The following is a 115,343-nucleotide window of genomic DNA, read 5'->3' as shown; positions in this document are numbered from 1 at the left end:
GAGCGAACCTCTCCCAGCGGCCGGAAAGCACCCGTGAACGATATGAACGCAAGGGTGACCGGGGTCACAGGGCGGTGGATAGTCACCGGAGCCCCCAGGGACGGGGGCGCACCCCCTGACCGAGCCGAGGAGCCCCACGATGGCCGTGGCAGCCAAGCAGCGGGACCGTACCCACTACCTGTACATCGCCGTGATCGCCGCCGTGGCGCTCGGCATCCTGGTGGGCTTCGTCGCCCCCGGGGTGGCCGTCGAGCTCAAGCCCATCGGCGCCGGCTTCGTGAACCTGATCAAGATGATGATCTCGCCGATCATCTTCTGCACGATCGTGCTGGGCGTCGGCTCGGTGCGCAAGGCGGCCAAGGTCGGCGCGGTCGGCGGCCTGGCGCTGGGCTACTTCCTGGTCATGTCGACCGTCGCCCTCGCCATCGGCCTGCTGGTCGGCAACTTCCTGGAGCCCGGCTCCACCCTCCACATCACCGAGGCGGCCCGCGCCGCCGGTGAGAAGCAGGCGTCCGGTGCCAGCGAGTCCACCGTGGACTTCCTGCTCGGCATCATCCCGACCACCATCGTCTCCGCCTTCACGGCGGGCGAGGTGCTCCAGACCCTGCTGGTCGCGCTGCTCGCGGGCTTCGCGCTCCAGGCGATGGGTTCGGCGGGCGAGCCGATCATCCGGGGCATCACCCACATCCAGCGGCTCGTCTTCCGCATCCTCGCCATGATCATGTGGGCCGCCCCCGTCGGCGCGTTCGGCGCGATCGCGGCGGTGGTCGGCGAGACCGGGCTCGACGCCCTGAAGTCCCTGGCGATCATCATGATCGGCTTCTACGTCACCTGCGGACTCTTCGTCTTCGTGGTGCTCGGCGCGATCCTGCGCCTGGTCGCCGGGGTCAACCTGTTCTCCCTGCTGAAGTACCTGGGCCGCGAGTTCCTGCTCATCCTCTCCACCTCCTCCTCCGAGTCCGCCCTGCCGCGGCTCATCGCGAAGATGGAGCACCTGGGCGTCAGCAAGCCCGTCGTCGGCATCACCGTGCCGACCGGCTACTCCTTCAACCTCGACGGCACCGCGATCTACCTCACGATGTCCTCGCTCTTCATCGCCAACGCGATGGGCGACCCGCTGAGCGCGAGCGAGCAGATCTCGCTGCTGATCTTCATGGTCATCGCCTCGAAGGGTGCGGCCGGCGTGACCGGCGCCGGCCTCGCGACCCTCGCGGGCGGGCTCCAGTCGCACCGCCCCGAACTCGTCGACGGGGTCGGACTGATCGTCGGCATCGACCGCTTCATGAGCGAGGCCCGCGCCCTGACCAACTTCGCGGGCAACGCGGTCGCCACGGTCCTGGTCGGCCACTGGACCAAGGAGATCGACAAGGAGCGGGTCGGCCAGGTCCTCGCCGGACAGCTTCCCTTCGACGAGCGGACGCTGGTCGACGACGACCACGGCGGTCCGGCCACCTCCGCCGAGCTCCCCGAACCGCGTGAGACGGCGGCCGAGCCCGCCAAGGTCTGACCGGCCCTTTCCAGCCACTGTGACACCCCCCACCAAGGACACCCGTATCCCCCGGTACGGGTGTCCTTGCTCCGTCCCGGCGCGGTCCCTTACGCGGGCCGGAACCACACCGTCGCCAGCGGCGGCAGCGTCAGCGAGATGCTGGCCGGCCGGCCGTGCGCGGGCACCGCCTCCGCCTTGAGCGGCTCCTCGTTGCGTACGTCGCTGCCGCCGTACCGGTCCGCGTCCGTGTTGAGGACCTCCACCCAGCCCTCGGTCCCGGTCTCCGGCACCCCGAGGCGGTAGTCGTGCCGGACCACCGGGGAGAAGTGCGAGACCGCGAGCAGCGGCGAGCCGTCCGCGTCGTACCGCAGGAACGCGAAGACGTTGTCCTCGGCCGCCCCGCCGTCCACCCAGCTGAACCCCTCCGGGACCGTGTCGCGCTGCCACAGCGCGGGCACCGCCCCGTACACCGCGTTCAGGTCGCCCACCAGGTTCCGCACCCCGCGGTGGTCACCGGAGGCCTCGTACGTCGGGTCCAGCAGCCACCAGTCCGGGCCGTGACCCTCGGACCACTCCGCACCCTGGGCGAACTCCTGTCCCATGAACAGGAGTTGCTTGCCGGGGTGGGCCCACATGTAACCCAGGTAGGCGCGGTGGTTGGCGCGCTGCTGCCACCAGTCGCCGGGCATCTTCGCCACCAGCGCCTGCTTGCCGTGCACCACCTCGTCGTGCGAGATCGGCAGCACGTAGTTCTCGCTGTACGCGTACACCATCGAGAACGTCATCTCGTTGTGGTGGTACTTGCGGTGCACCGGCTCCTTCGCCACGTACAGCAGCGAGTCGTGCATCCAGCCCATGTTCCACTTCAGCCCGAAGCCCAGGCCGCCGCTGTCGGTGGGCCGGGTGACGCCGTCCCAGGCGGTGGACTCCTCGGCGATGGTGACGACCCCGGGGTTGCGCCGGTAGACCGTCGCGTTCATCTCCTGGAGGAAGGCGACCGCGTCCCAGTTCTCCCGGCCCCCCTGGTCGTTGGGCGACCACTGGCCGTCCTCGCGGGAGTAGTCGAGGTAGAGCATCGAGGCGACGGCGTCGACCCGCAGCCCGTCGATATGGAACTCCTCGCACCAGTAAGTGGCGTTGGCGACCAGGAAGTTGCGTACCTCCGTGCGGCCGTAGTCGAACTCCAGCGTCCCCCAGTCCGGGTGCGCCGCGCGCTGCGGGTCGGAGTGCTCGTACAGCGGCCGCCCGTCGAACTCGGCCAGCGCCCAGTCGTCGCGCGGGAAGTGGGCCGGGACCCAGTCCATGATGACGCCGATGCCCGCCCGGTGCAGGGCGTCCACCAGGTACCGGAAGTCGTCCGGGGCGCCCATCCGGGAGGTCGGCGCGTAGAAGCCGGTGACCTGGTAGCCCCAGGAACCGCCGAACGGGTGCTCGGAGACCGGCATCAGCTCGACGTGCGTGAAGCCGAGATCCTTGACGTACGAGGGGAGTTGGTCGGCAAGTTGCCGGTAGGTCAGGCCCGGTCGCCAGGAGGCGAGATGGACCTCGTAGACGGAGAAGGGCGCCTCGTGGACCGGGCGGTCGCCCCGGTGCGCCATCCAGTCCGCGTCCCGCCATTCGTGGTGCGAGGCGGTGACCACCGAGGCGGTCGCGGGCGGGACCTCGGTACGGCGGGCCATCGGGTCGGCCCGGACCGTGTGTGAACCGTCCGGGCGGCAGATGTCGTACTTGTAGAGCGCGCCCTCGCCGACCCCGGGCAGGAACAGCTCCCACACCCCGGTCGAGCCGAGCGAACGCATCGGTGTGCCCGTGCCGTCCCAGCAGGTGAAGTCTCCCGTCACCCGCACCCCGCGCGCGTTCGGCGCCCACACGGTGAACCGGGTCCCGGCCACCCCCTGGTGGACCATCGGCTCCGAGCCGAGCGCCCGCCACAGCTCCTCGTGGCGGCCCTCCCCGATCAGATGGAGGTCCAGCTCGCCGAGCGAGGGCCAGAAGCGGTACGGGTCGTCCACCTCGATGGTGTTGTCGTCGTACGCCACCTGGAGCCGGTAGACCGGGACCTCCTTCACCGGCAGCACGCCGGAGAAGAACCCGTCGCCGTCGTCGTGCAGTTCGGCCCGCACGCCTTCGGCCAGCACCGTCACCGAGCGGGCGAACGGGCGCAGCGCCCGTACCAGCACCCCGCCCGGGATCGGCCGGGCGCCGAGCACGTCGTGCGGGGCGTGGTGGTCGCCGGCCAGCAGTCGGCCGCGGTCCGCGCCGTCCAGGGCCGGCGCCGGGCGGGCGCCCCCGCCGTCGCCGCCCTGCCGGGGGCGCGGCGGGACGGCGTCCGCGCGCTTGGGCCGGGCGCGCTTGGCGGCTGCGGGGGCCTTGGTGGCCGTGGCCGTCGTGGCGGCCTCGGCTTCGACGGGAGCGGGAGCGGGAGCGGGAGCGGAGGCAGGCGCGGGAGCGAGTGCGGGCTCGGGCGCCGTCTCCACCCTCGCGGCGTCGACAGGAGCGTTGGCTTCGGCGGCTGCGGTCTTGCGGGATCCCTTGCGGGACGGCTTGCGGGCGGTCACAGGGACTGCCTCCTCAAAGAGTTCGGAGGGCGGAGGGGAGTGGGGGCTCAGGCCGCGGCGGACTGGGCCAGTCGCTGGATGGCGGCCATGGGGACCGGCAGCCAGTCGGGGCGGTGCCGGGCCTCGTACACCACCTCGTAGACCGCCTTGTCGGTCTCGTGGGCGCGCAGCAGCTCCGGTTCGCCGCGTGGATCGGTGCCCGCCGCGAGCGCGTACCCCTCGCAGTAGGCGGCACGGCAGCGGGCCGCCCACTCGGGTTTCCACGGGCGGTGGGAGCGGGCCGCGTAGTCGAAGGAGCGCAGCATGCCCGCCACATCGCGGACCGGGGGTGCCGGGCGGCGGCGCTCGTCCAGCGGTCGGGCCGGTTCGCCCTCGAAGTCGATCAGCGACCAGAAACCGTCGGGGGAGCGGAGCGCCTGGCCGAGATGGAGGTCGCCGTGCACCCGCTGCTGCGCCCAGCCGCCGCCCCGGTGCCCGAGCGCCGTGACGGCGTCGAACGTGGTGCGCAGGGCGGGGACGTACGGGGCGAGCGCGGGCACCGCCTGGGCGGCGGCCTCCAGACGCTGGGTCATCTGGGCGATCAGCTGCCGGGTCTGCGTCCCCTGCAGCGCCGGGGTGGGCAGGGCCGCGGCGAGGGCGGTGTGGACCTCGGCGGTGGCCCGGCCGAGCGCCCGCGCCTCGGGGACGAAGTCGCGGCCCGCCGTGAGCGCGGTGAGGGCGAGCTGCCAGCCGTCCCGGGCACCGTGCAGGAAGGGCTGGAGCACGCCGAGGGTGAGCGGTTCGAGGCCGGGGGCCTCGAACCAGGCGACCGGCGCCGGGACGCGGTCGCACCCTTCGCGGGCCAGGGCGAGCGGCAGCTCCAGATCCGGGTTGGTGCCCGGGAAGACCCGGCGGAAGATCTTGAGGATGTACGCGTCGCCGTAGACCAGCGAGGAGTTGGACTGTTCGGCGTCCAGGACCCGGGGCGCCAGCCCGGCCGAGATCGCGGCGGTCCGATCGAAGCGGAGGGAGCCGAGGGTGCCTGGGCGGCGGAACCGTTCCAGCAGAAGGTCCGCCAGGCGCGGATCGTGCAGCGCGTCGTAGACGGTGCGCCCGGCCAGCGGTCCGCGCTCCACCCGCCCGATCAGGGCCGCGGCGAGCGTGGTCGGCAGCGAACTCCGTACGCCGATCAGGAGCTGGTAGCAGTCGTCGCCCGGGTGGGCCGACGGCGACGGCTGCTGGACCCGGACCAGCAGATGGAGCAGACCGGGGCCCGCGGTGCCGTCCAGCGGCAGCATCTCGGTGGCGGAGACCAGGACGAAGCCGGTGACCGGCCGGCCCTTGCCGGCGAACCACCGCTGCCGGGGCAGCCATTCATGGAGCAGGGGGGCGAGGGACGGCAGCAGGGCTCCGTCCGTCGTACTGCTTGGGGTGGCGCTGTTCCTCGTGCTCTTCGCCAGGGCGACGTGAGTGGATGCAGCCTCCGACATGGCATCGCGTCCTTTCCCCGGGCACACAGGATGCGAAGAGTGTCCCGGATTGCGGCAATGGCTGTCCGGCTGTGCGGGACGTGTCGGGAGAGGAAGGTGCTTACGGACTCGAACGGCGGAACCGTGAAGGCCCGAGGCGACGGAACCGTGAGGGCCCCAGGCCTTTCGTTTCGCTCAGAGTGCCCCGTGCGGGGCGGCGGAAACCGCCCCGCACGGGATGTCCGCCGGATCAGACCGGCGGCGTGTCCTTGCGCAGCCGGAACCAGTAGAAGCCGTGTCCCGCAAGGGTCAGCAGGTAGGGCCACTGGCCGATGGCCGGGAAGCGCACCCCGCCGATCAATTCCACCGGATGGCGTCCGTTGAACGACCGCAGGTCGAGTTCCGTCGGCTGTGCGAACCGCGAGAAGTTGTGCACGCACAGGACGAGGTCGTCCTTGTACTCGCGGGTGAACGCCAGTACCGCCGGGTTGGAGGACGGCAGCTCGGTGTACTCGCCGAGCCCGAAGGCCGGGTTCTGCTTGCGGATCTCGATCATCCGCCGGGTCCAGTGCAGCAGCGAGGACGGCGAGGCCATCGACGCCTCGACGTTGGTGACCTGGTAGCCGTAGACCGGGTCCATGATCGTGGGGAGGTAGAGCCGCCCCGGATCGCTGGAGGAGAAGCCGGCGTTGCGGTCGGGCGTCCACTGCATCGGGGTGCGGACCGCGTCCCGGTCGCCCAGCCAGATGTTGTCGCCCATCCCGATCTCGTCCCCGTAGTAGAGGATCGGGGAGCCGGGCAGCGACAGCAGCAGCGCGGTGAACAGCTCGATCTGGTTGCGGTCGTTGTCCAGCAGCGGGGCCAGGCGGCGGCGGATGCCGATGTTGGCGCGCATCCGGGGGTCCTTGGCGTACTCCGCGTACATGTAGTCGCGCTCTTCGTCCGTGACCATTTCGAGGGTCAGCTCGTCATGGTTGCGCAGGAAGATGCCCCACTGGCAGTTCTTCGGGATCGCCGGGGTCTTGGCGAGGATTTCGGAGACCGGGTAGCGGCTCTCGCGGCGCACCGCCATGAAGATGCGCGGCATGACGGGGAAGTGGAACGCCATGTGGCACTCGTCGCCGCCCGCCTCGAAGTCGCCGAAGTAGTCGACGACGTCCTCCGGCCACTGGTTGGCCTCGGCGAGAAGCACGGTGTCCGGGTAGTTGGCGTCGATCTCCTTGCGGACCCGCTTCAGGAAGTGGTGGGTCTCGGGGAGGTTCTCGCAGTTGGTGCCCTCGCGCTGGTAGAGGTAGGGCACGGCGTCGACCCGGAAGCCGTCGATGCCCAGGTCCAGCCAGAAGCGCAGGGCCGCGAGGATCTCCTCCTGCACCGCCGGGTTCTCGTAGTTGAGGTCCGGCTGGTGGGAGAAGAAGCGGTGCCAGTAGTACTGCTTGCGCACCGGGTCGAAGGTCCAGTTGGACGTCTCGGTGTCGACGAAGATGATCCGGGCGTCCTGGAACTGCTTGTCGTCGTCCGCCCAGACGTAGTAGTCGCCGTACGGCCCGTCGGGGTCGGTGCGGGACTGCTGGAACCACTCGTGCTGGTCGCTCGTGTGGTTCATGACGAAGTCGATGATGACGCGCATGCCCCGCTGGTGCGAGGCGTCCACGAACTCCACGAAGTCGGCGAGGTCGCCGAACTCCGGCAGCACGGCGGTGTAGTCGGAGACGTCGTAACCGCCGTCGCGCAGTGGGGACTTGAAGAACGGCGGCAGCCAGAGGCAGTCGACACCGAGCCACTGGAGGTAGTCCAGCTTGGCGGTGATGCCCTTGAGGTCGCCGATTCCGTCGCCGTTGGAGTCCTGGAAGGACCGTACGAGCACCTCGTAGAAGACGGCGCGCTTGAACCAGTCGGGATCACGGTCCTTGGCGGGTGTGTCCTCGAACGTGTCGTGGACAGGCTCATTGACGATCATGGTGTGGGTGACCCTCCGGTCGGCGGGGACGGTCGCAGGACGGCGATGTGCGCGGGCGTGATACCCGGCTCTAGGCGCACATAGAAGGCCCTGCCCCAGTGATAGGTGTCGCCGGTGAGCTCGTCGCGCACCGGTACGCGCTCGTGCCCTTGAAGGCCGAGCCGCTCCATGTCCAACGAGACCGTGGCCTCCTGGGTGTGGTGAGGGTCGAGGTTCACGACCACCAGCACGGTGTTCGAGCCGGAACGCTTGCTGTAGACGATCAGCGACTCGTTGTCGGCGTGGTGGAAGTGGACCTCGCGCAGCTGCTGGAGCGCGGGGTTACGTCGTCGGATCCGGTTCAGCGAGGTGATCAGGGGCGTCAGCGTGCGGCCCTCGCGCTCCGCCGACTCCCAGTCCCTCGGGCGCAGTTCGTACTTCTCCGAGTGCAGGTACTCCTCGCTCCCCGGCTTGGCCGGGGTGTTCTCGCACAGCTCGAAGCCCGCGTAGACGCCCCAGGAGGGGGAGAGGGTGGCGGCGAGCACGGCCCGGGCCTCGAAGGCCGGGCGTCCGCCGTGCTGGAGGTAGCCCGGCAGGATGTCCGGGGTGTTCACGAAGAAGTTGGGCCGCATGTACGAGGCGGCCTCGCCCGACAGCTCCGTGACGTACTCCGTCAGCTCCTGCTTGGTGTTCCGCCAGGTGAAGTACGTGTACGACTGCTGGAACCCGACCGCGCCGAGGGTGTGCATCATCGCGGGGCGGGTGAACGCCTCCGCCAGGAAGATGACGTCGGGGTCGGTGCCGCTGATCTCCGCGATGACCTTCTCCCAGAACACCACCGGCTTGGTGTGCGGGTTGTCGACGCGGAAGATGCGTACGCCGTGGTCCATCCAGAAGCGCAGGATCCGTGACGTCTCCGCCACCAGGCCGCGCATGTCCTTGTCGAAGGCGATCGGGTAGATGTCCTGGTACTTCTTCGGCGGGTTCTCGGCGTACGCGATCGAGCCGTCGGAGCGGTGGTGGAACCAGTCCGGGTGGTCCTTGACCCATGGGTGGTCCGGGGAGCACTGGAGCGCGAAGTCCAGGGCGATCTCCATCCGGAGGTTGCGGGCCACCTCCACGAAGTGGTCGAAGTCCTCCAGCGTGCCCAGCTCCGGGTGGACGGCGTCGTGCCCGCCGTCCGGCGAACCGATCGCCCACGGCACGCCCGGATCGTGCTCACCGGGCGTCAGGGTGTTGTTCGGGCCCTTGCGGTGGGTCGTCCCGATCGGGTGGATCGGGGGCAGATAGACGACATCGAACCCCATGGCGGCGACGGCGGGCAGCCGCTCGGCCGCCGTCCGGAAGGTGCCGCTGACCAGCCGCGTCTCGGCGTCCGGCGAGGTGTCGGCCGGGTCCACCGGCACCTGCTTGGCGCCCTCCGAGCGGGGGAACAGCTCGTACCACGACCCGTACAGCGCCCGCTCGCGCTCCACGCGCACCGCCAGCGGCTTGGACCGGGTGACCAGTTCGCGCAGCGGGTGCCGGGCGAGGACGGCCTCGGCGGCAGGGGTCAGGGCGGCGGCCAGCCGGGCGGCCGGCGGGTGGGCCGTGTCGCGCAGCGCGTCCACCGCGGCGAGCACCGCCTCGCGCCCGTTCTTCTTCGGTACGCCGGCGGCGGCCCGCTCCAGCAGGACCGCCCCCTCCGCCAGGACCAGCTCGGTGTCGATGCCCGCCGGGATCTTGATCGCCGCGTGGTGGCGCCAGGTGGCGACCGGGTCGCTCCACGCCTCCACCGTGTACGTCCAGCGGCCCTCGGCGTTCGGGGTGATCTCGGCACCCCACCGGTCCGTGCCCGGGGCCAGCTCGCGCATCGGGGTCCACGGTCCCACCCGTCCGCTCGGATCGCGCAGGACGACGTTGGCCGCCACCGCGTCATGGCCCTCGCGGAAGACGGTGGCGGTGACCTGGAAGGTCTCGCCGACGACGGCCTTCGCCGGACGTCTGCCGCAGTCGACGAGGGGGCGGACGTCCAGTACGGGAATACGACCGATCATGGAATCACCTGGGGGCTGGAGGAGCTCGGCGTGCACGGGTGACGGCACGGATGCGGAGGACCGACCGCGCGTGCCGCGAAGATGGGGATCTGTCCTTTGTAGCTGCTCAGCTGTCTGCTGACGGGCTGTGGGCATGGCCGCTCCTGTCCGCGTTCACTCGAATGGCACTCGAATGGGTGGGTCGCGGGGGTTTCGTGCAGGTTTCGGATGCACCGGGAAGGTGTGCGGGCCCGGTCGGGCTGCGTACCGGGAAAGCCTTCCCCACGTTCGTTCCCGGGAAATCCGGCGCTGTGTTAACTACTCGGTCGTAGCCGGTCGGTCAGGTCCGGTCAGGTCCGGGTCGGGGTCCGATGGCGCCCGGCGTGCGCCTCCGAGGCGTACGGGGCCCGAAGCGCCCTCACAGGTTCCGGATACCCGCTAAGCGGCGCCACACGGCAGCCTTCCCTGTGACAGGAAGGTCCACAAGGCTGCGTACGGGAAGGAAATCGGCCAAACCCGCAGGTGAAGGGTGGGGTGGGAGAGGGCCGCCGGTGCGCGTGGTGCTCCTGTGGGGAGGCGCACGCGGGCCGTCCCCGGACTCCGTGAGCCGTCCGCGCGCCGTGGCCGCGGGCCACGGACGGCCGCTACCGTCGAGGGTGATGGAAGGGACGCACACCGTGGTGCGTCCGCTCGGATGCGCAAGTCCCCTGTAAAGGTGGAGTACGTGAAGGCCATTCGTCGATTCACCGTGCGTCCTGTCCTCCCCGAACCCCTCCGACCCCTCCACGACCTCGCGCGCAACCTGCGCTGGTCGTGGCACACCGAGACCCGCGAGCTCTTCCGGTCCGCCGACCCCGAGGGGTGGCGGCCCGCGGAGGCCGACCCCGTACGGCTGCTCGGCTCCCTGACCGCCGGGCGCCTGGCCGAGCTGGGCCGGGACGAGGAGTACCTGGGCCGCCTGGCCGAGGCCTCCGCCGATCTGAAGGAGTATCTGGACGGCCCCCGCTGGTACCAGGAACAGCAGGCCGCGGGCGCGGAACTCCCCTCCGCCGTCGCCTACTTCTCACCCGAGTTCGGCGTCACCGCCGCACTGCCCCAGTACAGTGGCGGCCTCGGCATCCTCGCCGGTGACCACCTCAAGGCCGCCAGTGACCTGGGCGTCCCGCTCATCGGTGTCGGCCTGCTCTACCGCCACGGCTACTTCCGCCAGAGCCTCTCCCGCGAGGGCTGGCAGCAGGAGCACTATCCGGTCCTCGACCCCAACGAACTCCCGCTCGACCTGGTCCGCGAGGCCGACGGCACCCCTGCCCGGGTGGTACTCGCCCTGCCCGGCGGGCGCTCGCTGTACGCCTCGATCTGGCTGGCCCGGGTCGGCCGCGTCCCGCTCCTCCTGCTCGACTCCGACGTCGAGGAGAACGCGCCGGGCGAGCGCGATGTCACCGACCGGCTCTACGGCGGCGGCAGCGACCACCGCCTCCTCCAGGAGATGCTGCTCGGCATCGGCGGGGTGCGCGCGGTGCGTACCTGGTGCCGGCTCACCCGGACCCCGGAGCCGGAGGTGTTCCACACCAACGAGGGCCACGCCGGCTTCCTCGGCCTGGAGCGCATCCGGGAACTGGCCGCCGACGGGCTCGGCTTCGACGCGGCCCTCGAAGTGGTCCGCGCCGGGACCGTCTTCACCACCCACACCCCGGTACCCGCCGGGATAGACCGGTTCGACCGGCAGCTGATCGCCCGCCACTTCGGCGACGACGGTGAGCTGCCCGGTGTCGCGGTGGAGAAGATCCTGCGCCTGGGCCGGGAGACCTACCCCGGCGGGGAGCCCGAGCTGTTCAACATGGCGGTGATGGGGCTCCGGCTCGCCCAGCGCGCGAACGGTGTCTCCACCCTGCACGGGGCCGTCAGCCGGGGGATGTTCTCCGGGCTCTGGCCGGGCTTCGATCCCGCCGACGTGCCGATCACCTCCGTGACCAACGGGGTGCACGCCCCGACCTGGGTCGCTCCCGAGGTGTTCCGGCTCGGTGCCGGACAGGTCGGCACCGGCCGCGCCCACCAGGTCCTGGCGGGCGGGCCGGTGGACGGCGAGCCCTCCGAGCAGCGGACCGGCACCCCGCGCCGCTGGGGCGCGGTGGGCGGGATCGGCGACCAGGAGATCTGGGAGCTGCGCCGCGAGCTGCGCGGCCGGCTGGTGACCGAGGTCCGCCGCCGCCTGTACGCCTCCTGGCGCCGGCGCGGCGCGGGCACCGCCGAGCTGGGCTGGATCGACGACGTCCTCGACCCGGACGTCCTCACCATCGGCTTCGCCCGCCGCGTCCCCTCGTACAAGCGGCTTACGCTGATGCTGCGCGACCGCGACCGGCTGCGGGAGCTCCTCCTGCACCCGACGCACCCGATCCAGATCGTGGTGGCGGGCAAGGCCCACCCCGCCGACGACGGCGGCAAGCGGCTGGTCCAGGAGCTGGTGCGGTTCGCCGACGACCCGCGGGTGCGCCACCGCATCGTCTTCCTGCCGGACTACGGCATGGGCATGGCGCAGAAGCTCTACCCGGGCTGCGACGTCTGGCTCAACAACCCGCTGCGCCCGCTGGAGGCGTGCGGTACGAGCGGGATGAAGGCGGCGCTCAACGGCTGTCTCAACCTCTCCGTGCGCGACGGCTGGTGGGACGAGTGGTTCGAGCCGGACTTCGGCTGGGAGATCCCCACCGCCGACGGCTCGGCGGTCGACGAGGACCGGCGCGACGAGCTGGAGGCCAACGCCCTGTACGCCCTGATCGAGGACCGGGTCGCCCCGCGCTTCTACGACCGGGGAGCCACGGGGCTGCCGGACCGGTGGATCGAGATGGTCCGCTCGACCCTGGTCAACCTGGGGCCGAAGGTGCTGGCGGGGCGGATGGTGCGCGAGTACGTGGAGCGGCTCTACGCCCCCGCCGCGCGGTCCCGGCGGGCGCTCGGCCCGGCGGTGGCGCGGGAGCTGGCGGAGTGGAAGGCGAAGGTCCGGGCGGCCTGGCCGGAAGTCTCCGTCGACCATGTGGAGTCGGTCACCGACACCGTGGCGGGCGGCTCGGCGGAACTGGGGGCGACCCTGTCGCTCCGGGTGCGGATCGCCCTCGGCGGTCTCGACCCGGACGACGTCGAGGTGCAGGTGGTGGCGGGCCGGGTGGACTCGGCCGACGCCATCGCGGACGCCCAGGTCTTCCCGCTGAAGCCGGCGGGCGGCCATGACCTGGAGGACCGCTGGCTGTACGAAGGCCCGCTCGCCCTGGACCGGACGGGACCGTACGGCTACACCGTGCGCGTTCTGCCCTCGCACGAACTGCTCTCCTGCGGTGCCGAGTTGGGCCTGGTCGCGGTGCCGAACGAGGCGACGGGGGAGGGTGCGGGCGTACTGATGCGCTGAGCTCAGCCGAGGTGGGGCCCGGTACCGCGACGCGCGGTGCCGGGCCCTTCTGCTGCGGGAGGGCTCCCTGTTCGTGTATGCGACCCCCTATATGGCGAACGGCCCGGCGGGGGAGCAGAGCCCCTGCCGGGCCGTTCGGTCATGTGGTGGTGCGGTGCCGCCGCTGGATCAGAAGGTGAGCTTGAAGCTGTTGATCCGGCCGGTGTCCGAGCGGTACACGTCCTGGACCCTCAGCTTCCACTCGCCGTTGGCCACCTTGGACGAGGCGTTGACCGTGTAGGTCGCCACCACGTTGTCCGCGGAGTCCGAGGAGGAGGAGTTCTTCAGGCGGAAGGTGCCGCCGTCCGGGGCGACCAGGTCGATGACCAGGTCACCGCGGTAGGTGTGGCTGATGTTCACGTCGACCTTGAGGGCGCTCGGGGCGTTGCCCGCGATACCGGTGACGTTGACCGCGCTGGTGACGGCCGCGCCCGCGTCCGGGATGTTCACGACGGTGTTGTTCTGGAAGACCTTGCCACCCGGGTCGGGGTCGCCGCCGCCGGGGCGGGTACCCACGTTGACGCCGGCCCAGGCGTGGGCCACGGCCGCGTACTCGGGGCTGGTGGCGCCGTACAGCTCACTGGCGACCGCGAGCGTGCCGGTGCGGGCAGCGGCGTAGTTGGTCGTCGAGGTGAACTTGGTGGTGAGCGCCTTGAACCAGATCAGCGAGGCCTTGTCCCGGCCGATACCGGTGACCGGCAGTCCGTCGGAGGTCGGGGAGTCGTAGCTGACGCCGTTGATCGTCTTGGTGCCGCTGCCCTCGGAGAGCAGGTAGTACCAGTGGTTGGCCGGGCCCGAGGAGTAGTGGACGTCGACGCTGCCGATGCCGGAGTACCAGTAGTCCTTGGAGCTGCCGTCCCGGCTGGGCTTGTCCATGTAGCGCAACGGGGTGCCGTTGCCACGGATGTCGATCTTCTCACCGACCAGGTAGTCGCCCTGGTCCTGCGGGTTGTTCGCGTGGAACTCGACGGCGGCGGCGAAGATGTCGGACGTCGCCTCGTTGAGGCCGCCGGACTCACCGCTGTAGACGAGGCGCGCGGTGTTCGAGGTGAGGCCGTGGGTCATCTCGTGGGCGGCCACGTCGATGGAGGTCAGCGGCTTGGCGTTGTTCGCCCCGTCGCCGTACGTCATGCAGAAGCAGCTGTCCTGCCAGAACGCGTTGACGTAGTTGTTGCCGTAGTGGACCCGGGAGTACGCGCCGACGCCGTCCCCGCGGATGCCGTTGCGGCCGTGCACGTTCTTGTAGTAGTCCCAGGTGAGCGCGGCGCCGTAGTGGGCGTCGGCGCCGGCCGTCTCCAGGTTCTGCGGGGTGCCGTTGCCCCAGACGTCCGTGGAGTTGGAGAAGAGCGTGCCGGTGCCGGAGGTGCCCCGGTTGAGGTTGTACGTCTTGTGGCTGCCGCGTGCGGTGTCGGTCAGCGTGTACGAGGGCGCGGTGCCCAGCGTCACCTGGCCGCTGTACTGGGTGTTGCCGGTCCCGTTGTGGACGGCCTGCCACTCGTACAGCTTCTCGCCGGAGGCCGCGTCGGTGATGACGTGCAGCTCGTTGGGGGTGCCGTCGTGCTGGAGTCCGCCGACGACCGTCTCGTAGGCGAGCTGCGGGGAGCCGCCGCCCAGCCAGACGACCTTGCGCGGCGCCTTGTCCGCCTTCGTCGCCTTCGATCCCTCGGTCTTCGCCGCACCGAGCGCCTGCTTCTCGGCGGCGGCCGGGGCCACGTCGGCGGTGAGGCCGACGGCCTTCAGCTGCGCGGTGGTCGCCTTCGAGGCCTTGGTGACGCTGAGGGTCCTGCCGGCCGTCGTCTCCTGGACCACCAGGTCGCCGCCGAGGACGGGGAGTCCGTCGAGGGTGCGCTCGTAGCGGGTGTGCGTGGTGCCGTCCCGGTCCTGGACGACATCGCGGACGACGAGCTTCTCCGTGGCGCCGAGTCCGAGCTCCCTGGCGGTCGCCGCCTTGGTCGCGTCGGCCTCGCGGAGGAGTTCGGCGCGCTGGGCGGGGGAGAGCTCGGCGGGGAGCGAACCCGGGTCGGCCTTCGTGCCGGCGGTGATCCCGCCGGCGGGGGCGGCCGAGGCCGGGGTGGCGGTGGCGGAGCCTGACTGCAGTCCGACGGCGATCATGGCTGCTGCGGCTATCAGAGCGCCGGTCGCGGTGGCGCGACGGCTGGGCGTGGATCTCACGCGGACTCCTTCTGCGAGGGGGGTTACCCGGCGGCGCTGGATGAGCCGTCCGGGACAGTGCAGGCGGTGCGCAGAACGGGGTGAAGAGTGTCAGCAGATCCGTACGTCTGTCAGGAGCGCGTCAAAATGTTGGCCGGAATTCGTTCGTTGCCCGAAAGGTCATGTTCGTTAAGCGGACGTTTCGCCGATCTTCACCCGAATGCCGCCGGGGTGTGTCAAGGCCTGTATTCACAGGGTGGGCACAGGTTCGGTGCGTCCGGGGCGCATGCGGGCGGCGCGTCCGGAAGCGGTTGCGGCCCACCTGGTGAGACGGGCGCGGGTTCTGGCCAGATCCTGACAGTCGTGACGGTGGCCGCCCGCTGCGGGGTGACGGCCAGTCCGAAGGACCGCTGGGCCGCCTCGAACCCCGCGAAGTCGCCGCTCGCCATCGGGTCGAGGAGGGTGGAGAGCCAGGGGCGCCGGGCCGCCTCCGCCCGGAGCTCAGATAGGCGAGGAGGTGCGGGCGGCCGGGCCCGGGAGCCGTGGATGTGCACTTCCTATGTGCTCGCTGTGTGCTACTTCACACGATTCGATCGCCTGTCCGGTACATCCCTGCACCACCGGCGACAGTCCGACCCATTGGCCTCACCCGCGTCTCCCTCCACGTCGAAACCGGACGGCCCTCCCAGCCTTCGTGCCGCCGCGGCGGCACCCAGACTCCCCAGAGGACCTCATCGTATGAAGATCCGCCGCGCTCTGGCCGTCGCAGCAGCGACCGCCGTACTCGCCCCGGTCACCCTCCTGTCGTCCCCCGCCGCCTTCGCGTCCCCGAGCCCCACCCCGGAGGCGACCGAGACCGCCACCGCGTCGGAGGAGCCCGAGACGCCGCCCGCGGAAGAGGAGACCGACACCGTGCCCGCCCCGGAGGGGGAGAACCCCCCTGCCGAGGAGGGCGAGGAGAAGCCCCCGGCCGAGGAGGAGAAGCGGGAGGAGAAGCCCGCGGGCGAGGAGGAGAAGCAGGAGGAGAAGCCCGAGGACAAGCCTGCGTCCCCCTCCGCCACCCCGCCCGCCCCGTCGCCGTCCGTCACCTCGCCCAGTGACATCTGCCAGGACACGGAGGAGCAGCAGACCGACGAGAACCTGCGCACCTCGCTCTCCGGTCTCCCCTCCGAGGTCGTCGCGGGCAGCGGGTTCCACGGCTTCAAGCTGAACGTGGAGAACAAGGGCGACAAGGCCTACAAGCGGGTCGACCTCGGTCTCATCGCCGCGCAGATCGACGACGACAGCTGGGAGGAGAGCACCGATCACCTCACGCTCCAGTTCAAGAACCCCGAAACGGGCGTCTGGACGGACATCTCCCTCGACCTGGACGACGAGGTCATCGGCTACATCGGCTACACCGACATCCGGGCCAAGGAGTCCTTCTCGATCGACCTGCGCCTGAGCGTCGACAAGAAGGCGCCCGCGGGCTTCGCCATCGCCTTCATCATCGGCCTCTACGCCGACGACGAGGGCAACTGCGTCTACCCCGAGGCCGAGCAGTTCTACGAGTTCGACGTCCTCGCCGCCGGCACCGCGCCGGGCGAGCCGAACGAGGCCGAGCCCCAGACGGGCGGCAAGAAGCCGGTCCCCGTCAAGCCCGTCGGCAACACGGAGATCAAGCCCGAGGGCACCCTCGCCCAGACCGGATCCGACTCCAACCTGCCGGTCATCGCGAGCATCGGCGGAGTGGCGATCCTCGCCGGCGCCGGTGTCGTCTTCGCGCTGGGCCGCCGCCGCAACGGCGACGCGACCGCCTGACGTACGAACGCGAGGGGGGTGCCGCCGCCCGTCCGGGCAGCGGCACCCCCCTCGTCAATTCCCTCGGACCCTCAGACCAGGCTGTCCTTCCACGTCCGGTGCAGCCCCGCGAAGCGCCCCGTACCGCCGATGAGTCCGGCGGGCGCGCCGTCCTCCACGATGCGGCCGCCCTCCATCACCAGCACCCGGTCCGCGATCTCCACGGTGGACAGGCGGTGGGCGATCACCACCGCCGTACGGCCGTGCAGCACCGTGTCCATGGCGCGCTGCACCGCCCGCTCGCCGGGGATGTCCAGGGAGCTGGTCGCCTCGTCCAGGATCAGCACCGCCGGATCCGCCAGCAGGGCGCGGGCGAAGGCGACCAACTGGCGTTGGCCCGCCGAGATCCGGCCGCCCCGCTTGCGTACGTCGGTGTCGTAGCCCTCGGGCAGCGCGGCGATGAAGTCGTGCGCGCCGATCGCCCTCGCCGCCCGCTCGATCTCGTCCGGGGTGGCGTCCGGGCGGCCGATCGCGATGTTCTCCGCGACCGTCCCCGAGAACAGGAACGCCTCCTGGGTCACCATCACCACGCCCTTGCGCAGCTCGGCCGTGGCCAGGTCCCGCAGGTCCACCCCGTCCAGCAGGACGCGGCCGTCGGTCGGGTCGTAGAAGCGGGCCAGCAGCTTGGCCAGGGTCGACTTGCCCGCGCCCGTGGAGCCGACGACCGCCACCGTGGCGCCCGCCGGGATGCGCAGGTCGAACGTGGGCAGCACCTCGCCGCCCGTACGGTAGGCGAACCGTACCCCGTCGAAGACGACCTCCCGGCCCGGGTGGCCGTCGGAGCGGGCCGGCAGCTCCTTCGGGTCCGCCGGCACCGGGACCGTCGGGGTCTGGGCCAGCAGGCCCGCGATCTTCTCCAGCGAGGCCGCCGCCGACTGGTAGGAGTTGAGGAACATCCCCAGCCGGTCGATCGGGTCGTAGAGCCGGCGCAGATACAGCACCGCCGCCGCCAGCACCCCGAGCGCCAGCGTCCCGTCGGCCACCCGGTAGGCACCCCACAGGACCATCCCGGCGACCGCCGTGTTGGCGACCAGCCGCGAGCCGACCACATAGCGCGCCATCTCCAGCAGCGCGTCACCGTTGCGCCGCTCGTGGACGTGGTTGAGCGAGGCGAACGCGGCGTCGTTGGACCGTTCACGGCGGAACGCCTGGACCGGCCGGATGCCGTTCATGGTCTCCGCGAACTTGACGATCACCGACGCGATCGCCGTCGACCGCGCCCCGTACACCACGGCCGCCCGCCGCCGGTAGAGCCGTACCAGCAGATACAGCGGTACGAAGGAGAGCACCGCGATCGCCCCGATGCCCAGGTCCAGCCAGAGCAGGACCAGCCCGATCGACACGAAGGAGAGGACGACGGTGATCAGCTCCTGGAGCCCCTCGCTCAGCAGCTCCTGGAGTGATTCGACGTCCGTGGTGGAGCGCGAGATCAGCCGTCCCGAGGTGTAGCGCTCGTGGAAGTCCACGCTCAGCACCTGGGCGTGCCGGAAGATCCGGCCGCGCAGGTCCAGCAGCGCGTCCTGGTTGATGCGGGCCGAGCCCCGGATGAACGCGTACTGGAGCACGCCCGCGCCCACCGAACAGAGCAGATAGCCGACGGCGACCGCGATCAGCGGCCCGTAGTCGTGGTCCCGGAACGCCGGGACCCCGCTGTCGATCGCGTACGCCACCAGCAGCGGGCCCGCCTGCACCGCCGCCTGCTGGAGGACCAGCAGCAGCGCGGCCACCGCCACCCGCCGGCGCACCGGCCTGAGCAGGGAGAACAGGAGCGTGCGGGTGGCGCCGGGCGGTGCGGGCAGGTCGTCCTGGTCGAAGGGATCGCCGGGGCCGTCCGGGGCGGGCGCCTGGGCCTGGGCCGTCCGGCCGGGTTCCTGGCCGTCGTCGTCACCGGGGGCGGTGCGCGCGGCGTCGTCGGTGGTCGTGGTCATCGGCTACTGCCCTCCTCGACGGGGACCTGCTGGGTGGGGGTGCCGGCGGTTGCGGGGCCGGGCCCCCCGGCGACGGACCGCACGTCGGGTGACGTGACCTCAGGTCCGGCCCCGCCCGGCTCCGCCCCCGACATCAGCCACGCGTACTCCGCGTTCGACCGCAGCAGCTCCTGATGCGTGCCCACCGCCGTGATCCGGCCCTCCGACAGCAGCGCCACCCGGTCCGCCAGCATCACGGTCGACGGCCGGTGCGCCACCACCACCGCCGTCGTCTCCTCCAGCACCTGGCGCAGCGCCGCCTCCACCAGCGTCTCCGTGTGCACGTCGAGCGCCGAGAGCGGGTCGTCCAGCACCAGGAAGCGCGGCCGGCCCACCACCGCCCGGGCCAGGGCGAGGCGTTGGCGCTGGCCGCCGGAGAGGCTCAGGCCCTGCTCGCCGACCTGCGTGTCCAGGCCCTGGGGCAACCGGTGCACGAAGTCGGCCTGCGCCACCGCGAGCGCCCGCCGCACCTGGTCCTCGTCCGCGTCCTCGGCCCCCATCAGCACGTTCTCGCCGACCGTCGCCGAGAACAGCGTCGGCTCCTCGAACGCCACCGACACCAGCTCCCGCAGCCGCGAGCGCTCCATCGTGGCGATGTCCTCGCCGTCCAGCGTGATCCGCCCGCCGGTCACCTCGTGCAGCCGGGGGACCAGCGCGGTGAGCGTCGTCTTGCCGGAGCCCGTACCGCCCACCAGGGCCATCGTCTCGCCGGGCCGTACCTGGAGGTCGATGCGGGCGAGGACCGGCGGGGAGCCCGGCTCCGCGTCCGGGTAGCGGAACTCCACGCCCTCGAACACCATCCCGGCGGGCGCGTCCGGTGCGTACGGCTCGCTGGGAGCGTCCTTGCGGGCGGCCGGCGCACCCTCCTCCGCCGCGTCCATCACCTCGAAGTACCGGTCGGTCGCGGTCGCCGACTCCTGGCTCATCGCCAGCAGGAAGCCGATCGACTCCACGGGCCACCGCAGTGCGAGCGCGGTGGAGAGGAACGCGACCAGGGTGCCCGCCGACAGCGAGCCGTCCGCCACCTGGATCGTGCCGAGCACCAGCGCCGCCCCGATCGCCAGCTCCGGGATGGCGGTGATGAGCGCCCAGATCCCGGCGAGCAGACGCGCCTTGCCCAGCTCCGTGGCGCGCAGCCGCTGCGACAGGGCCCGGAAGGCCTTCGCCTGGCTGCGGTGGCGGCCGAAGCCCTTGACGATCCGGATGCCGAGCACGCTCTCCTCGACGACCGTGGTCAGATCACCGACCTGGTCCTGGGCCTTGCGCGCCACCAGCGAGTACTTCGCCTCGAACACCGAGCACAGGATGATCAGCGGCACCGCGGGCGCCAGCAGCACCAGACCGAGCGACCAGTCCTGGGCGAACAGGATGAGGAAACCGACCAGGATCGTCGCCGCGTTGCCGACCAGGAAGGTCAGCGGGAACGCCAGGAACATCCGCAGCAGCATCAGGTCCGTCGTACCGCGCGACAGCAGCTGGCCCGAGGGCCACCGGTCGTGGAAGGCCACCGGCAGCCGTTGCAGATGGCGGTAGAGGTCGGCCCGCATCGACGCCTCGACCCCGGCCAGCGGACGCGCCACCAGCCACCGCCGGAACCCGAACAGCGCGGCCTCCGCGATGCCGAGCAGCAGCAGATACAGCGCGCCCAGCCAGACGCCGCCCGGGTCCCGGTCGGCGACGGGCCCGTCCACCATCCACTTCAGGATCAGCGGGATCACCAGCGACAGACAGGACGCCAGGATCGCCACGAAGGCGGCGGTGAACAGACGGACCCGTACCGGGCGGACATAGGGCCACAGACGCAGGAGGGAGCGCACGGCGGACCGGTCCGTGTGCTCTGCAGGCTTTTCGGGCATCAGGGCCGACTCTACGTTTCACCACTGACATCGGTCCTCCCCATTTCGGCCGGAGCCCCGCCGCTTCCCCCGGGTCGTGCCCCCGGGTCAACCGATCGGTTGATGCCACGTCAGGCGTGATGACGGATACCGCCCGCCGCCGCCCGCCGGAACCCTGGTGGACATGGCAATCATCGAAGTCGACGAGGTGCGCAAGACCTACGCGGGCCGCCACGTGGTCGACGGCGTCTCCTTCCCCGTCGACGAGGGGGAGATCTTCGGCATCCTCGGTCCCAACGGGGCGGGCAAGACCACCACCGTCGAGTGCGTGGAGGGCTTGCGCATCCCCGACGCGGGCACGATCAAGGTCGCCGGGCTCGACCCCGTCGCCGACCACGACCGGGTGACGCGGCTGCTCGGCGCCCAGCTCCAGGAGAGCGAGCTCCAGGCCGAAGTGACCGTACGGGAGGCGCTGGAGCTGTACGGCGTGTTCTACCCGGCCCCCGTCGACTGGCGCCCGCTCGCCGCCCGGCTCGGCCTCGACGAGAAGCTCACCACCCGCTTCGGCCGGCTCTCCGGCGGCCAGAAGCAGCGGCTGTTCATCGCCCTCGCGCTGATCGGCGACCCGAGGGTCGTCGTCCTCGACGAGCTGACCACCGGCCTCGACCCGCGGGCCCGCCGCGACACCTGGGAGCTCATCGCCCGGCGGCTGCGCATCACCGAGTCCAGCCTCGACGAAGCCTTCCTCGACCTCACCGGACAGGACGCCTGACATGCAGACCGAGACCACCACCCCCCGGCCCCGCGCCGCCCGGCGACGCGGTCCCGCGACCGCCGTCCTGATCGCCGAGACCCGGCTCTTCCTCCGCGAACCGGGCAGCCTGTTCTGGGTCTTCGTCTTCCCCTCCCTCCTCCTGGTGATCCTCACCCACGTCTTCGCCAAGCTCGGCACCAAGGACCGGGCCGCGGCCGTGGCAGTCGGCTACGACCGGGGCATCCTCGACTGACCCGTACGCCTCGGTCAGCCGGCCGACGGACCGCCGCTCCCCTCCTCGGCCTCAGCCAGGCCGGCGCCGCCAGGACCAGGACGATCCACACCACGCCGGACGCGACACCGGCGGTCTCCGTGGGACAGGCCCTGCTGGGCAGCGCCCGGCCGCCCCACACCCGCCCATCCATCGCAGGCGACTCACGGGGTGCTTGACCTCAAGTCGAGTTGAGGGAACAGAGTGGGACTTGTCCGAGCGCACCAACGGAAAGGAACAGCCATGCGAGCAGTCGTCCTGCACGAGTTCGGTCCCGCGGAGAACCTCCGCTACGAGACCGTGCCCGACCCCGTACCGGGGCCCGGTCAGGTCCGGGTGGCGGTGCGAGCCGCGGGCGTCCACCAGATCGAGACGGCGATGCGGCAGGGACTGGACATCGGCCCGCCGCTCCCGGAGCTTCCCGCCATCTTCGGCGGAGAGGTGGCCGGCGTCGTCGACGCCGTCGGCCCGGACGTGGACGAGTCCTGGATCGGCACCGGGGTGACGACCAGACGCGGCACGCCGGGGGGCTACGCCGAACTCGCCGTCGCCGACGTGGCCTCCCTGCACCGGATCCCGGCCGGACTGGGGTACGAGGCAGCCGTCACCATGGTCGTGACCGGCACCACCGCGATCGGCCTGCTCGACATCGCGAAGCTCACCCCCGACGACGTCGTCCTGGTCACGTCCGCCGCGGGCGGGATCGGCCGCCTCGTGGTGCAATACGCCCATCGCCTCGGCGCCACGATCGTCGGCGCGGCAGGCGGACCGGCCAAAACGGTGGCCGTACGGGAACTGGGAGCCGACGTCGCCGTCGACTACAACATGGCTGACTGGACGGACACCGTCCGCGACGCCCTGGGCGGGCGCGGCGTCACGGTCGTCCTGGACGGTGTCGAGGGCGACAAGGGCCGCGCCGCGTTCGGACTGTTGGCCGAGGGCGGGCGCTACCTCACCATAGGGGCGGCCTCCCGGGAGGAGTTCCGCCCCGACGACAGGGAGCTGAAGGCCCGCGGGGTGGGCTTCACCGACGCGCTGGACCTGCTCCTGCGGGGGCAGGACTCCGCCGTCGACGAGGCGCGCGCGCTCGCGGAGGCCGCCGACGGCAACCTCGTGCCGGCCTTCCAGACCTTCCCGCTGTCGCGGGCCGCCGAAGCGCACGCCGCCCTGAAGGCGCGGACCACGACGGGAAAGGTGGTTCTCGTCCCCGAAACCCGTTGACGAACGGCGATCCGAGGCGGGGCAGTGGGCCGAGCCACCGGTTCTTTGCCGGCTCAGCTCGATTCGGGGTCTCGGAGTTCTTCGATGCGGCAGCGTGGTCAGTGGCCGTGCCCGGGTAGATCCGCCGGTCGCGGCGACGAATTCGGCGCCCAGCTCCTCGCCGCGCAGGGACGTCATGTGGGTCGCCCAGTTCCTGGTGCGCTCCTCTGCCCGCCGGGGGTGCCTGCTCCTGGCGATGGCCGCGGTGGCCCTGGCCGTGTGGCACCGCCCAGCCGAACGGCCCCCGCGGGCGTCCAGGAGGGCGCCGCCGGCGCCGACGGGGAATTCCCCGGCGCCGGCGGGGAGTGACGGAGATGGCCTGATCCAACCGGTCGCGCTCCGTCGTGTCCCGCGCTACCGGGGCCGGCGTGACGGCTCCGGCGCCGCGCCGCTCCTCAGGCCGTCACCCGCAGCAGCAGCACCGAACGGGCCGGGACCGTCATCTCCGTACCGCCTTCGAGGATCGTGCCCGGCGGTTCGGCCTGGTCCTCCCGGGAGGTGTCCAGGACCAGTTCGTACGCCGCCGCCCACGGCGCTCCCGGCAGCTCGAAGGCGACCGGTTCCGCGTCCGCGTGCAGCACCGCCAGGAAGCTGTCGTCGGTGACCGGCTCGCCCCGCGCGTCCCGCCCCGGGATGTCCCGGCCCGAGAGGTAGAGCCCGAGCGTGGCGGCGGGCGCGTACCAGTCGCCCTCCGTCATCTCCCGGCCGTCCCGGGTGAACCACGCCAGATCCCGCAGCCCGTCCGGCGCCTGGGCCCGGCCGGAGAAGAACGCGCGGCGGCGCAGCACCGGATGGGTCTGGCGCAGCTTGAGCACCCGGGCCGTCAGCTCGGTCAGCTCCCGCCACTCGGGCTGATCGAGGAGCGACCAGTCCAGCCAGCCGATCTCGTTGTCCTGGCAGTAGGCGTTGTTGTTGCCGCCCTGCGTACGGCCCATCTCGTCGCCCGCCACCAGCATCGGCACCCCGGTGGAGAGCAGCAGCGTGGTGAGCAGGTTGCGGAGCTGGCGGCGGCGCAGCGCGTTGATCCCCGGGTCAGTGGTCTCGCCCTCGGCCCCGCAGTTCCACGCCCGGTTGTCGCTCGTCCCGTCCCGGTTGCCTTCCCCGTTCGCGTCGTTGTGCTTGTGCTCGTAACTGACGAGGTCGCGCAGGGTGAACCCGTCGTGGGCGGTGACGAAGTTGACCGAGGCGTACGGGCGGCGGCCGCCCCAGGCGTACAGGTCGCTGGAGCCGGTCAGCCGGTAGCCGAGGTCCCGTACGTCGGGGAGCGCGCCGCGCCAGAAGTCCCGTACGGCATCGCGGTAGCGGTCGTTCCACTCGGTCCACAGGGGAGGGAAGGCGCCGACCTGGTAGCCGCCGTTGCCGACGTCCCACGGCTCGGCGATCAGCTTGACCCGGCGCAGCACCGGGTCCTGGGCGATGACCGCGAGGAACGGGGAGAGCATGTCGACGTCGTGCATCGAGCGGGCCAGCGCCGCCGCCAGGTCGAAGCGGAAGCCGTCGACGCCCATCTCGGTGACCCAGTAGCGCAGCGAGTCGGTGATGAGCCGCAGCACCTGGGGCTGGACGACGTGCAGGGTGTTGCCGCAGCCGGTGTAGTCGGCGTAGCGGCGGGGGTCGTTCTGGAGGCGGTAGTAGCCCCGGTTGTCGATGCCGCGCAGGGAGAGCATCGGGCCGAGCTCACCGGCCTCGGCGGTGTGGTTGTAGACGACGTCGAGGATGACCTCGATCCCGGCACTGTGCAGGGCGTGCACCATCCGCTTGAACTCGCCGACCTGGCCGCCCGCCGAACCGGAGGCGGAGTAGTCGGCGTGCGGGGCGAAGTAGCCGATGGAGTTGTAGCCCCAGTAGTTGTGCAGCCCGCGCCTCAGCAGATGGTCCTCGTGGGCGAACTGGTGGACCGGCAGCAGCTCCACCGCCGTCACCCCCAACCGGGTCAGATGGTCGATCGCGGCCGGGTGCGCGAGCCCGGCGTACGTGCCGCGCAGCTCGGGCGGGATGTCCGGGTGGAGTTTGGTGAAGCCGCGTACGTGGAGTTCGTAGATGACCGAGTCGGCCCACGGTGTCTTGGGGCGGCGGTCCTCCACCCAGTCGTCGTCATCGTGGACGACCACCCCCTTGGGGACGTGGGGCGCCGAGTCCCGGTCGTCGCGCACGGTGTCGGCGACATGCTGCTGGGGCCAGTCGCGGACGTGCCCGTAGACCTCCGGCGGCAGGGTGAAGGTGCCGTCGACGGCACGGGCGTACGGGTCGAGCAGCAGCTTGGCCGCGTTCCAGCGGGCGCCGGTCCACGGGTCCCAGCGGCCGTGCACCCGGTAGCCGTAGCGCTGACCGGCCCGGACGCCTGGCAGAAAGCCGTGCCAGATCTCGTGGGTCAGCTCGGTCAGCGGGCAGCGGGTCTCGTTGCCGTGCTCGTCGAAGAGGCACAGCTCGACCGCCTCGGCCCCACCCGCCCAGAGCGCGAAGTTGGTGCCCGCCACCCCGTCCGGACCGACCCGGAATCGGGCCCCGAGCGGCATGGGCGCCCCGGGCCACACGACGGGGGCGCGGGGCTCGGCGCGTACGGCCTCCGCGACTTCCACGCGGACGGCTTGCGCGGCCTCCACCCGTAGGCCGTTCGGGTCGTCCGTACGTACGGTGCCGGGTGCTGCGGGCCGGCCCGGTGGTTCCCCGGGCCTCACCGCCGTCCCGGCCGGTTCCTGTACTGCCTCCTGCTCGGCTGCGCTCGACACCGTGTCGCCTCCCGCGGCTCATGAGGACGGGCACCGGAAAGGGGGCGCGCGACGTCCCGGCCGCGGCCCTCTCCTGGTAGTCCTTCCCCCTGTTCTGCCCACCGCGGGCCCCACACTCACGTTTCCCCCGACCGGCCCTGGTCGTTGGGGGAGCGTGAACCACGCAGCGAAGAGCGCACGGGCGGGCTCGACCGCCGTGCTGACATGCGCAGGACTGCTCACCATGCTGGTCCTGCTGACCGGATGCACCGATACGAGAGAGGCCCTGCTCAACGGCAAACCAGGCTCTCCCGCCGATGTGATCAGCATCTTTCCGGAGGACGGGGCGAAGGAGGTCGACGCGGAGACCCCGATCCGGGTCAAGATCCCCGACGGCCGGCTGGAGAGCGTCAAGGTGATGCGGATCGAGGACGCCCAGCAGCAGACCGTGGCCGGCCGGATCGCCGGGGACGGCCTCTCCTGGAACCCGGAGCCCGGCGCGGCCCGGCTCGTTCTGGCCGCGAAGTACAGCGTCGACGCCGTGGCCGTGGACGCGTCCGGACAGCGCTCGGCCCGCCACGCCACGTTCACCACGCTCGTCCCCGAGCACCGCTTCATCGGCTACTTCAAGCCGGAGAACCGGTCCACCGTGGGCACGGGCATGATCGTCTCCTTCTCCTTCAACCGGCCCATCGCCGACCGGGCGTCCGTGCAGAAGGCCATCCGGGTGACGGCGAAACCGGCGGTGGAGGTCGTCGGCCACTGGTTCGGCAAGGACCGCCTCGACTTCCGCCCCCGTACGTACTGGAAGCCGGGCACCGAGGTCACCGTGGACATCGGGCTGCGGGACGTGGAGGGCGCGCCGGAGGTCTACGGCAGCCAGGACAAGACGGTCACCTTCACCGTCGGGCGCTCCCAGGTCTCCCTGGTGGACGCGGAGGCCAAGACCATGGAGGTGCGCCGGGACGGGGAGCTGGTCAGCACGGTCCCGATCACCGCGGGGGCCCCGAAGACGACCACGTACAACGGGAAGATGGTCGTCTCCGAGATGCACGAGGTGACCCGGATGAACGGCGCCACCGTCGGCTTCACGGACAAGAAGGGCAAGGGCGAGTACGACATCAAGGACGTCCCGCACGCCATCCGGCTCACCACCTCCGGCACCTTTCTGCACGGCAACTACTGGGCCGACGAGGAGGTCTTCGGCGAGGAGAACGTCAGCCACGGCTGCATCGGGCTGCGCGACGCGAAGGGTGGCAGCGCCACCACGCCGGGCGGTTGGTTCTTCGACCGGACCCTGATCGGGGACGTGGTGGAGGTCGTCAACTCCAAGGACAAGAAGGTCGCGCCGGACAACGGGCTCAGCGGCTGGAACATGGGCTGGAAGAAGTGGAAGGCGGGCTCCGCCCTGCGCTGACCCCCCGGAGTCGGTGGCCCGGCCCTGCGCTGACCCCCGGGTGCGGGGCGCCCCTGTCCCGGGGGCGCCCCGCACCCCGCCCCACCTGCACGGCTCTCCCCGCCACTTGGGACGGAACAGTGACATTCCGGAGGGGATCCACCCCGCCCACGGTGTGATTGTCTTGCGATGGAGCGCGTATGAGCAGCGCGCGGGGGATGCGGGCCATGGCAGTGCCAGGCCCAGCGAGGGGAGACGACCACAGTGAACGTGAAGCCGATATCGGGGGCATCGGCCGGGGCGGGCAGGAAGCGGCGCGGCGGGTCGGGGCCTTGGGCCCTGGCCCTGGGCGCCATGCTGTTGCTGGTGACGGCGTGCGGCGGGGACGCGGAAGCGGGAAGCAAGGGCGGCGGGAGCGGCCCCAAGGCGGAGGACACCACGGCCTCGCAGGCGGTGGTGACGATCGCGCCCGAGGACGGCGCCGAGTCGGTGGCGACCAGCGGCGCGCTGAAGATCACCGCCACGCAGGGCAAGCTGACCACGGTCAAGGTCGCCGACCCCAAGGGCAACGCGGTCGCGGGCGAGATCGCGGCCGACGGCGCGAGCTGGGTGCCGGAGCGGCACCTCGCCGCCGCCACCAAGTACGCGGTGCACGCGGTCGCCGAGGACGCCAAGGGCCGTGAGTCGGCGAAGGACACCACCTTCACCACGCTGGTGCCGGAGAACACCTTCATCGGGCACTACACGCCGGAGGACGGCTCCACCGTCGGGGTCGGCATGCCGGTCTCGATCAACTTCACCCGGGGCATCACCGAGCCCGCCGCGGTGGAGAAGGCCATCAAGGTCACCGCCGAGCCGGCCGTCGAGATCGAGGGCCACTGGTTCGGCAACGACCGCCTCGACTTCCGCCCGGAGAAGTACTGGGCGCCGGGCACCAAGGTGACCGTGGAGCTCCACCTGGACGGCGTGGAGGGACGGCCGGGGGTCTACGGCAAGCAGGCGAAGACGGTGAAGTTCACCATCGGCCGCAGCCAGGTCTCGACCGTCGACGCGAGCACCAAGCGGATGAAGGTCGTCCGCGACGGCAAGCAGATCAAGGACATCCCGATCTCCGCGGGCGCCCCGGCGACGACCACGTACAACGGTCAGATGGTCATCAGCGAGAAGCTCAAGGTGACCCGGATGAACGGTGACACCGTCGGCTTCGGCGGCGAGTACGACATCAAGGACGTGCCGCACGCCATGCGGCTCTCCACCTCGGGGACCTTCCTGCACGGCAACTACTGGGGCGCGTCCTCGATCTTCGGCTCCACCAACACCAGCCACGGCTGTGTCGGTCTGCGCGATGTGCGCGGCGGCTACGACAGCCAGACCCCGGCGGCCTGGTTCTACAACAGGTCGATCATCGGTGACGTGGTCATCGTGAAGAACTCCAAGGACAAGCAGATCCAGCCGGACAACGGCCTCAACGGCTGGAACATGGACTGGGAGGAGTGGAAGAAGTAGGGCGGGCTTCCTCCCACGACTTCCCGGCTGTACCCCGGCGGGCCCGGTGCTGTGACCAACGGCACCGGGCCCGCCCGCGTTAGCAGTGGTTAACCTGCCTGCATGACTGTGACTCTCGAAGTACGCGACAACGTCGGGACCATCCGGCTGGACCGGCCGCCGATGAACGCCCTGGACGTGGCGGTCCAGGACCGGCTGCGGGAGCTCGCCGAGGAGGCCACCCGGCGCGAGGACGTGCGCGCGGTGATCCTCTACGGCGGCGAGAAGGTGTTCGCGGCCGGGGCGGACATCAAGGAGATGCAGGCGATGGACCACACGGCGATGGTCGTGCGGTCCAAGGCGCTCCAGGACTCCTTCACCGCCGTCGCCCGGATCCCCAAGCCCGTCGTCGCCGCCGTCACCGGGTACGCGCTCGGCGGCGGCTGCGAACTGGCCCTCTGCGCCGACTTCCGCATCGCCGCGGACAACGCCAAGCTCGGCCAGCCGGAGATCCTGCTCGGGCTGATCCCGGGCGCCGGCGGCACCCAGCGCCTCGCCCGGCTGATCGGCCCGTCCCGCGCCAAGGACCTCATCTTCACCGGCCGCATGGTCAAGGCGGAGGAGGCCCTGACGCTCGGTCTGGTGGACCGGGTGGTGCCCGCCGCCGAGGTCTACGAGCAGGCGCACGCCTGGGCCGCCCAACTGGCGAAGGGGCCCGCGCTGGCGCTGCGCGCCGCCAAGGAGTCGGTCGACGCGGGGCTGGAGACGGACATCGACACCGGGCTCACCGTGGAGCGCAACTGGTTCGCCGGGCTGTTCGCCACCGAGGACCGCGAGCGAGGGATGCGCAGCTTCGTGGAGGAGGGCCCCGGGAAGGCCAAGTTCCTCTGAGTTCTCCGAGCGCTGCTTCCGGATGCACTCCTGCCGCGGGTTCATCCCTCCGAGCGGATTATCCGGGCCTTAAGGCATCCTTAAGGCCCGGTGTCGTATCCGTCGGGGCATTCCCGCCCGGGCCGTGCGTCGCCGCAGCTCAACGAGGTTCCGAGGAGCCTCGTTCTGCCTCCGGCATATGTCAACTGCCATGTGCGGAATGGTCCGTTCCGGGGGACGGATTCCCTCGGAACGGCCCCGGGGTGCGAAATCTGCGTCCATGATGGTGGGCATGGCGGGCCTGGAGGGTGTGGATCAGCCGCGACCGTGCAGCAGCGCGACCGCGGCACGCTGGACGTCGGGTATGGATGACGAACAGGCGTTCAAGGCGCTGGAGTTGTTCGGAAATCCGACCGAGGCGGAAGTCCGGCTGCCGTCGCGGCCGGAGTCCGCGGCGACCGCCCGCCGGCTCACCTCCTGTGTGGTGCTCCGGCAATGGGCCCTCTCGCCGCAGACCGCCGAGTACGCGGTGCTGCTCGTCTCCGAGCTCGTCGGCAACGCGGTCCGCCACACCGGGGCCCGCGTCTTCGGGTTACGGATGGTGCGCCGCCGGGGCTGGATCCGGATCGAGGTGCGGGACCCCTCGCGCGGTCTGCCGTGCCTGATGCCGGTGCGTGAGATGGACGTCAGCGGGCGCGGGCTCTTCCTCGTCGACAAACTCTCCGACCGGTGGGGGGTGGATCTGTTGCCGCGCGGCAAGATCACCTGGTTCGAGATGCGGATCTCCGACCGCTGAGACCTGCCGGACGCACAGAAGCCCCCGGTCGGCCGTGGTGCGGCGCTGCGGGGGCTTCTGTGGGAGGCCGTGAAAGGTGGGGTGGGTTCACGGCCGCTTGCGACGACCTCGGCCCGGGTCAATGGGGGTCGTGGCTCCGACTATGGCAGACGGGCGACCTCGGTGCCAAAGGAGCATGTTGGGTGATTATCGGGCCAATCGGTCATTTTCAGCTGAATCACAGGTGGGCTCGGTCACTCACCTGGCTTTCCGTGCATTCTTATGGTTCGGCATGAATGATTCATAGATCATTCCGGTAATCGGTCAATCGGCATATTTCGCCTGTTCCGCCTCTACTGTGTCCCGGGGACTCCGTGGAACGCGAGGTGGCCGGGGATGGACGGACGCATGGCGCCGATGCGCCGCCGCGACGCGCTGGGCACCGGCGCCGGGCTCCTCGCGGCAGCTTTCGCGGCGGGCTGCGCGAGGAGCCCGGGGAGTGCGCCCGCCGCGGCCGGCGGGGCGCCCGCGCCCTCACCCCCGTACGCCTCCACCCCCGCGCGAACCCCGCGCCGCTTCCCCGGCCTGCCCGTCCGCATCACCCACGGCCCCCGCGGCCGGCCCCGCGTCGCCCTCACCTTCGAGGGCCGCGGCGACCCCGGCCTCGCCGCCGCCGCGCTCGCCCGGATCGAACGGGCCGGCGCCCGGGTCACCGTCCTCGCCGTCGGCAGCTGGCTCGACGCGAACCCCTCCATGGCCCGCCGGATCCTCGACGGCGGCCACGAGATCGGCAACCACACCCAGAACCACCGGGACCTCGCCGCCCTCGACGAGCGGGCGGCTTACGAGGAGATCGCCGCCTGTGCCCGGCGGCTGCGCCGGCTCACCGGCTCCATCGGCACCTGGTTCCGCCCCTCGCCGGGCCCCGATGTCACCCCGCTCGTCGAGCACCTCGCCCGGCGGGCCGGATACCCGCACGTCCTGTCGTACGACGTCGAGTCCCTGGACCACGCCGCGACCGGGGTACCGGCCGTCCTGCGCAAGGTGACGGGCGAGCTCCGGCACGGCTCCGTGGTGGGGTTGAGCCTCGCCCGGCCCGTCACCGTCGCCGCGCTGCCCCTGCTCCTCACCGAGATCGAGCGGCGCGGGCTGCGCGCGGTGACGGCCACGGAGCTGCTGAGCTGACGTCAGGGGCCGGTGCACCAGGGGCCCGTCGCCCCCGGCCGCCGCATCCGTCACCCGTACGGCCCGATAATCTGATCCCGACATTCGGCACCACGAAGGGGCGGGAACAGTGGCGGACATCGAGTCGGCGCGGACGGTATTCGAGAAGTTCGACGCGAACGGCGACGGTCTCATCACGGCCAACGAGTACAAGAGCGCGATGGCGCAGCTGGGCGACCCGTTCGTCACCGAGACGGTGGCTCAGGCGATCATCAACGCCCACGACGGCAACGGTGACGGCCTGCTCACCTTCGACGAGTTCTGGGCCGCGAAGAACAAGGCCTGAGCCGCGACGGGCCCCTGGCCGCATTGGACCGGGGGCCTGCTGTACGTCCTGCGGACCAGGTGGCTCTGGCGCGGGTCGCCCGCCGCCGCACGCGCGCTGCTCGGCGGCGGATGCTCCGGGACGCGGCCCCGCACCGGACCTCCCTGCGGCCTCAGGGCTGCTTCCGGTACGGCTCCCAGCCCCGCAACTCGTCGTCGCGTGGGGCCAGGACGAGGTCCAGAGCGCCCGGGCCGAAGAACCGCACGGGCCGCGACGCGTCCCAGGACGGCCAGCCCGGGTCCCCCGTCGTCGCGAACTCCACCCACGCCCGGTGCATCGCGTCGGCCAGCTCCTGCGGGGCGTGAGGGCCGGTCAGGGCCATCGTGTCGGGATGGGCGAGCGTGTCGAAGACGAACCCCAGCTCCAGCGCGTGACAGGCACCGAGCCGCTGTACGGGGGAGGGCCAGCCGAACTCGTAGACGTACGTGGACCCCGGAGCATCGGCCCGCGCGTCCGCCAGCCGGTTGAGCGGGACCCGCAGCAGGAGGTCGGTCGCGAGGGCGCCCAGGAGTTCGCCCGGGGTGGCATCGGGGCGGTTGGCCCGGTAGGTGCGGGCGGTCGCGTTCGGGACCTTGAACTTCAGCAGGGCGAGGCGGAGCTTCAGCCTGCTGATCCGTTCCGTCAGGCCGCCGGGGACGAACCAGAGCCGGTACTCCTCGGTGTTCGTCCCCATCAGCAGGTCGATCCCGGCCGCCGCGCCCGTGTGCGGCGCCTCGGCCGGGTCCCGGGTCAGCAGTTCGCCGTCCACCACGATCTGGAAGGAGTTGCGGCCGGTCAGCGGGTTACCGCCGCTCGTCACCCCGGTCTGCGCGGTCAGCAGCGCCTCCGGGTCCACGGCGGCCAGGGCGGCGGCCGTGGCGGGGACGCCGAGCCGCTCGGCGATCAGCTCGGTCGTCCGGCGTGCGGCGTCCGGGGTGAGGGCGGCGGGCGCCCCGCTCTGGAGCACCGCCCGCCGGAACAGCCCCGCCGCCCGGTCCGTGGCCAGCAGGGCGCCGATGCTCACCGCTCCCGCAGACTCCCCGGCCACCGTCACCCGGTCCGGGTCGCCGCCGAACCCCGCGATGTTGTCCCGCACCCACTCCAGGGCCGCCAGCTGGTCCAGCAGCCCCCGGTTGGCGGGCGCGTCCGGGAAGAGGCCGAAGCCCTCGACGCCCAGGCGGTAGTTGACGGAGACGAGCACCACCCCGTCCCGGGCGAACGCGGACCCGTCGTACACCGGCACCGCCGAGGAGCCGTGCAGCAGCGAACCGCCGTGGATCCAGACGAGTACGGGAAGCCCCTCGGCCCTCTCGGTGGACGGTGTCCACACATTGAGGTTGAGCCACTCCTCGCCCGGCACGGCCGGGTCCGGGAGCAGCCGGTCCAGGGGCGGGGCGTAGGGCCGCTTGGGTGCCGTCGGCCCGAACGCGAGGGCGTCGCGCACGCCTTCCCACGGCTCCGGCGGCTCCGGCGCGCGGAACCTCCGCGCGCCCACCGGCGCGGCCGCGTACGGGATGCCGCGGAAGACCGCGACATCCCGCTCCACCACACCGCGCACGGTGCCCTGCACGGTCCTGGCCCTGGCCTCCACGATGTCGGACATGGTGCGTGCCAACCCCTCTCGCGGTGCGGTGGCTCAGCGGCCCACGTCACGTGGACCCGGCTACTTCAGGTAGACCAGCCCGTCCGTGGTGAGGGTCGGGCGGCCCGACGTACCGACCACCACGATCTTGACCGTGTGCTTCGCACTGGTCGACCAGGACCGCGTCCAGATCGCGTCCCGGTACTTGGTGGTGGAGGACTTCAGGTCCACCGTGGCGACCTTCGTGCCGTCGACGTAGACGTAGGCCTGGCCCGAAGTGGCGGCTCGCGACACCACCCAGGCGGCTGACCGGCCGGTGAACGTCCAGGTCAGGCTAGCGCCCTTGGCGCTGCTGGTCAGGGACTTGCCGCCCAGGTAGCTGGAGGACGACTTCGCCGTCCACTTCCCGGTCTTCGTGGCTGAGGTCTCCTGGAGGATCACCGGGGTCCCGGAGACCGAGGTGGCGGCCGTGTTGCCCGCGCGGTCGTACGCCGCCATCTTCCAGGCGGTCGCCACGCCGGACTTCGCGGTGTGCGAGGCGCTGCCGGTCGTCGGGCCGTACGTCTTGGCGACGGGCGCGGTGAGCCGGACCTCCTTGAGGGCGGTGGCGTCGGTGGCCTTCCACTTCAGGGTGAGCGGGACGGCGCCCGTGTTCACCGTGCCGGCGCGCAGGGTGAGGGCCGGCTTGGTGGTGAAGACGGGGGCCGTGCGGTCGGCGACGACCGTCGCGGCCGCCGACGTGGTGACCTTGCCCGACTGGTGGGTGGCCCGCACCTGCACGGAGTGCCTGCCGACCGCGAGGGTGGCCGCGGCCTTGGTGTCGTTGCCCGTGACGGTGGCCACCGGCTTGCCGCCGACGAGCAGCTCGTAACTCTTGACGAAGGCGGCGGGCGTGGCCGCCTTCCAGCCCACGGTGATGTCCGACTTGGTGTAGTACGTGGAGCCGGAGGCGCTCGCTCCGGTCACCGAGGTGATGGCGAGGCCGGTGACCTCGTCGGTGACCAGGGCGGCGGCCTGCGAGCGGATGGTGGGGAGCTGGCCGTAGAGGCTTCCACCGGGGCACTGGGTGTTGAACCCGTCCCGGTGCCCGGAGATCTGCTGGAAGGGGTAGGCCACCCCGGCGGCGAACTTCGCCCCGAAGAAGTTGCCGCCCGCGGCCCCGGCGGTCAGCTGGACGGTGCCCGCCGGGTTGCCCTGGTACTGGCCGAGCTTCCAGGCGGCGACCCGGGCGACCGCGGTGGTCGCGGCGCTCGCGGCCGTGGTGTCGGTGTGCATGCCGATCACGGCGATCCCGGTGGTGTCCCGGTTGAAGCCGTAGGTGTGCGCGCCCATCACGGCCCGGTCCACACCGCCCTTGCGACCCTCGAAGATCGTGCCGCACTTGTCGACCACGAAGTTGTAGCCGAGGTCCTTCCAGCCGTTCGACTTCACGTGGTACGTGTGCAGCCCGCGCACGATGGCCGCGGAGTCGGCGCAGGAGTAGGAGTTGGTCTGCGCGGTGTGGTGGACGAAGACCGCCTTGACCTTCTCCAGATAGTCCGGCGACTCGCTGTTGAGCGACTCGTCGGCCTTCCACGCGACCCGCGAGACGATCGTCGGCTGCGGGGCCGTGGAAGGCGGGGCGGGCGGCAGCGTCGGGGTCGTGGTGGCGGTGGGCGTCGGCGTGACGCTCGGCGTGGGCGACGCGGTGGTGGGGGGCGGACTCGGAGTCGCGCTCCGGGACGGGGTGGGGCTCGGGGCCGGCGGCGTCGGGGACGCGGTCGTCGCGGTGGGGGCGGGCGGCTCCGGGGAAGGCTCCTCCGACGGTTCCTCGGAGGAGGGCTCGTCGGACGGCGTCGGTTCCTCGGTCGGCGTCTCCTCGGCGGCGAACGCGGCGGGCTCGGCGGCGAACGCGGCCGGTTCGGCGGCGAGCGGGGTGGTGTTGCCGCCCGGGTCCACGGTGTCCAGCCGCAGCCCTGCGGGGAGCCCGGCCTTGACGCCGTCGGCGGCGCTGATCCGGACCTCGACGCCGTTGGACGGGCCGACCCAGCGCGGTTCGGTGGTGCCCCGGACGCCGGCCCGGCCGGCCTCGGTGCGCCCGTCGATCTCGGTGTCCAGAGGCAGCCAGCCGGTCCACTCGCCGGTGGCGGCGGAGCGGGTACGGGCCTCGACCCGGCCGGTCACCTTGGCGGCGGGGTCGGTCCACGTCACGCCGAGCAGGCTGAACCGCTCGGTGGAGCGCTTGGGGAGAGAGGCGGAGGCGCCGTCCTCGGAGGTCTTGAGCGGGGTCCGGTAGACATCCGCCTCCGCGGGAGCGGACTTGGCGTCCGCCTCACCGGCGGGGGAGGAGCCGCCCGTGACGCCCTGGAACACCAGGACGCCCGTCACGGCCGCGGTCGCGACGGCAGCCGTGGTCCATATTCTTCGCTGTGATCTCACGTGTGATTTCCCCGGGGACTGTGGTGGAAGACATGACATTCCGACCGGTCAGTCGCTGACCGGGGGCACGACGAAGTGGTCGGCCCGGCCGGTGGGGCGGCCCGGGACATGCTTGCGCGGGACAGTCTTCCATGCGATCGCTTCCGACCGGGCCTGTTTCTTTCCCGATCGGTCGCGATGTGATCCGATCGGCCTCTTGCGGGACGAGGGACCGGACCCCAGGGCCTGGAACGCTTCCGCCCTCCAGGCCCTGGCCTCGCGCACGTCCGGCGGGGTGCTCTCAGGCGGCGAAGTGCTGGGACATCGAGTTCCGTGCGTCCAACTCCACCAGGTCCGGGCGGGTGTAGCGCTCGGCGCGGGCGTGATAGTCGAAGTCGCCCCGTACGAGCCCCCGGTAGTCCTGTACGCAGCGTTCGAGGGCGACCCGGGTCGAGCCGCTGATTCCCGCCGCGTCGATTTGCTCGATCAGCTCCTTTTCCGCCCGCACCACGCGCTCGGCAATACGTGCCAGTTGAATTCCGGCCTCGTCGACGGCTTCCTGGAGCGTGGAGCCACGATCGCGCTGGATGAGCCGTACCGCATTGTGCTCGTAGCCGAGCGCGGCTTCTTTCTCGAACGAGCAGATGTCGTTGCAGAGCCCCGAATGATCGGTCACCGCGTTCCGCAGAGCGATGTACGCGGGCAGGCTCCGGGCGGAATCCGGCAGATCGATTCCAGCGGTGATCTCATGCAGGTCCAGGAACGGCTGCATGGCCACCGAGTCCCGGCGGTGCTTGACGAAGTCCGACCGGCTCGGCACCTGCCCGGCCGCCCGCTCGACCGCCTCGGCGTAGTACGTCCAGAGCCAGGCCGCCGTATCCCGCCGGAACTGCCGGTTCCACTGCGTGGACCGGTCGCGGCAGGTCCGCTCGCGGAGCCCGGCGAGCGCCTGCTCCATCGGCCCGCGCGGCGCGGCCCCGTCGAACACGTCCACCAGCCGGGTGATCGCGGCCTCGCACATCAGGGGGTCACGGCCGGCCGGGCCGTCGTCGAACTCGTCGTCCACCAGGAAGGCCCAGAACAGCCATTGGCAGAAGAGGTCCAGATGGTGCTGCGACGCCTTCGGGAAAATGAGGGATATCCAGAGTTCCGGCCGGGTACGGATCATCTTCCTGCGGGCCGGAACGGAGAGAATCAGTCCCTCCGCTTCCGCCCATTCCCAGGCGGCCTCCCTGGTTTTCTCCAGACCCGGATTGCGCCCAGCGCTGGCGAACGGCATGTGAAACGCCGGTAACGTTATCTGGCTCATTGATGCCCCTCGTCGAATGAGTACGGATGGGCGATGCGCACCGCGCATTCCCGGTGATCGCGCCTGGAAGCGCACCGGCCGGAGGGCGTCCGCCGGGCGTCCGTACGTCCTGGCCAAGGGGTGACCGTACGAGGTGAGCCGGTCATCGCTGTCCTCTCTCCTCCGCCGGGGCCGGGGCACGGGAGCTGGGTCGGCGAGTCGGCGAGGCCGATCGCGTCACCATGCGTGAGGCACAGTCAACCCCCTGTGGAGGCGTGGAGGGAAGTCATATGTGACCGAAATTGCTTCATCGGTCAGAACTGCTGGGCATTTGTGAGCAGTTGGGGGACTTCTGGGACTGAAAACAATCGTCGGGCCCGGTGCGTCGCACCGGGCCCGACGGTCAGGTGCGCTGGAAGAAGCTCGACCTCTCCGAGTGCGATCGGACGGCCCTCGGCCCGGCCCGCCGGCAGGATGAGCTGGACGGAGAGCATCGCTGATGCCGGTCCGTACCGAGCGAGTTCGGGCCGTGGCTCGCGAAGGAGCGAGGGCGCGGGCGGAAGTAGGGCGCCGGCCGCGGCGCGGGGCGAAACAGGGCGTCGGCGGGCGGAAACAGGGCCTGCCCCTGCGTGGCCCGCGACCACCCGGACCGGCGGCGATGTGTGGGCGGACGCCATCGCCGTACACCGTCCCCCGTTCCTAGTCTCGTGCGCAGTCGATGCGGCGAGAGGGCTGACGTATGAGTGTGGACAAGGTGGTCGCCGACCCGGCGGACGCGATCGCGGACGTGGCGGCCGGGGCGTCGCTGGCGGTGGGTGGATTCGGTCTCTGCGGCATCCCCGGCGTGCTGATCCACGCCCTGCTGGACCGGGGCGCGGGCGGACTTCGGGTGGTGTCGAACAACTGCGGGGTGGACGACTGGGGCCTCGGCCTCCTGCTGCGAGCGGGGCTGATCTCCCGGATGACCAGCTCGTACGTGGGCGAGAACAAGGAGTTCGCCCGGCAGTACCTCCACGGTGAGCTGGAGGTGGAGCTGGTCCCCCAGGGCACCCTGGCGGAACGGCTGCGGGCCGGCGGCTCGGGCATCCCCGCGTTCTACACCCCGGCCGGTGCGGGCACCTGGATCGAGGAGGGCGGACTGCCCTGGCGGTACGGCACCGACGGCTCGGTCACCGTCGCCTCACCGCCCAAGGAGACACGGGTCTTCGACGGCCGGGACCACCTCCTGGAGGAGGGCATCACCACCGACTTCGCCCTGGTCCGCGCGGCCGTCGGCGACCGGCACGGCAACCTCCGCTTCCACTCCTCCGCCCGCAACTTCAACCCCCTGGCCGCCATGGCCGGACGCGTCACGATCGCGGAGGTCGAGGAGCTCGTCGAGCCCGGCGAACTCGCCCCCGACGACATCCATCTGCCCGGGATCTTCGTCCAGCGGGTCGTCCCCGTGAAGCCCGGCGACCCGCGCGCGGAGAAGCGCGTGGAGCGCCGCACCGTACGCGTGGAGGCCTGACATGGCACTGACCCGGGAACAGATGGCGGCCCGCGCCGCCCGGGAGCTGGCCGACGGCAGTTACGTCAACCTCGGCATCGGCCTGCCGACCCTGATCCCGAACTTCCTGCCCGAGGGCGTGGAGGTGGTGATCCAGTCGGAGAACGGCCTGCTGGGCGTCGGCCCGTACCCCGAGGAGAGCGAGGTCCTGCCCGATCTCGTCAACGCGGGCAAGGAGACGGTGACCCTGCTGCCCGGCGGCTCCTGCGTCGACTCCGCGCTCTCCTTCGCGATGATCAGAGGAGGCCACATCGACGTGGCGGTGCTGGGGGCCATGCAGGTCTCCGCCTCCGGGGACCTCGCGAACTGGGTGATCCCGGGCAAGGTGGTCAAGGGGATGGGCGGGGCCATGGACCTCGTCCACGGGGCCGGGCACGTCATCGTGGTGATGGAGCACACCGCGCGGGACGGTTCGCCGAAGCTGCTGGGGGAGTGCACGCTGCCGCTCACCGGACGGGGCGTGGTGCACCAGGTCATCACGGATCTCGCGGTGCTGGACATCACCGCCGAGGGGTTCCTGCTGCGGGAACTGGCGGACGGCGTGACGGTGGACGAGGTCCGGGCCGCCACGGGTGCGGAGCTGACCGTGGGGACGGCCCTCGAACCGCTGCGCGCGTAGCAGCGGGGCGCGTGCTCCCACAACGGGTGGCGGCACCCCGTTCCGGGCCGGGTTGTGGCGGGCACCGCCATTCCCCGGCCCACCGCGCGCTTCCTACGGTGACGGACCTCGGAGGCTCTGCGGGACAGCGCCTCCGGAGCCACGGGATCACGGGCGATCCCGTGCCGCCGCCCACGGGAGGTCACCTTGCCGTACGTCACGCCATCGCACCCGGCACCATCACCAGGCAGGCCACGACGCGGCGGGCGCTGGAGCCGCACCGTCGCCGCGCTCGCCGCCGCCGTCACGCTCGCCACCGGAGCGGCGCTCGTCCCCCCGGCGGCCGAGGCGCGGGCGGCAACTGTCGCGCCGGCCGCCGCCCCGAGGGCCGCCGCCGCCCTGGAACGCGTCACCAGCTTCGGCGCCAACCCCGGCGCCCTCACCATGTACGTCCACCGCCCCGCCGCCCTCCCCGCCAACGCCCCCGTCGTCGTCGCCCTGCACGGCTGCACCCAGAGCGCGCAGATCTACGCCGACAACTCCGGGCTCGACACCTTCGCCGACCGGCACGGCTTCCTGGTCGTCTACGCCGAGACCACCACCGCCAACAACGCCAGCAAGTGCTTCAACTGGTTCCAGCCGGGCGACAACCGGCGAGGCCAGGGCGAGGCCGCCTCGATCCGGCAGATGGTCGCCCACGCCACCACCGTGTACGGCACCGACCCGGCCAAGGCCCACGTCACGGGCCTCTCGGCGGGCGGGGCGATGACCTCGGTGATGCTCGCGGCCTACCCGGAGGTGTTCGCCGCGGGCGCGGTGGTCGCCGGAATCCCGTACGGCTGCGGGGTCGACGTGGTCTCCGCGTTCAGCTGCATGAGCCCCGGCGCCGACCGCACGCCGGCCGCCTGGGCGCAGGCCGTACGCGACGCGCACCCCGGGTTCGCCGGCCCCTGGCCGAGGGTCGCCATCTGGCACGGGGACAACGACGCGACCGTCGCCCCGAGGAACGCCGACGAGCTGCGGGACCAGTGGACGGCGGTCCACGGCCTCGGCCAGACCCCCTCCCGCACCTCCACGCTCGGCCCCGACAACACCCGCAGGAGCGAGTACGGGCCGACTGCCGGACAGGCGGCCGTCGAGGTCGACAAGGTGCCGGGCATCGGCCACGGCACCCCGGTCGCCCCTGGCAGCGGCCCCGAACAGTGCGGCGCCACCGGCACCCAGCACTTCATCGCCTCGATCTGCTCCAGCTACTGGATCACCCGCTTCTTCGGGCTCGCGGGCACCACCACCGAGCCTCCCGTGGACCCGCCCACCGAGCCCGCCGCCTGCTGGACCGCGAGCAACTACGAGCACGTACGCGCGGGCCGCGCCACCACCACCGGCGGCTACGCGTACGCGAAGGGCTCCGGCCAGAACCTCGGCCTCTACAACACCTTCGTGACCCACACCCTCAGGGAGTCACCGGCGGGCCACTACACCATCGCCACCGGCGCCTGTCCATGACCTGAGCTGACCTGACCTGACGTGAAGGAGACTTCCCCGATGCCACGCGCCCCCCGAGGACACCACCACCGCCACCGCCGATGGCTCCGCCCCGCGGCCTTCGCCGCAGCCGCGCTGACCGCCTGGACGGCCGCCCCGTCCGCCGCCGCCCCCCTGCCCCCGGACACCGCCCGTCCCGCCTCCTGCTCCCGTACCGACACGGTCAAGGTCCCGGGAGCCGCCCACCAACGGGCGTCCTGCCTGGCCGAGTTGACCACCGCCGGAACGGTTGCCTCGGGCCACACCGACCCCGCCGACTGGGCGGGCCTCACCCCGGAAGGCCTCGCCACCCCGCGCGGTGTCCCCGGCGTCCAGATCGACGGCTACTTCCCCGACTCCTCCACCACCAACACCAACCACGGCTGGAACCACGACTCCCAGTTCGTCATCCGCCTCCCCGACCGCTGGAACGGCGGCCTGGTCGTCTCCGGCGCGCCGGGCGTGCGCGAGCAGTACGCCAACGACCGGGCCTTCGGGGACTGGGCGGTCGCCAACGGCTACGCGTTCGCCGCCACCGACAAGGGCGCGACCGGCGCCGCCTTCCACCGCGACGGCGAGGCCCCCGGCGACGCGCTGGCCGAGGGCAACCACCGGGTCACCCAACTCACCAGGGCCGCCCGCCAGGTCGTCGCCCGCCGCTACCACCGCCCGCCCTCCCGCACCCTGGCGATGGGCCTGTCCAACGGCGGCTACCTGGTGCGCTGGCAGTTGGAGAACCACCCCGAGCTGTACGACGGCGGCGTGGACTGGGAAGGCACCCTCTGGCGCGCCGGGGGACCGAACCTCCTCACCTTCCTGCCACCCGCCCTGCGCCACTATCCGGTGTACGCGGCCGGCGGCGCGGGCGCCGGGCAGGCCCACCGGGCGATGAAGGCAGCGGGCTATCCGGCCGGTTCGGAGTTCCTCTGGCCCTTCCACCACCAGCACTACTGGGACCTGACCCAGCGGATCTACCGGGAGGAGCTGGACCCGGGATTCGACGGGGCGACGGAGGCGGGGACACCGTTCTGCGCCCCCGGAACACCGGACTGCGACGCCGACTACGTCTACGCCGAGCGGCCGGCGGAGGTCAGGAAGGCCGTCGCGAAGATCGCCCTGACCGGCCGGATCGGCAAGCCGCTGATCAGCTTCCACGGCACCTACGACGTGCTTCTGCCGATCTCCCGCAGCTCGGACGTCTACGCGCAGCTGGTGCGGCGGGAGGGCCGGGGCCACCTCCACCGCTACTACCGCGTCGAGGCCGGCACCCATGTCGACTCGCTCGCCGACGCCTTCCCCGGCCGGGTGCGCCCCCTGGTGCCCTGCCACCGCTCGGCGGCCACAGCACTGGAACGGTGGCTGGACCACGGCGTACGGCCCCCGTCGAGCCGCACGCTGAAGCTGCCGGCAGGGGCGGACCCCGAGAAGCTGCTCACATACTGCCCGCTGAGCGGCTGAACAGTGGGGGTGGCCGCCATACCGGCCGCCCGCACTGTAGCGATCCGGCCCATGGGATGTCCGGCCGGTTATCTCTAGCGTTTCCGGCCATGACGAGCCAATTTCACGCAGCGGCCGGTTCCCCGGCGCAGGGCCCCGGAGCCGTGGACCTCAGCGGGCGCACCGCCCTGGTCACCGGCGGCGGCAGCGGCATCGGACGGGCCACCGCCGAGGCGCTCGCCGCGGCCGGGGCCCTCGTGCACGTCGCCGACCGCGACGCCGACGCCGCCAAGGCCGTCGCCGCCGCGACCGGCGGGGTGGCCCATGTCGTGGACCTCGCCGACGCGGAGGCGATCGGGGCGCTGCCGAGGGCCGTGGACATCCTGGTCAACAACGCCGGGCTCCAGCACGTGGCGCCCATCGAGGACTTCCCGGCCGACCGGTTCGAGCTGATCCAGAAGGTGATGCTGACCGCCCCGTTCCTCCTGATGCGGCAGTGCCTCCCGCACATGTACGCCGGGGGGTGGGGCCGGCTGGTCAACGTGTCCAGCATGCACGGCCTGCGGGCCAGCCCCTTCAAGTCCGCGTACGTCGCCGCCAAGCACGGCCTGGAGGGGCTGAGCAAGGTGGCCGCCCTGGAGGGCGCCCCGCACGGGGTGACGAGCAACTGCGTCAACCCCGGTTACGTACGGACACCCCTGGTCGAGGGCCAGATCGCCGCCCAGGCCGCCGCGCACGGCATCCCCCGGGACGAGGTCGTCGCCGACGTCCTGCTGGACCGGTCCGCCATCAAGCGGCTGATCGAACCCGAGGAGGTCGCCGCCGTCTGCGTCTGGCTCTGCGGCCCCCACACCTCGTACATCACCGGCGCCTCCCTCCCCGTCGACGGAGGCTGGGGCGCCCGCTGACCCCCCGCCCCTGCTCCCCGTCCCCCACCGGTCCCCGGCGCCCACCCGTCTCCGGCCCCCACCGAAGCCGGGCGTACCACCCGCACCACCCGCACCCCCGTCCCTGACAGACCTGCCAACGAAACGCGGTGACTCACCATGGGTTCCCCCAGCTCCGCCCCGCCCGGCAACAGCCGCATCGGCCGGATCGTCGCGGCCAGCCTCGTCGGCACCACCATCGAGTGGTACGACTTCTTCCTCTACGGCTCGGCCGCCGCGCTCGTCTTCAACACGCTCTTCTTCCCCAGCAGCGACCCGCTCGTCGGCACCCTGCTGGCCTTCCTGACCTACGCGGTCGGCTTCGCCGCCCGTCCGCTCGGCGGCGTCGTCTTCGGCCACTACGGTGACAAGATCGGCCGCAAGAAGCTCCTGGTGATCAGCCTGCTCATGATGGGCGGCGCCACCTTCGCCATGGGCCTGCTGCCCACCCACGCCAGCATCGGCGTCTGGGCCCCGATCCTGCTGACCGTCCTGCGCCTGGTCCAGGGCTTCGCGCTCGGCGGCGAGTGGGGCGGCGCCGTACTCCTCGTCTCCGAACACGGCGGCGACAAGCGGCGCGGCTTCTGGGCCTCCTGGCCGCAGGCCGGAGCCCCCGGCGGCAATCTGCTCGCCACCGGTGTCCTGGCGCTGCTCGCCGCCGTCCAGTCCGACGAGGCCTTCCTCGCCTGGGGCTGGCGCATCCCGTTCCTGCTCTCCGGCGTCCTCGTGATGCTCGGCCTGTGGATCCGGATCTCCGTCGAGGAGTCCCCAATCTTCCTGGAGGCGCAGAAGAAGGCGCAGGAGCAGGCGGCCGCGGGCGTCAAGGAGCAGGCGCCCGTAGTCGCGGTGTTCCGCAAGAGCTGGCGCGAGGTGCTCCTCGCCATCGGCACCCGCTTCGGCGAGAACATCTCGTACTACATCCTCACCGCGTTCCTCCTGGTCTACGTGACCGTGCACCTGGAGATGTCCAAGAGCGACGCGCTGAACGCCGTACTGATCGGCTCGGCGGTCCACTTCGTCACCATCCCGCTGTGGGGCGCCCTCTCGGACCGGCTCGGCCGCCGCCCGGTCACCCTGATCGGCGCCCTCGGCATGGCGGTCTGGGCCTTCGGCTTCTTCGCGCTGCTGGACACCAGGTCGTTCCCGGTGATCGTCCTCTCGGTCACCGTCGGCCTGCTGCTGCACGGGGCGATGTACGGGCCGCAGGCGGCCTTCATCTCCGAGATGTTCGACACGAAGGTCCGCTACTCCGGCGCCTCGATGGGCTCCCAGCTCGCCTCGATCATCGGCGGAGCGCTCGCCCCGCTGATCGCGGTCGAGCTGCTCAGGGACTACCGCTCGTCCGTCCCGATCTCCCTCTACCTCTGCTTCGCCGCGCTGGTCACCGCGGTGACGGTGTGGATCGCGAAGGAGACCCGGGGCCGCGACCTGGCCAAGGACGGCCTGGAGGACTCGGTCCCGGCCGCGTCTCCCGCCACCACCCGCAAGGACTCGGTCAGCCTCGGCGGCTGACCCGACCCCCTCGCCGGCCGGTCCCCTTCGGCCGTCGGCCCGCCCCTCCCGCGCCCAGCTCCGTACGGTGCGCGGGAGGGGCCAGGCCGTCCGTACGCCCCTGGGAGGCGATGACCGTATGCTCACCGGCGTGACACCCTCCGCCCCCCAGCACTCCGCGGCGGCCCTGCGCCACCTTCTCGACCTGCTGGCCCAGGGCGCGGCGGCCGAGGAGTTCGACCGGCCCGCCGCCACCGCCCGGGAGGCGGGCGCCCCCGCCGCCGAGCTGGCCCATATCGCCGATGCCACCACCGTGGCGCTGCGCATCCGGCGCACCCTCAGCCAGCACCGGGTCCGCGAGGCCCAGCTCACAGCCCTCTTCGACACGGCCAGCGACCTCGCGGCCCTGCGCGACCTGGACGCCGTCCTGCGGGCCATCGTCCACCGGGCCAAACTGCTGCTCGGCACCGACGTCACCTACCTCTCGCTCAACGACGACGCGGCGGGCGACACCTATATGCGGGTCACCGACGGCTCGGTGGCCGAGGCGTTCCAGCGGGTACGGCTCGGCATGGGCGAGGGGCTCGGCGGGCTCGTCGCCCAGACGGCCCGCCCGTACGCGACCGGCGACTACGCGGCCGACACCCGCTTCCACCACACCACCACCATCGACAGCGCCGTCCTGGACGAGGGGCTGCGCGCGATCCTCGGCGTACCGCTGCGGCTGGGCAGCCGCGTCATCGGTGTCCTGTACGCCGCAGACCGCGCACCCCGCGAGTTCACCGCCGGGGAGGTGGCGCTGCTCTCCTCACTGGCCGACCACGCGGCGATCGCCATCGACGGGGCCCGGCTGCTGGAGGAGACCCGGGCCGCGCTCGTCGACCTCAACGCCGCCTCCGAGACCATCCGGACGCACAGCGAGGCGATGCGCCGCGCCGAGGAGGCCCACGACCAGCTCACCGACCTCGTCCTGCGCGGCGGCGGGGCCGACGACGTGGCCGCCGCACTCGCCGACATCCTGGACGGCGGGATCCTCATCCATGACGCGGACGGCGCCGAACTCGCCCGCGCCCGCACGGAACCGCAGCCCCCGCCCACCCCGGCCGTCGCCGCCTCCCGGGCCCGGGGCCGGGCCGTCCCCCTGAACGGCACCTGGGTCTGCGCGGTCCTCGCCGGACCCGAACTCCTCGGCTCCATCGCGCTGACCGGCCGTGCGGGCCTCGCGGACGCCGACCGGCTGCTCTTCGAGCGGGCCAGCGTGGTCACCGCGCTCCTGATGCTGCTGCGCCGCTCGGTCGCCGAGACGGAGGACCGGGTACGGGGAGAGCTGCTCGGCGACCTGCTCTCCCGCACCGGAGATCCGGGCACCCTGACCGCCCGGGCCCGCCGCCTCGGCGTCGACCTGGGCCGCCTGCACAGCGTGTTCGTGGCCCACAGCGACGCGGCCCCCCGCCACCGCCTCCTGGCCGCCGCCGCGCGCAGCGCCCAGACCCGCAACGGCCTCGCCGGTCTCCACCACGACCACGTCGTCCTGGTGACCCCCTCCGACACCCCGGGCCCCGACGCCCAGGCGCTCGCCGCCGAACTGGGCCAGGCGGCCGGCTGCCCCGTCACCGTGGGCGCGGCGGGCCCCGCCACCGGCCCGGCCGAACTGCCCGACGCCCACAGCGAGGCGGACCGCTGCCTCTCCGCCCTGCGCACGCTCGGCCACACGGGGAGCGGCGGGGCCACGGCGGACCTCGGGTTCATCGGCGTACTCCTGGGCGACCAGGCGGATCTCGGCGGGTACGTGACCAGGACGCTGGGCCCCGTGCTGGACTACGACACGGCGCGCGGGACCGACCTGGTGACCACCCTGGACGCGTACTTCGCCCAGGGAGCGAGCCTCACCCGCACCAAGACGCTGCTCCACGTCCACGTGAACACGGTGGTGCAGCGCCTGGAACGCATCGGCCGCCTCCTGGGCCCGGACTGGAACGAGCCGCCGCGCGCGCTGGAGATCCAACTGGCCCTGCGCCTGCACCGCCTGACCCAGGGGCTGTGAGCCGGCCTCGTGCACTTCACTCCTGGCGGACGCAGGCGTGCACCGCGAGCGGGCGGCCTCGGAGGGACCCGGGTTCGCCGCGTCGCCCGCACCGACGACCACGCCGCCCCACTCACACACCGAGCAGCCGAAGACCGAGCCGACACGGAAGAGGCCCCCGGCGCCCTCGCCGACCGCATCCGCCATCACGCAGCACCCTTGAGGTTGCCGGGGCGGGCCTTACTGGAGTTCGCTGAAGCGCTCGGTTGCCCGGGTGCGTCCGGCGACGATGATGGTGTCGTCCGCCTCCACCACGGTCTCGGGGGTCGCGTAGGTGAAGCCTTCCCCGGGACGCTTGATCGCGACGACCGTGACGCCGAAGCGGGAGCGGACGGCGCTGTTGGCCAGGGGAAGGCCGATGATGTCGGCCGGCGGGCTGGTCTTGACCAAGGCGAAGTCGTCCTCGAACTCGATGTAGTCCAGCATGCGGCCCCGTACGAGGTGGGCGACGCGCTGGCCCATGTCGTGCTCGGGATAGACGACGTGGTGGACACCGAGCTGGGTGAGGATGCGGCCGTGGGCTTCGCTGATGGCCTTGGCCCAGACGCTCTCGATGCCGAAGGAGACCAGCAGCGAGGCGGTGAGGATGCTCGCTTCGAGGTCGGTGCCGATGGCCACGACGGCACGGTCGAACTCGTGGACACCCAGCTGGCGCAGGGCGTCCTCCTTGGTGGAGTCGGCCCGCACGGCATGGGTGAGGGAGCCTGAGAGGGCCTGGACCACTTCGGCGCTCTCGTCGATGCCGAGGACCTCGGTGTCCTCGTCGACCAGCTCCAGGGCCAGGGCGCGGCCGAAGCGGCCCAGGCCGATGACGACGACGGAGCCGCGCGATTCTGTACGGCGCTTCCTGGGGTTGGGTTTCCTAGCCAATGATGGGTCTCTCCTCGGGGAGGTCGTACAGGCGGTGGCGGGTGCGCAGGGCGAGTGCGGAGGCGACGGTGATGGGGCCGAGCCGGCCGATGAACATCAGCGCGATCAGCAGGAGCTGCAGGCCGGGGGCCAGGTCGGCGGTGATGCCGGTGGACAGGCCGACGGTGGCGAACGCGGAGGTGACTTCGAACAGTGACTCGTCGAGAGTGTGGTCGGAGAAGACCATGAAGGTCACGGTGGTGATGGCCACGGCTGCCACGGACAGCAGCACGACGGTGAGGGCCTGGCGCTGGAGGTCGCCGTGCAGGCGGCGGTGGAAGATGTTGACCGCGCCCTCGCCGCGGATCTCGGCGTATATGACGAAGAACAGCACGGCGAAGGTGGTGACCTTGATGCCGCCGGCGGTGCCCGCGCTCGCGCCGCCGATGAACATGAGCACGTCCGTACCCAGCCAGCTCGCGGGGTTCATCTGGGAGGTGTCGATGCTGTTGAATCCGGCGGTACGCGGCATGACGCCCTGGAAGAACCCGGCCAAGAGCTTTCCCGGTGTGTCCAGGGGGCCCAGGGTAGCCGGGTTGGACCACTCGATCACGGTGATGAAGACGCTGCCGCCGACCAGGAAGACACCCGTGGCCCACAACACGATCTTGGTGTGCAGCGACCAGCCACGCGGCTTGCGGAAACGGCGGCGCAGCTCGAACAGGACGGGAAAACCCAGCCCCCCGGCGATGACGGCCGCGGCGATGGGCAGGCAGATCCAGGGGTCGGTGACGAAGCTCATCAGGTTGTCGGAGTACAGGGCGAAACCGGCGTTGTTGAACGCCGAGACGGAGTGGAACACCCCCAGCCAGGCCGCTCGTGGCCAGGGCTCGTCGTAGGCGATCGCAAACCGCAGCGCCAGTGCCAGAGCGGTGACGGCCTCCAGCAGGAGGCTGACCTTGACCACGCCGGTCACGACCGAGCGGACGTCGCCGATCCCGAGCGTCTTGGTCTCCGCGGCTGCCGACATCCGCGCTTTGAGGCCGATGCGGTGCGAGACCAGGAGTACCAGCAGGGAGGCGAAGGTCATGATGCCGAAGCCGCCCACCTGGATGAGCCCCAGGACGACCGCCTGCCCGAAACCGCTCCAGTACGCGGGTGTGTCGACCACGATCAGGCCGGTCACACACACTGCGGAAGTGGAGGTGAACAGCGCCTCCAGCACCCCGGCACCACCGGGCCCGGCCTTGGCCGCCGGCAGCATCAGCAGGCCGGTCCCGGCCAGGACGGCCGTGGCGAAGCCGGCCACGACCACCTGCGCCGGATGGCGAAAACGCGGCCACCGCGGCGTCACCACCTCGCGCCCTCCGCCCTGCGGGCGGGCACCACACTTGTTCGCACTGTAAGACGATAGACAACCCTGACGCGGACTTCGACACGAGGCCCTGCCATCTGCCCTCTGCCGTCTCCAGGCTTGAGTCATGCGCCTACGAAGCGGCGTTCGTCCGCACCCTGCGCACCGGCCCGTACCCGGAATCCGGGCGTCCGGGACGCTGGTGACGACGCGGACGTCTTCGGCTTCGGCTGCCGTCAGCCACTCGGTGGTCTCAGGTGTGCGTCGTACCCGTTTGGGCAGGCCTCCGCAGTCCAGGACGAGCGTGAGGGCAGCGATGGTGCCTTCGTGGAGCTAGACCCATACGGGTCGGACGGGTCCTTCGCCGGGCGCCGGGGAGGTGGCCGTGGGGCCCAGTTCAACAAGACTCCTGTGCCTGGGTGAGGTGATCGTTCGATCCGCTGTGCCCGAGGGGCATCATCGCTGCGCGGATGCCGCGAACTCCCAGGTCACACGTCCGTCAGCGGGGGGCCGGGTGAAACTTTTCAGGGACTTTCACGTCTGTCCCAGGGGGATCCCTGGGACCTTCCGCCGTGCGAGCAGGGAAGGCCCTGACAGCGCTGAAAGATGCGAACACACTGGTCAGGGCCCATCCGCCTAGCACTCGATGATGTTCACCGCGAGCCCGCCGCGCGCCGTCTCCTTGTACTTCACGCTCATGTCGGCGCCCGTTTCCTTCATGGTCTTGATGACCTTGTCCAGGGAGACCTTGTGGCTGCCGTCGCCGCGTAGTGCCATCTTCGCGGCGGTCACCGCCTTCACCGCCGCCATGCCGTTGCGCTCGATGCACGGGATCTGGACGAGCCCGCCGACCGGGTCGCACGTCAGGCCGAGGTTGTGCTCCATGCCGATCTCGGCGGCGTTCTCCACCTGCTCGGGGGAGCCGCCCAGGACCTCGGCCAGGGCTCCGGCCGCCATCGAGCAGGCCGAGCCGACCTCGCCCTGGCAGCCGACCTCGGCGCCGGAGATGGAGGCGTTCTCCTTGAAGAGCAGGCCGATCGCGCCGGCGGCGAGGAGGAAGCGGACGACGCTGTCCTCCTTCTCCGTCTCGGTGCAGCCGTGGGCCGCGAAGTTCATGTAGTAGTGCAGGACGGCCGGGATGATGCCCGCCGCGCCGTTCGTGGGGGCGGTGACCACGCGGCCGCCCGCCGCGTTCTCCTCGTTGACCGCCATCGCGTAGAGGGTGATCCACTCCATCGCGTGGGCCTGCGGGTCGCCCTCGGCGCGCAGCTGGCGGGCCGAGTTCGCGGCGCGGCGGCGGACCTTGAGGCCGCCTGGGAGGATGCCCTCGCGGGACATGCCGCGCGAGACGCAGGCCTGCATGACCCGCCAGATGTCCAGCAGGCCGGAGCGGATCTCCGCTTCGGTGCGCCAGGCCAGCTCGTTCTCCAGCATCATCTGGGAGATGGAGAGGCCGGTCTCCCGGGCCAGGCGCAGCAGCTCGTCGCCGGTGCGGAAGGGGTGCCGCAGGGCCGTGTCGTCGGGGACGATCGGGTTCTCGCCCGCCACCGCGTCCTCGTCCACGACGAAGCCGCCGCCGACCGAGTAGTACGTCTTCTCCAGGAGCGGGGCGCCCTCGGTGTCGTACGCGAAGATCGTCATGCCGTTGGCGTGGTAAGGGAGCGCCTTACGGCGGTGCAGGACCAGGTCGTCGTCGAAGGCGAACGCGATCTCGTGCATGCCGAGCAGGTTGATCCGGCCGGTGGAGCGGATCTCGTCGACCCGCCCGTCGGCGGACTCCACGTTCACCGTCTGCGGGGACTCGCCCTCCAGGCCGAGCAGGACCGCCTTCGGGGTGCCGTGGCCGTGGCCGGTCGCGCCGAGGGAGCCGTACAGCTCGGCCCGTATCGAGGTCGTGTGCGCGAGCAGGCCCTCGTTCTTCAGGCGGCGCGCGAACATCCGGGCGGCCCGCATCGGGCCCACCGTGTGGGAGCTGGACGGGCCGATGCCGACCGAGAAGAGGTCGAAGACCGAGATGGCCACGGGAGGACTCCTTGGGGGGTTGGAAGACGCCGTTGTCTGCCTGGGCGGTGCGGGGACAAGCAGGGCAAGCGGGATGAAATCAGCGGGGGCGGGGCAAGGAACGGGGCACCACGCTCACTCGTTCAGTGTGCGCGGTGCCCCGCCCTTGTGCGCAGAACCGCAGGCCAGGTGCTACTTCAGGCCGGGGTACAGCGGGAACTTCTCGGCCAGCGCGACCACGCGGGCCTTGAGGTCGTCCGCGTCGTAGGTCGGCTTGAGGGCCGCGGCGATGATCTCCGCGACCTCGGTGAAGTCCTCGGTGCCGAAGCCACGGGTGGCCAGCGCCGGGGTGCCGATCCGCAGGCCCGAGGTGACCATCGGGGGGCGCGGGTCGTTCGGGATGGCGTTCCGGTTGACCGTGATGCCCAGCTCGTGGAGCCGGTCCTCGGCCTGCTGGCCGTCCAGCTCGGAGTTGCGCAGGTCGACCAGGACCAGGTGCACGTCCGTGCCGCCGGAGAGGACGGAGACACCCACCTCGGTGACGTCCGGCTGCACCAGGCGCTCGGCGAGGACGCGGGCACCGTCCAGTGTGCGCTGCTGGCGCTCCTTGAACTCCTCGCCCGCCGCGATCTTGAACGAGACCGCCTTGGCCGCGATCACGTGCTCCAGCGGGCCGCCCTGCTGACCCGGGAAGACCGCCGAGTTGATCTTCTTGGCGAGCTCCTGGGTGGAGAGGATCACGCCGCCGCGCGGACCGCCGAGGGTCTTGTGCGTGGTGGTGGTGACGACGTGGGCGTGCGGCACCGGGTTGGGGTGCAGACCGGCCGCGACCAGGCCCGCGAAGTGCGCCATGTCGACCATCAGGTACGCGCCGACCTCGTCCGCGATACGGCGGAAGGCGGCGAAGTCCAGCTGGCGCGGGTAGGCGGACCAGCCGGCGACGATCAGCTTCGGCTGGGACTCCTTGGCGAGGCGCTCGACCTCCTCCATGTCCACGATGCCGCTCTCGTCGACGTGGTACGGGACCACGTTGTAGAGCTTGCCGGAGAAGTTGATCTTCATGCCGTGGGTCAGGTGACCGCCGTGGGCCAGGCTCAGACCCATGATCGTGTCGCCCGGCTTCAGCAGCGCGAACATCGCGGCGGCGTTCGCCTGCGCACCGGAGTGCGGCTGGACGTTCGCGGCCTCGGCGCCGAACAGGGCCTTGATCCGGTCGATCGCGATCTGCTCGACCACGTCGACGTGCTCACAGCCGCCGTAGTAGCGGCGGCCGGGGTAGCCCTCGGCGTACTTGTTGGTGAGGACGGAGCCCTGGGCCTCCATGACCGCGACCGGAGCGAAGTTCTCCGAGGCGATCATCTCGAGGGTGGACTGCTGACGGTGGAGCTCGGCGTCGACGGCGGCGGCGACGTCCGGGTCCAGCTCGTGGAGGGAGGAGTTCAGAAGCGACATCAGGGGGTCCCTTAAGGTCTCAGTTGCCGGAGAACGCGGTGTACTCGTCGGCGGAGAGCAGGTCGGCCGGCTCCTCCGTGACGCGCACCTTGAACAGCCAGCCGCCCTCGAAGGGAGCGGAGTTCACCAGCGAGGGGTCGTCCACGACGTCCTGGTTGGCCGCCGTCACCTCACCGGTCACCGGCGAATACAGATCGCTGACGGACTTGGTCGACTCCAGCTCGCCGCAGGTCTCGCCCGCGGTCACCGTGTCACCGACCTCCGGAAGCTGGGCGTAGACGACGTCACCGAGCGCGTTGGCCGCGTACTCCGTGATGCCGATCGTGGCCACGCCGTCCTCGACGGCCGACAGCCATTCGTGCTCCTTGCTGTACCGCAGCTGCTGGGGGTTGCTCATGACCTGAATTCTCCTGTACGCGGGGGAGTGCTGATGAACGGTGGTCTTACGGTGTGAGACGGAGGTACGTCACTTCCGTGACGCCTGCGTGCCGATGCGGAAGGCCCGGAACGCGCGCCGGTCCCTCCGGGATATCACTTCTGGCGCTTGTAGAACGGCAGCGCGACGACCTCGTACGGCTCGTGCGTGCCCCGGATGTCCACGCCCACGCCCTCGGTACCCGGCGCGGCGAAGGCCGCGTCCACGTACGCCATGGCGACCGGCTTGCCCAGGGTGGGGGAGGGGGCGCCGGAGGTGACCTCGCCGATCACCTTGCCGTCGGCGACGACCGAGAACCCGGCGCGAGGGACGCGGCGGCCCTCCGCGATCAGGCCGACCAGCTTGCGCGGCGGGGCGCTCTCGGCGCGCTCGGCGGCGGCCTGGAGCGCCTCGCGGCCCACGAAGTCGCCCTCCTTCTCGAACTTCACGACCCGGCCCAGACCCGCGTCGAACGGGGTCAGCGCCGTCGTCAGCTCGTGCCCGTACAGCGGCATGCCGGCCTCCAGGCGCAGCGTGTCCCGGCAGGAGAGGCCGCAGGGGATCAGGCCGTGCGTCTGGCCGGCGTCCGTCAGGGCCCGCCACAGCTGCTCCGCGTGTTCGGGTGCGACGAAAAGCTCGAAGCCGTCCTCGCCGGTGTAGCCGGTACGGGCGATGAGCGCCGGGACCCCGGCGACCGTGCCCGGCAGGCCCGCGTAGTACTTCAGCCCGTCCAGATCGGCGTCGGTGACGGCCTTCATGATGGCGGGCGACTCGGGGCCCTGGACCGCGAGCAGCGCGTACGCGTCCCGGTCGTCGCGCACCTCGGCGTCGAACCCCGCCACGCGGGCGGTCAGCGCGTCCAGCACGATCTGAGCGTTGCCCGCGTTGGCCACGACCATGTACTCGGTCTCGCCCAGCCGGTAGACGATCAGGTCGTCCACGATCCCGCCGTCCTCCTGGACGATCATCGTGTAGCGGGCGCGGCCGTTGCCGACGGTGGCGATGTTCCCCACCAGGGCGTAGCTCAGGAAGGTCGCGGCCTCGGGTCCGGTGACGGTGATCTCGCCCATGTGCGACAGGTCGAAGAGACCGGCCCGGGTGCGTACGGCGTTGTGCTCGTCGCGCTCACTGGCGTACCGCAGCGGCATGTCCCAGCCCGCGAAGTCGGTCATGGTGGCGCCGAGCGAGCGGTGCAGCGCGTCGAGGGCGGTGAGACGGGGGGCAGTGCTCATGGATACGGCTCCAGGGCATGACGACGTCAGGACGGATCCCCCCCATCTGTCATCGGAACCTGAGAGGTTCGCCGATAGCCCCTGACGGGGTATGCCCCCGAGAGGAGGGCCCTGTTCACAGGGCTCGGCTTGCACCTTGGGTGGAGCCGCAGGGCGACTCGCTTTTCAGATCTGCCTCATCCACGCGGTACGGGGCCTGAGAGATTCAAGGGAGGATCTTGCTCCTTCGGCGCCCGGCTCACACTGTGGCCGGAACTCTCCCGCGCGGATTCGAACGGCCGGTATGCAGTTGGCCGGGTCATCATCGCACGCCTTGCGGCAGAGTGGGGCGGCCGGTCGGCAACGCTGGTGCGAACAGCGAGGGCGGTTGTGGAGCCTTGCCATTTCTTTACACTTCAGGAGCAGGCGAATGCGGCCCGACAGCAGGGGGATGGGCGATGGTGTTGCAGCGGTCGGTACCGACCGCGGGGGTCGCGCACAGCGCGATGCCCGCACAGCCCGGCGTACCCGGCCGCGAGCTGCTGGAACCCCGTGCGCCGGTGGTACGCGATCTGCGCGGGCGCACCGGCCACAGTCCGTACAGCCTCGACTTCACCCCCGGTGACATCGTGGTCGTCTCCGGGCTGCCCGGCGGGGGCAAGTCCACCCTGATCCGGCGGGCCGTGAGCGGCCCCGCCATCGACTCCCAGAACACCCGCGACCGCTGGGCCGCCGCACTGCCCCGCTTACTTCCGTACGCCCTCTACCGCCCCTTGGTCCGCGCCGCCCACTACCTCGGGCTCTGGTCCGTCCTGCGCTCCGGCGCGTCCGTGGTCGTCCACGACTGCGGTACGCAGACCTGGGTACGCCGCTGGCTCGCCCTGCACGCCGCCCGCCGGGGCCGCACCCTGCACCTGCTCCTGCTCGACGTGGATCCCGCGACGGCCCGCGAGGGGCAGCGTGAACGCGGCCGGGGCGTCTCCGGGTACGCCTTCGCCCGCCACCGGCACGCGGTGGCCCGGCTGATCCGCGACACCGAACAGGGCACGCTGCCCCCTGGCTGCGCCTCGGCGGTGCTGCTGGACCGGGAGGCGGCGAGCGCGCTCAGCCGGATCTCCTTCATCGACGGGGACGCCCCGGCCGCGTGCGCCGGTTAGGGTTCTGGCCGAGCGAACGACAGCTGAGAGAGGCACAGAGGCAGTGGACATTCCGGCACCGGTCCAGGCGCACCCCCAGCACGGGTGGCCCGCCAACGAGCTCGAAGAGGTGCTGACCGCCTCCCTCGGCGTCGCCGACGCGGGCGGCCGCCTGGTCGAGGTGCTCGGCCGCAGCTCGGTCTGGGTCCCGCTGCCGGCCGGCGGCTCGCCCGCCAGCGCCGACCTCGACCTGCCGATGATGGACATCGACGGCGCCGCGTACGTCCCCGTCTTCAGCTCCGAGGGCCAGTTCCTCAGCTGCGTCGGCAGCCACATGTCCTTCGCCGTGGCCCCCGCCCGCGACTTCGCCCGGGGCCTGCCCCCGCAGGTCGGCATCGCGGTGAACCCGGGCGGCGCCGTCGGCATCCCGCTGCCGCCGCCCGCCGTCGCAGAGCTCTGCCGGGCCGGGCGCACCGCCCTGGACGGTCCCGCCACCGGCGGCCGGGTCAAGCTGTACGAACCGGACTGGCAGCACGACCCCGTCGACTTCCTCACCGCCGTCTCCGCCGAGTTCGAGGCCACCGGCGTGGTGTCCACCGCCCGCCGGGCGCTCGCCAGCATCGAGGGCGGCGACCCCGTGCTCTTCGTGGGCGTCGAGTTCGCCACCTGGGACGGCGCGGGCCAGAGCGCCCCGATGGACGCCCTGGGACGGGCGCTCGGCCGGGTCGAGGTGCCCTGGCCGGTGAACCTGGTCCTACTGGACGTGGCCCAGGACCTGGTGGGCGACTGGATGCGGGAGAAGGTGCGCCCGTTCTACCGGCGCGAGGGCCACTGACCCCGCCGGAGGGATGCCCGCGTACCGGCGCCGCCCGACCGTGGCGTCAAGTCGGTGTCAGAAGTGGCGCATAAGCTGGTTTGATGGCGAGGCCGCTCCCGTGTGCCCGGGAGCGTCGACGGAACGATGAGGGGCGGGACCCAGGGTGAGTGCGTCAGGCACTGCGGCGGCCGGTCAGGTCGAGCACATGCTGCGCCAGGTGAGCCCCGGGCGTTACGACGCCTACGAGGCGCTGCTCGCGGCCCTCGCCGACAGCCGGGTCTGGATGCTGCTCTGGCACGGCACGGCCGGTTCACCGGACGCGCAGTACGGCTCCATGGAGGTCGACGGCCTCGGATACGCACCGTGCGTCACCTCCGCCCAGGAGCTCTCCGCCAGCGGCTGGAGCCGCGCCCACGAGCTGGTCTCCGGCCGGGACATCGCCCGCACCCTTTTCCCCGACCGCTGGGGCATCTGGCTCAACCCGCACGCCCCCGGCGGCGGGGTCGGCATCCCCTGGCTGGACCTGCGCCGGATCTCCACCGGCCTGGACCGGCTGCCCGCGGGCCCGCTCCGGTTGACCGAGCCCGCCGTGGAGCTCCCGCAGTTCTACGCCCAGCTCACCCAGAACGCCCACCGCACCCCGGCCGTCCGCTCGTTGCGCCGCGCCTGGGTGCACCCCGCGGTCGGTGTCCCGTACCTCGCGATCGGGCTCGACCTGTACGACACCGGGCGGGCCTCCGTCGACGCGGTGCGCGCGATGATGCGGCAGTCGATCGGCGCGGTCCCCGACGGGCTGCCCGTCTCCACCGTCGCCATGTCCGACGAGTACGACCCGGTCGCGATGTGGCTGCGCGCCAACGCCCGCCCGTTCTACGACCGCGAGGCGCACGCCCCGGCGGGTGCGCCGCCCGCCGCCGGGTACGGATACCCGCCGCAGCAGCACCGCTGAGCTGCGGGTCGAACCGGCGCCGCCGACCCGCGCGACGGGACCGGCCTCGCCGAACACCCTCAGATGTCCGGCTTGTTAACCGGGTCCGGAGGGATGTCCCGGAACTGGACGGTTTGTTAACTGTCCGGGTCTCGACTAGGTCTCACCGCTATCCGGACTGTTCTCTTGCGGTGCACCCCGTCTGTAGTGTGCGGCCATCAAACCTCACCACATGGCGAACCAGGGGTGGACCCATGCGCATATTCAAGTCCCGGGCTGTCCGGGCGATCACGACAGCGGTCGCTGTCGGTCTGATCGCCACGGGCTGTTCCAGCGAGCGGGACGAGGGCGGCTCCAAGGGGGGCGACAAGGACACCTTCGTCTTCGCCGGATCCGGTGACCCCGGCTCCCTCGACCCGGCCCTCGCGAGCGACGGCGAGACGTTCCGCGTCACCCGTCAGGCCTTCGAGGCGCTGCTGGAGCACGAGCCCGGCGGCAGCAAGCTGGTCGGCGGCCTCGCCGAGAAGTGGGAAGGTGACGCGGCCGGCAAGGTCTGGACGTTCAACCTGCGCCAGGGCGTGAAGTTCCACGACGGCGAGGCGTTCAACGCCGCCGCGGTCTGCGCGAACTACGACTACTGGTTCAACTGGAAGGGCACGTACCAGTCCAGCGCGGTCTCCTACTACTGGCAGACCATCATGGGCGGGTTCGCGAAGAACGAGGACGCCGAGACGCCCAAGGCGAACTACAAGTCCTGCACCGCCAAGGACGAGAACACGGCCGTCATCGAGGTCAACGAGCCCTCCGCGAACCTGCCGGGCGGGTTCTCCCTCCAGGCGCTCGCGATCCACTCGCCGAAGGCGCTCAAGGAGTACGCGAAGCAGAACGCGACCGCCAAGGGCGACGCGATCACGTACCCCAAGTACAGCCAGGAGGCCGGCACGGTCGCCGGCACCGGCCCGTACAAGATCGTGAAGTGGAACAAGGGGAACAAGGAAGTCTCCCTGGAGCGCTTCGACGACTACTGGGGCGACAAGGCCAAGGTGAAGAACCTGGTCTTCCGCACCATCTCCACCGAGGAGACCCGCCGCCAGGCGCTCCAGGCGGGTGACATCGACGGCTACGACCTGGTCGCCCCCGCCGATGTGACGACGCTGCAGAAGCAGGGTTACGAGGTCCCGACCCGTGACGTCTTCAACATCTTCTACGTGGGCATGAGCCAGTCGGCCAACCCCGCGCTGAAGAAGCCCGAGGTCCGTCAGGCGATCACGCACGCCATCGACCGCGAGAACCTCGTCAACACCCAGCTGCCCGAGGGCGGCAAGGTCGCGACCCAGTTCATGCCCGACACGGTCGCCGGCTTCTCCGACAAGGTGAAGACGTACCCGTTCGACACCACCAAGGCGAAGGACCTCCTCAAGCAGGCCGGCCAGGAGAAGCTGTCCATCGAGTTCTGCTACCCGACCGAGGTCACGCGCCCGTACATGCCTGCCCCGCAGGACATGTTCGAGTTGATGAAGGCCGACCTGGAGAAGGCCGGCATCACCGTCAAGCCGAAGGCCATGAAGTGGGCCCCGGACTACCTGGACGCCACCGAGGCCGGCTCCTGCGCCCTGCACCTGCTCGGCTGGACCGGTGACTTCAACGACGGTTACAACTTCATCGGCACCTGGTTCGCCGGGCCCGACAAGCAGTGGGGCTTCAAGGACAAGAAGGTCTTCGACGCCGTGAACGCGGCCTCCAAGGTCACCGACACCGCCGGTCGCACCGAGGCGTACAAGAAGGCCAACGAGGCGATCATGGAGTACGTCCCGGGCGTGCCGATCTCGTCGTCCCCGCCGGCGATCGCGTTCGCCAAGAACGTCAACCCGCCGAAGGTCTCCCCGCTGACGCAGGAGAACTTCGCCGAGGTCTCCTTCAAGTAATCGCACACCAGCGGGTCCGCCCGGCCACAGCAGTCAGGTGGCCGGGCGGACCCGCATCGACGCACGTGAGAAAGGGGCATGCGGGGTGCTGCGACTCGTCGTAAGAAGACTTCTCCAGCTCATTCCCACCCTGCTCGGCCTGTCGGTCCTGCTGTTCCTCTGGCTGAACCGACTGCCCGGCGGACCCGCCTCAGCGATCCTGGGCGAGCGGGCCACCGAAGCCGAAGTGGCGAGGATCAACCGTGCACTCGGGCTCGACGAGCCGGTGCACGTCCAGTACTGGCGCTTCCTGAAGCGCATCTTCGAGCTCGACCTCGGGACCTCCACCCAGACCGGGCAGCCGGTGTGGGACGAATTCGCCCTGCGCTTCCCGGCCACCGTGGAACTCAGCGTCGCCGCCATCCTGATCGCCGTGGTCGTGGGCATCCCGATGGGCTACCTCGCGGCCAAGCACCGCGGCGGCTGGCTGGACGTCGCGTCCGTCTCCGGATCGCTGCTGGGCATCTGCATCCCGGTCTTCTTCCTGGCCATGCTGCTGCGCGGGATCTTCTCCGTCCAGCTGGGCTGGTTCCCGAGCCAGGGCAGGCTCACCACCGGCCTCAACGCCACCGACATCACCGGATTCTCGGTCCTGGACGGGTTGCTGACCGGTGAGTTCGACGCGAGCTGGGACGCGATCATGCACCTGGTCCTGCCCGCCGTCGCGCTGGCCTCGATCCCGCTCGCCGTCATCGTCCGGATGACCCGCGCCAGCGTCCTGGAGGTGCTCGGCGAGGACTACATCCGCACCGCCGAGTCCAAGGGCCTGGACAAGCGCGTCGTCCGCGGACGCCATGTGCTGCGCAACGCGCTGCTGCCGGTGATCACCGCGGTAGGCCTGCTGACCGGCAGCCTGCTCTCCGGTGCGGTGCTCACCGAGTCCGTCTTCGACTTCGGCGGCATCGGCTCGTTCATCCGTACCGCGATCGACGGCCGCGACTACCCGGTCCTCGTCGGGTTCATTCTCTTCATCGCGATGGTGTACGTGCTCATCAACCTCCTGGTCGACCTCGCGTACAGCATCATCGACCCGAGAGTGCGGGTGCACTGACGTGACGCTTCTGACCAACAAAGCAGACAAGATCGACCGTCTCGCCGAGCTGACCCAGAGCTCCGAGTCCGTGGCGGGCACCAGCCTGTGGCGCGAGGCGTTCCGTCGGATGCGCTCCAGCAAGATGGCGATCATCGGAGCGGCGATCATCGCCGCCTTCGTCCTCGTCGCCATCGTCGGCCCGATGCTCGCGCCGCACGGCCCCACCGCGCAGAACTGGCGCAGCGAGGTCTTCCCCAACCAGGGCAAGTTCGTCGGCATGCGCGGCGAGAACTGGTTCGGCCTGGACCACCTGGGCCGCGACATGTTCTCCCGCTGGCTCGTCGGGGCCCGCCAGACCCTCCTGGTCGGTGTGGTCTCCATGCTCATCGGCCTGATCATCGGTGCGGCGGTCGGCATCCTCTCGGGCGCCGCCGCCACTCTCGGCGGCAAGGTCGGCCAGCGCATCGACACCGTGGTCATGCGGTTCACCGACATCATGCTGTCGCTGCCGTCCCTGCTGCTGGCCGTCTCCATCGCCGCGGTGCTCGGACAGTCGCTGACCACCGTGATGATCGCCGTCGGTGTCGTCCAGATCCCCATCTTCGCCCGCCTGCTGCGGGGTTCGATGCTGGTCCAGGGCGGCGCGGACTACGTGCTCGCCGCGAAGGCGGTCGGCATCCGGCGCAAGCGGATCGTGCTGACCCAGATCCTGCCGAACTCGCTCAGCCCGGTGATCGTCCAGGCGACGCTGAGCCTCGCCACCGCGATCATCGAGGCGGCGGCCCTGTCCTACCTGGGGCTCGGCAACCCCGATCCGGCCGTTCCCGAGTGGGGCGTGATGCTCTCGCAGGCCCAGCGCTTCTTCGACAACGAGCCGATGATGGCCGCCTACCCGGCCATCGGGATCATCATCACGGCGCTCGGCTTCACCCTGCTCGGCGAGTCCATGCGCGAAGCCCTCGACCCGAAGCTGCGAGGCTGACGTCCTATGGCACTGCTCTCAGTTGAAGAACTCAGCGTCACCTTCACCGCGCGCGGCCGCAAGGACGCCACGGCCGTGGACGGCGTCTCCTTCGACGTCGACCAGGGCCAGGTCGTCGGCCTGGTGGGCGAGTCGGGGTGCGGCAAGTCCGTCACCTCGCTCGCCCTGATGGGACTGCTGCCCCGCAAGGGTGTACGGATCGGCGGGCGGGCGGAGTTCGACGGCCAGAACCTGCTGGGCATCAGCGAGCGCAAGCTCCGCGACATGCGCGGCAGCCAGCTGGCGATGATCTTCCAGGACCCGCTCTCCTCGCTGAACCCGGTCGTCCCCATCGGCATCCAGGTCACCGAGATCCTCCAGCGCCACCGCGGCCTCAAGGGCGAGAAGGCCCGCAAGGAAGCGGTGTCGCTCCTGGACCGGGTCGGCATCCCCGACCCGGACCGGCGGCTCAAGGAGTACCCGCACCAGCTCTCCGGCGGTATGCGCCAGCGTGCGCTGATCGCCATGGCGGTGGCCTGCGCGCCCCGGCTGCTGATCGCCGACGAGCCGACCACGGCACTGGACGTGACCATCCAGGCGCAGATCCTGGAGCTCCTCAAGGAGCTGGTCGACCAGGAGGGCACCGCCCTGCTGATGATCACCCACGACCTCGGCGTGGTGGCCGGACTCTGCGACGAGGTCAACGTCCTCTACGCGGGCCGGGCGGTGGAATCGGCGGGCCGCCGCGAGCTGTTCGCCCACCCCACCCACCCGTACGCGCACGGGCTGCTCGGCTCCATCCCGCGCCTGGACGCCCCGCGCGGCGAGCCGCTCAACCCGATCCGCGGCTCCATCAACGACAAGATCGCCTGGGCCGACGGCTGCGCCTTCGCACCCCGTTGCGACCACTACACGATGGAGTGCCTCACCGGCACCCCCGAACTGACCGAACCACGCGCCGCCGGACACCAGGTGCGCTGCGTCAACCCGGTCCTGCCCAAGGCGGAGGTCCCGGCATGAGTCTGCTCGAACTGGACGGTGTCAAAGTCCACTTCCCGGTCAAGAAGGGCCTCTTCTTCGACCGTACGGTGGGCCATGTCTACGCCGTCGACGGCGTCTCGCTCAGCGTGGAGGCCGGCCAGACGTACGGCCTGGTCGGCGAGTCGGGCTGTGGCAAGACGACGCTCGGCCGCGCGGTCCTGCGGCTGAACGACATCACGGACGGGGCCGTCGTCTTCGACGGCACCGACCTCGCGAAGCTGCCCTCGGAGGAGATGCGGACCTTCCGCCGCCGCCTCCAGATGGTCTTCCAGGACCCGCTGGGCAGCCTCAACCCCCGGCAGAACATCGAGTCGATCCTCGCCGAGGGCATGGCCGCCCACAACATCGGCAAGGACCAGGCCGAGCGACGGGAGAAGATCAAGGAGATCCTTGCCCGGGTCGGCCTTCCGGCCAACGCGATGTCCCGCTACCCGCACGAGTTCTCCGGCGGTCAGCGCCAGCGCATCGGCATCGCCCGCGCGCTGGTCCTGGAACCCGACGTGATCATCTGCGACGAGCCGGTGTCCGCGCTGGACGTCTCGGTCCAGGCGCAGGTCATCAACCTGCTGGAGGAGCTCCAGGAGTCGCTGGGCCTGACCTACCTGGTGATCGCCCACGACCTCGCGGTGGTCCGGCACATCTCGGACGTCATCGGGGTCATGTACCTGGGCGGCCTGGTCGAGGAGGCGCCGAGCGACGCGCTGTACGCGGGGCCCCGGCACCCGTACACGAAGGCGCTGATGTCGGCCGTCCCGGTGCCGGACCCCGAGGTCGAGGACCGCCGGACACGCATCCTGCTCCACGGCGACCTGCCCTCCCCGGCCGACCCGCCGGCCGGCTGCCGCTTCCACACCCGCTGCCCGTGGGTGCAGGAGACCAAGTGCGCCACGGAGCGGCCGCCGTTGCTGGACACCGGTGACGGGCACAAGGTGGCCTGCCACTTCACGGCCGGGATCGAGGCCGGGACGGTGAAGCAGACCCTGGCGACCGGGATCGAGGCGGTCATCTCCACGGAGGCGGTGGCGACCGAGGCGGTGGAGGTCTCGGAGGGGGATGCCTCGCCGGAAGCCCCGGCCTCCGACGCTCCGACCGAGAAGGAGGAGCCCGCGACCGTACCGGCTCAGGCCGACGCGGGGAGTGCCGACCGGGCGGAGGAGAGCCCCAAGGCCTGAGACCGGCACAATTGCCCGGTGCTCACCGAACTGTTCACGCCCTCCGTCCAGCATGCGCTCGACCTCGTCGGGATCTTCGTCTTCGCGATCTCGGGCGCGCTGCTCGCCGTACGCAAGAACTTCGATGTCTTCGGCATCGCGGTCCTCGCCGAGGTGACAGCGTTGGGCGGAGGGCTGTTCCGTGATGTGATGATCGGTGCGATCCCGCCCGCCGCCTTCACCGACCTCGGCTACTTCATCACCCCGCTCTTCGCCGCCGGGCTGGTCTTCTTCCTCCACCCGCACGTGGAGCGCATCCAGGTCGGCGTCAACGTCTTCGACGCGGCGGGGCTCGGCCTGTTCTGCGTGACCGGCACGGTCAAGGCGTACGAGTACGGCCTCGGGCTCACGTCATCGGCGGCGCTCGGCCTGGCCACCGCGGTCGGCGGCGGTGTGCTGCGGGACGTGCTGGCCAACGAGGTGCCCTCGCTGCTGCGCTGGGACCGCGACCTGTACGCGGTGCCCGCGATCGTCGGCGCCACCATGGCCGTCCTGTGCATCCGCTTCGACACCCTCAACGCCTTCACCAGCGGTACGGCGGTCATCGCCGCGTTCACCCTCCGCCTGCTGGCCCTGCGCTTCCACTGGCGGGCGCCGCGTGCGTACAACCGGTCCTCCGCGCGCGCGGAGGAAGCCTAGACGCGGGATTCGGCGCCCCAAAAAGCTACCGCTCAGTAATGCAGTCCATGTACCGTGCATGTCATGGCACAGGCAGCGACAGAGGCGGCGGCGCAGACCGCCCGGGCAACCATCGGCGACAGCGAGTTCGACCGGGACACCGCGGTCACCCTGCGCGAGGAAGGCGTCTACGACGCCGAGCTCTCCGCGGGCTGGACCATCATCCACGCCGTCAACGGCGGCTACCTGCTGGCCCTCCTCGGCCGCGCGTTGGGCGAGGCCCTGCCGCACTCCGACCCGTTCTCGGTCTCCGCGCACTACCTCACCGCCTCCGTCCCCGGCCCCGCGGTGATCCGGACCCAGACCGTCCGCACCGGCCGCACCCTCTCCACCGGACAGGCCTCGCTCTTCCAGTACGCCGAGGACGGCAGCGAGATCGAGCGCATCCGGGTCCTCGCCACCTACGGCGACCTGGACGCCCTCCCCGACGACGTACGCACCACCGCCCTGCCGCCCGCCATGCCCGGCCGGGACCTCTGCCTCGGCCCGAGCGACGGCGCGCCCAAGATCCCCGGCAGCTCCGCCATCACCGAGCGCCTCGACATCAAGCTCGACCCGGCGACCGTCGGCTGGGCGGTCGGCGCCCCGTCCGGCAAGGGCGAGATGCGCGGCTGGTTCGGCCTCGCGGACGGCCGCGACCCCGACGCGCTCTCCCTGCTGCTCACCGTGGACGCCCTGCCGCCGACCTCGTTCGAGCTGGGCCTCACCGGCTGGACCCCCACCGTGGAGCTCACCACCCACATCCGCTGCCGCCCCGCTCCGGGCCCGTTGCGCGTCTCCATCACCACCCGCAACCTCGCGGGCGGCTTCCTGGAGGAGGACGCCGAGGTCTGGGACAGCGCCGACCGCCTCGTCGCCCAGTCCCGCCAGCTGGCGAAGGCTCCGCGCACCGAGTAGCGCGTACGCGTACGACGTCTCCCGCGCCCGTCCGGGCTCAGCCCCGGGCGGGAGCCTCGTCGAGCCAGTGGGCACGGCCGATGGAGACCAGCCGCAGCCGCCGCCGGGCCTGCCGGACCACGGCCCGCTCGTTCTCGGGACCCGCGTCCAGCAGCGCCGACGCGGTCATCACCATGTGGTCCACGTAGAACCCGCCCAGCATCAGCAGGTCCTCCTCGCTCCACCCGGCCGACCCCGGCTCCTGGCCGAGCGCGCACGCCACCTCCTCCGCGAACCGGAACAGCTGCGCCGCGATGGCCTCGCGCACCGGGCCCACCCCGCCGTGCTGCTCGCGTGCGATGAACCGGAAGTGTGCGGGCTGCGCGCCGACGTGCCGCGCTATCACCTCCACGCTGCGGTCCAGCCGCTCCTCGCTGTCGCCCGTCTCCGCGAGCACCGCCGCGATCAGCTCGTGCAGGCTGCCCAGTGTCTCCTCCACCAGGGCGACCCCGAGCGCGGCGGTGTCCGCGAAGTGCCGGTAGAAGGCGGTGGGGGTGACCCCGACGGCCCGAGTCACCTCCCGCAGTCCCAAGCTGCTCAGGCTCTGGTGCTCCAGCAGCAGGAGCGCGGCGTCGAGCAGGGCCTGGCGGGTCTTCAGTTTCTGGGTCTGACGGATTCCGGCGGTGTGACTCATGCCATTCAGTAAACAACCGTTCTCCGAGTCGAGGAAGGGGCCGGAGGTTTAGGCTGGCAAGTCAGTGAACACTCGTACTCCGAACGGCTTTCGTCTTCGTCGTCGTACAGAGAGGTCCCGCCGTGCTTGTCCTCGTCGCCGCGCTGCTTCTGCTGGGAATCACTCTCGGGGCGGTCGCCCAGCTCCCGGTACCGGTCTCCCTGGCCGCCGCGGCCGTGATCGGCTGCTGGCTGCTGACCTTCGCCGTACGGGAGCGTCACGCGCGCCGCACCCGCTGACCCGCGCCCACCCCCCCCCGTACGCGCACCAGCACCCGCCGGGCCTGCCGCACCCGGACCGATCCGAAGGAGCTCGCACCATGACGCTCACCCTTATCGACCGCGCCCGCCGCACGGACCATGCCACCGACCAGGGCGTGACCCCCGAGGTGGCTCCCGCCCGGGCTTCCGGAATTGCTCCGCGCCGGGCCGCCGGCCGGGAGGCGGACGGTCTCGCCGTCGCCTCGTTCGTCCTCGGCCTCGTCGGCCTGCTGGCGTTCAACCTGCTGCTCGGCCCCACCGCGATCGTGATGGCGCTGCTCTCCCTGGCCCGCCGCACCCGCCGCCCCGGCCGCGCCTACCTGGGCCTCGCGCTCGGCGTCGCCGACCTCGTGGTGCTGGCCGTCCTCGTCACCGTCAACGGCACGGTCGCCTGGAACCTCGGCGCCTGACGCGGGCGCCCCGAGTCGCTCCCCCGCTCCGAACCGGGATCCGGACCGGACTCCGGACGGACTCCGGACCGGGATCCGGGCGGGGATCCGGGCGGGTCCGCGCACCCCGGTACGAGCGTGCGCGGTCGCCGCATCGTGACGCACCCGCCATGCGCCCCGCCCCGGGCTCGTAGAATCGGCCCCACCATGGCCTACCTCGACCACGCCGCGACCACGCCGATGCTTCCCGAAGCGATCGAGGCGATGACCGCCCAGCTCTCCGTCACCGGCAACGCGTCCTCGCTGCACGCGGCCGGGCGCAGGGCCCGCCGTACCGTCGAGGAGTCCAGAGAGACCCTCGCCGACGCCCTCGGCGCACGCCCCAGCGAGGTGGTGTTCACCTCCGGCGGCACGGAGGCCGACAACCTCGCCGTCAAGGGCCTCTACTGGTCCCGCCGCGACGCCGATCCCCGCCGCACCCGGGTCCTCGCGGGCCCCGTCGAGCACCACGCCGTCCTGGACGCCGTCGACTGGCTCGCCGAGCACGAGGGCGCCACCGTCGACCACCTCCCGGTCGACCGCTACGGCCGGGTCCACCCCGAGGGCCTCCGCGAGGCGATCCTCCGTAACCCCGACGACGTCGCGATGATCACCGTGATGTGGGCCAACAACGAGATCGGCACGATCATGCCGGTACGGGAACTGGCCTCGGTCGCAGCTGAGTTCGGGATCCCGATGCACGCCGACGCGGTGCAGGCCTTCGGTCAGCTGGAGGTCGGCTTCGCCGCCTCCGGACTGGCCGCGATGACGGTCAGCGGCCACAAGATCGGCGGCCCGTTCGGCATCGGCGCGCTGCTGCTGGGCCGTGACCACACCCCCGTACCCGTGCTGCACGGCGGCGGCCAGGAGCGGCACGTGCGCTCGGGCACCCTGGACGTGCCCGCCGTCGCCTCCTTCGCGGTGGCGGGGCGGCTGGCCGCCGAGGGGCGCGAGCACTTCGCCCGGCGCGTCGGCGGGCTGCGGGACGACCTGGTGGCCGCCGTGCGCAACGCCGTACCGGACGCCGTCCTCGGCGGCGACCCGGACCCGGCCGGGCGGCTCCCGGCCAACGCCCACTTCAGCTTCCCCGGCTGCGAAGGCGACTCGCTCCTGCTCCTCCTGGACGCCCAGGGCATCGAGTGCTCCACCGGCTCCGCCTGCACCGCCGGGATCGCCCAGCCCAGCCACGTACTCCTGGCCACCGGCACCGATCCGGACCTGGCGCGGGGCACCCTGCGCTTCTCGCTCGGCCGCACCTCGACCGAGGAGGACGTCAAGGCGCTGGCCCAGGCGATCGGCCCGGCGGTGGAGCGGGCGCGGACGGCCGGACTGAGCTGAGAGCCGCTACTGCGTTCAAGCCGAAGCCGAAGCCGAGGCAGAAGGGGTCGGGGTGGGCGGTGCCGTGGCCGACCGCTTCACCAGCTTCAGATAGCGGTCCCAGTCCCAGTGCGGCCCCGGATCGGTGTGGTCGGTGCCCGGCACCTCCACATGCCCGATGATGTGCTCCCGGTCGATGGGTATCTCGTACCGCGCGCAGATCGACGCGGTGAGCCGCGCCGACGACTCGTACATGGCCTTCGTGAGGTCCTTGGGCCGGTCCACGAAGCCTTCGTGCTCGATGCCGACGGCCCGCTCGTTGAAGGAGCGGTTGCCCGCCTGGTAGGCCACGTCCAGCTCGCGGATCATCTGCACCACCCGCCCGTCCTGGCCCACGATGTAGTGCGTCGCGGCCCGGTGGGCGGGATCCTGGAAGACCCGTACCGCGCTGTCGAAGCTGCCCTGGGTGACATGGATGATCACGCGGTCGATCCGGAAGTCGTCCGGGCGGTCCGCCCGCCGCCAGTTCGCCTCGGACGCGGCGACCCAGGTGGCGGCCCCGTAGTCCAGCTCACCGGGCTTGCGGGGCTTCTCCACCCCCGGCACCCGCCACCACGCCCGCTTCACCTCGTCGCGCACGAGCACGGCGACGGTGCCGGCCGCCACCACACCGCCGCCGATCAGCAGCGCGCGCCGGCTGACGCCGCCCGAGGGCTTCTTCCGCGAGGCCTTGCGTGACGACGTGCCTGAGGGCTTGCCCGACGCCCCGGTGCTCCCGTTGTTCCCCATGTGATCGTCAACGCTTATCCGCGAGCGTTCGGTTCCCGGCGACCCGTACTCTGGAGGGGCTATGACTCAGACTTCCCAGCGCCCCCTGCGTGTCCTCGCCGCGATGTCGGGCGGTGTGGACTCCGCCGTCGCCGCCGCGCGCGCCGCCGAAGCGGGCCACGACGTGACCGGTGTCCACCTCGCCCTGTCCGCGAACCCCCAGTCCTTCCGGACCGGGGCGCGCGGCTGTTGCACCATCGAGGACTCCCGGGACGCGCGCCGTGCCGCCGACGTCATCGGTATCCCGTTCTACGTCTGGGACCTCGCGGAACGGTTCCGCGAGGACGTCGTGGACGACTTCGTCGCGGAGTACGAGGCCGGGCGCACGCCCAACCCCTGCCTGCGCTGCAACGAGAAGATCAAGTTCGCCGCTCTGCTCGACAAGGCCCTCGCCCTCGGCTTCGACGCCGTCTGCACCGGCCACTACGCCACGGTGGTGCTCGCCGAGGACGGCAGCCGCGAGCTGCACCGCGCCTCCGACATGGCCAAGGACCAGAGCTATGTGCTGGGCGTCCTGGACGAGAAGCAGCTAGCCCACGCGATGTTCCCGCTCGGCGACACCCTCACCACCAAGGACGAGATCCGCGCCGAGGCCGAGCGCCGGGGCCTGGCCGTCGCCAAGAAGCCCGACAGCCACGACATCTGCTTCATCGCCGACGGCGACACCCAGGGCTTCCTGGCGAACCGCCTCGGCGGCCCGGCCGAGGGCGACATCCTCGACGAGACCGGTACGAAGCTGGGCACCCACGAGGGCGCGTTCGGCTTCACCATCGGCCAGCGCAAGGGCCTGAAGATCGGCCACCCCGCCCCCGACGGCAAGCCGCGCTACGTGCTCGACATCTCCCCGGTGAACAACACGGTCACCGTGGGTCCGGTCGAGGCCCTCGACGTGACCTCGCTGACCGCCATCAAGCCCCGCTGGTGCGGAACGCCCCCGTCCGGCCCGGGGACGTACACCGCCCAGCTCCGCGCCCACGGCGGCGAGACCGAGGTGACGGCCGAGCTGGTGGACGGCTCCGAGCTGCACGTCACCTTCACCGAGCCGGTACGGGGCGTGGCCCCCGGCCAGGCGGTCGTCCTGTACGACGGCAAGCGCGTGGTCGGCTCGGCCACCATCGCGACGACGGTCCGCCGCGCCGCGCGGGTCTCCTCAGGAGCCTGACGCCCCGGTTCAGTGCGGCTCAGTCGGCCACCGGCTCCGTCCCGTAGAAGCAGAAGTGGTCCTGGATCGCGGCGACTTCGGGCTTCGGGTCGGGGTAGGCCCAGACGAGGTCGGCGGCGCCGGGGAGCGACCAGTAGGAGGCGTCCCCCTTGAACGGACAGTGGGTGGTGGTGTCCGACGGGGTGAGCAGCTCGGTACGGACGTCCTCGGGCGGCAGGTAGTAGCGGTCCGGACAGCCCGTCTCGCGCAGGACGAGGGGGCGGCGGCTCTCGGCCAGCACCTGGCCCCCGTGCACCGCCCTGACGTGCACGGTGCCCGGCTCGACGGTGATGTGGTGTCCTCGGGTGGAAGTCATGCTCCTCTCAGCGGCGTACGGGCCGGGAATCTTCCCCGCCCGCCGGACCTTCCCCACAACGGGGGAGTGTCCGAGCCGGGTCGTACGGTGGCTCCGTGAACATCTGCGTCTTCCTCTCCGCCGCCGACCTCGACGACCGCTACACCGTGCCCGCCCGGGAGTTCGCCGAACTGCTCGGCAGAGGCGGGCACACCCTGGTCTGGGGCGGTTCGGAGAGCGGCCTGAAGAGTGATCAGGCCTTCGCCCAGGTTCGCGGGTCTCCAGCGATCAGGCATCCGCCTAGGATCGCCCCATGCCTACCCACCTCATCACCGGCGCCGGTTCCGGCATCGGGGCCGCTGTCGCCCGCCGCCTCCTGGAGCGCGGCGACGACCTCGTCCTCCTCGCCCGTGACGCCGGCCGCGCCAAGGAGTTCGCCGACCGCTATCCGGGCGCGCGGACCCTCGTCGGCGACCTCGGCAACCCCGACCGGCTCTCCTGGGCGTTCGGCCAGCAGCCCATGCCCGAGCGGATCGACACCCTGCTGCACATCGCGGGTGTCGTCGAGCTCGGCACGGTCGGCGAGCTCACCCCCAAGGCCTGGCACTTCCAGCTCAACGCCAACCTCGTCGCCCCCGCCGAGATCACCCGTCTCCTCATCCCGCAGCTCCGCGCCGCCCAGGGCCACGTCCTGTTCGTGAACTCCGGCGCAGGACTCAACGCCCATGCCGGCTGGAGCGCTTACGCCGCGAGCAAGCACGGCCTGAAGGCGCTCGCCGACTCGCTGCGCCACGAGGAGCACGGCAACGGGGTGCGGGTCACCACCGTCTACCCCGGGCGCACTGCCAGCCCCATGCAGGCCAAGGTGCACCAGCAGGAGGGCAAGGAGTACGACGCCACCCGTTGGATCGACCCCGAGTCGGTGGCCACCACGATCCTCATGGCGATCGACCTGCCGCGCGACGCCGAGGTGAACGACCTCACCGTCCGCCCGGGTCGCTGAAGCCCGGCCGCGCGGGTGCCCCACCCGGGACCGTAGGCTTCCCGCGTGAGCGAGAAGAGCAAGTTGAGCGAATGCCCGGCCACCGGGATCGGGTCGATGCCCGGGGGAGACGCGAGGGAGGCGGCGAAGACCGTCACCGGCTCCTTCGCCGACGGCCAGGGCATGCCGTACCTGGCGGAGCTGCCGGCGCGCGGGCCGGGCGCGGACATGATCGGCCGGACCCTCGGCATGCTCGTCGAGATGTACGGGCACGTGGAGCCGAGCGGCTGGCGGATCAGCGACCGGCCCGGCCGCGACACCCGCCGCGCCCGCTCCTGGCTCGGCGAGGACCTGGACGCCCTGGAGGAGTTCACCCAGGGGTACGAGGGGCTGCTCAAGGTCCAGGCCGTCGGCCCGTGGACGCTGGCCGCCGGTCTCGAACTGCGCGGCGGCGAGGCCATGCTGGGCGACCCCGGAGCCTGCCGCGACCTGGCAGGTTCGCTGGCCGAGGGGCTCCGCGCCCACCTCGCCGAGGCGCGGCGCCGCATGCCCGGGGCCGAGGTGGTCCTCCAGCTGGACGAACCCTCCCTGACCGCCGTCCTGCTGGGCCGGGTCCGCTCCGCCAGCGGCTACCGCACCTACCGGGCCGTCGACCGCCAGGTCGTCGAGTCGGCCCTGCGTGACGTCCTCGCCGTCGCGGGCGAGGAGGGCACGACGATCGTCCACTCCTGTGCCCCCGAAGTGCCTTTCGCGCTGCTGCGCCGGGCCGGCGTGGACGGAATCTCGTTCGACTTCTCCCTGCTCACGGAGCGTGAGGATGAGACGATCGGGGAAGCGGTCGAAGGCGGCACCCAGTTGCTCCTCGGCGTGGTGCCCTCCACGGACGCCTCCTCGGAGGCATTGTCAGACCCGGGCGGTAGCGTCATGGGGGTCAGGACGCTGTGGAGCAGGCTGGGGATGAATCCGGGGACTCTCGCCGAGTCCGTCGCGATCACTCCGTCGTGCGGTCTCGCGGGCGCGTCGCCCGCGTACGCCCGCGCCGCGCTCGCCCACAGCGCCCGGGCGGCGAGGTCGCTCGCGGACAACCCTGAGTGACGGGGACGACGGGTACACAGGAGGACGGGACGATGGCGGGCGAAGAGCGGGTGGAGCAGGAGAGTTCGGTCCCGGCCGGCGTGCGGGAGGCCCACGCACTGCTGGCCGAGCAGATCGAGGAGCACCGCTTCCGGTACTACGTGAAGGACCAGCCGGTCGTCAGCGACGCCGAGTTCGACCGGCTGACGCGCTCCCTGGAGGCCCTGGAGGACGAGTACCCCCAGCTCCGGACCCCGGATTCCCCGACCCAGAAGGTCGCGGGGCCCTACGTCACGGAGTTCACCTCCGTCGAGCACCGCGAGCGGATGCTCTCCCTGGACAACGCCTTCGACGACGAGGAGCTGGCCGCCTGGGCCGAGCGCGTCGCCAAGGACGTCGGCACGCCCGACCACCACTTCCTCTGCGAGCTCAAGGTGGACGGGCTCGCCGTCAACCTCACCTACGAGCACGGCCGGCTGACCCGCGCGGCGACCCGGGGCGACGGCCGCACCGGCGAGGACATCACGCCCAACGTCCGCACCATCGCGGAGATCCCGCACCGCCTCCAGGGGGACGACATCCCCGCGCTGGTCGAGATCCGGGGCGAGGTCTTCTTCCCGATGGAGGCCTTCGAGGAGCTGAACGCCCGGCTGGTGGCCGCCGACGACAAGCCGTTCGCCAACCCACGCAACGCGGCGGCCGGTTCGCTGCGCCAGAAGGACCCCAAGGTCACCGCCACCCGCCCCCTCCACATGGTGGTGCACGGCATCGGCGCCCACGAGGGCCTCACCCTCGACCGCCTCTCCCAGGCCTACGAGCTCCTCCACTCCTGGGGCCTGCCCACCGCCCGGCACAACAAGGTCGTCGACTCCCTCGCAGGCGTACGGGGGTTCATCGCGTACTTCGGTGAGCACCGGCACTCCGTGGAGCACGAGATCGACGGGGTCGTCGTCAAGGTCGACGAGATCCCGCTCCAGGGCCGCCTGGGCTCCACCTCGCGCGCCCCGCGCTGGGCCATCGCCTGGAAGTACGCTCCCGAAGAGGTCAACACCAAGCTGGTCAACATCCGCGTCGGCGTCGGCCGCACCGGCCGCGTCACGCCGTACGCCCAGGTCGAGCCGGTCGAAGTGGCCGGCTCCGAGGTCGAGTTCGCCACCCTGCACAACCAGAACGTGGTCAAGGCCAAGGGTGTGCTCATCGGCGACACCGTGGTCCTGCGTAAGGCGGGCGACGTCATCCCGGAGATCCTCGGCCCCGTCGTCGACCTGCGCGACGGCACCGAGAAGGCGTTCGAGATGCCGACGCACTGCCCCGAGTGCGGTACGGAGCTGCGCCCGATGAAGGAGGCCGACATCGACCTCCGCTGCCCCAACGCCCGGACCTGCCCGGCCCAGTTGCGCGAGCGGATCTTCTATCTGGCCGGCCGCAAGAGCCTGGACATCGACCACTTCGGCTACGTGGCGGCCGCCGCCCTGACCCGGCCCCTGGAGCCCGCCGAGCCGGTCCTGCGGGACGAGGGCGGCCTGTTCGACCTCACCATCGAGCAGCTGCTGCCGATCCGGGCGTACGTCCTGGACCAGGACAGCGGGCTGCCCAAGCGCGACCCGAAGACGGGTGAGGAGAAGATCGCGACGGTCTTCGCCAACAAGCAGGGGGAGGCGAAGAAGAACGCGGTGGCCATGCTGGAGGGCATCGCCGCAGCCAAGGAGGCGCCGCTGGCCCGGATCCTCACCGGGCTTTCCATCCGGCACGTCGGCCCGGTCGCCGCCCAGGAGCTGGCCCGCCAGTTCCGCTCCATCGACCGGATCGACGAGGCCACCGAGCAGGAGCTGGCCGACGCGGACGGTGTCGGCCCCATCATCGCCGCCTCCGTCAAACAGTGGTTCGCCGAGGACTGGCACCGCGAGATCCTGCGCAAATGGCGCGAGGCCGGGGTCCGCATGGCCGACGAGGGCTCGGACGAGGAGCAGGGCCCCCGCCCCCTCGAAGGGCTCACCGTCGTCGTCACCGGCACCCTCACCGCCTACACCCGGGACGGCGCCAAGGAGGCGCTCCAGAGCCTCGGCGCGAAGGTCACCGGATCGGTGTCCAAGAAGACCGCGTTCGTGGTCGTCGGCGACAACCCCGGCTCCAAGTACGACAAGGCCGTGCAGCTGAAGGTCCCCGTGCTGGACGAGGCCGGGTTCGCCGTCCTCCTCGAACAGGGCGCCGACGCCGCCCGGGAAGCGGCCCTGCCCGTCCCCGGAGCGGCCCCGGGAGCCACGCCGGAAGCTGGCGCGGAGGCCGCCCGGGAAGCCGCGCCCGAGTAGACCGCCCGCCCCGGCGACGCGCCCGCCACTCCCGGACATCCTGGTGTTCGCCGGATCGAGACGACTTCGAGACGCGGCCCCGGCGTGGCGCGCCCCGGATGGGGAAGAAACGGGGCAGAGGGGCGAAGAAGGGCCGGCCGGACCCCGAACGGCCCACCGACGTCACCCGTTCGGCGCATAGCAGATGGTGACGGGTCGTCGGTTCGCCTTCGGCGAGAGCTGTAGAGCGCTGCCCCTGTAAGCCTTTCGCGGCCTACTGTTGAGGGGTAGCGCCTGCCGTGCACCGGCCGCCCGTCCGGGGCCGTGCGAGCAAGGGAGCGGGGGCCACCGAGGGACTTCGGCACCGCCGGCTGTGAGAGGGACGGAATGAAACCGACCGAGAGCGCCGCCCCGGTGTCGCGGCTGCATGGTTTCGTCGGCCTCACGTCCCCCGTGGGCGCCGCCGCCATCGGGATCGCCGCGTTAGTGCTGGCGACCGGTTTCTACCGGACCGTGCAGGACGGCCACGCCCTCTTCCCGGACGGCACCGTGGGCTGGTCGATCGCCGTGCTCACCGGGATCATCGTCGGCCACCTGGTCGCGCTCGGCCGCGACCGCTGGTGGGGCGGGACCGGCTCCGGAGCCGCCCTCACCCTGGCCGTGCTGCTGCTCTACGGCTGGCTGCCCGCGGGTCTGGTCAGCCTGGTCGTCGTGGTCCTCGTCGGGAGCGCCCGCAGACACCGCTGGTGGCAGGGGCTCCTGCACGGCGCGGTGGACATCCTCGGCATCGCGGCGGCGGCGCTCGTGCTGGCCGCCTTCGGCGAGGTGCCGACGGTGGAGAGGCCCTGGCTGCCACTCGACTGGGGCATCGCCGCCGTACCCGAACTGCTCCTGACGGCGTCGACGTATCTGCTCGTCACCCGGGTCCTGCTGTGGTACGCCGGGGCGCCCCAGAACGGCGGGCTGCCGACCATCGCCCGCACCGCCCTGCTGCGCCAGGGGCTCGTCGCCGTGGCCCTGCTCGGCCTCGCCCCGCTGATCTGCGTCGTCGCGATGTCCATGCCCGTCGTGCTGCCGCTCTTCGCGGTCCCGCTGATCGCCCTGGACTCCACGCTCTGGATCGCCCGCGCCCGCGCCGAGGAGCAGCTGCGCGACCCGCTGACCGGGCTGCCCAACCGCCAGTGGCTGCTGGAGCGGACCTGGTCGGCGCTGGAGGACGCCGAGAGCGTGGGCACCAGGTCGGCGCTGGTCCTGATCGACCTGGACCGCTTCCGCGCGGTCAACGACACCCTCGGCCACCTCGCCGGTGACCGGCTGCTGCTCCAGATAGCGGAACGCCTGCGCCTGGCCCTGCCGGCCGGGGCGGAGGCGGCCCGACTCGGCGGCGACGAGTTCGCCGTACTCCTGCCGCAGGCCGACTCGACCACCAGCGCCCAGCGGGTCGCCCGCCACCTGGTCGCCGAGCTGTCCTCACCGCTCGACCTGGACGGGCTGGTCCTCGTGCTGGAGGCCAGCGCGGGGGTGGCCGTCTACCCGGACCACGCGCTGGACGCCGAGGGGCTGCTGCGCCGCGCGGACGTCGCGATGTACCAGGCCAAGCGCGACCGGACGGGCGTGGAGGTCTACGAGTCGAAGCGGGACAGCAACACCCCCGACAGGCTCGGGCTCCTGGGCGATCTGCGCCGGGCGCTGGACGCGGGCGACGTCGAGCTGCACTACCAGCCCAAGGTCCGCTTCGACGGGCAGGTGGCCGGCCTGGAGGCGCTGGTGCGCTGGGTGCACCCGGAGCGCGGCCGGGTCCCCCCGGACGAGTTCATCGCCATCGCGGAGTCCTCGGGGCTGATGCCCCATCTCACCGAGTACGTCCTGGAGACGGCGCTGGCGCAGGTCGCCCGGTGGCGGGCCCAGGGCCTGTTCGTGCCGGTCGCGGTCAACGTCTCCCCGCGCGACGTGCACACCCCCGGCTTCGCGGGCGGGGTCGCCGCCCGCCTCGCCCGGCACGGCGTCCCGGCCTCGGCGCTCCAGCTGGAGATCACCGAGCATGTGCTGCTGGAGGACCCGCAGCGGGCCGCCGACACCCTGGCCGGGCTGACGGCGCACGGCGTGAAGATGTCGCTGGACGACTTCGGCACCGGCTACTCCTCCCTCGTCCACCTGCGCAGGCTGCCGGTGAGCGAGCTGAAGATCGACCGGTCCTTCGTGGCCCGGCTCGCCGTCGACCACGAGGACGCGGAGATCGTCCGCTGCACGATCGACCTGGCCCACTCGCTCGGCCTGGTCGTCGTCGCCGAGGGCGTCGAGGACGACGAGACCTGGGAACGGCTCCGGGACCTGCGGTGCGACGCGGTGCAGGGCTGGCTGGTGGCGGCCGCGATGCCGCCCCAGGAGACGACGGCCTGGCTATGGGCGCGCGGCCTCCACGGCTGGCGCCGCCCCGCGGAGCTGGAGGCCCAGGCGGCGGCCGCCGCGGCGAACGGCAAGCCGGACGCCGAGCAGCATCCCCAGGGACGTACGGTCTCGGGCCCGGCGACGACCTGAGGCACGGCCCCGGGCCGGGCAAAAGGGGTGGGCCGATCGGGGTGGGGTACCCGGCCCGGGCGGACCCCATAGGATTGGGGCCAAAACCACACACCAACCCCTGAGGATCGCTGCATGCCTGGCATCACGCGCGAGGAGGTCGCCCACCTCGCCCGGCTGGCGCGTCTGGAGCTGAAGGGCGAAGAGCTCGATCACTTCGCCGGTCAGCTCGACGACATCATCGGCGCGGTCGCCCGCGTCTCCGAGGTCGCCGACCAAGACGTACCGCCGACCTCCCACCCGCTGCCGCTGACCAACGTCATGCGCGCGGACGAGGTCCGTCCGTCGCTCACCCCCGCGCAGGCGCTCTCCGGCGCCCCGGCCCAGGAGCAGCAGCGTTTCAAGGTGCCGCAGATCCTGGGGGAGGACTAACCGCCATGACGGACAACAGCACCATCATCAAGCTCACCGCGGCCGAGATCGCCGCGAAGATCGCCTCCGGCGAGCTCACGGCGGTCGAGGTCACCGAGGCCCACCTGGCCCGGATCGACGCGGTCGACGAGAAGGTCCACGCCTTCCTGCACATCGACCGCGAGGGCGCCCTCGCCCAGGCCCGTGCCGTGGACGCCAAGCGCGAGGCGGGCGAGAAGCTCGGCCCGCTGGCCGGCGTCCCGCTCGCGCTGAAGGACATCTTCACCACCAAGGACATGCCGACCACCGTCGGTTCCAAGATCCTCGAGGGCTGGGTCCCGCCGTACGACGCCACGCTCACGCGGAAGCTGCGCGCCGCCGACGTCGTCATCCTCGGCAAGACCAACATGGACGAGTTCGCCATGGGGTCCTCCACCGAGAACAGCGCCTACGGCCCCACCGGCAACCCGTGGGACCTCACCCGCATCCCCGGTGGCTCCGGCGGCGGCTCCTCCGCCGCCCTCGCCTCCTACGAGGCCCCGCTCGCCATCGGCACGGACACCGGCGGCTCCATCCGCCAGCCCGCCGCCGTCACCGGCACGGTCGGCGTCAAGCCCACCTACGGCGGCGTCTCCCGCTACGGCATGGTCGCCTTCTCGTCCTCCCTCGACCAGGGCGGGCCCTGCGCCCGTACGGTCCTGGACGCGGCCCTGCTGCACGAGGCCATCGCCGGGCACGACCCGCTGGACTCGACCTCCATCGACGCCCCGGTCCCGCTGGTCGTCGAGGCCGCCCGCAACGGCTCCGTCCAGGGCATGCGCGTCGGTGTCGTCAAGCAGTTCCGCGGCGAGGGCTACCAGGCCGGTGTCCTCCAGCGCTTCGACGAGTCGGTCGAGCTGCTGAAGTCGCTCGGCGCGGACGTCGTCGAGCTGGACTGCCCGTCCTTCGACCTGGCGCTCTCCGCGTACTACCTGATCGCGCCCTCCGAGTGCTCCTCCAACCTGGCCCGCTTCGACGCCATGCGCTACGGCCTGCGGGTCGGTGACGACGGCACGAAGTCGGCCGAGGAGGTCACCGCGCTCACCCGCGAGGCCGGCTTCGGCGACGAGGTCAAGCGGCGCATCATCCTGGGCACGTACGCGCTCAGCTCCGGCTACTACGACGCGTACTACGGCTCGGCCCAGAAGGTCCGCACCCTCATCACCCAGGACTTCGAGAAGGCCTTCGAGCAGGTCGACGTGATCGTCTCCCCGACGACCCCGACCACCGCCTTCCCGATCGGCGAGCGCGCCGACGACCCGATGGCGATGTACCTCGCGGACCTGTGCACCATCCCCACCAACCTGGCAGGCAACTCGGCCATGTCGCTCCCCTGCGGCCTGGCCCCGGAGGACGGTCTGCCGGTCGGACTGCAGATCATCGCCCCCGCCATGAAGGACGACCGGCTCTACAAGGTCGGAGCCGCCGTCGAGGCCGCCTTCGTGGAAAAGTGGGGGCACCCGCTGCTCGAGGAGGCTCCGTCGCTGTGAGTGCCATGGCAAAGAAGGCCAGTAACTTCAAGAAGTCCAAGACCGGGCTCTACATCTCGCTCGGCAGTACCGCGTTCGGCGCGATCACCGTCGCCAAGCAGGCGAAGCTCGCCCGCAACGACCACGACGTGCTGCGCCTCGTCGATGCGGCCGTCTCCGCGGCCGCCATCGTCACCGGACTCGCGATCCTCTATCGCGAACTGAAGCGTCTCGGCGACGACGACGTCCTGCTGGGCTGAGAGGGAAAGTTTCACCGTGACTGTCACCGACCTGGTGTCGTACGAGGACGCGCTCGCGTCCTACGACCCCGTCATGGGCCTCGAAGTCCATGTCGAACTCGGAACGAAGACCAAGATGTTCTGCGGCTGCTCCACGGAGCTGAAGCAGGACGCCAACTCCCAGACCTGTCCGGTCTGCCTCGGGCTGCCCGGCGCGCTGCCGGTCGTCAACGAGATCGGTGTGGAATCGGCCATCAAGATCGGCCTCGCGCTCAACTGCGAGATCGCCGAGTGGTGCCGCTTCGCCCGGAAGAACTACTTCTATCCGGACATGCCGAAGAACTTCCAGACCTCCCAGTACGACGAGCCGATCGCCTTCGACGGCTATCTGGACGTCCAACTGGAGGACGGGGAGATCTTCCGGGTGCAGATCGAGCGCGCCCACATGGAGGAGGACACCGGCAAGTCGACGCATGTCGGCGGCGCCACCGGCCGTATCCACGGCGCGTCCCACTCCCTGCTCGACTACAACCGGGCCGGCATCCCGCTCATCGAGATCGTCACCAAGCCGATCGAGGGAGCCGGATCCCGCGCTCCCGAGGTCGCCAAGGCGTACGTCGCCGAGCTCCGCGAGCTGATCAAGGCCCTCGGCGTCTCCGAGGCGCGCATGGAGATGGGCCAGATGCGCTGCGACGTGAACCTGTCGCTGCGCCCGCACGGCCGCGAGGCGTTCGGTACGCGCTCCGAGACGAAGAACGTGAACTCGCTGCGTTCGGTCGAGCGCGCCGCGCGCTTCGAGATCCAGCGGCACGCCGCCGTGCTGTCCTCGGGCGGCACGATCGTGCAGGAGACCCGGCACTTCCACGAGGAGGACGGCTCCACCACGGCCGGCCGCATCAAGGACAACGCCGAGGACTACCGCTACTTCCCCGAGCCGGACCTGGTGCCCGTGGCACCCGCCCGCGACTGGGTCGAGGAGCTCCGCAAGGGCCTCCCCGAGCTGCCCCGGCTGCGGCGCGCCCGGCTCAAGGAGGAGTGGGGTGTCTCCGAGCACGACATGCAGTCCATCCTCAACGCGGGCGCGGTCGACCTGATCGTCGCCACGATCGAGGCGGGCGCCCCGTCGGACCAGGCACGCAAGTGGTGGATGGGCGAGCTGGCCCGTAACGCCAACGAGACCGGCCGCGGTCTGGACGAGCTGCCGATCACCCCGGAGCAGGTCGCCCGGGTGGCCGCGCTCGTCGCCAAGGGCGACCTCAACGACAAGCTGGCCCGCCAGGTCATCGAGGGTGTCCTCGCGGGCGAGGGCGACCCGGACACCGTCGTCGAGAAGCGCGGCCTGAAGGTCGTCTCGGACGAGGGCGCGCTGTCCACGGCCGTGGACGAGGCCATCGCGGCCAACGCGGCCATCGCGGACAAGATCCGCGGCGGCAAGGTCGCGGCGGCGGGCGCGCTCGTCGGCGCGGTCATGAAGGCCACCCGCGGCCAGGCGGACGCGGCGCGCGTGCGCGAGCTGATCCTGGAGAAGCTCGGCGTCGAGGGCTGATCCCGGCCGATCACGTCCTGAGGGGGCGGTGCACCCGTGTTCACGACGGGCGCACCGCCGCTTCAGCCGTGCGGCAGGGGCCGCGCAGGCGCCTGTGCCCGTACCCACGGTCACGGTCGCGCCCCGCGTCCGAAAGCCTGCCGGTCGAGCCCGCCCGGCGGCGCCCCCGCCCTGCCCCGCCCCGCCCCGCCCGAGAGCGTCTCCCGGTCCACCCCGCCCGACCCCGCCTGAGAGCACCCCCTGAACACCGTCACCGCCGAGCTCGTCTCCTTCGCTCTCCTCCTGGGCGTCCTCGCCTTCGCCGTCATACGCCCCCGGGGCCTGCCGGAGGCGGGCTCCCGGGGGGTTCCCGTACCGCCGGTTGGACTTCTCGTCCGACGTCTTGGACGTTCACCACCGGGCCGTGCGCAGTCCTTCCCGCCGCCACCTGACCTGACTAGCTTCCCGGCTGTGACCACCGAAATCGGGAGGCTCTTTTGACCACGGACATGTCACGGCGGCGGCTCTTCGCCCTCGGCGGGGGCGCGCTCGGCGCCGCCGCGGCCGGATCGTTCCTGCCGCCGTCGCTCCAGGCAGCCATCGCCGCGCAGCCCGCCCACGCGGGGTCCGGGGGCGGAGGGCTCGGAGCCATCAAGCACGTGGTGATCCTCATGCAGGAGAACCGTTCCTTCGATCACTACTTCGGCTCCCTGCGCGGCGTACGCGGCTTCGGCGACCGCAACGCCATCGAGCTGCCCACCGGCGGGAGCGTCTTCGAGCAGCCCGGCCCCTCCGGCGCCACCGTCCTGCCGTTCCCCGTGCGCGGGGCGGCCGAGGAGCAGAAGAAGGACCTCCAGTACATCGGCGCCCTCGACCACTCCTGGAACGGCGGCGCGAAGGCCTGGGGCGGCGGCTGGATGAACGGCTGGATCAGCGCGAAGACCGCGGCCACCATGGCGTATTACGACCGCCGGGACATCCCGCTCCACTACGAGCTGGCCGACACCTTCACGGTCTGCGACGCCTACCACTCCTCGATCCACACCTCCACCAGCCCCAACCGCAACCACCTCTGGAGCGGCAAGACCGGCTTCGAGCCGAACGGGAAGCGGGCCGTCGGCAACGACGCGTACAGCGAGGGCAGTCACCCGGGTTACGAGTGGTCCACCTACGCCGAGCGGCTGGAGAAGGCGGGGCGGAGCTGGCGGACGTACACGGAGTGGGAGAACTTCACCGACAACCAGATCGAGTTCTACGCCACCTTCAAGGCCATCGCCCGCAAGGCGCTGGCCAAGGCCGGCGGGCCCACGTACATGGAAGCCTTCTACGCCAAGGTCCGCGGCGCCTCCGAGGCCGAGCGCACCCGGCTGCTCGGGCTGCTGGAGGAGGGGGTCGCGACCCTCACCAAGCAGGAGCGGAGCCTGTTCGAGCGGGGGCTGCGCCGGGTTCCCACGGGCACCCTGGCCGACGAGTTCGCCAAGGACGTGGCGGCCGGGACGCTGCCGGAGGTCTCCTACCTGGTGCCCTCGGCGATCGACTCCGAGCATCCGAGCGTCTCCTCGCCGGTGCACAGCGCCACCATCGTCTACAAGATCCTGGACGCCCTGGGCCAGCACCCGGACGTCTGGCGCCACACCGCCGTGCTGATCAACTACGACGAGAACGACGGCTTCTTCGACCACGTACCGCCGCCCGTCGCACCCCCCGAGGTGACCGACGAGCAGTGGGAGGGCCGCCCGACCGGGCTCGGCATCCGGGTGCCGCTGCTCGTCGTCTCGCCGTGGACCGTCGGCGGGTACGTCTGCTCCGAGGTCTTCGACCACACCTCCGTGATCCGCTTCCTGGAGCGCTGGACCGGGGTGAAGGAGCCCAACATCGGCGACTGGCGGCGCCGCGTCACCGGCGACCTCACCTCCGCCTTCGACTTCACCCGGCCCCGGCGGCAGCCCGCCGTCCAGGTGCCCGGGGCGATCCCGCCGCTCAGCGGCCGCTGGCAGCCGAGGCCGCCGTCCGTCCAGCACCTCCCCGAGCAGGAGCCCGGCGCCCGCCCGGCGCGCCCGCTGCCCTACCAGCCGGACGCCCAGGCCAGGCGAGGAGCCGACGGCACGCTGCGGGTGGAGCTGGCGAACAGCGGCAGGTCCTCGGCGCACTTCACGCTCTATCCGTACGCCGGTGAGTTCGCGGCCCCGCTCCACAAGGACGTACGCGGTTCGGGGGACTGGACCGTCCCGCTGACGGGGGAGGCGTACCGCTTCACGGTCACCGGTCCGAACGGCTTCCGGCGCGAGTTCGCCGGGCCGGCCCAGGGTGGCGCCGAGGTCGCCACCCGCATCGACACCCGCGACCGCGATGTGCATCTCACCCTGCGTAACACCGGCCGCCGCCCGCTGACCTTCCTGGTCCGGCCGCTCGGCTATGTCGACGAGGACGACCTGCGGGACTGGACCCGCCGCGTCACCGTCAAGCCGGGCCGCAGCCGTACGGTCGTGCACTCGGCGGCCGACGCCCACGGTTGGTACGACCTCGCCGTCACGGCCGACGGGGAGGACGGCTTCCGGCGGCGGCTCATGGGGCACATCGAGAACGGCCGGGCGAGCGTCTCCGGCTGAGGCATCCGCCAGCCATGGTCAGGGGGCGGTCTGTCCCATGTAGGGAGTAGATCAACCCCTGTGACCATGGCCACGAAACGGACAAAGGATCATTTTCTGCTGAGAGAGTGACGGTCTCAGGTCATGTGACGTTTACGGCAGATCCATCCATCTGCGAGTAAAGGTCCACGAACCCGCAGGGAGCCCGTCCGTTGGCCGCCATCGCCCGCTGGTGCATCAAGCACCGTCTGCTCGCCGTCCTCATCTGGCTCGCCGCCCTCGGCGGCACCGCCGCCGCGGCGGGGTTCGCGGGTTCCGCGTACTCCAACGACTACGAGGTGCCCGGTACGGAGTCCGGCCGGGCGACCGAGCTCCTCTCGCGCGGCTTCACCGACCTCGGCGGCGACACCGACACCGTCGCCTGGCACACCACCGGCTCCACGGTCCGGGCCGCCGACGTCGAACAGACGATGACCCGCACCCTCAACGCGATCGACGCCCTGCCCGGCGTCGGCGCGGTCACCGGCCCGTACGGCGCCGAGGGCACCGGCCAGATCAGCGAGGACGGCCGCACCGCCTACGCCACGGTCACCTTCGACCGCCCCGCCGACGAGATCCCGGTCTCCCAGGCCCAGGCTGTCGTCGACACCGCGAAGGCCGCCGAGGCCGACGGGCTCCAGGTCGAACTGGGCGGTACCGCCGTCGCCCTCACCGAGGCGCCCTCCGCCCATATCGCCGAGGCGATCGGCGTGGTCGTCGCGGCCGTGGTCCTCTTCCTCGCCTTCGGCTCGCTCGCCGCCAGCCTGCTGCCCATCGCCACCGCCCTGGTCTCCGTCGGCACCGCCTACGCGGGCATAGTCCTGCTCGGCCATGTGATGACCGTGGCGGACTTCGCCCCGATGCTCGGCATGCTCATCGGGCTCGGCGTCGGCATCGACTACGCGCTGTTCATCGTCACCCGGCACCGCAGAGGACTCCGGCGCGGGATGTCGGTCGACGAGGCGGCCCAGAACGCCGTCACCACCACCGGACGCGCGGTCGTCTTCGCCGGGGCCACCGTCTGTATCGCCCTGCTCGGCATGCTGATCCTGCGGCTCAGCTTCCTCAACGGCGTCGCCATCGCCGCCTCGCTCACCGTCGTCCTCACGGTGGCCGCGTCCGTCACCCTGCTGCCCGCCCTGCTCTCCCGCATCGGGATGCGGGCGCTCAGCCGCCGCGAACGCCGGCAGCTCGCCGAACACGGCCCCCGCCCCGAGCTGCCCACCGGCTTCGCCGCCCGCTGGTCCGCCTTCGTGGAGCGCCACCCCAAGCTGCTCGGCGGAATCGCGGCCGTCGTCATGGTCGTCCTCGCCCTGCCCGCGCTCGACCTCCACCTCGGCACCTCCGACCAGGGCAACAACCCGGCCACCGCCACCACCCGGCAGGCGTACGACCTGATCGCCGACGGCTTCGGCCCCGGCGTCAACGGTCCCCTCACCATCGCCGCCCAGCTCGACGGGGCCGACGACCGGCTCGCCCTGGACTCACTGCCCGAGCAGCTGCGTACCACCGAAGGCGTCGCCTCTGTCAGCCCGGTCACGTACAACAGCAGCGGCGACACCGCCTTCCTCACCGTCGTCCCCACCTCGGCGCCCCAGTCGCAGGAGACCAGCGAGCTGGTCGACCGCATCCGGGAGGACGTGCTGCCGCCGGTGAAGGACACGAGCTCGCTGGAGACGTACGTCGGCGGGGTGACGGCGAGCTACGACGACTTCGCCGAGATCATCGTCGGCAAGCTGCCCCTCTTCGTCGGGGTCGTCATCGGCCTCGGCTGCCTGCTCCTCCTGCTCGCCTTCCGCTCCATCGGTATCCCGGTCAAGGCCGCGGTCATGAACGTGGCCGCCGTCGCCTCCTCCTTCGGCGTCGTCGTCGCCGTCTTCCAGTGGGGCTGGGGGAGTGAGCTGCTGGGCCTCGGCAGCGCCGGGCCCATCGAACCCTTCCTCCCCGTGATCATGGTCTCGGTCCTCTTCGGCCTCTCCATGGACTACCAGGTCTTCCTGGTCGGCCGGATGTACGAGGAGTGGCTGGAGACCGGCGACAACCGGCGCTCCGTCCGGGTCGGCCTCGCCGAGACCAGCCGGGTGATCAACTCCGCCGCCGTGATCATGATCTCCGTCTTCCTCGCCTTCGTGCTCAGCGGCGACCGGGTGATCGCCATGTTCGGCATCGCGCTCGCCACCGCCGTCGCCCTGGACGCCTTCGTCCTGCGCACCCTCCTGGTGCCCGCCCTGATGCACATGCTCGGCGGCGCCAACTGGTGGCTGCCGGGCTGGCTGGACCGCCGACTGCCCCGGATCAGCATCGAACCGCCCGACTGTGCGGTGGGTCATGCGAAGATCCCGGGGGCGCGCGTCACGGAGGAGGGCGTCGCGTCGGCAGAGGAGGAGCACGATGTTCGCCATATCCCTGGGTGACGGCCCGGGAGAGGACCGGGGAGAGCACCGCGCGGAGCTGCGCCCGCTGGAGGTCTGGCAGGCCGAGGAGTTCCTCACCCACATGGACCGGGCCCGCGAGCTGGTCGACCCGTGGATCCCGTTCGCCGCCGCCGCCACCGACCTGGACTCGGCGCGCGCCCTGCTCCAGCGGTACGCGGACAAGCAGGCGGCGGACACCGGACGCCTCTACGGCATCTGGCTGGACGGCACCCTCGTCGGCGGGGTCCTGTTCCGGATCTTCGACGCGCAGTCGGGCAACTGCGAGATCGGCGTCTGGCTGGAGCCCGCGGCCCAGGGCCGGGGCCTGATCACCCGCGCCGCCGAGCGGCTGATCGACTGGGCGGTGTACGAGCGCGGCATGCACCGCGTCGAGTGGGACGCCTCCGCCGCCAACACCCGCTCCATCGCGGTGGCCAAACGGCTCGGCATGACCCGCGACGGGGTGCTGCGGCAGAACTACCTCTACCGGGGCGTACGCCACGACTCGGAGATCTGGTCCGTGCTGGCCCCGGAATGGCGGGCCCGCACCGGCGGGGAGCACCGGAGTCAAAAGGCTTCTCACCCGGGACGTCACGAGGGGTCTCCCCCCGGGCGTCAAGAGGGTTCTCATCCGGGACCTCTAGCGTGCGGCACATGAACACCACCCCCTCCAGGACGACCGACCTCTCCAAGACGGCCACGCCCGCCGACGACCCCGAGCAAAGCACCACCGACGCCGTCGTGACGGAGGACACCACCGCGACCGCCGCACCGGCGGAGGACACCGACGATGCCGAGGACGACGACCTGGAGCCCGACCCCTTCACCGAGGCCTGCCACGGCGTCGGCGCGGGCGCCACGGCCGTCGTCTCCGCCGCCCTCGGCATCGTCGCCCTCACCGGCGCCTGGTCCGGCCGGGTCGCCGCCGAGCGTGAGACCCTGATGGGCCAGATCCAGACCGCCGGCGGCTCCAGTGCGGCCCAGCAGATCTCCGAGGTCTACGGGGACGCCTGGCACACCACGGGCCAAGCTCGGCGTGTCCACCCGCGGCGAGGCGGCGGCCCTGGCCCACCGCCTGCGCCTCTACCCGACTCCGTGAACCTCGCTCATCAGCGCTCGGGTGGCCCGTCGTGACCGTCGTCCCCGTCGCCCCGTGCCTCCCGACCGCCCACCGGCTCCGTGACCAGGCGGGTGCGCGGGGCGAGCACGGCGTCCTGCTCCAGCGGCGCCTCCCGCACGTGGCGCGGGGCCGGCTCGCCGCCACCGTCGGGCTCCGCCTCCGGCGCCCGGACCGTCACCTTGCCGGAGGTGAGGTCTATCGGGCCGCGGCCCGGATCGCCGGCGGCGACGTCCACCCGGCTCAGCTCCAGCCTCTTCTGCTCGTCGGCGCCGTGCTTGCGCCCCGGGGCGAAGAGCTCCTCGAAGAAATTGAACACGGTCGTGCTCCCTCCGAACATGGTGCGCGGGTGGTGCCAGGGGTGTCCGCCTACCCCACTTCGACCAGCAGGATCCTGTCGTCCCCGGGCTTCGGCTCGCCCCGGCCGTCCGTGTTGCTGGTGACCAGCCAGAGCCGGTCGCCGCCCGCGCTCACCACGGTGCGCAGCCGGCCGTGCTTCTCGTCCAGGAACGACTGGGGGTCGGCCAATGGTTCCGCGTCCGCGTCACCGGAGAGCGGGATGCGCCAGAGCCGCTCGCCCCGCAGCCCCGCCATCCAGATCGAGCCCTCCGCGTACGCGATACCGCTGGGCGAGGCCTCGGAGGTCTTCCACTGGGCGACCGGGTCGATGAACCCGTCCTCGCCCTCCCGCCCCTCCACCTCGGGCCACCCGTAGTTGCCGCCGGGCTCGATCAGATTGAGCTCGTCCCAGGTGTTCTGGCCGAACTCGGCCGCCCACAGCCGCTTCTGCGCGTCCCAGGCGAGCCCCTGGACATTGCGGTGGCCGTACGAATACACCACCGAGTCCGCCTCCGGGTTGCCGTGCACCGGCTCCCCGTCCGGGGTCATCCGCAGGATCTTGCCCGCCAGCGACTCCTTGTCCTGCGCGAGCCCGGTGTCCCCGGTCTCGCCGGTGCCCGCGTACAGCATCCTGTCCGGACCGAACGCGATCCGGCCGCCGTTGTGGATGTTCCCCTTGGGGATGCCGCGCAGGATGGTGTCCGGCGCGCCGAGCTGCTGCCCGGCCGGGCGCTTCTCGTCGTAACTCATCCGTACGATGCGGTTGTCGGAGGTGGTGGTGAAGTACGCGTACACCCACCCGTCCGCGGCGAACGTCGAGGGGACCGCGAGCCCCAGCAGACCACCCTCGCCCGCCGGGGAGACCCCGGGCACCGAGCCCAGCAGCGTCTGCTTCCCGCTCTCGCCGTCGACGCGGTGGATCGTCCCCTCGTCGCGCGAGGCGACCAGCAGGTCACCGCCCGGCAGCGCGGTCAGCCCCCAGGGCGACTTCAGCCCTTCGGTCAGTATGGAGACGATCTTCGCCGAGCCCTTGGCGGGCGGCAGGTCGGCCGACGCGCCCGGCGACGGGGAGCCGGAGCTCCGCGAGGCGGTCGGCGAGGCGGCGCCCGTACCGGACGTGCCTTCCTTCCCGCCCGCGGAGCACGCGGCGGACAGGACCAGCGAGGCCGTCGCCAGCGCGGCCACCACCCCCCTGCGCACCGCGGGGGACTGTACTGATCCGAACACAGCACCGCGCACTGGACCGATCCTTTCGACGGCTGCCTGAATCCTCTGCCTGTACTGCCTGCTACTTGTTCTTACCTCGCGGCCCCGCCCGAAGTTCCCGGTGCGGCCCATTCTCCCGCCACCTCCCGCCGGGCGCGCGGCCTCAGTCCCACGACCCGCGCGCCCGGGGCAGCCCGGCGATCTCCGCCAGGTCGGCCTCGTCCAGCTCCACCTCCGCGGCCCGCGCGTTCTCCACCGCCCACCGCTCCTGCTTCGCCCCCGGCACCGCCACCACGTGCGGCCCCTGCCGCAGCACCCACGCCAGCGCCACCTGGGCCACGCTCGCCCCGCGCCGCTCCGCGATCCGCCGCAGACCGGCCACCACCGGCTGGTTCGCCGCCATCATCTCGGCCGTGAACCGGGGGTGCCGGGCCCGCAGGTCCTCGGGCTCGAACCCCTGGCCCGGCTTCAGCGTCCCGGTCAGATAGCCGCTGCCCAGCGGCATCGCGGCGAGTACCCCGACCCCGCGCGCCGCACACCAGGGCAGCAGCTCCTCCAGCGCCTCCGGTGACCACACCGACAGCTCCGCCTCGACGGCGCTGACCGGGAAGACCTGCTGGATCCGCTCCAGTTGCCGGATCGTTCCCGCATGCGGCCCGGCGCCCGACCGGCGCGGGGCGCGCGCCCCCACCGCGCACAGCCCCAGCGAACGCACCTTGCCCGCGGTCACCAGCTCCGCCATCGCGCCCCACGTCTCCTCCACCGGCACCTCCGGGTCGGCCCGGTGCAACTGGTAGAGGTCGATCACGTCGGTCTGGAGCCTTCGCAGCGAGGCGTCGCAGGCCCGTCGTACGTAACCGGGGCGGCCGTTGGCGACGATGTGCTGATCGCCCACCAGGAGCCCGCACTTGGTGGAGAGGAACGCCTCGGAGCGGCGCCCCTTCAGTGCTCGCCCCACCAGGAGCTCATTGGTGAACGGCCCGTACATGTCCGCGGTGTCGAGCAGCCGGACACCGGCGTCGAGTGCCGCGTGCACCGTGCGCACCGAACGGTCACCTCGCTGCTGCGACGCGCTGTAACCCCAGCTCATCGGCATACAGCCCAGACCGACCGCGCCCACGGCGCGCCCCGACGCCCCGATAGTCCTGCGCTCCAACTCCCCGAACCCTCCCTCGTTCCCGCGGTCACGGGGCCGTACCGCACCCCAAAGTAACCTCTGGCCCGGTCGCGACTTCGATCAGCCGTCATGGAGCACTCGCACACCCGTCGCATAGCCTCCTGACCATGACTGAGACGACCGCCGGCGCGACGCGTGCCGATGTATGGCTGCCCTTTCCGGCCGAGGAGATCGACGGCCTCCCCGAGGGCCTCGACTACCTCTTCTGGGACGGGGGCCCGGAGTACCCCGGCGACCCCGCGGACTGCGTGTACTACGTCGTCCCCTACCTGAAGGGTTCAGAGGTCGCCATCCGGCCGATGGGCGCCATGAGCGCCGTCCAGGTCGTGCAGACGCTCTCCGCGGGCATCGACCACGTGGAGCCCGGGCTCGGCCTGCTGCACGCCGGCGTACGCCTCTGCAACGCCAAGGGGGTGCACGAGGCGTCCACGGCGGAGCTGACCCTCGCCCTGATCCTGGCATCCCTGCGCGACATCCCCGGGTTCGTCCACGGCCAGGTCAACGAGGAGTGGCGGTCCGGCTTCTTCCCGGCGCTCGCCGACAAGTCCGTCCTCATCGTCGGGTACGGCTCCATCGGCGCGGCCATCGAGGACCGGCTCGCGCCCTTCGAGTGCGCGCGGGTCGCGCGCGTCGCGCGCTCCGCCCGGACCACCGAGCGCGGCCCCGTACACACGCTCGACGACCTCCCGGCCCTGCTGCCCGAGGCCGACGTCGTCGTGCTCTCCACCCCGCTGAACCCCTCCACACGAGGGCTCGTGGACGCCGACTTCCTCGCCGCGATGCCGGACGGGGCCCTCCTCGTCAACGTCGCCCGGGGCGGAGTCGTGGACACCAAGGCCCTGCTGGCCGAGCTGGAATCAGGACGGCTGCGGGCGGCACTCGACGTCACCGACCCGGAACCGCTGCCGGCCGGCCATCCTCTCTGGCATGCTCCGAATGTCTTGATCACGCCTCATGTGGGCGGCAGCACCTCGGCGTTCGAACCGCGCGCCAAGCGGCTGCTGGCCACGCAGCTCACCCGGTTCGCCGCGGGGGAGCCGCTCATCAACGTCGTCAGCACCACGGGCTGATGGCCCGGGGCGGTCACGCCGAGGCGTGATCCGCGTGCGCACAGTGCCGCCCACCTCGTGCTTCGTCACGGAGCGTAGAGAAACTATGGCCCTGAGTGACGAATCTGGTGTATCGTCCGGACCGGAGGGGCGCGCCGCGGCAGGGGCGGCGCGGGGGGAGCATCGGAACGCGAGGGGGCGACGGGCGATGTGCTGGCCATGGAGAGATGATCCGAGGTGGCCGAGCCGGCTGCGGCGGCCATCGCCGCTGCCCGGACAAGGCGCCCGCGAGTGGCCGGATTTCACTCCGGGCCGGCGCCCGGGGCCGGGACGGGGAGCGATCCGGTGAGCGTCCTGGGGGCCTGGCTCTCGCCGCGTTCCGCCGCCGCGGGCTCCACGGGGCTGCGGGCCCGGATCCTGCTCGGCGCCATCTGCGCCGGATACTCGGTCGGAGCGGCCGTCGGCTGGGGCTCGCCGCAACTGGCCCGCTTCATGGGGGACTTCGGCCTCGCCGCGGCGGCGCTGGTCGCCGCCGTCTCCTGCTTCCTCTACGCCCGGGTGAGCGCCGGGCGGCTGCGGCCCGCCTGGCTGCTCTTCTCGCTCTCCTCCCTCATGGCGGCCTGCGGCAACGCCGTCTGGGGGTGGTACGAGGTGGTGCTCGGCGTCCCCGTGCCCACCCCGTCGGCGGCCGACGCCTTCTTCCTCTGCTTCGCGCCGCCCGCCATCGTGGGACTGCTCGTGCTCGCCAAGCGCCCCGTCACCCGGGCCGGCTGGGTCTGTCTGGCCCTGGACGCCTGGCTGATCGGCGGCTCCCTGCTGACCCTCGCCTGGAGCCTCGCCCTCGCGCACGCCGCGCACATGGCGGGCGTCCAGGAGGCCAGTGTGGGCCCGGCTGCGCTCTCGCTGGCCTATCCGCTGCTGGACATCGTGCTCGTCTCCATGGTGCTCGCGCTGCACTTCCGCCGCTCGGGGGGCAACCGCTCCGCGGTCAACACCGCGATCGCCGCCCTGGCGCTGACCGTCCTGTGCGACGCGGTGTTCACCTCACCGCTGCTGCGCTCCACCTACCACTCGGGCCAGCTGCTCGACGCCGGCTGGTTCGCCGGTTCGCTGCTCCTGGCCTACGCCCCCTGGGGGGCGGGGCGCCGGGTTCCCTGCAGTGGCCGCCCCGGGCCGCCGCGCACCACCAGCCGCCCGATCGCCGGGTCGCTGGCCGCGCTGACCCCGTATCTCGCCGCGGCGGTCTGCACCCTGGGCATCCTGTACACCGTGGTCGAGGGCCGCCGGGTGGACCGGGTCGTCGTCCTCACCGGCTGCACGGTCGTCCTCGCCCTGGTCGTCCGGCAGGGGATCATGCTCCTCGACAACATCTCCCTCACCCAGGAGCTGGCCCAGAAGGAGAACCACTTCCGCTCCCTGGTGCAGGGCTCCAGCGACGTCATCATGATCGCCGCCCCCAGCGGCACCCTGCGGTACGTCAGCCCCGCGGCCGCCGGGGTCTACGGGCGCGACGCCGAGGATCTCGTCGGCTCCGAGCTCTCCTCGATCATCCACCCCGACGACCTCGGTCGCGTCGTCCACGAGGTGCGGCGCTTCCTGGCCGCCCCGCCCCACGAGGAGCCCGCCACCCGCATCGAGTGCCGCTTCCGCTCCGGCACCGGCGACTGGCTCCATGCCGAGTCCACCGTCAACCGGCACCAGGGCGGGCTCCTCCTCAACAGCCGGGACGTCACCGAACGGGTCAGGCTCCAGGCACAGTTGCAGCACAACGCCGAGCACGACCCACTCACCGACCTGCCGAACCGCGCCCTGTTCACCTCCCGGGTCCGCCAGGCGCTCACCGGCCGCCGGGCCGGCGACTTGGGCACCGCCGTGCTCTTCATCGACCTCGACGGCTTCAAGGCGGTCAACGACACCATCGGCCACCAGGCGGGCGACGAGCTGCTCATCCAGGCCGCCCGCCGCCTCCAGGAGTCCGTCCGGGCCGGTGACACCGCGGCCCGCCTCGGCGGCGACGAGTTCGCCGCGCTCATCACGGGCGACGGCACCCGCGACCAGGGAGCCCGGGAGTACCAGGTCCACGAGATCGCCGACCGGCTCCGCCTCACCCTCTCCCAGCCCTACCGGATCGGCCCCAGCGAGGTCCGGGTGGCCGCCTCCATCGGCGTCGCCTTCGCCGAGCCCGGGATCACCCCCACCGACCTCATGCGCAACGCGGACCTCGCGATGTACCGCGCCAAGGCCGGCGGCAAGGACCGGGTCGAGCTGTACGCCCCGCAGATGCAGGCCGACGTCGTACGCCGCTCCGAGCTGGCCACCCGGCTGCGCACCGCCCTGCGTGAGGGCGAGTTCGCCCTGCTGCACCAGCCGGTCGTCCACCTCGCCAGCGGCTCCGTCGCCGCCGTGGCCGCGCAGGCCCGCTGGCGCTCCGCCCAGGGCATCCTCTTCACCCCCGCCGAGTTCCTCCGGGTCACCGGCGACGACGACCGCACCGCCGAGCTCGGCCGCTGGCTCCTGGAGGAGGCCGTGAGACAGGCCGCCGACCGGGCCAGGGCCGGACACCCCGTCGCCGTCTCCGTACGCCTCTCCGCCACCCGGTTGCTCGACAAGGCCCTGCCCTTCGGCTCCGTCGAGGCGCTGCTGACCCGCCACGGGCTGCCGTCGGGGGCGCTGATGATCGAGCTGGCCGACAGCGACCCCCGGGTCTCCTTCGACGAGCTGGAGCGGCGTCTGGTGGCCCTGCGGCGCCTCGGCGTCCGGATCGCCCTCGACGGCTTCGGCAGCGGATTCGCCGCGATCAACGCGCTGCGCCGCCTCCCCATCGACGTGCTGAAACTCGACCGGAACCTGGTCGAGGGGGTGGTGGAATCGGCCAGACTGCACAAGATCACCAGTGGGCTGCTCCGGATCGCCTGCGACCTCGGCCTCCAGTCCGTCGCCGACGGGGTCGACGTCCCCGAGCAGGTCCTCGCGCTCCGCGCCATGGGGTGCACCCACGGCCGGGGGATGGCCTTCTCCGGCCCGCTGGACGAGTACCGGCTGCGACGCGCCCTGGTGCGCGGCCAGTTCCCCGTGCCGGGCGTCCCCGGCCCCCGTACGGTGATGGCGGGAGGCTCGCTCCCACTGCTCACCGGATCACATGCTGAGACGCCCGTCCCACCCACTTGACACGTCATGCGTGCCGGAGAGAGGGTCAATGCCATGCGCACCCGAATTCTCGTACTTGGAAAGCGCGTCGGCTGAAGCAGAGTCACTCCACGACACTCTGCGGACCGCACCCGGCGCGCTCCCCTCGCTTGCCTCACGGCACGAGGGGTTTTTTGTTGCACTGACACCTCTCAAATCGCTGCAAAACATCCGCGAAAAACCACCCGCGAAAACCCTCAGCTTCGAGAAGAGAATGCCGATGACCGAGCAGGCCACCGGGGCCCACCACCCGCAGCCGCGCGCCCGTAACGGCGGACAGCCGTCCGTCACCGTTGAGCACGTCACGGGCGCGCAGTCCCTCATCCGTTCTCTCGAGGAAGTCGGCGCCGACACGGTATTCGGCATTCCCGGCGGCGCGATCCTCCCCGCCTACGACCCGATGATGGACTCCACCCGGGTCCGCCACGTCCTGGTCCGCCACGAGCAGGGCGCCGGCCACGCCGCCACCGGATACGCGCAGGCCACCGGCAAGGTCGGCGTCTGCATGGCCACCTCCGGCCCCGGCGCCACCAACCTGGTCACCCCGATCGCCGACGCGCACATGGACTCCGTGCCGCTCGTCGCGATCACCGGACAGGTCGCCTCCAAGGCCATCGGTACCGACGCCTTCCAGGAAGCCGACATCTGCGGCATCACGATGCCGATCACCAAGCACAACTTCCTGGTCACCAAGGCCGAGGACATCCCGCACACCATCGCCGAGGCCTTCCACATCGCCTCCACCGGCCGCCCGGGCCCCGTCCTCGTCGACATCGCCAAGGACGCCCTCCAGGCGCAGACCACCTTCAGCTGGCCGCCCACCCAGGACCTGCCCGGCTACCGGCCCGTCACCAAGCCGCACGCCAAGCAGATCCGCGAGGCGGCCAAGCTGATCACCCAGTCCAAGCGCCCCGTGCTCTACGTCGGCGGCGGCGTCCTCAAGGCCGGTGCCACCGCCGAGCTGAAGGTCCTCGCGGAGCTGACCGGAGCGCCCGTCACCACCACCCTGATGGCGCTCGGCGCCTTCCCCGACAGCCACCCGCTGCACGTGGGAATGCCGGGCATGCACGGTGCGGTCACCGCCGTCACCGCGCTGCAGAAGGCCGACCTGATCGTCGCCCTCGGAGCCCGCTTCGACGACCGCGTCACCGGCAAGCTGGACAGCTTCGCCCCGTACGCCAAGATCGTCCACGCCGACATCGACCCGGCCGAGATCGGCAAGAACCGCACCGCCGACGTGCCCATCGTGGGCGACGCCCGCGAGGTCCTGGCCGACCTGGTCCAGGCCGTCCAGGCCGAGCACACGGACGGCAACACCGGCGACTACACCGCATGGTGGAAGGACCTCAACCGCTGGCGCGACACCTATCCTCTCGGCTACGACCTGCCCGAGGACGGCAGCCTCTCCCCGCAGCAGGTCATCCAGCGCATCGGCAAGCTCGCCCCCGAGGGCACGATCTTCGCGGCGGGCGTCGGCCAGCACCAGATGTGGGCCTCCCACTTCATCGACTACGAGCAGCCCGCCACCTGGCTCAACAGCGGCGGCGCCGGAACGATGGGGTACGCGGTCCCCGCCGCCATGGGCGCCAAGGCCGGCATGCCCGACCGCACGGTCTGGGCGATCGACGGTGACGGCTGCTTCCAGATGACCAACCAGGAACTGACCACCTGCGCGCTCAACAACATCCCGATCAAGGTCGCCATCATCAACAACGGCGCCCTCGGGATGGTCCGCCAGTGGCAGACCCTCTTCTACAACCAGCGGTACTCCAACACCGTGCTGCACTCCGGCACGGACACCGACGGTGCCCCGGCCAAGGGCACCCGCGTCCCGGACTTCGTCAAGCTGTCCGAGGCCATGGGCTGCTACGCCATCCGCTGTGAGGACCCGGCCGACCTGGACAAGGTCATCGAAGAGGCCAACTCCGTCAACGACCGCCCCGTCGTGATCGACTTCATCGTCCACGAGGACGCCATGGTCTGGCCGATGGTCGCCGCCGGCACCTCCAACGACGAGGTCCAGGCCGCACGCGGCGTCCGCCCCGACTTCGGCGACAACGAAGACGACTGAGAGACAGAGAGAGAACGACTCCCATGTCCGAAAAGCACACGCTCTCCGTCCTGGTCGAGAACAAGCCCGGTGTCCTCGCCCGGATCACCGCCCTGTTCTCCCGACGCGGCTTCAACATCGACTCGCTCGCGGTCGGTACCACCGAGCACCCCGACATCTCCCGCATCACCATCGTCGTGAATGTCGAGGGCCTGCCCCTGGAGCAGGTGACCAAGCAGCTCAACAAGCTGGTCAACGTCCTGAAGATCGTCGAACTCGAGCCGTCCGCTGCGATCCAGCGGGAGCTCGTCCTGGTGAAGGTCCGCGCCGACAGCGAGACCCGCTCCCAGATCGTCGAGATCGTCCAGCTGTTCCGCGCCAAGACCGTCGACGTCTCCCCGGAGGCCGTCACGATCGAGGCGACCGGAGGGGCCGACAAGCTGGAGGCGATGCTCAAGATGCTGGAGCAGTACGGCATCAAGGAGCTCGTCCAGTCCGGCACCATCGCCATAGGGCGTGGCGCGCGCTCGATCACCGACCGCTCCCTGCGCGCCCTCGACCGCTCCGCCTGACCGGCAGCGGGGCGGCGCCCGCGCCGCTCGCATGGCGAGACCCGATCACGTACACGACGCCCCCGCCGTACGGTGGGACGCAACACCTGCACACCAAGGAGAAGACCCAGTGGCCGAGCTGTTCTACGACGACGATGCCGACCTGTCCATCATCCAGGGCCGCAAGGTCGCGGTTCTCGGTTACGGCAGCCAGGGCCACGCCCACGCGCTGTCGCTCCGTGACTCCGGCGTCGACGTCCGCGTCGGTCTGCACGAGGGCTCGAAGTCCAAGGCCAAGGCCGAGGAGCAGGGCCTGCGCGTGGTGACCCCGTCCGAGGCCGCCGCCGAGGCCGACGTCATCATGATCCTCGTCCCGGACCCGATCCAGGCCCAGGTCTACGAGGAGTCCGTCAAGGACAACCTCAAGGACGGCGACGCGCTGTTCTTCGGTCACGGCCTGAACATCCGGTTCGGCTTCATCAAGCCGCCGGCAGGCGTCGACGTCTGCATGGTCGCCCCGAAGGGCCCCGGCCACCTGGTCCGCCGCCAGTACGAGGAGGGCCGCGGCGTCCCGTGCATCGTGGCCGTCGAGCAGGACGCCTCGGGCAAGGGCCTGGAGCTGGCCCTGTCGTACGCCAAGGGCATCGGCGGCACGCGGGCCGGTGTCATCAAGACCACCTTCACCGAGGAGACCGAGACCGACCTCTTCGGTGAGCAGGCCGTCCTCTGCGGGGGCACCGCCGCCCTGGTCAAGGCCGGTTTCGAGACGCTGACCGAGGCGGGCTACCAGCCCGAGATCGCGTACTTCGAGTGCCTGCACGAGCTGAAGCTCATCGTCGACCTCATGTACGAGGGCGGCCTGGAGAAGATGCGCTGGTCCATCTCGGAGACCGCCGAGTGGGGCGACTACGTCACCGGCCCGCGGATCATCACCGACGCCACCAAGGCCGAGATGAAGAAGGTCCTCACCGAGATCCAGGACGGCACCTTCGCCAACGCCTGGATGGCCGAGTACCACAACGGTCTGCCCAAGTACAACGAGTACAAGAAGGCCGACAGCGACCACCTGCTGGAGACCACCGGCCGTGAGCTGCGCAAGCTCATGAGCTGGGTGAACGACGAAGAGGCCTAGGCCTCGGGGGAGCGGGGCGGGTCCGACGGGCCCGCCCCGCTCCGTATCACCCCGCCTCGCACCCCCGTGTCACTGCGGAGACCGGGTGCGAGCCGGTCGCGGAAGCCGTGGTTCCGTACGGGTGTACACCACGTCCACCCTCGTGCGGGTGATCCTTCCACCGGGGCGCAGTAGAGGGCCCTCCGCACCACTACACTTCTCAACACATACACGCGTCAGGGCCCACAGTGTCGTGCGTCTACCACGCGGCTAGCCCCTCCACCGCCTGCGGCCGTCGGGACGGCCGTCCGCACTGGACTTGTGAGGACTCACGTGAGCTCGAAACCTGTCGTACTCATCGCTGAAGAGCTGTCGCCCGCCACGGTCGACGCTCTGGGTCCGGATTTCGAGATCCGGCACTGCAACGGCGCGGACCGCGCCGAACTGCTCCCCGCGATCGCCGACGTCGACGCCATCCTGGTGCGTTCCGCCACGAAGGTCGACGCCGAGGCCATCGCCGCCGCGAAGAAGCTCCGCGTGGTGGCCCGCGCGGGCGTCGGTCTGGACAACGTCGACGTCTCCTCGGCCACCAAGGCCGGCGTGATGGTCGTCAACGCCCCGACCTCCAACATCGTGACCGCCGCCGAGCTCGCCTGCGGTCTGCTGGTCGCCACCGCGCGCAACATCCCGCAGGCCAACACCGCCCTCAAGAACGGCGAGTGGAAGCGCTCCAAGTACACCGGGGTGGAGCTCAGCGAGAAGGTCCTAGGCGTCGTCGGCCTCGGCCGCATCGGTGTCCTGGTCGCGCAGCGCATGTCGGCGTTCGGCATGAAGATCGTCGCGTACGACCCCTACGTCCAGCCGGCCCGCGCCGCGCAGATGGGCGTCAAGCTCCTCAGCCTGGACGAGCTGCTCGAGGTCGCCGACTTCATCACCGTGCACCTGCCCAAGACCCCCGAGACCCTCGGCCTCATCGGGGACGAGGCGCTGCACAAGGTGAAGCCCTCGGTCCGCATCGTCAACGCCGCGCGCGGCGGCATCGTGGACGAGGAGGCGCTGCACTCCGCCCTCAAGGAGGGCCGCGTCGCCGGCGCCGGCCTGGACGTGTACGCGAAGGAGCCCTGCACGGACTCTCCGCTCTTCCAGTTCGACCAGGTCGTCTGCACCCCGCACCTCGGCGCCTCCACCGACGAGGCCCAGGAGAAGGCGGGCATCGCGGTCGCCAGGTCGGTGCGCCTCGCGCTCGCCGGTGAGCTGGTCCCGGACGCGGTCAACGTCCAGGGCGGCGTCATCGCCGAGGACGTGCGCCCCGGCCTGCCGCTCGCCGAGAAGCTCGGCCGGATCTTCACCGCGCTCGCGGGCGAGGTCGCGGCCCGCCTCGATGTCGAGGTGTACGGCGAGATCACCCAGCACGACGTCAAGGTGCTGGAGCTCTCGGCGCTCAAGGGCGTCTTCGAGGACGTCGTCGACGAGACCGTCTCCTACGTCAACGCGCCGCTCTTCGCCCAGGAGCGCGGGGTCGAGGTCCGCCTCACCACCAGCTCCGAGTCGCCCGACCACCGCAACGTGGTCACCGTGCGCGGCACGCTCTCCAGCGGCGAGGAGGTCGCGGTCTCCGGCACGCTGGCGGGCCCGAAGCACCTCCAGAAGATCGTGGCCATCGGCGAGCACGACGTGGACCTGGCGCTCGCCGACCACATGGTCGTCCTGCGCTACCAGGACCGTCCCGGTGTGGTCGGCGCGGTCGGCAAGATCCTCGGCGAGGCCGGCCTGAACATCGCGGGCATGCAGGTCTCGCGGGCGGCGGAGGGCGGCGAGGCCCTGGTCGTCCTCACCGTCGACGAGACCGTCCCGCAGACGGTGCTCACCGAGATCGCCGACGAGATCGGCGCCTCCTCGGCCCGCTCCGTGAACCTCACCGACTGACGCACCCCGCTCCGTTCCCGGCTGCCGGGCGCCCCTTCACCTGGGGCGCCCGGCAGCCGTCTGCATGGGCGGACCAACCCGCCCCTATGGGCCCCGGGTTGGGTCCTGGGGCCCACGACGGGTCAGGCGCCCCGACCCTAGGGTGACCGGTTGTCATGTCACTCATGGGCACCGGGGGTCGGATCACGTATGTCTGCTGTCGGTGGCATACCCGTAGCGGGAGGCCCGGCTCCGGCCGCAGCCACTAGGCATGACCTCCCGGGCCCGCTCGCCGTGGTGCGGGTGCTGCTCCTCGTCCTGCTCGGCGCGACGGCCCTCGGCGCGATCGGCCTCTCCGGCTCCGCGATCGCCGTCGACGCCATGGGCGCGCAGGTGCTCGGCATCCTGCTGTACGCCTCCGCGCCCGGGGTGCTCTGCGCACTGCTGGCCTGGCACCTGCGGACGGGCGGCAGGCGCGTCCGGTGGGGGATCGTCGCCGTCCAGGTCTGGCTGATCATCGGAGGCCTCGGCAACCTGGCGGACGGGTCACCGGACGGGCTCACGCAGCTGGTACTGCCCGTCGTGATCCTGGTGCTGCTGAGCCGGGCCCGGAGCCGGGCGTGGTTCCTGCTGCCGCCCCGGGAGCGCGGGGAGCCGCCGGCGTTCTCGCTCCCGTACATGATCACGTGGAAGCGGGACCGGGGGCAGTCCGCGCTGGAGTACCTGGGCCTGGTCCTGATCGTGGTCGCGCTGATCGCGGCGCTGACGGTGGGGGGCCTGGGCGGCCGGATCACGGAAGGGCTCCAGTCGGCGATCTGCTCGCTGACCGGCAGCTCGTGCCCGGTCTCGGGCGGCAGCGGTGAGGTGGAGGCGGGGGACACGTCGGGGGGCACGGGGACGGACGGGGGCGTTTCCGACGGGGGCTCGTCCCAGGGCGCTGAGGGGGGTGCCGACGCCGGTACGTCCGGTGATGCATCCGGTGGTACGGACGCGGGCTCCACGGTCACGGGCGGTACGGGAGCGTCCGGCGGCGACGCGACAGGCGGGACGGGCGGGCCCGGCGGGACGGGCGGCACCGGAGGACCTGGTGGCACCGGCGGCGAGACGTCCGGCTCCTCGGGCTCCACGGGCTCGTCCGACACCTCGGGCACCACTACAGGCGGCGGCACCGGAGGCCCCGACGACGACGGGCGCCCCGGCACCGGCGAGGACACCTTTCCCGAGGACCACGAGGAGCCCGAGGCCGCCTACGACGTACCCGCCTCCGCCGAAGGGGACGGCGAGGAACGCGGAGGCGACAGGGCCGACGAGCAGGAGGACTGCGGCGGCTGGGGCTTCTTCGGCTGCGCCTGGGACCGTACGACACAGGTCTTCAAAGGCCTGGTGGTCGACGGCATCTGGGGCGACATCTCCGGGATCATCGACCTGTTCAAGCCCGAGACGTGGGCCGGTCTCGCCGACTACGGCCGTCAGCTCGGCGACCGGTGGACGAAGGACTCCCGGAGCGCGGGCGACAAGTGGAGCGACGGCGACTACCTGGGCGCGATCCGGGACTGGGGCAAGGCCTCCGTCAACACCGTGGTCACGGTCGGCGACGACGTCTTCGTCGGGGACGAGGTCCGCGAGCGCTGGAACGACGGGGAGAAGACCCGGGCCGTCACCGATGTGATCTGGAACGTCGGCTCGCTCTTCATCCCCGGCTACAACGTGGCCAAGGTGGTCGGCAAGGCCGGAAAGCTCGGCAAGGTCGGCAAGGTGGCCTCCGAGGTCGCGGACGCGGCGGGCGACGCGGGCGCTGCCGCGCGGCGGGCCCGCACGGCGGCGGAGGCGGGCGACCTCGACGGCGTGCGCAAGGCGGCGAAGGAAGCGGATGAGGCGGCGGACAGCGCCGAGGACGCGGCGCGCCGGACGGGTTGTGCCATCGCCTCCGGGCCACCACCCCTGGTGCGGTACGGGGGCGGGGGGACCGGCGGAGTCCCCGGCTCCGGTAGGGGGGTGCTGGCGGGCGGCTCGCCGGGCCGGGTGGTCCTGGCCAACGGCGGGTGCGACGAGGCGGCCAGGAAGGCGGCGGCGGAGGCGCGGGCGGCGGAGCGGGCCGCACACCTGGAGCAGAAGCGGCTGGAGGAGCCGGAGCGGGCACGAAAGGCGGAGCTGGAGAAGAAGCAGCACCCCGAGCCGCAGCGCAACGACACCTCCGACCCGCGCAACTACAACCCGCCGTCCTGGGCGGATGACCTCAAGAGCCGTACGCTCGGAGACGCGGACGCGGGCGACGGCTACTGGGCGAGCCGGGACCGCAACCCCGCGCCCAACTGGAAGAACGAGTCCTGGCTCCGCTACCAGGAGCAGATCACCGGTACGAACCGGGGCCAGGAGTACGTCGTACCGCACCCCCGCGAGGGCAAGCCGGCCGTGGAGTACGACGGCTGGGACTCCTCCCGGCAGACGTACCTGGAGGCCAAGAACGGCTACGGCAGCTACCTCTCCAAGACCGACCCGGGCACGCTCACCCCGTCCGGCAAGGACAAGTTCGTCGCCGAGGCCCGCGCCCAGGTGGAGGCGGCCGGCGGCAAGCCGGTGGAGTGGCACTTCTCGGACCCGGAGGTCGCGAAGGCGGCGAGGAAGGCGTTCCGGGACGAGGGGCTGCCGATCAAGGTGGTCCCCACGCCGGTGAAACCGGGCGACAGCACCAGGAAGCCCGGAGCCTTCGACGAGTAGCCGAGTAGCCTGCACGCGTGGGGGACCCGGAGCGGTCCGGCGACGGAGGAGAGAGATCAGCATGCGACGTGTAGTGCGGGGCTTCTGGGGGCCGAGGCCCGAGTCCGCCGACGCTCTGGCCGACCGGTGGCAGCAGACCCTGGACGGGCTCGCCGGCCTGGTCCCGCAGGTGGCGGATACCTGGAGCCAGGTCCACGGGAACGGACCCGCCACCGCCTTCACCCCCGAGGGGGACGCCCTGCTCGACGCGGTGCGCACCGCCCAGCGCGCGGCCGACTGGTCGGATCTGACCGGCACCGGGCTGCGGCTGGTCGGCACGGGAACGCCCGGCTGGGAGGCGGAGGTCAGCGGACTGGCGGGCGGTCGGCCGGAGTTCCTGCTCCAGTCGCTCGCGATCGTCCTGCACGCCCCGGACGACGCCCCCGTACCCGAGGAGGACATCCTCGGCCTCCTCGCCCGGGTGTGGGAGCCGGACTTCGGGGATGTGAGCGACGACGACGTGCTGGACGCGCTGGAGGACGAGGCCGGGTTCTCGGTCGGCGACCCGGTCGTGGGCCGGACCGGCTATCTCTCCCCGTCCCGCGCCGCCCTCGTACCGCAGGATCTAAAGGCGGTCCGCCAGGAACTTCCCGGCGGCGGCGAGCTGTTGAGCATCGCGGCGGCCGGCGACAGCGCGGCGGTGGTGCGCGCGTACGAGCGCCTGCGCGCGGCGGGGGCCCTGGCGCCGCTGCCCCGTCCGATGGACCGGGCGGTGCTGTGACCCGCGGAATCGCCCCTTCGACCGCCCGGACCGTGCTGTGACCGCCCGGGCGGGGGAACCCTTCGAGCTGCTCCGGGCGGTCGCCGAGGCTGAGCAGCTCCTCGCCACCCCCGTGCTGCCCGCCGGCCCCACCACCGCGCAGGGCGACCCGGCGACGGGCGAGTGGACCGCCACCGAGGGCGCGGGCTTCCGCATCGTGCCGCTCTGGGAGGGCGACCCGCTGACCGGCGTGTACGCCCCCGAGTGGAGCGACGCCGAAGAAGCCGCCGATGCCCATCTGTCCGCCCTCGCGCAGGAGTTGGACCGCCGCTGGGGCCCGCACCGCACGATCCGCCTGCACGGGCCGTTGCGCGAGTGGCAGGCGGGCGCCCTCGTCGAGCCGCTGTTTCAGGCCCTGTTCGCCGAGGACCTGTACGGGGACCTGACCGTCTGGGACCCGGCCCTCCCGGACGGCCGCTGGGCCGCGCTGACCGTTGGTCACAGCGACGGCGACGCGCCGCTGGTGCTGGCCGCCTTGGTCGGCGACCGGGCGGTGGCCCGGCAGTAGCCGATCCCGCCCACGTCTGGCAGTCGTCGCGGTCGGCGGGCAAGGGCGGGTCGATGACGGGCGGCCGGGGACCTGCCTGCTGTCAGCGGGTCACCTGCCGCCTCGGGAACTGCTGCCGGGCAGATCCTGCTCGGCCCAGACGACCTTGCCCTCGGGCGTCCGGCAGGAACCCCACCGGCGGCAGAGCATGTTGATCAGCTGGAGACCGCGCCCGCCCTCGGCGCTGAGGGGGGCGTGCTGGATCTGGGGCAGGTCCGGTCCGATGTCCGAGACCTCGACGCACAGCCGGTCGTGGCGCAGCAGACGGAGCCCGCTCGGTCCACCGCCGTAGCGGAGGGCGTTGCCGACGAGTTCGCTCACGACCAGTTCGGTGACGTCCACCAGTTCGGAGAGTGACCAGCGCTCCAGCTGGGCACGGACCAGACGGCGCGCCGCTCCGGCGGCCGACCCGTCCGAGGGGAGGGACCAGACGACCACTTCCGCGTCGGGCTGCGACAGGGTTTCCGCCATGAGCATGACGGCGTCGTCGAATCGCGCGCCACCGCAGCTGTCGGTCCCGGTCCACGCCGCCTCGCCGCTGTCCGACAGAGCGGTCCGCGGGCCCTCGACCGCCGCACGCAGCCGTTCCAGCAGCACATCGATGTCCTCGTGCCGGTTCTTGATCAGCCCGTCGGTGTACATCACGATGCGGCTGCCCTCCGGCATCTGGGCCGTCACCTGATCGTAGGGGATGACCCCCGCGCCCAGGGGAGCACCGGGGGGCACGTCCAGGAAGGCGGAACGACCGGCGGCGTCGATCATCAAGGGCGGCAGGTGACCCGCGCTGGCCAGCCGGTACGTCCGGTCGGCGTGGTCGTAGACGGCGCACAGGCAGGTGGCGACCTGGTCCTCCTCCAGGTCGCGGGCCGCGAGGTCGAGCCGGGCCAGTACGCGTTCCGGTGCGATGTCCAGCCCCAGGAGCGTACGGGCGACGGAGCGCAGCCGGCCCATGGTCGCCGCGGCCGCCAGGCCATGGCCCATCACGTCCCCCACGACGAGGGCACTGCGTCCGCTCGGCAGGGCCACCACGTCGAACCAGTCGCCGCCCACGCCGCCGGGGTCGACGGCGGGCCGGTAGCTCGACACGACCTGGAGGCCCGGGGTGGAGGGAGCGGCCCGGGGGAGCAGGGCGCGTTGCAGCGTGACGACGGCTGTGCGCTCACGGCCGTACAGGCGGGCGTTGTCCACGAACACCGCGGCTTTCGCCGCCAGCTCGCACGCCAGGGCCACATCGGCGTGCGTGAAGGGTGGCCTGTCCCCGGACCGGAGGAAGTCGACGAGTCCCAGAAGGACACCACGTGAGACCAGGGGCAGCACCAGGTAGCTGTGCACTCCCGCGCGGCGCATGGTGAGGGCGGCGTGCGAGGTGGGCGCGATGTACTCGTACTGGTCCGGTGCGATCCGTCTCACCAGTATCGGTCGGCGCGTGGTCAGGCACTGATGGGCCAATTTGGCAGGGTGGACGGTGGTCAGCTCCCCCACCGGGTCCGGTTCGAGGTGCCGCAGCCGGCTGATCTGTGCCACGGCCATGGCCCGGGTCAGAGGCGCCTGCGCCGACCCGCTCCGTTCCCCCTCGCCTCCGGTCAGGATGGATTCCAGCAGGTCGACCGCTGCCGCGTCGGCCAGTCTCGGTACGACGTAGTCCGCCAGTTCCTGGGCGGTCCGGTCCAGGTCGAGCGTCGTACCGATGTGGTCGCCCGCCGCGCTGAGCCACTCCAGGCGGCGGGTGCCGCTCATCGCCGCGGCCGCGTCCACGGCGCGCCGGAGGAACCGTGGGACAGGCAGGCCGTCGAGTACGGCACCGAGTGTGGTGCCCGGCCGGCCCGGATGGTGGTCCACGTGGTACCCCTTCTCCCGTACGGGCCTTCGGAGAGGCACTTCGATTGTGCCCCCACGGCGTCGGTCCGGCCTCCGGAAACCCCGACGGGGCGAGGGCCGCTACAGCCGCGCCCGCTTCACCGCCATGTGCAGCAGCAGCCGGTCCTCGCCGTCGCTCAGGTCGAGGCCGGTGATCTGCTCGATCCGGGAGAGGCGGTAGTAGAGCGTCTGGCGGTGGACGCCCAGCTCGGCCGCCGTCCGGCTCGCCTGGCCCGCGCGGTCCAGAAACACCTCGGCCGTGTGCGCCAGCTCCTTGTGCAGCGGGGTCAGCAGCGAGGCGACTGCCGGGTCGGCCGGGTCCGTGCCGGTGCCGGGGAGGGCGGTGAGCAGGCGGTACGGGCCGATCGCCGACCAGCGGGCGACCGGGCCGAAGCGGGTCTCGGCGCGGGCCGCTCGGGCAGCCGCCGTGGCCTCGCGCCAGGAGTCCGGCAGGGCGTCCAGGCCCCGCCGGGGCGCCCCGATCCCGCCGGTGGCCCCGGGGCCCGCCCCCGTACGCAGGCGCTCCGCGGCGCCCGTCGCCGGGTCCAGCCGGTCCGCCGAGCGCAGCCGGATCAGCGCGGCCAGCGACACGGCCCCGGTGCCGCGCGGCCCGGCCCCCGCCCCGGTGATCGTCGCCAGCGCGGACGTCGAGGCCACGCCCCGTACCGACGGGGTGTCGTCGGCGCCCCACGGCGTCACGCACACCACCGTGTGCAGCCCCTCCGCGTCCTGCCCCAGCGCCTCCCGCAGCGCCGCGACCGCCGTGTCGTGCTGCCGCCCGGGCCCGGCCGTGAGCACCGCGCCGAACTCCCGGGAGAGGTCCGCGCCCGCCCGGGCCTCGTCCGAGAGCAGTGCCCCGATCCGGGCGGTGACCTCCATCGCGGCGGCCAGCTGCTCCTCGGTGGGCCCGGGGTCGGTGTCGAGGAGCCAGACGTAACCGAGGACGACAGCCCGATGGCGCACCGGAAGGCAGATCCTGTCCCGGAAGACCCCGGCCTCGGGCGCGGCGGGGATCCGGACCGGGCCGGTCGCCCGGGTGATGCCGAACCCCTCGAACCAGGCGCGGACGGCGGGGGTGGAGCGGCGGGTCAGGATCGAGCGGGTGCGGACCGGGTCCATCGCCGTGTCGTCGTCACTGTCGTGGGCCCCGAAGGCGACCAGGCCGAAATCGCGGTTCTCCAGGGTGGCGGGGGCGCCGAGGAGGGCGGAGATCTCGTCGACCAGTTCCTGGTAATCGCCTGTCACACGGCCATCCTCGCACCCTTCGCCGTCTCTCTTCATACAGATGTCTGAGATGGCGGCCACGGATGCGTGACAGGTGTCGATGGCACGGGGCGGGAGCGGTGCCTAGATTTCACAGTGGTTATCCGTGCCGTACCGGTATGTTCATGCTCGTCCAGCTACGTTCATGTACGCACCTCTGCGGCCCCTCGTCCGTACATTCGTGGAGGTACCCCGTGCTGGGTCCCGTGATTCTCGCCGCATCCCGCAGCGACAAGATGCGCCGGTTCATCTCGGCCGCGCCCGGCACCAAGCAGGTCGTCGACCGCTTCATCGCCGGGGAGACCGTCGACCAGGTCGTGCCGATCGTCGAGGACGCCGCGGACAAGGGGCTGGAGGTCACGCTCGACGTCGTCGGCGAGGACATCACCACCCCCGAGCAGGCCGAGGCCGCCCGTGACGCCTACCTGGAGCTCATCGAGCGCCTGAAGGCCCTGGACCTGGGTCCGCGCGCCGAGATGTCCGTCAAGCTGTCGATGTTCGGCCAGGCGCTGGAGAACGGCCACGAGCTGGCCCTCGCCAATGTCCGCCCGGTCGTCGAGGCCGCCGCCGCCATCGGCACCACGGTCACCCTGGACGCCGAGGACCACACCACCCTCGACTCGATGTTCGCCATCCACGAGGAGCTGCGGAAGGACTTCCCGCAGACCGGCTGCGTCATCCAGTCCTACCTCTTCCGCACCGAGGACGACGCCCGCCGCCTGGCCGCCGTCGGCAGCCGCGTCCGCATCGTGAAGGGCGCCTACAAGGAGCCCGCCTCCGTCGCGTACCAGGACAAGGCCGAGATCGACAAGGCGTACGTCCGCATCACCAAGATCCTGATGGCGGGCGAGGGTTACCCGATGATCGGGTCCCACGACCCCCGTCTCATCGCCATCGCCCAGGAGCTGGGCCGCCAGGCCGGGCGCAAACTGGATGAGTACGAGTTCCAGATGCTGTACGGCATCCGCAGCGACGAGCACATCCGGCTCGCGGCCGAGGGCCACCGGATGCGCGTCTACACGGCGTACGGCACCGACTGGTACGGATACTTCATGCGCCGCCTCGCGGAGAAGCCGGCCAACCTGCTGTTCTTCGGCCGCTCGATCCTCACCAAGGGCTGAGACGGCCCCGGGCCGACCCACATCCCCCGTCGACACCAAAGGAGACAAGGCACTCATGGACGCCGTCACCCAGGTCCCCGCGCCGGTCAACGAGCCGGTCCACTCCTACGCCCCGGGCTCCCCGGAGCGCGCCCGCCTGGAGGTGAAGCTCAAGGAACTCGCCGACAATCCGATCGACCTGCCGATGACCATCGGCGGCGAGAAGCGGATGGGCGGCGGCGAGCGGGTCAACGTCGTGCAGCCGCACAACCACCAGGCCGTCATCGGTACCTTCGCCGGGGCCACCGAGCAGGACGCCCAGGACGCCATCGACGCGGCCCTCGCCGCCGCTCCGGCCTGGCGCGCGATGTCCTTCGACGACCGCGCGGCGATCATCCTGCGCGCCGCCGAGCTGCTGTCGGGCCCCTGGCGCGAGACGCTGGCCGCCTCCACCATGCTCGGCCAGTCCAAGACCGCCCAGCAGGCCGAGATCGACACCCCCTGCGAGCTCATCGACTTCTGGCGCTTCAACGTGCACTACGCGCGCCAGATCCTCGCCGAGCAGCCCCCGGCCAACTCCCCGGGCGTGTGGAACCGCATGGACCACCGCCCGCTGGAGGGCTTCGTCTACGCGATCACGCCGTTCAACTTCACGGCCATCGCGGGCAACCTCCCCACCGCCCCCGCCCTCATGGGCAACGTCGTGGTGTGGAAGCCGTCGCCGACCCAGACCCACGCCGCAGTGCTGCTGATGCAGCTCCTGGAGGAGGCCGGTCTGCCCAAGGGCGTCATCAACCTGGTCACCGGCGACGGCAAGGCCGTCTCCGAGGTGGCGCTGAACCACCGCGACCTGGCCGGTATCCACTTCACCGGTTCGACCCCCACCTTCCAGCACCTGTGGAAGACGGTCGGCAACAACATCGCCAACTACCGCACCTACCCGCGGCTCGTCGGCGAGACCGGCGGCAAGGACTTCGTCGTCGCGCACCCGAGCGCCGACCGCGCCGTGCTGAAGACCGCGCTGACCCGTGGCTCCTTCGAGTACCAGGGCCAGAAGTGCTCCGCGTCCTCCCGTGCGTACATCCCCGCCTCCATCTGGAACTCCGGTTTCAAGGAGGAGTTCGCGGCCGAGACCGACTCCATCACGATGGGTGACGTCACCGACCTGAGCAACTTCATCGGGGCCGTCATCGACGAGCGCTCGTTCGCCAAGAACAAGGCCGCGATCGACCGCGCGAAGTCCGACCCGGCGTGCGAGATCGTCGCCGGCGGCACCTACGACGACTCGGTGGGCTACTTCGTCCGCCCGACCGTCATCGTGTGCTCCGACCCCGAGAACGAGGTCTTCACGACCGAGTACTTCGGCCCGATCCTCGCGGTCCACGTCTACGAGGACGAGAACTACGACGCCATGCTGGAGCAGATGGAGTCGGTCTCCGACTACGCGCTGACCGGCTCGGTCATCGCGGGCGACCGCGCGGCCGCCGCGTACACGATGGACAAGCTCCGCTACGCCGCGGGCAACTTCTACATCAACGACAAGTCGACCGGCGCCGTCGTCGGCCAGCAGCCCTTCGGCGGCGGCCGGTCCTCCGGCACCTGCGACAAGGCCGGCGCCCCGCAGAACCTCCAGCGCTGGACCCTCACCCGGGCCATCAAGGAGACCCTGGTCGCGCCGACCGAGTACACCTATCCCCACCAGGGCTGACGCCCTTCCCCGGGGCGCCGCAGCACGACGCCCCGGGCCGGGGCCCCCAGCACGGACCCCTTCGAGCACCGCCCCCCGGCCGGTCCCCCTACCGGCCGGGGGGCGGTTTCCATCTACGGCGGTGCGCGGTTCCTCTTCCGCTCGTGCATCACGGTGCGGTGATCGGGAGGGCCGCGCGACACCGAGGAGCAAATGGTGCCCCGCCCGCCGGAGAGGGGACGCCGGTGCGAGGTGCGGTGAGTTCCCGCACGTGCGGGCCCGACGCTTCCTCAACGGGGCGCGGGCGGGCTGTCAGATCAGGCCGACCTGCATGGCCCGGGCCCCTGCCTGGAAGCGGCTCCGGGCGTCGAGGGCCACCATGGCGGAGGCGACGTCGTTGCGCACCGTTCGGACGCTGCATCCCAGGCGGCGGGCTATCGCGTCGTCGGTGAGACCTTCGGACAGCAGACGCAGGACGACCTCCGAGCGCGGGCGGCGCGTCGTGGCCCCCGGCTGACGGCCCGTGTGCCGCACGGTCGCCCCCCGGTCCCAGAACCGGTGGGCCAGGGCGGACAGCCTCTCCAGCTCCGCGGGGGAACGCACGACGCGGGCGCCTTCGGTCTCGTCGACGACCACGGCGACCTCACCGTCCATGATCACCGCACGCGGCGGCACCGCACCGACCGAACGCAGTGCCGCGCCCTCCTGCGTCAGCCACTGGGCATGAGCCATGGCGGCCGGTGCCTGCAGCACCGAGGCCGCCCACACCGAACGCAGTCGCGCACCCCGCCGCAGCACCATGTCGGCGACCGGCCGGGAGAACTCGTAGCCGCCCTCGCGGTGCCCGGGGACGAGGAGGACCACATCGCGTTCTACCTTGGCGACCATGCGCTCGATCATGGCCGAAACATCATGACGGCCGTCGCCTCCGTCGGTCGGATCCGCGAACCGTTCCATCTGCTCGCGCAGGGCGATGAACCGGCCGATCTGCACCGGACAGGGTTGCGGCGATCGTCCCTCACGCATCCGCAAGGCCAGCAGAGCCGGCAGGGCGATGCACGGCTCGACGGCACGGAAGAGGGCGCCGTCATCGCCAGAGACGCTGGCCAGGCCCTCCACCCGCAGGTCTTCGAGCACTCGCAGCACCTGGTCGGCCGGCCATCCCAGGTTCTGGGCCAGATCCCCCGTCCGCCATGCCGACCTCAGGAGCAGCTTCCGATAAAGGAGTTCCGACCGCACGTCCAAACCGATCCCAGCGTCCGCCACGTCAACCTCTCGGCAGTTCCCCACACAGGCTGGATTCAGCCCGTTTCGTGAACCTCAAACTAGGTCGCGGGCCTCACCGTTGACGGTTCTGTGGTTCATTTTCGACAGCTTGGTGCCACGGTGGAGCTAGTTTCTGTCAGCTTGTGACCGGGTAAGGGGAACAACAGGCCAGCCGCCCCAGGTGCGATTCCCCCCTTCCCGGAAGGGCGACTGTGAGTCCGGACAAGGCGGCATGCGCCCCGTGGGTGCCGGTTCGTTCCATGGCCGCTTCCCCGCTCCATGAGCCGACGCGTTCGCGGGCACAGCCCGGCGCCGAACACCGCCGCACGACACCGCGGGTCCGGCCGAGACCCGTCATTCCCGTTGCTTCCCGCAGTTCATGGTGCTGTCGCGAGCCTCTCCGCCAGGTTTATGCAGTTTCCTGCAGGGTGCCTCGGTGGAGCGCGCATGCCGGGGGAACAGAGAATGGCCGACAGCCCAGAAGGGCTGTACACGGCCGCTCCGGCAGGCCCGACCCGCTGTCGGACACGGCCACGGAAACGCACCTGCACCCGCACGCGGACTCCGGTCCGGGAAGGCATCACCGATGCAGCACGCAGCTTTCCTGATTCTCATACCTGTTCTGTTCGTCTTCACGCTGGTCGGGCTCTCCATGGGAGCCCGGCGACTGCTCGGTATCAGGATCGGCAAGATCCGGGCGGCCATCGCCGGAACGGTCGGCGTCCTGGCGACCATGCAGATCATCTCGGCCATGGGACCGAGCAGCCACCGTCCCGCGATGACCTCCGTACAGGTTCTCTGCGGCATTCTCGTCACGATGCTCTTCCTGGCGTTCTCGGAGGTGCTGCTGCCCAGCAGCGTGCTGTCCGGCATCGTCCGACTGCCCAGTGCGCTGCGAAGGCGGGTGGCGCGCATCCGGCGGTACGCGGAGCTCAGCGCGATCGCCATGCGCAACGGCCTCTCGCCCTCGCTGCGCGGCCTCGCTCGGGCCGGATCGCCGAAGGGCACGGTCGCCGACCGTCGCCACGCGGCGCGGCGGGTGAGGCTGGCGCTCGAAGAGGCGGGCTCGACGTTCGTCAAGCTCGGGCAGATGCTGTCCACCCGCTACGACCTGCTCCCGACCGAGTACGTCGAGGAGTTCTCCCAGTTGCACCACCAGGCGGCGCCGGAGCCGTGGGAGCGGGTGCGGGAGGCGCTCACGGAGGAGTTGGGCCGGGATCCGGACGCTGTCTTCGCCTTCTTCGACCCGCAGCCGCTGGCCGCGGGATCGATGGCCCAGGTGCACCGGGCCCGGCTGGCCGACGGGCAGGAGATCGTGGTGAAGATCCAACGCCCCGGCGCCGAGCCCGTGGTCGAACGTGACCTTGACATCCTGCACCGGCTCGGCCGCAAGCTGGAGGAGAACACCAACTGGGCCCGGCGCCTTGGGCTGTGCGAGCTGATCAACGGCTTCGCCGTCTCGCTCCACGACGAACTGGACTTCCGGACCGAGGCCCGCAACATGGCCGCCGTCACGGCGGGAGCGTCGGCGCCGGGAGCCGTGGAGGCGATCCGAACGCCGCGGGTGCACGAGGAGTACAGCACTCGGCGGGTGCTGACCCTGGAGTGGCTGGACGGCGTCCCGCTCACCTCCGTCGGCCAGTCGGTCGCCGACCGCGGCCTGGACGGGGCTGAGCTCGCCCGGCAACTGCTGGACTGCGTGCTGGAACAGATCGTGCTCGGCGGCGTCTTCCACGCCGACCCGCATCCGGGGAACGTCCTGCTGTTGGACTGCGGCGAACTCGGCCTGATCGACTTCGGATCGGTGGGCCGCCTCGACCGCACGATGCGTTCCGCGCTGCGCGATCTGCTGATGGCCTTCCACCGTGGTGACCCGACGGCGCTCAGCGACGCCCTGCTGGAAATCGTCGACCGTCCGGAGCAGATCGACGAGAGGAAGCTGGAGCGGTCGCTCGGTCGGTTCATGGCACGGCACCTGGGCCCGGGGAGCAGGCAGAACCGGGAGATCTTCTCCGAACTCTTCCTGCTGGTCGCCCGGCACGGCCTGGCCGTCCCGCCGGAAGTGGCGGCTACCTTCCGGGCGCTGGCCACCGTGGAGGGGACCGTCGAGCGTCTCGCACCGGACTTCGACATAGTGGCGGAGGCCCGCAGGTTCGCGGCAGCGCGGGTCCGGGAGCAGATGACCTACGAGCGGGTCAAGACGTCCCTGATCGAGGAGGCGATCTCGGTCACGTCCGTCCTGCGCCGACTCCCCCGGCGGGTGGAGAGGATCACCAGCGCCCTGGAGGACGGCCGGCTGGGGGTCCGGGTCCGGCTCCTCGCGGACGAACGTGACCGGCGGTTCGTGCGCGGCCTGGTCCACGATGTGCTGCTGTCCTTCATCGGCGGCATCACCGCGCTGGTGGGGGCCGTCCTGCTGAGCATCGACAGCGCACCCACGATCATGGGTTCCGTATCCCTGAGCCAGCTCATCGGCTACAACCTGCTGGCGGTCAGTTGCATCCTGGTGCTCCGGGTCATCTTCTCGATCTCCCGGGGCCGGGGATGACCACGCACCGCGGCCGGGAGGCGAAGCACTTCGCCTCCCGGCCGCGGTGCGCCGGATACGCGGGCAAACGCCATCTCCGTCCTGCGGTCACAGCACCCGGAAGGAGCGGTGCGCGATGGGTGCGCAGACGGCGACCAGCAGGCAGGAGACGCCCAGTGTGGCGATGAGCTCGGCGAAGGTGGCCTGCCCGGCGACCATGCCGCGCATCGCGTCGTTGGCGTAGGAGATCGGGTTCGCCTCGGCGACCACACGCAGCCAGACCGGCATCGACTCCGGCGCGACGAAGGCGTTGGAGGCGAACAGCAGCGGGAACGTGCACAGCGTGGTGATCATGCGAAGCACATCGCCGTTGCGCAGCACCGCGGCCAGGGCGATGAAGATCCAGCTCATGGACCAGCCCACGAACAGGCTGAGCAGGATCGAGCCCACGACGCCGAGGATTCCGCCCGGCGGATCGAAGCCGAAGATCAGCGCGGCCAGGACGGCCACGGCGATCAGCTGGTAGAACGACCGTGCGCCGTCCGCGAGACTCCTGGCCAGCAGCACGCTGAACCGGGAGATCGGCATGGTGTGGAAACGGGTGATCACGTCGTTGCGCAGGTCGTTGATCAGCCCGTTGCCCGCCTGGGCGCCGGCCGCGACGGATGTGATGATCATGATCGCCGGAACCAGGTTGGCGATGTAGGACATGTCGGTGCCGCCGGGCAGGCCCGTGTCACCGAGCACGCGCAGCACGCCGCCGAACATCAGCAGCATGACCAGCGGCTCGATGAACGTCACGACGAGCACCCCGGCCTGGAGGTACGGCCGCACCGACCGGCCGGTGAGCGCGAGGGTCTGGGTGAACAGGCTGCTGCCGCCCCACTGTTCCGCCGGGCCCGTACGGGGCGGAGCCGTCGGCTGGGACGGGACTTCCGCTTCGATGACCGTCATCGGTGCGCTCCTTCTTCGGTGAGAGTGATCGGGACGGTCACGCGGGCACCGGCTTCCGGGTGGCCTCGTGGGTCAGCGTCAGGTAGACGTCGTCCAGGGTCGGCTCGGTGAAAGCGAGTTCGGCGATCTCGGTGCCGGCGTCGCTCAGGGTGCGGACGACGACCGCGAGGTCGGCGGCGGCGGCGACCGGGGCGCTGATGGCCACCCCCGTCTCCTGCGGGGTCGCCCGGATGCCGACGCCCTCCAGGGCGGTCACCGCGACGGGCACGTCGGACCGCGACGCCAGGGTCACGGTCACCATGCGCTGGCCGACCTCGGCCTTGAGCTCGGCGGGGTTGCCGCCGGCGACCACACGGCCGTCGGACAGCACGGTGATCTGCTCACAGAGGCGGTCCGCCTCCTCCAGGTACTGGGTGGTGAGCAGGACCGACGTACCGTCCTTGGCCAGTCGCTCGATGGTCTCCCAGACACCGATCCGGGCGTTCGGATCCAGCCCGGTCGTCGGTTCGTCGAGGAAGATGACCCGGGGTCCGCCGACGAGGCTCGCCGCGATGTCCAGCCGTCGGCGCATACCGCCCGAGTACTGGAGGACCGGACGGGTCGCCGCGTCGGTCAGCTCGAACATCTCCAGAAGCTCTTCGGCGCGGCCGAGTGCCTGCCGTCGGCTCGCGCCCAGCAGCCGGGCCACCAGGGCCAGGTTCTCCCTCCCGTTGAGCTGCTCGTCGACCGACGCGAACTGGCCGGTCAGCCCGATGCTGCTCCGGACCTCCCGGGACTGGGCTACCACGTCGAAACCGCAGATCCGGCCGGTGCCGCTGGTAGGCGGCAGCAGGGTGGACAGGATGTGCACCAGGGTGGTCTTGCCGGCTCCGTTGTGGCCGAGCAAACCGTGGATCGAACCTTCGGGAACGGAAACGTTCACCCCGTCCAGTGCCTTGACGTCACCGAACGACTTCACTACGTCGATTGCCTCGATCATGGGTATGGCCACGTTCTGGGCCTCCGTTGTTCTTTGCCGGTGGCCCGGTGGCAGGCCCCGGTTCGGATATGGGCTGGGAACATCCACCGGCGCCGGGTGGCCATCGTAAAAGCGCGCGGCCTGGCGGGGACGGAGCGCTGCAGGTTGCGGAAACACCTCCGCGCGGCGCCCGGGACAGCGCGTCCGCGCAGTCCTGTGCGCCGTGTGCTCCCCCTTCGCAGCACCCTCCACCGGCCGAAAGGGCATCAGGGGAGTTCCGTCGTGGAAGGTGCGGCCCCCACAGGTGAACCGGCAGGCGGTGCGCTGATGCGGGCGGTGCGCGGCCGGACCATGCGAAGGTAGTCCGCGGTCGGCAGCGCCATCGACAGGTCGAGCCGGGCTGCGTTGAAGTACAGCGTGTCGTGCCGGAGCAGGTCCTCGTCGACGATCAGCTCCAGGTCCGGGTGGAAGGAGAACGGGATGATGGAGCCGCTGACCGAGCCGGCAAGCCGCTCCGCGGTGTCCCGGTCCGCGAATCCCGCCCTGCGGCAGCCGGTCAGTCCCGCGATCCGGTCCAGGTCGACGCGCCGGTCCCCGGGCACGACGGCCAGGACGTACCGGCAGGTCCGCTTGGTCGGACGCGCCGCGACCACCAGGCACTTGGCGCCCTGCGCGAGATCGTGCCCGCGCAGGACGCTCGCCTCCCGCGTACGCCCTTCCGGCGCGTGGGGAATCAGCCGGTAGGCGGCACCATGATGGTCCGCCAGCTGCCGCAGACGGGCGCCGGGCTCCGGCACGTCCGCGGT

84 protein-coding genes, 6 pseudogenes and 1 riboswitch (1 of these 91 only partly in view) are annotated in these 115,343 nt (G+C 71.4%); of the genes and pseudogenes, 59 read left to right on the top strand and 31 right to left on the bottom strand.

Annotation, left to right across the window (positions count from 1 at the left end; genetic code table 11):
- The first annotated feature begins 139 nt into the window (after window positions 1-139).
- On the top strand, window positions 140-1,507 hold the full coding sequence (locus AMK21_RS15365; RefSeq protein ID WP_073878209.1) for a cation:dicarboxylate symporter family transporter: 1,368 nt from the start codon (window positions 140-142) through the stop codon (window positions 1,505-1,507).
- A gap of 89 nt (window positions 1,508-1,596) precedes the next feature.
- Here AMK21_RS15365 and glgB read toward each other — a convergent pair whose 3' ends face one another.
- The 4 genes from glgB to AMK21_RS15345 all read right to left on the bottom strand — a co-directional run bounded on the left by glgB (window position 1,597) and on the right by AMK21_RS15345 (window position 9,467).
- A complete protein-coding gene (glgB, locus tag AMK21_RS15360; protein ID WP_073878206.1) occupies window positions 1,597-4,047 on the bottom strand; it encodes a 1,4-alpha-glucan branching enzyme in 2,451 nt (816 codons plus the stop codon).
- A gap of 47 nt (window positions 4,048-4,094) precedes the next feature.
- A complete protein-coding gene (locus AMK21_RS15355) occupies window positions 4,095-5,516 on the bottom strand; it encodes a maltokinase N-terminal cap-like domain-containing protein (RefSeq protein WP_073878204.1) in 1,422 nt (473 codons plus the stop codon).
- Between the two features lie 229 nt (window positions 5,517-5,745).
- Window positions 5,746-7,452 (bottom strand): maltose alpha-D-glucosyltransferase, encoded by a 1,707-nt coding sequence (treS, locus tag AMK21_RS15350; RefSeq protein WP_073878201.1) that lies wholly within the window; start codon window positions 7,450-7,452, stop codon window positions 5,746-5,748.
- On the bottom strand, window positions 7,449-9,467 hold the full coding sequence (locus tag AMK21_RS15345) for an alpha-1,4-glucan--maltose-1-phosphate maltosyltransferase (RefSeq protein ID WP_073878199.1): 2,019 nt from the start codon (window positions 9,465-9,467) through the stop codon (window positions 7,449-7,451). The genes treS and AMK21_RS15345 overlap by 4 nt, the downstream gene beginning before the upstream one ends.
- Window positions 9,468-10,170: 703 nt before the next feature.
- Between AMK21_RS15345 and glgP the strand changes: the two genes are divergently transcribed.
- Window positions 10,171-12,843 (top strand): alpha-glucan family phosphorylase, encoded by a 2,673-nt coding sequence (gene glgP / locus AMK21_RS15340; RefSeq protein ID WP_073879142.1) that lies wholly within the window; start codon window positions 10,171-10,173, stop codon window positions 12,841-12,843.
- Between the two features lie 168 nt (window positions 12,844-13,011).
- Here glgP and AMK21_RS15335 read toward each other — a convergent pair whose 3' ends face one another.
- Complete coding sequence (locus tag AMK21_RS15335; RefSeq protein WP_073878196.1) at window positions 13,012-15,054, bottom strand: M4 family metallopeptidase; 2,043 nt, start codon at window positions 15,052-15,054, stop codon at window positions 13,012-13,014.
- 341 nt (window positions 15,055-15,395) lie between these two features.
- A pseudogene (locus AMK21_RS36065) lies at window positions 15,396-15,571 on the bottom strand (TetR/AcrR family transcriptional regulator); the annotation flags it as partial.
- A 200-nt stretch (window positions 15,572-15,771) separates the two neighbouring features.
- Here AMK21_RS36065 and AMK21_RS15325 point away from each other — a divergent pair.
- On the top strand, window positions 15,772-16,833 hold the full coding sequence (locus tag AMK21_RS15325) for an LPXTG cell wall anchor domain-containing protein (RefSeq protein ID WP_199863203.1): 1,062 nt from the start codon (window positions 15,772-15,774) through the stop codon (window positions 16,831-16,833).
- A gap of 71 nt (window positions 16,834-16,904) precedes the next feature.
- On the opposite strand, the gene AMK21_RS15320 is transcribed toward AMK21_RS15325, so the two are convergent.
- Together AMK21_RS15320 and AMK21_RS15315 are read right to left on the bottom strand one after the other, a co-directional pair.
- Window positions 16,905-18,800 carry an ABC transporter ATP-binding protein gene (locus tag AMK21_RS15320; protein WP_073878193.1) on the bottom strand — a complete coding sequence of 632 codons (1,896 nt, stop codon included), beginning with the start codon at window positions 18,798-18,800 and terminating at the stop codon, window positions 16,905-16,907.
- Complete coding sequence (locus AMK21_RS15315; RefSeq protein WP_079181170.1) at window positions 18,797-20,695, bottom strand: ABC transporter ATP-binding protein; 1,899 nt, start codon at window positions 20,693-20,695, stop codon at window positions 18,797-18,799. Before AMK21_RS15315 ends, AMK21_RS15320 begins: the two co-directional genes overlap by 4 nt.
- 163 nt (window positions 20,696-20,858) lie before the next feature.
- Here AMK21_RS15315 and AMK21_RS15310 point away from each other — a divergent pair.
- From AMK21_RS15310 to AMK21_RS15300, 4 genes and pseudogenes are all read left to right on the top strand, one after another.
- Window positions 20,859-21,374 (top strand): annotated as a pseudogene (locus AMK21_RS15310) (ABC transporter ATP-binding protein); the annotation flags it as partial.
- A gap of 73 nt (window positions 21,375-21,447) precedes the next feature.
- Window positions 21,448-21,600, top strand: a pseudogene (locus AMK21_RS15305) (ABC transporter permease); the annotation flags it as partial.
- A pseudogene (locus AMK21_RS35420) lies at window positions 21,595-21,681 on the top strand (DNA-binding response regulator); the annotation flags it as partial. The pseudogenes AMK21_RS15305 and AMK21_RS35420, both read left to right, overlap by 6 nt.
- 261 nt (window positions 21,682-21,942) lie before the next feature.
- Window positions 21,943-22,920, top strand: a complete 978-nt coding sequence (locus AMK21_RS15300) for a zinc-binding dehydrogenase (RefSeq protein ID WP_073878186.1) — start codon at window positions 21,943-21,945, stop codon at window positions 22,918-22,920.
- A gap of 434 nt (window positions 22,921-23,354) precedes the next feature.
- Here AMK21_RS15300 and glgX read toward each other — a convergent pair whose 3' ends face one another.
- Window positions 23,355-25,688, bottom strand: coding sequence for a glycogen debranching protein GlgX (gene glgX / locus AMK21_RS15295; RefSeq protein ID WP_073878184.1), 2,334 nt, complete (start codon window positions 25,686-25,688; stop codon window positions 23,355-23,357).
- 154 nt (window positions 25,689-25,842) lie between these two features.
- Between glgX and AMK21_RS15290 the strand changes: the two genes are divergently transcribed.
- From AMK21_RS15290 to AMK21_RS15265, 6 genes are all read left to right on the top strand, one after another.
- Complete coding sequence (locus AMK21_RS15290; RefSeq protein ID WP_073878181.1) at window positions 25,843-27,084, top strand: L,D-transpeptidase; 1,242 nt, start codon at window positions 25,843-25,845, stop codon at window positions 27,082-27,084.
- Between the two features lie 243 nt (window positions 27,085-27,327).
- Window positions 27,328-28,569 carry a L,D-transpeptidase gene (locus AMK21_RS15285; RefSeq protein ID WP_073878179.1) on the top strand — a complete coding sequence of 414 codons (1,242 nt, stop codon included), beginning with the start codon at window positions 27,328-27,330 and terminating at the stop codon, window positions 28,567-28,569.
- Window positions 28,570-28,671: 102 nt separating this feature from the next.
- Window positions 28,672-29,439, top strand: coding sequence for an enoyl-CoA hydratase/isomerase family protein (locus tag AMK21_RS15280; protein WP_026241053.1), 768 nt, complete (start codon window positions 28,672-28,674; stop codon window positions 29,437-29,439).
- A gap of 259 nt (window positions 29,440-29,698) precedes the next feature.
- Window positions 29,699-30,214, top strand: coding sequence for an ATP-binding protein (locus AMK21_RS15275; RefSeq protein WP_073878177.1), 516 nt, complete (start codon window positions 29,699-29,701; stop codon window positions 30,212-30,214).
- 375 nt (window positions 30,215-30,589) lie between these two features.
- Complete coding sequence (locus tag AMK21_RS15270) at window positions 30,590-31,378, top strand: polysaccharide deacetylase family protein (protein ID WP_073878174.1); 789 nt, start codon at window positions 30,590-30,592, stop codon at window positions 31,376-31,378.
- 109 nt (window positions 31,379-31,487) lie between these two features.
- On the top strand, window positions 31,488-31,703 hold the full coding sequence (locus tag AMK21_RS15265; protein ID WP_073878172.1) for an EF-hand domain-containing protein: 216 nt from the start codon (window positions 31,488-31,490) through the stop codon (window positions 31,701-31,703).
- 151 nt (window positions 31,704-31,854) lie between these two features.
- Here AMK21_RS15265 and AMK21_RS15260 read toward each other — a convergent pair whose 3' ends face one another.
- The 3 genes from AMK21_RS15260 to AMK21_RS15250 all read right to left on the bottom strand — a co-directional run bounded on the left by AMK21_RS15260 (window position 31,855) and on the right by AMK21_RS15250 (window position 37,126).
- Window positions 31,855-33,324, bottom strand: a complete 1,470-nt coding sequence (locus AMK21_RS15260) for a carboxylesterase/lipase family protein (protein ID WP_073878169.1) — start codon at window positions 33,322-33,324, stop codon at window positions 31,855-31,857.
- 60 nt (window positions 33,325-33,384) lie between these two features.
- Complete coding sequence (locus tag AMK21_RS15255; RefSeq protein ID WP_073878167.1) at window positions 33,385-35,721, bottom strand: N-acetylmuramoyl-L-alanine amidase; 2,337 nt, start codon at window positions 35,719-35,721, stop codon at window positions 33,385-33,387.
- A 280-nt stretch (window positions 35,722-36,001) separates the two neighbouring features.
- Window positions 36,002-37,126 carry a terpene synthase family protein gene (locus tag AMK21_RS15250; RefSeq protein ID WP_420712510.1) on the bottom strand — a complete coding sequence of 375 codons (1,125 nt, stop codon included), beginning with the start codon at window positions 37,124-37,126 and terminating at the stop codon, window positions 36,002-36,004.
- A gap of 601 nt (window positions 37,127-37,727) precedes the next feature.
- Here AMK21_RS15250 and AMK21_RS15245 point away from each other — a divergent pair.
- The 7 genes from AMK21_RS15245 to AMK21_RS15215 all read left to right on the top strand — a co-directional run bounded on the left by AMK21_RS15245 (window position 37,728) and on the right by AMK21_RS15215 (window position 46,557).
- Window positions 37,728-38,498, top strand: a complete 771-nt coding sequence (locus AMK21_RS15245; RefSeq protein ID WP_073878164.1) for a CoA transferase subunit A — start codon at window positions 37,728-37,730, stop codon at window positions 38,496-38,498.
- A gap of 1 nt (window position 38,499) precedes the next feature.
- Window positions 38,500-39,156, top strand: a complete 657-nt coding sequence (locus AMK21_RS15240) for a CoA transferase subunit B (protein WP_073878162.1) — start codon at window positions 38,500-38,502, stop codon at window positions 39,154-39,156.
- Window positions 39,157-39,342: 186 nt separating this feature from the next.
- Entirely contained in the window at window positions 39,343-40,641 is a 1,299-nt protein-coding gene (locus AMK21_RS15235; RefSeq protein WP_073878159.1) for an alpha/beta hydrolase family esterase, read from the top strand.
- A gap of 39 nt (window positions 40,642-40,680) precedes the next feature.
- Window positions 40,681-42,117, top strand: a complete 1,437-nt coding sequence (locus AMK21_RS15230; protein ID WP_073878157.1) for a 3-hydroxybutyrate oligomer hydrolase family protein — start codon at window positions 40,681-40,683, stop codon at window positions 42,115-42,117.
- An 89-nt stretch (window positions 42,118-42,206) separates the two neighbouring features.
- Complete coding sequence (locus AMK21_RS15225) at window positions 42,207-43,004, top strand: 3-hydroxybutyrate dehydrogenase (RefSeq protein WP_073878155.1); 798 nt, start codon at window positions 42,207-42,209, stop codon at window positions 43,002-43,004.
- A gap of 138 nt (window positions 43,005-43,142) precedes the next feature.
- Complete coding sequence (locus AMK21_RS15220; RefSeq protein ID WP_073878153.1) at window positions 43,143-44,534, top strand: MFS transporter; 1,392 nt, start codon at window positions 43,143-43,145, stop codon at window positions 44,532-44,534.
- 118 nt (window positions 44,535-44,652) lie between these two features.
- A complete protein-coding gene (locus AMK21_RS15215) occupies window positions 44,653-46,557 on the top strand; it encodes a helix-turn-helix domain-containing protein (RefSeq protein ID WP_073878151.1) in 1,905 nt (634 codons plus the stop codon).
- Between the two features lie 219 nt (window positions 46,558-46,776).
- On the opposite strand, the gene AMK21_RS15210 is transcribed toward AMK21_RS15215, so the two are convergent.
- The 7 genes and pseudogenes from AMK21_RS15210 to gcvT form a co-directional block, all read right to left on the bottom strand.
- Complete coding sequence (locus AMK21_RS15210) at window positions 46,777-47,466, bottom strand: potassium channel family protein (protein WP_073878149.1); 690 nt, start codon at window positions 47,464-47,466, stop codon at window positions 46,777-46,779.
- Entirely contained in the window at window positions 47,459-48,799 is a 1,341-nt protein-coding gene (locus tag AMK21_RS15205) for a TrkH family potassium uptake protein (protein ID WP_324613908.1), read from the bottom strand. Before AMK21_RS15205 ends, AMK21_RS15210 begins: the two co-directional genes overlap by 8 nt.
- A gap of 198 nt (window positions 48,800-48,997) precedes the next feature.
- A pseudogene (locus tag AMK21_RS37100) lies at window positions 48,998-49,117 on the bottom strand (DNA-binding protein); the annotation flags it as partial.
- A 318-nt stretch (window positions 49,118-49,435) separates the two neighbouring features.
- Window positions 49,436-50,821, bottom strand: coding sequence for an L-serine ammonia-lyase (locus AMK21_RS15200; RefSeq protein ID WP_073878145.1), 1,386 nt, complete (start codon window positions 50,819-50,821; stop codon window positions 49,436-49,438).
- Between the two features lie 171 nt (window positions 50,822-50,992).
- The gene (glyA, locus tag AMK21_RS15195; RefSeq protein WP_073878143.1) at window positions 50,993-52,252 is read right to left on the bottom strand and encodes a serine hydroxymethyltransferase; all 1,260 of its coding nucleotides are present in this window, start codon (window positions 52,250-52,252) and stop codon (window positions 50,993-50,995) included.
- A 19-nt stretch (window positions 52,253-52,271) separates the two neighbouring features.
- Window positions 52,272-52,649, bottom strand: coding sequence for a glycine cleavage system protein GcvH (gene gcvH / locus AMK21_RS15190; protein ID WP_018509777.1), 378 nt, complete (start codon window positions 52,647-52,649; stop codon window positions 52,272-52,274).
- A gap of 134 nt (window positions 52,650-52,783) precedes the next feature.
- Window positions 52,784-53,899: a glycine cleavage system aminomethyltransferase GcvT gene (gene gcvT, locus AMK21_RS15185; RefSeq protein WP_073878142.1), complete on the bottom strand. Its 1,116-nt coding sequence runs from the start codon at window positions 53,897-53,899 to the stop codon at window positions 52,784-52,786.
- A 175-nt stretch (window positions 53,900-54,074) separates the two neighbouring features.
- A riboswitch (glycine riboswitch) is annotated at window positions 54,075-54,172 on the bottom strand.
- A gap of 164 nt (window positions 54,173-54,336) precedes the next feature.
- Here gcvT and AMK21_RS15180 point away from each other — a divergent pair.
- The 10 genes from AMK21_RS15180 to AMK21_RS15135 all read left to right on the top strand — a co-directional run bounded on the left by AMK21_RS15180 (window position 54,337) and on the right by AMK21_RS15135 (window position 64,544).
- A complete protein-coding gene (locus AMK21_RS15180; RefSeq protein WP_073878141.1) occupies window positions 54,337-55,035 on the top strand; it encodes an AAA family ATPase in 699 nt (232 codons plus the stop codon).
- A 43-nt stretch (window positions 55,036-55,078) separates the two neighbouring features.
- On the top strand, window positions 55,079-55,849 hold the full coding sequence (locus AMK21_RS15175; protein WP_073878140.1) for an enhanced serine sensitivity protein SseB: 771 nt from the start codon (window positions 55,079-55,081) through the stop codon (window positions 55,847-55,849).
- 145 nt (window positions 55,850-55,994) lie between these two features.
- Window positions 55,995-56,780, top strand: a complete 786-nt coding sequence (locus tag AMK21_RS15170) for an enhanced serine sensitivity protein SseB C-terminal domain-containing protein (RefSeq protein ID WP_073878139.1) — start codon at window positions 55,995-55,997, stop codon at window positions 56,778-56,780.
- A 233-nt stretch (window positions 56,781-57,013) separates the two neighbouring features.
- Window positions 57,014-58,684 (top strand): ABC transporter substrate-binding protein, encoded by a 1,671-nt coding sequence (locus tag AMK21_RS15165; protein WP_073878138.1) that lies wholly within the window; start codon window positions 57,014-57,016, stop codon window positions 58,682-58,684.
- An 85-nt stretch (window positions 58,685-58,769) separates the two neighbouring features.
- The gene (locus tag AMK21_RS15160) at window positions 58,770-59,774 is read left to right on the top strand and encodes an ABC transporter permease (protein ID WP_073878137.1); all 1,005 of its coding nucleotides are present in this window, start codon (window positions 58,770-58,772) and stop codon (window positions 59,772-59,774) included.
- Window position 59,775: 1 nt separating this feature from the next.
- Complete coding sequence (locus AMK21_RS15155) at window positions 59,776-60,738, top strand: ABC transporter permease (RefSeq protein WP_073878135.1); 963 nt, start codon at window positions 59,776-59,778, stop codon at window positions 60,736-60,738.
- A gap of 6 nt (window positions 60,739-60,744) precedes the next feature.
- On the top strand, window positions 60,745-61,737 hold the full coding sequence (locus tag AMK21_RS15150) for an ABC transporter ATP-binding protein (protein WP_073878133.1): 993 nt from the start codon (window positions 60,745-60,747) through the stop codon (window positions 61,735-61,737).
- Window positions 61,734-62,930, top strand: coding sequence for an ABC transporter ATP-binding protein (locus tag AMK21_RS15145; RefSeq protein WP_073878131.1), 1,197 nt, complete (start codon window positions 61,734-61,736; stop codon window positions 62,928-62,930). Before AMK21_RS15150 ends, AMK21_RS15145 begins: the two co-directional genes overlap by 4 nt.
- Window positions 62,931-62,948: 18 nt before the next feature.
- Window positions 62,949-63,608, top strand: coding sequence for a trimeric intracellular cation channel family protein (locus AMK21_RS15140; protein WP_073878129.1), 660 nt, complete (start codon window positions 62,949-62,951; stop codon window positions 63,606-63,608).
- A 63-nt stretch (window positions 63,609-63,671) separates the two neighbouring features.
- Window positions 63,672-64,544: a thioesterase family protein gene (locus AMK21_RS15135; RefSeq protein ID WP_199863202.1), complete on the top strand. Its 873-nt coding sequence runs from the start codon at window positions 63,672-63,674 to the stop codon at window positions 64,542-64,544.
- 37 nt (window positions 64,545-64,581) lie between these two features.
- On the opposite strand, the gene AMK21_RS15130 is transcribed toward AMK21_RS15135, so the two are convergent.
- Window positions 64,582-65,217: a TetR family transcriptional regulator gene (locus tag AMK21_RS15130; RefSeq protein WP_073878125.1), complete on the bottom strand. Its 636-nt coding sequence runs from the start codon at window positions 65,215-65,217 to the stop codon at window positions 64,582-64,584.
- A gap of 122 nt (window positions 65,218-65,339) precedes the next feature.
- Between AMK21_RS15130 and AMK21_RS35415 the strand changes: the two genes are divergently transcribed.
- The 3 genes from AMK21_RS35415 (at window position 65,340) to AMK21_RS15120 (ending at window position 67,282) form a co-directional block, all read left to right on the top strand.
- A complete protein-coding gene (locus AMK21_RS35415) occupies window positions 65,340-65,495 on the top strand; it encodes a hypothetical protein (RefSeq protein WP_199863201.1) in 156 nt (51 codons plus the stop codon).
- Between the two features lie 80 nt (window positions 65,496-65,575).
- Complete coding sequence (locus AMK21_RS15125) at window positions 65,576-65,926, top strand: hypothetical protein (RefSeq protein WP_073878123.1); 351 nt, start codon at window positions 65,576-65,578, stop codon at window positions 65,924-65,926.
- 186 nt (window positions 65,927-66,112) lie between these two features.
- The gene (locus AMK21_RS15120) at window positions 66,113-67,282 is read left to right on the top strand and encodes a cysteine desulfurase family protein (RefSeq protein ID WP_073878121.1); all 1,170 of its coding nucleotides are present in this window, start codon (window positions 66,113-66,115) and stop codon (window positions 67,280-67,282) included.
- 15 nt (window positions 67,283-67,297) lie between these two features.
- On the opposite strand, the gene AMK21_RS15115 is transcribed toward AMK21_RS15120, so the two are convergent.
- On the bottom strand, window positions 67,298-68,050 hold the full coding sequence (locus AMK21_RS15115; RefSeq protein WP_073878118.1) for an N-acetylmuramoyl-L-alanine amidase: 753 nt from the start codon (window positions 68,048-68,050) through the stop codon (window positions 67,298-67,300).
- A gap of 61 nt (window positions 68,051-68,111) precedes the next feature.
- Here AMK21_RS15115 and mnmA point away from each other — a divergent pair, with 61 nt between their 5' ends.
- Entirely contained in the window at window positions 68,112-69,251 is a 1,140-nt protein-coding gene (gene mnmA / locus AMK21_RS15110) for a tRNA 2-thiouridine(34) synthase MnmA (RefSeq protein WP_073878116.1), read from the top strand.
- A 19-nt stretch (window positions 69,252-69,270) separates the two neighbouring features.
- Here the strand turns inward: mnmA and AMK21_RS15105 are convergent, their stop codons facing one another.
- Window positions 69,271-69,606, bottom strand: a complete 336-nt coding sequence (locus AMK21_RS15105; RefSeq protein WP_073878114.1) for a DUF427 domain-containing protein — start codon at window positions 69,604-69,606, stop codon at window positions 69,271-69,273.
- A 95-nt stretch (window positions 69,607-69,701) separates the two neighbouring features.
- On the opposite strand from AMK21_RS15105, the pseudogene AMK21_RS15100 reads away from it, so the two are divergent.
- The 13 genes and pseudogenes from AMK21_RS15100 to AMK21_RS15035 form a co-directional block, all read left to right on the top strand.
- Window positions 69,702-69,830: pseudogene (locus tag AMK21_RS15100) on the top strand (TIGR00730 family Rossman fold protein); the annotation flags it as partial.
- A gap of 68 nt (window positions 69,831-69,898) precedes the next feature.
- A complete protein-coding gene (locus AMK21_RS15095; protein WP_073878112.1) occupies window positions 69,899-70,588 on the top strand; it encodes an SDR family oxidoreductase in 690 nt (229 codons plus the stop codon).
- Window positions 70,589-70,633: 45 nt separating this feature from the next.
- A complete protein-coding gene (locus AMK21_RS15090) occupies window positions 70,634-71,662 on the top strand; it encodes a methionine synthase (protein ID WP_073878109.1) in 1,029 nt (342 codons plus the stop codon).
- 32 nt (window positions 71,663-71,694) lie between these two features.
- Complete coding sequence (gene ligA, locus AMK21_RS15085; RefSeq protein WP_073878107.1) at window positions 71,695-73,950, top strand: NAD-dependent DNA ligase LigA; 2,256 nt, start codon at window positions 71,695-71,697, stop codon at window positions 73,948-73,950.
- A gap of 366 nt (window positions 73,951-74,316) precedes the next feature.
- Window positions 74,317-76,467, top strand: a complete 2,151-nt coding sequence (locus AMK21_RS15080) for a putative bifunctional diguanylate cyclase/phosphodiesterase (protein WP_073878105.1) — start codon at window positions 74,317-74,319, stop codon at window positions 76,465-76,467.
- A 114-nt stretch (window positions 76,468-76,581) separates the two neighbouring features.
- Window positions 76,582-76,878 carry an Asp-tRNA(Asn)/Glu-tRNA(Gln) amidotransferase subunit GatC gene (gene gatC, locus AMK21_RS15075; protein ID WP_003966094.1) on the top strand — a complete coding sequence of 99 codons (297 nt, stop codon included), beginning with the start codon at window positions 76,582-76,584 and terminating at the stop codon, window positions 76,876-76,878.
- A gap of 5 nt (window positions 76,879-76,883) precedes the next feature.
- A complete protein-coding gene (gene gatA, locus AMK21_RS15070; RefSeq protein ID WP_073878103.1) occupies window positions 76,884-78,386 on the top strand; it encodes an Asp-tRNA(Asn)/Glu-tRNA(Gln) amidotransferase subunit GatA in 1,503 nt (500 codons plus the stop codon).
- Between the two features lie 5 nt (window positions 78,387-78,391).
- Complete coding sequence (locus AMK21_RS15065; RefSeq protein WP_073878101.1) at window positions 78,392-78,625, top strand: hypothetical protein; 234 nt, start codon at window positions 78,392-78,394, stop codon at window positions 78,623-78,625.
- Window positions 78,626-78,641: 16 nt separating this feature from the next.
- Window positions 78,642-80,150, top strand: a complete 1,509-nt coding sequence (gene gatB / locus AMK21_RS15060) for an Asp-tRNA(Asn)/Glu-tRNA(Gln) amidotransferase subunit GatB (protein WP_073878099.1) — start codon at window positions 78,642-78,644, stop codon at window positions 80,148-80,150.
- Window positions 80,151-80,626: 476 nt separating this feature from the next.
- Window positions 80,627-82,738 (top strand): phosphocholine-specific phospholipase C, encoded by a 2,112-nt coding sequence (locus AMK21_RS15050; RefSeq protein WP_073878096.1) that lies wholly within the window; start codon window positions 80,627-80,629, stop codon window positions 82,736-82,738.
- 191 nt (window positions 82,739-82,929) lie between these two features.
- Window positions 82,930-85,170: an MMPL family transporter gene (locus AMK21_RS15045; RefSeq protein ID WP_073878094.1), complete on the top strand. Its 2,241-nt coding sequence runs from the start codon at window positions 82,930-82,932 to the stop codon at window positions 85,168-85,170.
- Window positions 85,148-85,828, top strand: coding sequence for a GNAT family N-acetyltransferase (locus AMK21_RS15040; RefSeq protein ID WP_420712509.1), 681 nt, complete (start codon window positions 85,148-85,150; stop codon window positions 85,826-85,828). The genes AMK21_RS15045 and AMK21_RS15040 overlap by 23 nt, the downstream gene beginning before the upstream one ends.
- Window positions 85,825-86,304, top strand: coding sequence for a hypothetical protein (locus AMK21_RS15035; RefSeq protein WP_234421949.1), 480 nt, complete (start codon window positions 85,825-85,827; stop codon window positions 86,302-86,304). Before AMK21_RS15040 ends, AMK21_RS15035 begins: the two co-directional genes overlap by 4 nt.
- Here AMK21_RS15035 and AMK21_RS15030 read toward each other — a convergent pair.
- From AMK21_RS15030 to AMK21_RS15020, 3 genes are all read right to left on the bottom strand, one after another.
- Window positions 86,280-86,606, bottom strand: coding sequence for a DUF6191 domain-containing protein (locus AMK21_RS15030; protein ID WP_073878092.1), 327 nt, complete (start codon window positions 86,604-86,606; stop codon window positions 86,280-86,282). The two genes, AMK21_RS15035 and AMK21_RS15030, sit on opposite strands and share 25 nt — an antisense overlap.
- Window positions 86,607-86,656: 50 nt before the next feature.
- Entirely contained in the window at window positions 86,657-87,865 is a 1,209-nt protein-coding gene (locus AMK21_RS15025; protein WP_073878084.1) for a PQQ-dependent sugar dehydrogenase, read from the bottom strand.
- A 130-nt stretch (window positions 87,866-87,995) separates the two neighbouring features.
- Window positions 87,996-88,952: an aldo/keto reductase gene (locus AMK21_RS15020; RefSeq protein ID WP_079181168.1), complete on the bottom strand. Its 957-nt coding sequence runs from the start codon at window positions 88,950-88,952 to the stop codon at window positions 87,996-87,998.
- 164 nt (window positions 88,953-89,116) lie between these two features.
- On the opposite strand from AMK21_RS15020, the gene AMK21_RS15015 reads away from it, so the two are divergent.
- From AMK21_RS15015 to AMK21_RS14975, 9 genes are all read left to right on the top strand, one after another.
- Window positions 89,117-90,079, top strand: coding sequence for a 2-hydroxyacid dehydrogenase (locus tag AMK21_RS15015; protein ID WP_073878080.1), 963 nt, complete (start codon window positions 89,117-89,119; stop codon window positions 90,077-90,079).
- Between the two features lie 324 nt (window positions 90,080-90,403).
- A complete protein-coding gene (locus tag AMK21_RS15010; RefSeq protein WP_073878078.1) occupies window positions 90,404-93,226 on the top strand; it encodes a putative bifunctional diguanylate cyclase/phosphodiesterase in 2,823 nt (940 codons plus the stop codon).
- 232 nt (window positions 93,227-93,458) lie between these two features.
- Complete coding sequence (locus tag AMK21_RS15005) at window positions 93,459-95,315, top strand: acetolactate synthase large subunit (RefSeq protein ID WP_073878076.1); 1,857 nt, start codon at window positions 93,459-93,461, stop codon at window positions 95,313-95,315.
- 23 nt (window positions 95,316-95,338) lie between these two features.
- Complete coding sequence (gene ilvN, locus AMK21_RS15000) at window positions 95,339-95,866, top strand: acetolactate synthase small subunit (protein WP_006127785.1); 528 nt, start codon at window positions 95,339-95,341, stop codon at window positions 95,864-95,866.
- Between the two features lie 109 nt (window positions 95,867-95,975).
- The gene (gene ilvC, locus AMK21_RS14995) at window positions 95,976-96,977 is read left to right on the top strand and encodes a ketol-acid reductoisomerase (RefSeq protein ID WP_073878074.1); all 1,002 of its coding nucleotides are present in this window, start codon (window positions 95,976-95,978) and stop codon (window positions 96,975-96,977) included.
- A 312-nt stretch (window positions 96,978-97,289) separates the two neighbouring features.
- The gene (serA, locus tag AMK21_RS14990; protein ID WP_073878072.1) at window positions 97,290-98,882 is read left to right on the top strand and encodes a phosphoglycerate dehydrogenase; all 1,593 of its coding nucleotides are present in this window, start codon (window positions 97,290-97,292) and stop codon (window positions 98,880-98,882) included.
- Between the two features lie 189 nt (window positions 98,883-99,071).
- Window positions 99,072-101,579 carry a Tox-REase-5 domain-containing protein gene (locus AMK21_RS14985; RefSeq protein ID WP_234421948.1) on the top strand — a complete coding sequence of 836 codons (2,508 nt, stop codon included), beginning with the start codon at window positions 99,072-99,074 and terminating at the stop codon, window positions 101,577-101,579.
- Window positions 101,580-101,640: 61 nt separating this feature from the next.
- Window positions 101,641-102,339, top strand: coding sequence for a hypothetical protein (locus tag AMK21_RS14980; protein WP_073878068.1), 699 nt, complete (start codon window positions 101,641-101,643; stop codon window positions 102,337-102,339).
- Between the two features lie 37 nt (window positions 102,340-102,376).
- The gene (locus AMK21_RS14975) at window positions 102,377-102,886 is read left to right on the top strand and encodes a hypothetical protein (RefSeq protein ID WP_073878066.1); all 510 of its coding nucleotides are present in this window, start codon (window positions 102,377-102,379) and stop codon (window positions 102,884-102,886) included.
- A gap of 90 nt (window positions 102,887-102,976) precedes the next feature.
- Here AMK21_RS14975 and AMK21_RS14970 read toward each other — a convergent pair whose 3' ends face one another.
- Together AMK21_RS14970 and AMK21_RS14965 are read right to left on the bottom strand one after the other, a co-directional pair.
- Window positions 102,977-104,662 carry an ATP-binding SpoIIE family protein phosphatase gene (locus AMK21_RS14970; RefSeq protein WP_073879137.1) on the bottom strand — a complete coding sequence of 562 codons (1,686 nt, stop codon included), beginning with the start codon at window positions 104,660-104,662 and terminating at the stop codon, window positions 102,977-102,979.
- A 201-nt stretch (window positions 104,663-104,863) separates the two neighbouring features.
- Complete coding sequence (locus tag AMK21_RS14965; RefSeq protein WP_073878064.1) at window positions 104,864-106,027, bottom strand: PucR family transcriptional regulator; 1,164 nt, start codon at window positions 106,025-106,027, stop codon at window positions 104,864-104,866.
- A gap of 212 nt (window positions 106,028-106,239) precedes the next feature.
- Here AMK21_RS14965 and AMK21_RS14960 point away from each other — a divergent pair, with 212 nt between their 5' ends.
- Window positions 106,240-107,166 carry a proline dehydrogenase family protein gene (locus tag AMK21_RS14960; RefSeq protein ID WP_073878062.1) on the top strand — a complete coding sequence of 309 codons (927 nt, stop codon included), beginning with the start codon at window positions 106,240-106,242 and terminating at the stop codon, window positions 107,164-107,166.
- Between the two features lie 55 nt (window positions 107,167-107,221).
- The gene (gene pruA, locus AMK21_RS14955) at window positions 107,222-108,853 is read left to right on the top strand and encodes an L-glutamate gamma-semialdehyde dehydrogenase (RefSeq protein WP_073878060.1); all 1,632 of its coding nucleotides are present in this window, start codon (window positions 107,222-107,224) and stop codon (window positions 108,851-108,853) included.
- A 291-nt stretch (window positions 108,854-109,144) separates the two neighbouring features.
- On the opposite strand, the gene AMK21_RS14950 is transcribed toward pruA, so the two are convergent.
- Window positions 109,145-110,071 (bottom strand): helix-turn-helix transcriptional regulator, encoded by a 927-nt coding sequence (locus tag AMK21_RS14950; RefSeq protein ID WP_143194868.1) that lies wholly within the window; start codon window positions 110,069-110,071, stop codon window positions 109,145-109,147.
- 613 nt (window positions 110,072-110,684) lie between these two features.
- Here AMK21_RS14950 and AMK21_RS14945 point away from each other — a divergent pair.
- The gene (locus tag AMK21_RS14945; RefSeq protein WP_073878056.1) at window positions 110,685-112,646 is read left to right on the top strand and encodes an ABC1 kinase family protein; all 1,962 of its coding nucleotides are present in this window, start codon (window positions 110,685-110,687) and stop codon (window positions 112,644-112,646) included.
- An 87-nt stretch (window positions 112,647-112,733) separates the two neighbouring features.
- Here AMK21_RS14945 and AMK21_RS14940 read toward each other — a convergent pair whose 3' ends face one another.
- The 3 genes from AMK21_RS14940 to AMK21_RS14930 all read right to left on the bottom strand — a co-directional run.
- A complete protein-coding gene (locus AMK21_RS14940; protein WP_073878054.1) occupies window positions 112,734-113,579 on the bottom strand; it encodes an ABC transporter permease in 846 nt (281 codons plus the stop codon).
- Window positions 113,580-113,616: 37 nt separating this feature from the next.
- Window positions 113,617-114,570 carry an ATP-binding cassette domain-containing protein gene (locus tag AMK21_RS14935; RefSeq protein WP_234421947.1) on the bottom strand — a complete coding sequence of 318 codons (954 nt, stop codon included), beginning with the start codon at window positions 114,568-114,570 and terminating at the stop codon, window positions 113,617-113,619.
- A 233-nt stretch (window positions 114,571-114,803) separates the two neighbouring features.
- Window positions 114,804-115,343 carry the 3' portion of a YbaK/EbsC family protein gene (locus AMK21_RS14930; protein WP_079181166.1) on the bottom strand. Its footprint extends 27 nt past the window's final position, so 540 of the gene's 567 nt are visible here — the last part of the coding sequence; the start codon falls outside the window, past its right edge; the stop codon is at window positions 114,804-114,806.

Origin of the sequence: Streptomyces sp. CB00316 (assembly GCF_001905595.1) — a bacterium.
In the GTDB taxonomy this organism is placed as follows: domain Bacteria; phylum Actinomycetota; class Actinomycetes; order Streptomycetales; family Streptomycetaceae; genus Streptomyces.
Note: the sequence above shows the minus strand (reverse complement) of the source record. Positions and strands in the feature narration are given on the sequence as shown.

Bases quoted from the DNA above. Each gene is read 5' to 3' on its own strand.
- AMK21_RS15365 (WP_073878209.1), top strand. From the start codon at position 140: ATGGCCGTGGCAGCCAAGCAGCGGGACCGTACCCACTACCTGTACATC.
- AMK21_RS15355 (WP_073878204.1), bottom strand. From the start codon at position 5,516: ATGTCGGAGGCTGCATCCACTCACGTCGCCCTGGCGAAGAGCACGAGG.
- treS (WP_073878201.1), bottom strand. From the start codon at position 7,452: ATGATCGTCAATGAGCCTGTCCACGACACGTTCGAGGACACACCCGCC.
- AMK21_RS15345 (WP_073878199.1), bottom strand. From the start codon at position 9,467: ATGATCGGTCGTATTCCCGTACTGGACGTCCGCCCCCTCGTCGACTGC.
- AMK21_RS15325 (WP_199863203.1), top strand. From the start codon at position 15,772: ATGAAGATCCGCCGCGCTCTGGCCGTCGCAGCAGCGACCGCCGTACTC.
- AMK21_RS15320 (WP_073878193.1), bottom strand. From the start codon at position 18,800: ATGACCACGACCACCGACGACGCCGCGCGCACCGCCCCCGGTGACGAC.
- AMK21_RS15315 (WP_079181170.1), bottom strand. From the start codon at position 20,695: ATGCCCGAAAAGCCTGCAGAGCACACGGACCGGTCCGCCGTGCGCTCC.
- AMK21_RS15300 (WP_073878186.1), top strand. From the start codon at position 21,943: ATGCGAGCAGTCGTCCTGCACGAGTTCGGTCCCGCGGAGAACCTCCGC.
- AMK21_RS15280 (WP_026241053.1), top strand. From the start codon at position 28,672: ATGACTGTGACTCTCGAAGTACGCGACAACGTCGGGACCATCCGGCTG.
- AMK21_RS15275 (WP_073878177.1), top strand. From the start codon at position 29,699: ATGATGGTGGGCATGGCGGGCCTGGAGGGTGTGGATCAGCCGCGACCG.
- AMK21_RS15270 (WP_073878174.1), top strand. From the start codon at position 30,590: ATGGACGGACGCATGGCGCCGATGCGCCGCCGCGACGCGCTGGGCACC.
- AMK21_RS15260 (WP_073878169.1), bottom strand. From the start codon at position 33,324: ATGTCCGACATCGTGGAGGCCAGGGCCAGGACCGTGCAGGGCACCGTG.
- AMK21_RS15245 (WP_073878164.1), top strand. From the start codon at position 37,728: ATGAGTGTGGACAAGGTGGTCGCCGACCCGGCGGACGCGATCGCGGAC.
- AMK21_RS15240 (WP_073878162.1), top strand. From the start codon at position 38,500: ATGGCACTGACCCGGGAACAGATGGCGGCCCGCGCCGCCCGGGAGCTG.
- AMK21_RS15230 (WP_073878157.1), top strand. From the start codon at position 40,681: ATGCCACGCGCCCCCCGAGGACACCACCACCGCCACCGCCGATGGCTC.
- AMK21_RS15225 (WP_073878155.1), top strand. From the start codon at position 42,207: ATGACGAGCCAATTTCACGCAGCGGCCGGTTCCCCGGCGCAGGGCCCC.
- AMK21_RS15220 (WP_073878153.1), top strand. From the start codon at position 43,143: ATGGGTTCCCCCAGCTCCGCCCCGCCCGGCAACAGCCGCATCGGCCGG.
- AMK21_RS15215 (WP_073878151.1), top strand. From the start codon at position 44,653: ATGCTCACCGGCGTGACACCCTCCGCCCCCCAGCACTCCGCGGCGGCC.
- glyA (WP_073878143.1), bottom strand. From the start codon at position 52,252: ATGTCGCTTCTGAACTCCTCCCTCCACGAGCTGGACCCGGACGTCGCC.
- gcvH (WP_018509777.1), bottom strand. From the start codon at position 52,649: ATGAGCAACCCCCAGCAGCTGCGGTACAGCAAGGAGCACGAATGGCTG.
- gcvT (WP_073878142.1), bottom strand. From the start codon at position 53,899: ATGAGCACTGCCCCCCGTCTCACCGCCCTCGACGCGCTGCACCGCTCG.
- AMK21_RS15180 (WP_073878141.1), top strand. From the start codon at position 54,337: ATGGTGTTGCAGCGGTCGGTACCGACCGCGGGGGTCGCGCACAGCGCG.
- AMK21_RS15165 (WP_073878138.1), top strand. From the start codon at position 57,014: ATGCGCATATTCAAGTCCCGGGCTGTCCGGGCGATCACGACAGCGGTC.
- AMK21_RS15150 (WP_073878133.1), top strand. From the start codon at position 60,745: ATGGCACTGCTCTCAGTTGAAGAACTCAGCGTCACCTTCACCGCGCGC.
- AMK21_RS15145 (WP_073878131.1), top strand. From the start codon at position 61,734: ATGAGTCTGCTCGAACTGGACGGTGTCAAAGTCCACTTCCCGGTCAAG.
- AMK21_RS15135 (WP_199863202.1), top strand. From the start codon at position 63,672: ATGGCACAGGCAGCGACAGAGGCGGCGGCGCAGACCGCCCGGGCAACC.
- AMK21_RS15130 (WP_073878125.1), bottom strand. From the start codon at position 65,217: ATGAGTCACACCGCCGGAATCCGTCAGACCCAGAAACTGAAGACCCGC.
- AMK21_RS15125 (WP_073878123.1), top strand. From the start codon at position 65,576: ATGACGCTCACCCTTATCGACCGCGCCCGCCGCACGGACCATGCCACC.
- AMK21_RS15120 (WP_073878121.1), top strand. From the start codon at position 66,113: ATGGCCTACCTCGACCACGCCGCGACCACGCCGATGCTTCCCGAAGCG.
- AMK21_RS15115 (WP_073878118.1), bottom strand. From the start codon at position 68,050: ATGGGGAACAACGGGAGCACCGGGGCGTCGGGCAAGCCCTCAGGCACG.
- mnmA (WP_073878116.1), top strand. From the start codon at position 68,112: ATGACTCAGACTTCCCAGCGCCCCCTGCGTGTCCTCGCCGCGATGTCG.
- AMK21_RS15105 (WP_073878114.1), bottom strand. From the start codon at position 69,606: ATGACTTCCACCCGAGGACACCACATCACCGTCGAGCCGGGCACCGTG.
- AMK21_RS15095 (WP_073878112.1), top strand. From the start codon at position 69,899: ATGCCTACCCACCTCATCACCGGCGCCGGTTCCGGCATCGGGGCCGCT.
- ligA (WP_073878107.1), top strand. From the start codon at position 71,695: ATGGCGGGCGAAGAGCGGGTGGAGCAGGAGAGTTCGGTCCCGGCCGGC.
- AMK21_RS15080 (WP_073878105.1), top strand. From the start codon at position 74,317: ATGAAACCGACCGAGAGCGCCGCCCCGGTGTCGCGGCTGCATGGTTTC.
- gatC (WP_003966094.1), top strand. From the start codon at position 76,582: ATGCCTGGCATCACGCGCGAGGAGGTCGCCCACCTCGCCCGGCTGGCG.
- gatA (WP_073878103.1), top strand. From the start codon at position 76,884: ATGACGGACAACAGCACCATCATCAAGCTCACCGCGGCCGAGATCGCC.
- AMK21_RS15065 (WP_073878101.1), top strand. From the start codon at position 78,392: ATGGCAAAGAAGGCCAGTAACTTCAAGAAGTCCAAGACCGGGCTCTAC.
- AMK21_RS15040 (WP_420712509.1), top strand. From the start codon at position 85,148: ATGTTCGCCATATCCCTGGGTGACGGCCCGGGAGAGGACCGGGGAGAG.
- AMK21_RS15035 (WP_234421949.1), top strand. From the start codon at position 85,825: ATGAACACCACCCCCTCCAGGACGACCGACCTCTCCAAGACGGCCACG.
- AMK21_RS15015 (WP_073878080.1), top strand. From the start codon at position 89,117: ATGACTGAGACGACCGCCGGCGCGACGCGTGCCGATGTATGGCTGCCC.
- AMK21_RS15005 (WP_073878076.1), top strand. From the start codon at position 93,459: ATGCCGATGACCGAGCAGGCCACCGGGGCCCACCACCCGCAGCCGCGC.
- ilvN (WP_006127785.1), top strand. From the start codon at position 95,339: ATGTCCGAAAAGCACACGCTCTCCGTCCTGGTCGAGAACAAGCCCGGT.
- AMK21_RS14985 (WP_234421948.1), top strand. From the start codon at position 99,072: ATGTCTGCTGTCGGTGGCATACCCGTAGCGGGAGGCCCGGCTCCGGCC.
- AMK21_RS14980 (WP_073878068.1), top strand. From the start codon at position 101,641: ATGCGACGTGTAGTGCGGGGCTTCTGGGGGCCGAGGCCCGAGTCCGCC.
- AMK21_RS14970 (WP_073879137.1), bottom strand. From the start codon at position 104,662: ATGAGCGGCACCCGCCGCCTGGAGTGGCTCAGCGCGGCGGGCGACCAC.
- pruA (WP_073878060.1), top strand. From the start codon at position 107,222: ATGGACGCCGTCACCCAGGTCCCCGCGCCGGTCAACGAGCCGGTCCAC.
- AMK21_RS14945 (WP_073878056.1), top strand. From the start codon at position 110,685: ATGCAGCACGCAGCTTTCCTGATTCTCATACCTGTTCTGTTCGTCTTC.
- AMK21_RS14940 (WP_073878054.1), bottom strand. From the start codon at position 113,579: ATGACGGTCATCGAAGCGGAAGTCCCGTCCCAGCCGACGGCTCCGCCC.